A 115,343-nucleotide genomic window follows, 5' to 3' on the forward strand; every position below is an offset into this window, starting at 1 on the left:
CGGCTCGCGGGCCGAAGCCCGGCCGTGGCGGCCGATCACACCTGGCTCGAAGGATCCGCGGCTCGTGGTCGACGACAACGAGCAAGGGCACGTCCCGTTCTCGGTCGTGGAGCTGGACGGCGGCACGCTGATCGGCACCGCGACGTTGTGGGGCATCGACAACCACAACCGGTCCGCGCACATTGGGCTAGGGCTGCTGCCGTCGACACGCGGCAAGGGCTACGGCACCGACGTGGTCGCGGTGCTGTGCCACTACGGTTTCGTCGTGCGCGGTCTGCAGCGACTGCAGATCGAGACGCTGTCGGACAACGCCGCGATGCTGCGCGCCGCCGAGCGCAACGGTTTCGTCCGCGAGGGCGTACTGCGCTCCTCGGCCTGGGTGATGGGCGAGTTCCTGGACGAGGTGCTGCTCGGGCTCCTCGTCCAGGACTGGAAGCCGGACTCCAAGGCCAACCTCTGATCTTCGCGTTCGGGGCTTCGTGAAGATGCCGGGTTGTGGCCAGGTGTAGCTGGTCAGGTGGTGCGGCGGGTTTGCTGCGCTCATCCGCGGCCGTTCACAGTCACTCCGCTGTGGGCGCTCATCCGATTGGGCGAGCGCCGGCGTATGAGCACCGCCGCGATCGCCAGCAGCAACCAGGCCGACGTCAGGGCGATGAGCCAGGTCCAGCCCGCGTGTCCGTACACGATGCTGCCCACCGTGCCGCCCGCGCCGCTGCCCAGGTAGAAGCAGAGGGTGTAGACGCCGGCGGCGCGGCCCCGGGCGTGCGGGGTCGCCTCGGCGGTGACCCAGGCGTTGGCGATGGCGTGCGCGGCGAAGAACCCGGCGGTCAGCACGGCGAACCCGGTTACCACGAGCGGGAGCGACGTGGAGACGGTGAGCACGGAGCCCGCCGCCGTCAAGAGCAGCGCCGAGACCAGCGCCTTCGAACGTCAGAGCCGGCTCGCCACGCGTCCGGCGGCGGCCGAGGAGGCGGTGCCCATGGCGTAGGCGAGGAAGACGAGGGAGGCGGCGGCGGAGGTGAGGGAGAGAGGAGGGGCGGTCAGGCGGAACCCGGCGGCGTTGTAGAGCGCGACGAACGCCCCCACGGTCAGTCCGCCCACGATGAAGGGGGCGACCAGCTCGGCCCCGATTCGCCTCCCCGCGTCCAGCTCACGGCCGTCGGCGGCGGGCGGGTGCGTCTGGGCCGCTGCCCGTGGGAGCGTCCGGGCCGCTGTTCGCGGGAGTGTGCGGGCCGCGAAGAGCGCGCACAAGCCGGACACTCCCGCCACCACCAGCAACGCGCCATGCCACCCCATCGGCCCGGCGGCGAATCCGGCTCCGAGCCGTCCCAGCATCCCGCCGACCGAGTTGCCGGCGATCATCGCCCCCACCGCACCGGGAAGCCGCGCCGTACCCACCACGTCGGCCAGGTACGCCGCCGCCACCCCGGCGAACCCAGCGATCGCCACGCCCTGGACCGCGCGCATCGCCAGCAGCACCGGAAAGGACGGCGCCAGCGGCAGCAGGAGCCCGATCACCGCAGAGAGCACCACGGACCAGAGGATCACCCGCCGCCGTCCCACCAGCCCGGCCAGCCAGGCCACCGGCAGCACGGCCACGGCCAGCGCTCCAGTCGCCACCCCGATGGCCAGCGAGGCGCTGCCCGGATCCAACCTGAACGCCGCGGCGAGCTGCGGAAGCACGGGCTGCGGCGCGTACAGGAGCGCGAACGACGACACCCCGGCCGCCGCCACAGCCGCACTGACCCGCCGCGTGCCGGGAACCGCCGGAGGAGCGTCGATGACCACCACGCCAGCAACGCTAAGCAAGGCTAATAAATACGTCTAATGCGCAAATGGGCGATAATTCATACTATGATGGATGAATCTGACGAAGCGCTGGCCGCGCGCCTGGCCCCCGCCCTTGCCATCCTGGCCGCCGTGGGTGAGACGGGCCACGTGACGCGCGCCGCCGAGCTCCTCGGCATCCCCCAGCCCACGGCCAGCCGCCGCCTCGCCGCCCTGGCGGACCTGATCGGTGCCCCGCTCGTCGTCCCCTCCGGCCGCGGCATCCGTCTCACCAGGGCGGGCCGTACCCTGGCCGCCGCCTCCACCCGCGCCCTCACCGCGATGGCCACCGCCGCCCGGGAGGTCCGCGAAGAGATCGACCCCACCACCGGCCGCGTCGTCCTGGGCTTCCTCCACCTCCTGGGGCGCACGCTCGTGCCGTCCCTCATCGCCGGTTTCCGCGAGCGCAACCCCGGCATCCGCTTCAGCCTGGTCCAGGGCTCGCGCCAGGACATGCTGGAAGCGCTCCGCGAGGGCGCGATCGACCTGGTGTTCGTGGCCCCCATGCCCCTGGACGACCCCGAACTTGCCAGCACCCCGCTCGCCGACCAGGAGCTGGTGCTGTCCGTGCCACCGTCCCACCGTTTCGCGAACCGGGCGCGGGTGCGGGCGGCCGAGCTGGCGGGGGAGGAGCTGGTGATGTTGGAGCACGGGTACGGGCTGCGTCAGATCACCGACGACCTGTGCGCGGCGGCGGGGTTCGAGCCGAGGATCGCGTTCGAGGGGCAGGAGTCGGAGACCGTACGGGGGCTGGTGGCGTTGGGGCTCGGCGTGGCGATCCTCCCTCGCTCCACCCCGAGGGCGGTCCGCTCCCAGTCCACCTCGGGCGTGGTGGAGATTCCGCTGTCTCCGCCGATGTTCAGGACGATCGGGGCGAGCTGGTCCAAGGGGGCGCGACTGACGCCGGCTGTACGTGCTTTCCGGGACCATGTGTGCGCGGGCACCACCGACCTCGGCCCCGGCTTCCGCCCAGGGCCGAGGCGTTCTCATGTTGTGAAACCGAGTAGCTGAGGGCCGTCGGCGGGGTGGCTGCGGTAGTGGTCGGCGGCGGCGATGTCGGTCCAGCCGATAGCCCATGGGTGGACTGCTCGTGGTGGCGGAGGGTGCAGGCAGTGAGCGCGGCCAGGTAGGTGCAGGCGGCGGCAGAGCGAGCAAGTAGTTCCGCAGCAGACGGCATATCGGACACAATGGCCAAGATTGCCCAAACACACGTGAGGACTGATGGAGAGCATCACCAAGAACCGGCAGCCGCTCGAGACGATTCGCGCGATGGTCGCCCGTGCCTACGGGCCGGAGCAGGTGCCCGACGCCGATGAGGACTGGATCGGCGAACTGGGTCACGGCTGGTTCAACGTGGCCTATCGGATCCGGCTGCGATCCGGTGCGCAGGTCGTACTCAAGATCGCGCCGCCGCCGGACGTCGAGGTCATGACCTACGAGCGCGGAGCCATGGGGACCGAACTGGCGGCGCTGCGGCTGATCCAGGAGAACACCAAGGTTCCGGTGCCGGCGGTCGACTACGCGGATCAGACTCACGAGCTGTGCGACGCCGACTACTTCTTCATGGCGTACGTCGACGCGGACAACCTCAACGTCATCCGGAAATCGTTGTCGCGGGCGCAGCTCGACGCGTACGACGAGGCTCTCGGCGCGATCACCCGCGAGCTGAACCAGATCCGGGGCGCGGCCTTCGGACCGCTCGCCGGGCCGGGCGAGCGCAGCTGGCGGGCGGCCTTCCTACGGATGATCGAAGAGCTCCTGGGTGACGGCGAGCGGCGCGGCGTCAACCTGGGCTATGGCTATGACGTCGTCCGCCAGGTCGTGGCCGCCCATGCGGATGCTCTGGACGAGGTGACCGAGCCCCGGTTCGTCGAGTGGGACCTGTGGGCCGGCAACTGCATGGTGCGCGATGGAGAGATCATCGCGATCCTTGACCACGAGCGGGCGTTCTACGGCGATCCGCTGATGGAGTACGGTTTCACCGCGAGCGAGTTGAGCGCTTTCGGGGACTCGGCTGCGTTCATCCGCGGCTACGGCCACGAGCCGTTCACCGGCAGCGAGCGGGTCCGCCGCCGGCTCTACAACCTTTACCTCGTCCTCGTGCAGGTCATCGAGACGAACTTCCGGGCACACACCAGCACCGAGCAGTACGACTGGGCGTGTGCACGCCTGCGCGAAACCATGGCCATGCTCGACGAGCGCGCGCGTTGACGGGGGCCGCGCGCCCGCACCCTCCGCTCGACGCCACCGCCGCCCTCGGCACCGCTCAGCTCGGGCGGCTGCTCTGGCACACTTGCTCGCAGACCGCGCTGCCTTGGCGAGCGTGTGTTCGGCGCCGATGAAGCCGTGGGCGCACACGCCGAGTGCTCTGCCGGTCGGGGTCAGGTCAGCGAGGTTGAGCTCGTACCCGTAGGGGCCGTCTGGCCCGCGCTGTTCGCGGACGGCGTCGATGAACACGGTTTCGGGGGTACCGATGTGACGGGCCAGCGCCCCACGTCCCAGGCCCCGACGTCGGCGCCCATGACGACGGCGAAGGGGTTGCCGAGCCCGTTGTGCGGACCGCGGATGTCGACGAAGGCCGAGCCGAACACGACGGAGGTCCGGTGCGGCAGCGTCACCGGCCGGTCCGTAGGCATCGTGGCCGGGACGAGGTCGCATCAGGCAGGAGGTCCGATGCGTTCGTGCGGCTCATGGGTTTGGCCAGAGGATGAAGAGGGGGTAGGCGCGCCGGCTGGGCCGGTCGCCGATCTCCTTGATCGCCGCACGGATCTCGTGCAGGTGCCCCGTGGTCAGCTGCAGTGGGGGCTCGTCGGGCTGGTAGGTGGTGCGGACGGGGTAGTCCACGCCTGGCTGCCGGGTCATCTCGATGTGGCAGCCGAGCACGTGGGTGACCGGTCGGCGGTCGGAGAAGTCGATCAGGCGGTCGATGGTCCGGGCGAAGGCCGGCCAGTCCTGGATGTAGAGACGGCCCGGGTAGACCGTGTCGCCGGTGAGCAGGAACCCCGTCCACCGGTCGTAGAACGTGACCGCCGCCTCGTGGTGGCCCGGGGTGGCCAGGCACTCCAACACACGGCCTCCCAGGTCGACCTGCGCCACGGCGCCGGGATCCTTGCTGAACCCGAAGTACTCCCAGGCGGTGACCAGGTCCCCGCCGACCACCGTGGTATCGGGGCGGTCGGTGAACTGATCGTCGCCCGCGATGTGGTCGCCATGCGGGTGGGTGTGCAGCACCAGCAGGTGGTACTCCTCCCGGGGGTGGCGGCGGAGCCAGCCGTCAACGAGCTCATCGACCACCCGGCGCAAGGGGAAGAACTCGGCGGATGCCGTGGCGCCGGTGTCGATCAACACCGCCCGTGCGTTCCCGAACAGCAGGAACAAGAAGGGCGCCTCATAGTTGATCGCCATGTTCTGCCGCAAGATGAACGTGTGCTCGTCGTACGCGTGGACCTGGATGTCCGGATCGGTGTTGTGCTTGGCCGACGGTGAGCCGTGAATCCACCGGACATCCAGCGCACAAGGCCGTGGAGTCACTCCAGTAAAATCGATCAAGGGTATGCCTGCATCCATGACGTCTCCTGCGCGTGCGTCGTCTTTGCAGGCCGGGTACGGCGCACATCTCGTCCGGGGCAAGCGCTTACACGCTTCCACGGGGAAGGTACCACGACAGCGATCAGCCACTCTGCGCCGCCGTGGATCGTCCTGGGTGCCTCAAGCGGGTATGGCCCGAACACGGCCGTACTGCCAACCCGCTTCCGCCCCGCCACGCCTGGACGTTGACTCCGCACTCCTGCGCCTCGCGTAGAAGTGGCGGCGTGGCCGATCCTCGGAGAAAGGGGAGCCAGGCACGCGAGAAGAAGACGGGACGGGAGAAGAGGCCGGGTGGCGGTCGTCGGTGGAGCGCATTGGGGGAGCGGCAGCGGGGCATCGCACACCCCGGACGGGGCCAAACTGGTGGCCATGACACACGATGGCGACGCGGGTGTGCCGGGGTCGTTGGCGAGGGTGCTCGCGGACGTGGCGGCCGAGCGGGCGGCTCAGGACGCGAGATGGGGCATGCAGATCCTGCCCGATGGGACCGGGGACGAGGGGACGGTGGCCGAGTCCGACCGCGCCAGGCGTGAGACGGAGGCGGCGGCTGCGGAGGGGACGCTCACGTGGAGGCACATCCTGGCGGAGGAGGTGCTGGAGGCGTTCGCGGAGACGGACCCCGAGCGGTTGCGAGCCGAGCTGATCCAGGTGGCCGCCGTCGCGGTCAAATGGACCCAAGCCCTCGACCGCCGCCCACTTCCACGCTCGTCATCGGCCCTGCACCAGGTGCCCGAGCCCGGTGACCATCCGCAGCCGCCCGCCTCGACCGAGGCGTCCACGTCGGTTCATGAGCCCGCCTCGACCGAGGCGTTTACGTCGGTTCATGCGCCCGCCTCGACCGAGGCGTCCACGTCGGTTCATGCGCCCGCGTTGGCACAGGTGTCCGGTTCGCCGAGTGGAGACGGGCAGCGAGGACCATCGCCAGACAACCGGATCCGCGAGAGCACCCTTGTCGAGGCAACGCCGCGGCAGCGCTTCCGGGCCATCGTTGACGTGCACGTGCTCCTCCTCCGCGACACTCACGTGCTGCTCGGCAGGCGCGAAGGCACCGGTTACGGCGACGGTCTGTGGCATCTGCCCTCGGGTCACCTCGAGGCGGGAGAGTCGGTGACGGAGGCAGCTGTCCGCGAGGCGAGGGAGGAGCTGGGGGTGAGGATCGACCCGGCCGACCTCGCGTTCGCCCACGTCATGCACCGTGCCCCCGAACGCATCGGCCTCTTCTTCGCCGTCCGCAAGTGGACCGGCGAGCCGTACAACGCCGAGCCGGACAAATGCTCGGAACTCGCCTGGTGGCCCTTGGCCGACCTGCCCCGAGACACGATCGGCTATCCGGCGGCCGCCATCGCGAACGTCCTGGACCAGGTCCCCTTCGCCCTGCACGAATGGTCTACAAATCATTGATGACGCGATAAGTGCATGTATACAGTCGGGGCATGCTCGACGGACGACTGCTGGTGGACGCCCACCTGCATCCAGCCAGATTGTCCACGCTCAAGCCCGCCTGGGCGCGGTGGGCCGAGCGGTACGGAGCTCCCGGGTGGCGGTCGGCGTTCGACGAGGACGGGGTGGTCGTTCCGGCAGCGTTCGACGAACTGCTGGAGGGCGAGGGCGTGGACCGGGCCATCCTGCTCTGCGAGTACAGCCCCAAGGTCACCGGGATCCAGCCGGTCGAGGACCTGCTGCCGATCGTCAAGCACAATCCGGACCGGTTCGCGTTCCTGGCCAACGTCAACCCGCACCTGCACTACCCGATCGCCGCGGAACTGCTGAGACAAGTGGAACTCGGCGCCGTCGGGCTCAAGATCCACCCGGTGCACGGCGGGTTCTCGGCGGCGGACCCCATGCTGTATCCGGCGTACCAGACCTGCGTCGAACGCGGCCTGCCGGTCGTGGTGCACTGCGGCACCAGCACGTTCCCCGGCTCGACCAACGCCATGGCCGCGCCCGAGCTGCTCGACCCCGTCCTGCGCGACTTCCCCGAGCTCACGGTGGTGCTCGCGCACGGCGGGCGAGGCTGGTGGTACGACCAGGCGGCCTTCCTCGCCCTCATGCACGAGAACGTCTGGATCGAGTTGTCCGGGCTGCCACCGGCCCGGCTGCCCGACTACTACCAGCGGTTCGACCTGCGGCGGCTGGCCCGCAAGTTCGTCTTCGCCACCGACTGGCCCGGCGTGCCCGGCATAGCGCGCAACGCCCGCGCCCTGGTGGACCTCGGTCTCGACGACGACACCCTCGCCATGGCCCTCGCGGGCAACGCGCTGCGCATCTACTTCAAAAGCACTACATAGTCTTGACGTCCCTAGCGGTCGCTGTTGAACTTGGAGGCATGACCGGACACCCAGACGTGTCGTTCGACACCGATCCGAGCCGGTACCGCCACATCCGGCTGGAGGTGGACGGCGAGATCGCCAGGATCGTGCTCAAGGTCGACGAGAGCGGCGGCATCGTCCCCGGGTACGACCTCAAGCTCAACTCGTACGACCTCGGAGTGGACATCGAGCTCCACGACGCGGTACAGCGCCTCCGCTTCGAGCACCCGCAGGTCCGCGCGGTCGTCATCACCGGAGGGCTGGACAAGGTGTTCTGCGCGGGAGCGAACATCCGCATGCTCGCGCAGTCGTCACACGCCTGGAAGGTGAACTTCTGCAAGTTCACCAACGAGACCCGCAACGCCATCGAGGACGCGACCGCCCACTCCGGGCAGACGTACCTCGCCGCCATCAACGGCACCGCGGCCGGGGGCGGCTACGAGATCGCCCTCGCCTGTGACCGGATCATCCTGATCGACGACGGCTCCACCGCCGTGTCGCTGCCCGAGGTCCCGCTGCTGGGCGTCCTGCCGGGCACGGGCGGCCTGACCCGCCTCACGGACAAGCGCGGCGTCCGCAAGGACGTGGCCGACGTGTTCGCGACCCGGAGCGAGGGGGTGCGGGGGCAGCGCGCGGTGGAGTGGAAACTCGTCGATGAGGCGGTGCCGCGCAGCAAGTTCGAGGAGACCGTACGCCGCCGCGCCGCCGAAGCCGCCGCCCGCTCCGACCGCCCGGCCACGGCCGCACCCATCCCCCTGCTCCCGCTCCGGCCCGACGGCTACGTGTACTCGACGGTCAAGGCCGAGCTGGAAGACGATCACACGGTCACCATCACCGTGTACGGCCCTGAGAAGGGCGGCGGGGCCGTTCATGCCGCCGGCGGACTCGATGATCTCAAGGGTGGCGAGGCCGTCGGTGGTCGCGGGCTTGGTGGCGGTGACCGCGGTGGTCGCGGGCTCGGTGGCGGCGGCCGCGGTGGTCATGGGGTCGGTAGCGGTGACCGCAGCGATGGCGGGCTCGGTGGCGGCGACCGCGGTGGCGGTGGGCTTGGCGGTGGTGAGGTTGCTGATGGGGTGTACGAAAGCAGCCCTGGCCGGGCCGTCGACGAGGACCACTGGTTCTTGCGGATGACCAGGGAGCTCGACGACCTCATCCTGCGCCTGCGGACCAACGAGCTCGAGCGTGGCACATGGGTGATCAGGACCGAAGGGGACATCGACGCGGTCCTGGCGTACGACGTCGAAAGCGACGAGTGGCCCTACGGCGAACTGAAGCACTACTTCAAGCGGACGTTGAAGCGGCTGGATGTCACAAGTCGTAGCCTGGTCGCGCTCATCGAGCCGGGCAGCTGCTTCGCCGGGCCGCTGCTGGAGCTGGCCCTCGCCTGCGACCGCCAGTACATGCTGGACGACCCCGAGAAACCCAACGCCATCCAGCTGTCGCGCACCAACTTCGGGGACTATCCGATGGGGAACGGCTTGTCCCGGCTCGCGGCGCGGTTCCATGCCGAGCCCGATCGGGTGGTCAAGCTGGGGCAGGAGGTGGGGCGGCGGATCGACGCGGCTGAGGCGGTGGAGCTGGGGCTGGTGACGTTCGCGCCCGATGACATCGACTGGGATGACGAGGTACGTCTGGCTCTGGAGGAACGTGCCGCGCTCAGCCCCGACGCGCTCACCGGCCTGGAGGCCAACCACCGCTTCGCCGGCCCCGAGACCATGGAAACCAAGATCTTCGGCCGCCTCGCCGTCTGGCAGAACTGGATCTTCACCCGGCCCAACGCCTCCGGTCCCGAAGGCGCCTTGCGCCGTTACGGCACCGGTCAGCGGCCCGCGTACGACCGGACGCGGGCTTGAGGCGCATCCCGGCCCGCGTACGACCGGACGCGGGTTTGAGGTGCATCCGGCCTGCGCGGAAGCCGACGGCGGCGGGGCTGCGGCGGGTGGCGGCCGTCGAGCAGGAGGAAGAAGGATCTGAGATGTCCATCGACTACTCCGAGCGCATACCGAACAACGTCAACCTCGCCGAGGACCGCCGCCTGCAGCGGGCACTGGAGTCGTGGCAGCCCCGCTTCCTGCAGTGGTGGTCGGACATGGGGCCCGCCCTGCCCACCCAGGACGTCTACCTCCGTACGGCCGTCGCGGTCGGGCGCGAAGGATGGGCGCATTTCGACCACGTGGCGTTGCCGGAGTACAGGTGGGGCATCTTCCTCGCCGAACGCGACACCGACCGGCGCATCGCGTTCGGCCAGAACAAGGGGCAGCCCGTCTGGCAGCAGGTGCCGGGCGAGTACCGGGCTGACCTGCAGCGGCTCATCGTCATCCAGGGCGACACCGAACCGGCCAGCGTCGAGCAGCAGCGGCGTCTCGGCCGCACCGCCCCGTCGCTCTACGACCTGCGCAACCTCTTCCAGGTGAACGTGGAAGAAGGACGGCACCTGTGGGCCATGGTCTATCTGCTGCATGCCTATTTCGGCCGGTCTGGGCGGGACGAGGCCGAGGGGCTCCTGCTGCGCAACTCGGGCAGCGAGGACTCACCGCGCATCCTGGGCGCCTTCAACGAGGAGACGCCGGACTGGCTGTCGTTCTACATGTTCACGTACTTCACCGACCGGGATGGGAAGTACCAGCTCGGCACGCTGAAGGAGTCGGCGTTCGATCCGCTGAGCCGTACCTGCGAGTTCATGCTCAAGGAAGAGGCCCACCACATGTTTGTGGGAACCACGGGCGTCGATCGGGTGGTGGAGCGCACGGCGCAGCTCATGCGGGAGCACGACGGCGACGACGTCTGGGAGTACGGCGGCATCCCGCTCGACGTCATCCAGAAGTACATCAACTTCCACTACAGCGTGAGCCTCGACCTCTTCGGCGGCGAAACGTCCACCAACGTGGCCAACTACTACACCGCCGGGCTCAAGGGCCGGTGGCAGGAGGAACGGCGCAAGGACGATCACCTGCTCACCGAGGCGGTCGCGGTCGTGCCGCAGGTCGATCAGGGGCGGCTGGTCGACGTCGAGCTCCCCGCGCTCACCGCGCTCAACGTGGACCTGCGCGGCGAGTACATCGCCGACTGCGGCACCGGCGTCAACCGGTGGAACCGGATCCTCGCCGACCACGGTCTCGACGCGGTGCTCTACTTGCCGCATGTGGGGTTCAACCGCCAGGTGGGTACGTTCGGCGGGCACCACATCTCGCCGGACGGTCGCCTTCTCGAGCCCCTGACCTGGGAGGCGTCCCGCGAGCGCTGGTTGCCGACGGCGCAGGACAAGGCACGCGTCCAGGCCCTGATGCGTCCCGTCTACGAACCGGGGAAGATCGCCGCCTGGGTCGCGCCACCCCGCAACGGCATCAACGGCCGGCCGTTCGACTACGAGTACGTCCACCTGTGACGTGCTGATGTGCGGTCACGCCACTCCCGCCGTCCGGGGTGACGGTCAGTCCGTGCAGAGCTCGGACCAGCGGGTCCGGGCGGCGGGGCGCCAGGTGTCGTGGAGGTCGTTGAAGACGTTGGCGGCGCGTACGCCGATCCAGTCCGGCGGCAGCAGCTCCAGAGGCAGCTCCGGGTCCAGCCGCGGGAAGCGGCGCCAGGCGTGCACCATGCGGATCTGGGCCAGCAGCACGGGGTCGCCCGGCTTGGGGCGCAGGCCGGCGAACTCCTGGATGAAGCCCTGATACTGGGCCGCCAGGTCCCCGAGATGCCACGCCTGGTCGACGAGGGTGCGCTCGGAGCCGATGCCCGCGTACGGCCCGTTGAAGGAGTAGGCCGACAGCTCGAGTCCCAGCCCCTCGACCACCTGCTTGGCCTCGGCCTCGCGGGAGGCGTGCGGGCTCACCCACACCCCGGGCACGGGGCTGCCGAAGCCCGCCCAGGTCAGCCCCGCGCGGAGCTGGTGGCGCAGCTCCCTCCTCGACTCGGGCACGGTGATGATCAGCACGACCCAGCGGCCGTCCCACGACTCGCGGCGCCGCCCGAAGGCGTAGATGCGCTCGGCCCCCTCCGTCAGGAACTCGCGCCCGCGCCGCGTCAGCGCCCACCGCACCCGCCTGCCGGACCGTTCCGATGAGGTCCACCCGTCGGCCGCCATCCGCGACAGGGCCTGCCTGGTCGACTTCTCCTCCATGCCGAGACCGCCGAGCACGTGCAGCAGCGTCGACGTCCACGCGGGCCTGCCGTCCGGCAGGACGAACTCGCCGAACACGGTCATGAGCAGCGCCTTGACACTCGCCTGACGGCCGCCGGCGCCGGAGGGCCAGGGGATGGTCACAGGGTTCCTTCCGAGAGGAAGACGTAAGTAGTTCAATGCTACAAGTCATTGACGGGCCATCAATTCCGTGTAGAAGATTTGGCTACGTATATCCGCCTGCGGATGGTGACGCCCATGACGTCCGAATCGTTCAACGCCAGCGCCTTTCTCGTGGACCGCCAGGTCGAAACGGGCCGGGGTGATCACGTCGCCGTGACGGGCCCCGCGGGCACGTTGACGTACGCGCAGCTCGCCGCCCACGTCGCCGATTTCGCCGCCGGGTTACGAACGTTGGGCGTCAGACCCGAGGAGCGGGTCCTGCTCGTCATGTCCGACCGCCCGGAGACAGTGATCACGATCCTGGCCGTCATGCGCATGGGCGCGGTCGCCGTACCGGTCTCCACCATGTACAACGCCGCCGAACTCGCCGAGCTCATCCGCGACTCGCGGGCGAGGGTCGTCGTGGCCACCCCCGAGTTCTCGCCGGCGGCGCTGGAAGCCGTCCCGAACGCCCCCGACGTGGCGGTGCTCATCCATACGGAGGCACTCACCGACGCGTCGGAAGCCGCGGCGGAGGTGCCGGTATGCCGGTGGTCCGACGTGCTGGAATCCGGCAGGTCACCGGGCCGTCCGTACGACAGCCGACGGGACTCGGTCGCGCCACCGAGCCGTCCGTACGACAGCTGGCGCGACTCGCCCGCGCTCTGGCTCTACACCTCGGGCACCACCGGCGCCCCCAAGGCGGCCATGCACCGGCACGGTGCCATCCAGGACGTCTATGAGGGCTACGGGCGCCAGGTCCTCGGCATCCGCCCCGACGACAGGTGTTTCTCGGTCGCGCGGCTGTTCTTCGCGTACGGCATCGGCAACTCCATGTTCTTCCCCCTGGCCGCGGGCGCCACGGCGATCCTCGACCCGGTGCGCCCGACCCCCGCCGGGGTGGTCGCGCGGGTGATGGAGGAGCGGCCGACGCTGTTCTTCGCGGGCCCGACGTTCTTCGCGGCGCTGCTCGCCTCCGACGCCCCCGACGACGCCTTCCAGTCGGTACGGCTGGCCGTCTCGGCCGGTGAGGCGCTGCCCGCCGAGATCTACCGCCGCTTCACCCGGCGCTTCGGGGTGGACGTCATCGACGGCCTCGGTTCCACGGAGGCGCTGCACATCTTCGTCTCCAACCGCCCGGGCCAGGTGCGGCCGGGCAGCTCCGGAACCGTCGTGCCCGGGTACGAGGCCAAGCTCCTCGACGACACCGGCGCACCCGTCAAGGACGGGGAGCCCGGACACCTGTACGTCCGCGGCGACTCGGTGGCCACCGGCTACTGGTGTCGCACGGCCACCACCCGCCAGGTGTTCCAGGGCGAGTGGCTGCGTACGGGAGACACCTACATCAGCGGCGAGGACGGCTTCTACCAGTGCCTCGGCCGCTCCAACGACATGATCAAGGCGGGCGGCATCTGGGTGTCGCCGATGGAGGTCGAGGCCAGGCTGCTCCAGCACGAGTCGGTGAGCGAATGCGCCGTCGTGGCCTACATCGACAAGGAAGGGCTGGAGAAGCCGGTGGCCTGCGTGGTGTCCGCCCCGGGCCGCACGGTGGACGCCGGCGAGCTCATCGGCTTCTGCCGGGACGGCCTGGCCTCCTTCAAGCGCCCGCGCGAGGTCCTGGTCCTGGACGAGCTGCCGAAGACGGCGACCGGCAAGATCCAGCGCGTGGTGATCCGCCAGATCGCCGCCGACCTGCTGGGCAAGGCCCCCTGACCTAGGCGGGGAACGCCTCGCGCAGCTCCCGCTTGAGCACCTTGCCCGAGGCGTTCTTCGGCAGGGCGTCCACGAACACCACCCGCTTGGGCGTCTTGAAGGAGGCCAGCCGCTCCCGCAGGAATGCGATCAGCTCGTCCTCGGTCACCCCCGCCCCCTCGCGCAGGACCACCGCGGCCGTCACCGCCTCGATCCATTTCTCGTCCGGCACCCCGAACACCGCCGCCTCCGCCACCGCCGGATGCTGGTAGATGGCCTCCTCCACCTCGCGGCTGGCCACGTTCTCGCCGCCCGACTTGATCACGTCTCTCTTCCCGTCCACCGCAGACAGACGGTACGCGTGGTTGTTGTGAGTCAACGGCCCAGGGCTGAAGCCCTGGGCTTGCGCCTCGCGGTCCGGTCTGGCTGACCGGCTCGGGACGCACTGAGCCCGCTTTCCACGGCGGGTTCGTTGGGCATGTTGACGAATACCCACACCGCGCTGGCCCGTCGGGAGACGTTGAGCGCGGCGATGTGGTCTGCGGGTCCAGCGAACCCGCACGACCTGCAGCGAAAGGTGTCTCGGGTGGGGCGGTTTCCTCGCGCGGTGTGCCCGCACCAGGAGTTCGGGCACATCTGGGAGGTGTAGGCCGGATCCACCTGTACGAAGGCGACACCGGCGCGGCGTGCCTTGTAGGCGAGGAAGTCGCCCAGTTGGTGGAACGGCCAGGTCGAGAGCGTGGCCCGCTGGGATGGCCAAAGCCGTACCCGGTCGCGGATCCCCGCCAGCTCCTCGACGGCGATGCCGCGTCCGGTGCGCTGCGCATCGGCCACGATCTCGTTGGCGATCACATGATTGGTGTTGGCGGCGAACCGGCGTTCCCGCTTGGCACGCCGTTTAAGCTTCCGGCGGGCGCTTTTGGTCCTGCGTGCTTGTAGTTCGGCCCGCACCCGGGCCATCCGCCGCCGGTAACCAGACAGTCTTTCCCCGCTGTAGGTGATCCCGTCGCTGGTGGTGGCAAGGTTGACAACCCCCCGGTCCACCCCGATCCACCCGTCCGGGTCAGCCTCCAACCGAGCCTGAGGAACCTCGCAGGTTGCGATGAGATACCACACCCCGTCGCGCAGCAGCAGATCGGACTCGCCCCGCCGATAGGCCGCGAGCATCTTGAGCTGCTCGGCAGACCCGGTGAACGCGATGCCCTTCACCCGGCCCCGGAGGGTCCAGATCGACACCGTACGGGCATCGTGCAGCCACGACAGGCAACGGTCATCGAACGGACGGGCTGCATTGCTGCGAAAGCAGATCGGTTTGGACTCGGCCTTAACTCGGCGCTTGCCCGTCAACCTGCCGTTGCGGATCAACCCCCGCAGGGTAGTGTAGGCGTCAGCTACCTTTTTAATCACGTGCTGGGCCTGCTGCGCCCCAAGTCCGACGGCTTTCAACTCGCTGTAGACCCGGCGGCGCAAGGCGAATACCCCAAAGGTCTTGCTCTCGAAGGCGAGTCGGGACACCTGATTGGCGGCCTGGTTGAGCTGGTGCAGGGTCGCCTCCAACGCCTCCGCCTGCTCAGGCGTAGGCAGGAGCTTCACCTGCACCACCAGCCTCACAGTCGAACATGCTAGCGGTGTGCCCCAGTTCCCGCGATGGAAAGTGCAACCGATGTCTGAAGGGGTCGTTGCGTGGTCGCAAGCCTCCACGCCCCAAGTGTCGGGTGGGGTGTTCAGCGACGAACTCCACCGCTGCTGCGCACAGATCATGATCGAGGATGCGCGACAGTTTGGGCGCGCGGCTGATTGAGATCACTGGCGATCGTCCCCCCAAAGGGGTCAGTCCAGCGGCTCCCACGCAATGCGGTCGTAGTGGTCGAGCAGGCGGGCCATCAGCGCGTCGTCCTGGGGCAGCGGCACGTCGTCCACCCGGCCGACCGGCCACACGCCCCAGGAGTTGCAGAGGAAGACCTGGTCGAAGCCCGGCAGGTCGGCGGCCTTCAGTGGCCGCCGCTCCTGCGGGACGTCGATCCGCTCCAGCAACTGCATCGTGATCCCGTGCAGCATCGGCGCGTCCGGCCAGACCAGGCGGCCGCCGGCGAAGCCGCCCAGGTTGGTGATCGAGCCCTCGCTGATCAGGCCGTCCTCGGTGGTGAGGAGCGCCTCGTCGAAGCCCTCACGTCGGACCAGCCGCCCGACGTGGGCCTGCAGCATGCCGGACGCCTGCTTGATGTGCGGCAGGAAGCGCTGGTAGACGACCGGCTTCACGCTCTGCGGGCGGGTGGGCGCCTCGTGGGGCGGGGCGGCGTTCGCGATCACGTGCGGCCGGTCCGCCTCCACGACGTACACGCGCACGCCGGCGTCCCGCGCGTCGCCGAGCACGGCCCTGATGGAGCCGAGCACCGCGGCGCGGTCGAGCGGGACGCCGAACAGCTCCGTGCTGGCCGCCTCCAGTCGCGCGAAGTGCAGCTCGAGCCCGCGCACCCGGCGATCCCTGACCTGCATGGCGGTGAAGTGACCGTAGCGCGCGCGGAGCATGAAGCGCGCGTCAGCGTCCACCAGCCTGCCCTCGATGGCAACCTGTTCCGTCACGTGATCTACCTTACGTAAACCCCTGCCGACCAGCGAACCGGGCGGTTGGTGGACTCGCCCAGGACGCCCAGCCGCCCAGTGATCGTCACCCGCTCGCCCTTGGGCACCCGGAACTCGGCCATGGCCATGGGGAACGGGCCTGTCTTCCAGACGGCACAAGTGGCGGTCGCGGCGGACTTCTCGAGGCCGACCTGGTACGTGAACCATGTCCGCGTGGCCAGGTCACCCGTACAGAGCTGATCGATGGCGACCTTCCCGCTCTCGCTCTTGACCACCAGCGAGAACGACCGATCCCTGTCCGACACACCCGTCGCGGAGCGGGCCAGCTTCCAGCCCGCCAGCCGGGCGGGGAGGGCCTTGCCCCGCTCGGGCTGGACCGGGCGGGCGGGCGGCGTCCATTCGTAGACGGCCAGCCTCCAGGTGCTCTGCTCCGGCACGACGGGCCCGCACGTCCCGCCCTGCTCCTGACCGCAGCCCGGCGAGCCGTAGGTGATCGTGTCGAACGTGACCGTGGCCTCCGTGGCGCCGGGCTCGATCATGGTCAGGGGGCGCAGGAACATCCCCTTCTCGCACGGCGCGAAGCTGGATTTGGGGTCGTCGCGGCCGTTCACGGAGACGTTCGGCGCCGGGCTGCCCCCATCACCGTCGCATGCCGCGGCCACATCCAGCGGCTTGCCGGAGACCGGGACCTTGACCGACGTCTTCGCCTCGCCGTTCTTCTTGAGCGTGGCGGTGGCCAGGCGGCGGTACCTGGTGCCGTCGCGGGAGGTGAACGACTCCGGCAGCCCGGCAGCCGCCGTCCCGTGTTCCGTCTGCGCCGCCGTCGTGCCGCGTTCCGGCGCGGCCACCGCCCCGGGGATCAGGTAGACGCCGACCGCCACGGCCGCCACCACCGCGGCGCCCGCCGTCACCCGCCTGCGCAGCCTGGTCCGGCGGATGCGGGAGCGGACCTGCTCGTGCCGGTACGGGTTCGCGGGCGACGGGGTCTCGGCCTGCTCACGCAGGACGTCACGCAGGTCTTGCACGGTCATCGGTGCAGCTCCTTCACGATCGACTCGTCCACTCGCAGCTTGGCCAGCGCCTTCGCGGTCTGGCTCTTGACCGTGCCCTCCTGGCAGCCCAGCACCCTGGCCACCTCCGCCACCGGCAGGTCCTCGTAGAAGCGCAGCACGATCACCGCGCGCTGCTTGGCGGGCAGCCGGCCGACCGCCTGCCACAGCTCCTCGCGCCGGCCCTCGTCGTCGTACGCGGGCTCGTCCGGCAGGTCGCCGCTGGGCAGCTCCCTGCGCCACCTGCGGCGCCACCAGGAGGTGTACGTGGTCACCAGCACCCTGCGTACGTACGCCTCGGGCTCGTCGATGCCCGGCCAGGCGAACCACGCCTTCGCCAGCGACTCCTGCAGCAGGTCCTCCGCCGCCGCCCAGTCGTGGGTCAGCAGGTACGCGGTACGTAACAGCCGATCCGACCTGGCGACCACGAAGTCCTGAAATATCGCCCTATCCGCCAACTTGAACTGCCTCCTGTCAGAGCCTGCCGACGGTAGTGACGCATCGACCGCGACACGAGGTTGCCCGCCCGCCCAGGTTCCCGAAAACCGCCGCGGGACAGCCACTGCTCACCGAAGGGCGCCGCGGCCCGGGGTCAGATCGAGCCGGCGCGGGTCACCGTGAAGGGCGCCAGCTCGCCCAGCCCGCGCACCGACAGCCGGTTGACCTCCCGGAGCCGGAACGCCCGGTCCCCTTCGAGCTCCTCCGCGAACTGCGGATCCGCCAGGATCGTCCCCGGCAGCGACAGGGCCGTGAGCCTGCTGGCCAGGTTGACCGTGGTGCCGAACACGTCCCCCATGCGCCAGATCACCGGCCCGGCCGCCAGCCCCACCCGCAGCTCGGGCATGTCCTTGGTCCGGGCGTGCGTCTCCACCAGCCGCAGCGCGATCTCCGCCACCACGTGCGCCTGGTCGGCCACGAACAGCACAGAGTCGCCCAGCGTCTTGATCACCCGCCCGCCGGTCGAGGTCACGATGTCGGCCGAGCGCCCCTCGAACCTGTCGATCAGCCTGGCCAGCTCGGTCCCCGTGATCTGCCTGCTCAGCCGGGTGAACGCGACGAGGTCGGCGAAGCCGACGGCCAGGCGTACCGCGCTCATGTCCTGCTCGGCGATGCGCCCCGCGGCGGCGGCCAGCTGGCGCTGCCAGGTGTAGACGAGCAGCTGCGCGAGATCGGGCACCACCCGCTCGGCCCGCCGCCGCCAGGCCCGCGGGCGCTCGGCCAGCGGGACGCCCGCCTGGTCGAGCGCGTCGACGCCCATCTCGGCCTGCGACTCGGCCAGCCGGGCGGTCGCGCTGCCGAGGGAGCGGGCCACCAGCAGCATGTGCTCCTCGTCGTAGAGGCCCGAGCGGACCAGCTCGAGCATGATCCTGAGGGCCTCCACGTCGGAGTCGGTGAACTCGACCGCGTCGTCGGCCACGTTCGCGAACCCCAGGGCACGCCAGTATCGCCGCGCGCGGTAGACCGGCACCCCCGCCATGTAGGCGACCTGGTGGCTGGTGTAGCGGCGCGGCTCGCGCAGAAAGGCCTCTGTCAGCCCGTCCCCATCCACGCGCTCCACGCAGGCAAGATAACACCCGTTCCGTCCGCTCGGATCTGGGTGGTCCCAGGCCGGTACGACTTGCGAAGGCGTCAGTCCAGCAGGGCCAGGAGAGCGGCGCGCTCGCCGGCCGGGACGTAGCCCGCGTAGTAGTCGTACATCGCCTTCCTGGACAGCCGGGCGGCCAGTGGGCCGTCGCCCGCCCGCATGGCGGCCAGCACCTCCTCGTGGTGCCGGATGCTCTGCCGCATCAGCGCCTCCCGGTCGTCCGCGTCGGCGATCTTCTCCGAGACCAGCTTCAGCACGATCGAGCGGACCACGTCCATGCAGATCTGGATGAGCTTGTTGCCGCTCGCCCGCGCCACCACGTCGTGGAAGGCCACGTCGGCCTCGCCGAACGCGTCCTGGCCCGCCTCCACGGCCGCCCGCATGGCCGCGACGGCCGAGGCCATCTCGGCGAGCTGGGCGTCGGTGCGCAGCCGCGCGGCCAGCAGGATGGCCGAGGAGTCGAGCACCATCCTGAACTGCACCAGCTCGGCCAGCGACAGCTCCGACACCCTGGCCAGCGTGCTCATCGACTTGTGCAGCGTGGCGGGCGAGAACGGCAGCACCTCCGCGCCGTTCGGGTCACCGGGCCGCGACCGCACCAGGCCGCGTGCCTGGAGCACCCGCAGCGCCTCGCGCACGGTGGAGCGGCTGACCGAGAACTGCACCATCAGCTCCCGCTCACTCGGCAGCCGCTGGCCCGGTGAGAGCGCGCCGCTCTCGATGGCCTCCTCGACCTGCTCCACCACCCGTTCATAGGCGCGTACGGTACGCACCGGCTCGAAACGCGGACCACCCATGAAAGCCCCCTTGACCCGAGCCGCCGTCGACTGGCAATGTGCGTAGCCTACTGGTCCGACCAGTGCACTAGCCAGGAGGCTGTAAGACATGAGGCGAATCGGGATCTGGATCGCCGCCGGCGGTCTCCTGCTGGGCACGGCCGCCTGCGGCGGCACCTCCAGCGGCGGCGGCAGCTCCACCCCCAAGACCCAGACGCTGTCCGTCGGATTCGTGGCCGAGCCCGCGAACCTGGACTTCACCTCGACCGAGGGCGCCGCCATTCCCCAGGCGCTGCTGGTCAACGTGTACGAGGGTCTGGTCAAGCTCGACCAGGACGGCAAGATCGTGCCGCTGCTCGCCGAGAAGTGGGAGGTCTCGCCCGACCGGAAGACCTACACGTTCACGCTGCGCAAGAACGTCAAGTTCAGCAGCGGCGCGCCGTTCACGGCCGACGACGTGGTGTTCTCGCTCGACCGGGTGAAGACGGACTGGAAGCTCAAGATCAAGGCCCAGCTCGACGTCGTCGACAAGGTGGCGAAGAAGGACGACTCCACCGCCGTCGTCACGCTCAAGAAGCCCAGCAACGGCTTCCTCTACTCGATGGCCACCAGGCTCGGCGCCATGTTCAGCCGGACCGGGGTCTCCGACCTGGCCAACAAGCCCGTCGGCACCGGCCCGTACACGCTCGGTTCGTGGCGGCGCGGCGACTCCATCCAGCTCAACTCGAACGCCTCCTACTGGGGCACCAAGCCGTCGCTGTCGTCGATCACGCTGAAGTACTTCAAGGACGCCACAGCGATGAACAACGCGCTGCTGACCGGCGGCATCGACGTCATCTCGGCCGTGCAGGCTCCCGAGTCGCTGCAGCAGTTCGCCGACCCCAACCGCTTCCAGACGGTCGAGGGCACCACGAACGGCGAGGTCGTGCTGTCGATGAACAACAGCCGCCCGCCGTTCAACGACAAGAAGGCCAGGCAGGCCGTCCGCTACGCGATCGACCACAAGGCACTGCTGGAGACCGCCTGGGCCGGGCGCGGCCAGCTGATCGGCTCGATGGTGCCGCCCACCGATCCGTGGTACGAGGACCGTACGGGCGACTACCCGTACGACCCGGCCAAGGCCAAGGAGCTGCTCGGCGGCAAGACGCTCAGCGTCAAGATGCGCATCCCCAACCTGCCGTACGCGGTGGCCAGCGCCCAGGTCGTCAAGTCGCAGCTCGCCCAGGTGGGCATCAACGCCGACATCGAGCCCCTGGAGTTCCCGGCCCGCTGGCTGGACGTGGTGTTCAAGCAGGGCGACTACGACATGTCCATCATCAACCACGTCGAGCCCCGCGACATGGGCATATTTGCCGATAAGTCGTACTACTTCCACTACGACAACCCCGAGTTCGGCAAGCTGCTCGCCTCCGCCGACGAGGGCACCGAGCAGCAGCAGACCGACGACCTGAAGAAGGCCGCCAAGCTGCTGTCCGACGACGCGGCGGCCGACTGGCTCTTCCTCTTCCCCAACCTGATCGTGGCGAAGAAGGGCGTCACCGGGCTGCCGAAGAACGCCATCGCCGAGTCCTTCGACTTCACCGCGCTCGCCAAGCAACAGTGACGCTGTACCTGATCAAACGCCTGGCGGTGCTCGTCGCGAGCACCGCCGTGGCCGGCGTGGTGGTGTTCGCGTTCATGGCCCTGCTGCCCGGCGACCCGGCCGAGATCGCGCTCGGCGTGAACGCCACCCCGGAGGCGGTGGCGGAGCTGCGCAAGCAGTTCGGCACCGACCGGGCGCCGGTCGCGCAGTTCCTCGACTGGTTCGGCGGGCTCCTCCAGGGCGACTTCGGCACCTCGTACGTGACGAGCTCGCCCATCGGCCCGCAGATCAGCGACCGGCTCGGCGTCACGGCTGTGCTGGTGCTCGGCGGCATGGCGGTGGCGCTGGCCATCGCGGTGCCGCTGGGCACGTTCGCGGCCGTGCACCACCGCAACCCCCTGGGCGCGGCCATCAGCGCGGTCAGCCAGGTCGGCATCGCGATCCCGGCGTTCCTGGCCGGCATCCTGCTGGTGTTCGTGTTCGCGGTGCAGGCCCAGGCGCTGCCGTCCGGCGGCTACGTGCCGATCGCCGACAACCCGGGGGAGTGGCTGCGCAGCCTGCTGCTGCCGTGGTTGTCGCTCGGGCTCGTGCAGGGCGCCGTGCTCACCCGGTACGTGCGCAGCGCCGTGCTCGACGTGATGCGCGAGGACTACCTGCGCACGGCCCGCGCCAAGGGCCGGGGCAGCACCGGCGCCCTGTGGCGGCACGGTCTGCGCAACGCCTCGATCCCCGTCGTCACCGTGCTCGGCCTGCAGCTGGCCACCCTCCTGATCGGGGCGGTCGTGGTCGAGCGGGTCTTCGTCATCCCCGGCCTCGGCGACCTGCTGCTCAACGGCGTCGCCGGGCGTGACCTGCTGCTCGTCCAAGGCGTGGTGATGGTGCTGGTGGCAGCCGTGCTGCTGATCAACTTCGTGGTGGACGTGGCCTACCACCTGCTCGACCCGAGGCTGCGATGAGGGGCCGGATCAACGCCGGGCTGCTGGTCGGCGGCGTGCTCGTCGGGCTCGTGGTGCTGGCGGCCGTCGTGTCGTTCTTCTGGACGCCGCACGACCCGACGCTCGTGGACGCCGCGCGCAAGCTCCGGCAGCCGGGCGAGGGCTACCTGCTGGGGGCCGACAAGTTCGGCCGCGACACCTTCAGCCAGCTCATGGTCGGCGCCAGGACCACCCTCTACGTCGGCATCGTGGCCGTCGGCATCGCCGCCCTGATCGGCACGCCGCTCGGCGTGGTCGCCGGGATGACGCCGCGCGGCTGGCTCTCCGAGCTGATCATGCGGGTCAACGACCTGGTGTTCGCGTTCCCCGCGCTGCTGCTGGCCGTCATGCTCGGCGCGGTCTACGGGCCGGGCACGCTCACCGCGATGATCGCGATCGGCGTGGCCACCGTGCCCGCGTTCGCCCGCGTGGCGCGCGCCGCCACGCTCCAGGTCATGGTCACCGACTACATCCTCGCCGCCAGGGCAGCCGGGCGCGGCCGCACGGCCATCGCCATGCGGCACGTGCTGCCGAACATCGGCTCCGTGCTCATCGTGCAGTCGTCGGTGTCGTTCGCGATCGCGATCCTGGCCGAGGCGGCGCTGTCGTTCCTCGGCTTCGGCACCCGCCCGCCGACCCCGTCGTGGGGCCGGATGCTGCAGGAGTCGCAGGAGCTGCTGTTCTCCACCCCGCGCCTGGCCCTCTGGCCGGGCCTGGCGATCGCGCTGGCCGTGCTCGGCTTCAACCTCCTGGGGGACGGCCTGCGCGACTACCTCGACCCGAAGCTCAGGAGGATCCGTGCTGAGAGTTGAGGGCCTGACCGTACGGGCGGACGAGCTGGAGCTGGTGCGCGAGGTGTCGTTCGACATCGCGCCCGGCGAACGTGTCGGGCTGATCGGCGAGTCCGGCTCCGGCAAGTCGCTGACCGCGCTGTCGCTCATGGGCCTGCTCCCCGAGGGCGTCACCGCCACGGGCAGCGCGAGGATGGGCGAGAACGACCTGGTCGGCGTGCCGGAGAGCCGGTTGAAGCGGCTGCGCGGCCGGGACGTCTCCATGGTCTTCCAGGAGCCGATGACCGCGCTGAACCCGCTCATGCGCATCGGCGCCCAGGTCGCCGAGGTCATGACCCTGCACGGCCGCAGCCGCCAGGAGGCCCGTGAACGCGCGATCCACCTGCTGGAACGCGTACGCCTGCCGGAGCCCGCGCAGATCGCCCGCGCCTACCCGCACCAGCTCTCCGGCGGCCAGCGGCAGCGCGTCATGCTCGCCATCGCCCTGGCCAACGAGCCCGAGCTGCTCATCTGCGACGAGCCCACCACGGCGCTCGACGTCACCGTGCAGAAGCAGATGCTCGAGCTGATCGCCGAGGTCGCGCCCGCGCTGCTGTTCATCACCCACGACCTGGCCGTCGTCGCCTCCGTCTGCGAGCGGGTCCTGGTCATGTACGGCGGCCGAGTCGTCGAGAGCGGCCCCATCCGCGAGGTCTTCACCAGGCCCCGCCACCGCTACACCGAGGGCCTGCTGGCCGCCTCCAAGCTCACCCCGCGGGGCACCCGGCTGCCCACCATCAAGGGCAGCGTGCCACCCGCCGGGCAGTTCCCCGGCGGCTGCGTCTTCCGGAACCGCTGCCAGGACGCCACCCCCCAGTGCGAGAACGTACCGGCGCTGACAGGAGACGGCCATGCCCACGCATGCTGGCACCCCGCTGATTGACGCCCAGCACCTCAGCCGCGTCTACCACCGGCCCCGCACCTCGCTCACCAAGCCGGGCGCCGCCGTGCAGGCGCTCAAGGACGTCTCGCTCGCGGTGGGACGGGGCGAGCGGTACGGCATCGTCGGCGAGTCCGGCTCGGGCAAGTCGACGCTGCTGCGCCTGCTCTGCGGCCTCGACCAGCCGACCAGCGGGTCCATCCGCTTCGAGGGGCAGGAAATAACCGGCAGGCCGGAGCGGCGGCTGCGCTTCCTGCGGGAGAACCTGCAGATCGTCTTCCAGGACCCGATGAGCTCGCTCGACCCCCGCATGCGCGTGCGCGACCTCGTGGCCGAGCCGCTCGTCGCGCTCGGACTGCCGGTCGGCGACCGCGTGACGGAGCTGCTGGAGGAGGTCGGGCTGCCCGCGTCGGCCGCCGACCGGTACCCGCACCAGTTCTCCGGCGGTCAGCGGCAGCGCATCGCCATCGCCCGCGCGCTCGCGCCCCGGCCCAAGGTGCTGGTTGCCGACGAGCCGGTGAGCGCCCTGGACGTGTCCGTGCGCGGGCAGATACTCAACCTGCTCGCCGACCTCGTGGACGAGCTGGGACTCACGCTCGTGTTCGTCTCGCACGACCTGTCCGTGGTGCGGCACGTGTGCGAGACGGTCGCGGTCATGAGCCGCGGGGAGATCGTGGAGAGCGGGCCGGTGGACGAGGTCTGGGCCGCGCCCGCCCACCCCTACACGCGTACGTTGCTGCAGGCCGTACCGACTCTGGAGGGATTGTTTTGATCGACGTCGATGCCGGCGGAGTGGTGGAGTTCACCCAGGCGCTGGTGCGGATCCCCAGCACCAACGACCCCGGACGGCGCGAGCGCGCCGCCGCCGACCTGGTGGCGGCCAAGATGCGGGAGTGGGGCTGGCAGCCCACCGTGTACGAGGTCGAGCCCGACCGGCCCAACGTGGTGGCCGTGGTCGAGGGCGGCGGCGGTGACGGGCCGACACTGATGTTCGAGGGTCATACGGACGTGGTGACCGAGGGCGACCTGTCCACCTGGACCGTGGACCCGTTCGGCGGGGAGATCCGCGACGGGAAGTTGTGGGGGCGGGGCAGCGCCGACATGAAGTCCGGTCTGGCCGCCACCCTCTACGCCACCCGGGCGCTGCAGCTGGCTGGACCGTTCCCCGGGCGGATCAAGGTGTGCGCGCTGGCCGACGAGGAGGGCCTCATGATCGGCGCGCACCACTTCGTCGCAGAAGGGCTCACCGCCGACGTGGACGGCGCCATCGTCGCCGAGCCCGAGGCGGGCGAGATCTGCGCGGTGGCCAAGGGGGCGCTGCGGCTGCGGGTGGACTTCGCCGGCAAGATGGCGCACGGCGCCATGCCCCAGCACGGCCGCAACCCCCTTCCTGCGGTGGGCTCGCTGCTGGTGGGGCTGCGGTCGCTGCAGGAGGAGCTGCAGGGCCGCCATCCCGCGCACGAGCACCTCGGCGAGGTGTACGTCACGCCGACCGTGCTGCAGGCGGGGTCCGAGGAGCAGGTCAACGTGATCCCGGCGGTCGCGTCGGTGTTCGTGGACGTGCGGACGATCCCCGGCGTCGAGCACAAGCTGATCGCCGACCGGGTGGCCGCCCTGGCCTCGTTCGACGGGATCGCGGCCGAGGTGTCGGTGCTGGTGGACCGGCCGCCGGTGGACGTGCCCGTGTCCGACCCGGTGGTGGCCGCGCTGGCCGCCGCCCACCGTTCCGTCACCGGCGCGGAGCCGGTCTACGGCGGGGTGCCCGGGTCCACGGACGGGACCGTGCTGACGCACTGGGGCGGCGTCCCCTCGGTGGTGTACGGGCCCGGCGGCAAGTGGATCGCGCACCAGGCGGACGAGTTCGTGGAGGTCGCCGAGATCGTCCAGTGCACCCGTGTCTTCGCCGAGGCGGCCCGCCGGTTCCTGAACGGCGACTTCTGATGCGTCCTGGTCCTGCCAACTCGCTGGCCGACGTCTCCGGTCTCCGGGTCGGCCACGCGCAGCGGGCGGAGGGCGGCTACCTCACGGGCACCACCGTCGTCCTGGCCCCTCCCTCGGGCGCCGTGGCGGGGGTCGACGTGCGCGGCGCCGCGCCAGGCACCCGCGAGACGGAGCTGCTGGACCCGCGCAACCTGGTCTCGCGGGTCCATGCCGTGGTGCTGAGCGGCGGGAGCGCGTACGGGCTGTCGGCGGCCTGCGGGGTGATTGACCGGCTGGCGGACGCGGGCATCGGCTACCCGGTGGCCGGCGGCGTGGTGCCCATCGTGCCGGCCGCGGTCATCTTCGACCTGGGGCGCGGTGGCACGTTCCGCGCCACCCCTGACGCGACGTTCGGCACGGCCGCCTACGACGCGGCCCTCACCCCTGACGGCGGCTCACCGCTCGACGGCGCCGCGTTCCGCACCGGCTCCCCCCGATGGCCCGCGGCCCACGATGGTGAGGCGGACGTGGTCGGCGGCGCGCCCGGGACGGCGAACGGGTCCATCGGGGCGGGCACGGGGGCACGGGCGGGCGGCCTGGCCGGAGGCGTGGGGACCGCGAGCGTCGTGCTCCCGGACGGCACCACCGTGGCCGCCCTCGTCGTCGCCAACCCCGTGGGGTCCGTGCTCGACCCCGTGGACGGCACCCTCGCAGGCGCCCGGTACGGCCTCCCGGGCGAGTTCGACCACCTCCAGCCCCCGCTCCAGGAGGAGGTGGACGCCTGGCATCCCGAAAACGCCCCGTCGTTCAACACCACCATCGGCGTGGTGGCCACCGACCGCACCCTCACCAAGGCCCAGTGCGGCAAGCTCGCCGCGGTCGCCCACGACGGCCTGGCCAGGGCGATCAGACCGGCCCACACCATGACCGACGGCGACACCATCTTCGCCCTGGCCACCTGCGCCCGCCCCGAACCCGGCCACGACACCCTCCAGGAGCTCCTGGCCGCCGGAGCCGACGTGTTCAGCCGCGCCATAGCGCACGCCGTCCTCGCCGCCACCGGGCGCGAGGGCGCGCCCGCGTACCTCGACGTGTTCCCCAGCGCCCAACGGAAGCGATCATGACCATCGACACCGCATGGCCGTCCGGCCTGCCCATCGGGGACGGATGGGTGGAAACGGCGGAAACCGACGACATCACCTTCCCCTACGACGGCTCCGTGGTGGCCGAGGCCCCGCGGGGCACGAAGGCCCTCGCCGAGCGGGCCGTGGAAGAGGCACTCGCCGTGGCGCCCGCCATGGCGGCGCTGCCGTCGCACGCCCGCCGCGCCGCCCTCATGAAGGCCCACGACGCCCTCGAGGCCAACCGCGAGGAGTTCGAGCGCCTGCTGGTGCTCGAGACCGGCAAGCCGCTGGTCGACTGCAAGGTCGAGGTCGCCAGGACGCTCGTCACCCTCGCCACGGCCGCCGAGGAGGTCGCCAGGCTGCACGGCGAGACGGTGCCGCTCGACCTCCTTCCCTCGGGCGAGGGCCTGATCGGGTTCTGGACGCGCCGCCCGATCGGGGTGGTCGTCGGGATCACCGGCTTCAACTACCCGCTGCTGCTCGCCGCCCACAAGATCGCCCCCGCCGTGGCCGCGGGCTGCCCCGTCATCGTCAAGCCCGCCCCCGCCACCCCGCTGGCCACGCTCTGGCTGGTGCACCTCATCCGCTCGGCGAACGCGCTGCCCGCGCAGGCCGTGCAGCTCGTCACCGGCGACGTCGAGGTCGGCCGGACGCTGGTGGAGGACCGGCGGGTCGGCGCGGTCTCGTTCACCGGCTCGGCCGCCGCCGGGCACGCCATCGCCCGCAACGCCGCACCCACGAAGGTCCTGCTGGAGCTGGGGTCGAACGCGGCGCTCGTCGTGGCGGCCGACGCCGATCTGGAGGCCGCCGCCGACGCCGTCGTGCGCGGCGGCTACTACGCCTCCGGCCAGGCGTGCATCTCCGTCCAGCGGGTGCTGGTCGAGGAGCCCGTACGCGAGCGGTTCGTGTCCCTGCTGGCCGAGCGCGTCAAGCAGGTCACGGTCGGCGACCCCCGCCTGCCGGACACCCGCGTCGCCCCGCTCATCGACCAGGCCGCCACCGACCGCGTGCTGGAGTGGATCGCCGGGTCGGGAGGCGAGCCGGTCACGGGCGGGCACCGCGAGGGCCGGGCCATCGCCCCGACCGTGCTCGCCGGCGTCGGCGACGGCGCCGCCGCCTGGGACGAGGAGATCTTCGGGCCCGTGGTGGTCGTGCGCTCGGTGCCCGACCTCGACGCCGCCTTCGCCGCCGTCAACCGGTCCAGGTACGGCCTGCACGCGGCGGTCTTCACCCGGTCGCTGGCCACCGCCTTCGCCGCGATCGAGCGGATCGAGGCCGGGGGAGTGGTGGTCAACGAGGTGCCGGGGTTCAGGGCGGACAACATGCCGTACGGCGGCGTGAAGGACTCCGGCATCGGGCGCGAGGGGCCGCGCTTCGCCATCGAGGAGCTGACCGTGACCAGGATGGCGATCATCCGGCCCGCGTGATCGTCGTCCTTCGGCCGGAGGGGCTCCGCCGCGACTGCGAAGGAGCCCCTCTTGAGGCGTCGGCCGGCTTACTGGGTCCGGCTGAAGTGGAAGGGGCAATGCGTGCCGCCCGTTCCGATGGTGGTGCGGCGATCGAACCGGAAGCCGTGCCTGCCGGGCGCGATGGCCTCGATCCAGTTCGCGTCGAACGCGCACATGACCGGGGTCAGCTCCGGCGCCGAATTCGCGACCAGGACGTCGTGGTAGAAGCACCGGCGCACGTCGACGTGATAGCGCTTGTCGTCGTCGACCGGCCGGTCGAAGACGAACCCCTTCCCGAACGCGTGCTCCTCGCGTGACTTGCTCACCTCCACCATGGCCAGGAAGGCGTCCGGCGCGTTGTCCAGCATCGCCCGGGTGCCTTCCTTCATGGCGTCGCCGAGCGGTTCGATGAAGGACGTGCGGACGACGGCGATGGCCGTCTCCTGGCCCAGCCTGGGCAGGAGGAACTCGTGGGCGGCCACCAAGGCCAAGGTCATGCGCAGGTTGTGGCGGGCGGGCTCATCGACGATCAGGTGCTGGTTCGCCGCTTCGAGCTCGACCTGACGCGCCCGCATGGCGGTCGTGAGATCGCCGGGAAGCGCGTGCTCGCGCAGGGTCGCGGCGAGATGGTCATAGAACGCGTCGAGGAGCAGCGCCGTGTCGCGATCGGGATCGGGGACGTAGGCACCTTCGGCGAGCCCGAACTGGTCGGTGGACATGATGGTCCTTTCGTGTACGGCTCGGCGCGTACACGACCGTGATCCCGCGTGGAGGCGTGACTGGCCGTGCCCGCTACCGAGCGAGCACGCCAGCGCACTCCACCAACCGACCAGGCGCTGACAAGCTTGTGTTGATTTGTCGGCGCCAGTGTGGCACACCTCCGACGATCATGTCGATTCGGCGGCCGAACCCGTCAATTGGGCGGGTCGAAGCGGCCGTCCACGGCCGTCCAGCCGCCGTCCACGTACAGCACGGAGCCGGTCACGAAGCTCGCCGCGTCGCTGGCCAGGTATACCACCGCTCCGGCCATCTCCTCCGCCCTCGCCCACCGGCCGAGCGCGCTCTTGGCGGCGTAGGCGTCGTACCAGCCGGGGTTGTCCTTGATCTGCCTGGTCAGCGGCGTCTCCACGACGCCGGGCGCGACGGCGTTGACCCGCACGCCGTGCGGCCCGAACTCGGCGGCGGCCGTGCGCAGCAGCTGCACGAGGCCCGCCTTGGTGGCGGAGTAGACGCTCTGCCCGGGCTCGGTCACGGACGCGCGGATCGACGCGAACCCGATGATCGACCCGCGCCCCCGCTCGACCATGCCCGCCCCGAACGCCCTGACCACGTCGAACGAGGCCCGCAGGTTCAGGCCCACCACCCGGTCGAACTCCTCGCCGGAGTAGTCGAGCAGCCGCTTTCGGACGTTCGTGGCGGCCGTGAACACCAGCACGTCGGCGGGCTCCTCCTCGGCGGCTCCGCGCACCTGCGCGGCGTCCAGCACGTCGAGCAGGCGGGCGGCCCCGCCACATGCGGCCGCGGTCTTCTCCGCCGCGGCCAGGTCGCGGTCGGCGCACACCACCGTGGCCCCGTGGGCGGCCAGCGCCAGCGCCGCCTCCCTGCCGATCCCGCTGCCTGCACCGATCACCACGGCCTTCCGCCCGTCCAGGCGGAACAGTGCGTCATATCCCATGGAGGCACCCTAGCGACTGGTCCGACCAGTGCACCAGGTTGGGGGTCAGCGGGCCTCCCATTCGGCGCGGGTCAGCTCGTACTCCACTTCGCCCTCCTCGGTGCCCGGCAGGGGGTCGTCCCACTCGGGGTGGAACGTGCGGGTGTGCTGCAGCCCGGCTTTCTCCATGACCCGCCGGGACCGTACGTTCACGGCCATCGTCTGGGCGTACACCCGGCGCGCGCCCAGCTCGCGGAACGCCTTGTCGACCAGCGCGAGCGAGCCCTCGGTCGCGTACCCCTTGCCCCAGGCGGACTTGTGCAGCCGGTAGCCCAGCTCCGGCTCGTCGTCCGGCTCCCCGTCGCGCGCCCGCAGGTGGAACCAGCCGAGGAACGTTCCCGACGCCTTCTCGACGGCGGCGAAGAAGCCGTGCGTGATGAACCAGGGCAGCGTCTCTTCGACGATCTTCTCGCGCGGCGTGGGCTTGCCGCCGTTGAGGAACTCCATGACCTCCGGATCGTTGTCGAGCGCGAAGAGGTCGTCGGCGTCGGACTCGGTGAAGCGGCGCAGGATCAGCCGCTCGGTCTCCAGGTAGATGTCCACCCGCGAAACGCTAGACATCCGGAGGCGGCGGCTCGACAGGTTTTCCGGGAAGGCGGAATTCTGTTCTCTGTTACTCTCGCTCCATGGAACACAATTCCCTGGCCGCCACCGTGCGGGCCAGGCTCTCCGGGCTGCACGACGCCGAGGCGCGGGTCGCGCAGGTGGTGCTCGACCAGGGCGTCCGGCTCGTCCACCTGAGCGTGAGCGACGTGGCGAAGCTCGCGGGCACGTCGGCGTCCACCGTGGTGCGCTCGTGCCGGCGGCTCGGGTTCGGCGGTTACCAGGAGCTGAAGATCGCCGCCGCCCGCGAGGCGCCGGCGGGCGCCGAGCCCCAGGATGACCTCGACCCGCTGGCCGCGACCGTCCGGGCGGCCCGGGAGGCGCTCGGCGGGCTGAGCGCCACGCTGTCGCGCGCCGACCTGAGCGCGGCGGCCGAGGCGCTCAGCGGGGCCGATCGGGTGCTGATGGCGGCCACCGGCCTGTCGGGAGCGATCGCCGTCGACGCCGCCTACCGGCTGCGAGCCCTGGGTCTACCGGTGGACCTGCCGCCCGACCCGCTCACCGCGCATCTGGCCGCCGAGCTGCTGCCGGACCCGGCCGTCTGCCTGGCGATCAGCCACAGCGGAGCCACGCGCTCCACCGTCGAGACTGCGCGGCGCGCCCGCGCCGCCGGGGCGAAGGTGGTGACGATCACCAGCTACGCCAGCTCGCCGCTGACCGAGGAGAGCACGTGGGTGCTGGTCGGCGGCGGGCAGGACCTCGTCTTCGGGATGGAGGCGGTGGCCAGCCGCCTCGCCCATCTCACCATCGTCGACACGCTGTCCATGCTCGTGCTCGCGCTGCGCGGCGGCGCGGCCGAGCGGGCGGTGTCGGCCTCCGCCGAAGTCACGGCGAGCCACAGCTACTGAGGGGGCGCATTGATCAGTCAGAGTTTCGACATCGCGGGCGAGCTGCGGGTCAGGCGGCTCGGGTACGGCACCGGCATGCTCACCGGGACCGGCTACTGGGGGCCGCGCCTCGAGCCGGACCAGGCCGTGGCCGTGCTGCGCCGCGCCGTGGAGCGCGGGGTCACGCTGATCGACACGGCCGACAACTACGGGCCGTACATCGCCGAGGATCTGGTGGCGCGGGCGCTGCACCCGTACCCGGACGATCTGGTGGTGGCGACGAAGGGCGGCGTCGTCCGTACCGGGCCCAATGTCTGGCACGTCGCCGGGCGGCCCGAGCGGCTGCGGGCCATGTGCGAGGCGAGCCTGCGCCGGCTCAAGGCCGAGACCATCGACCTCTACCAGCTCCACCGGATCGACCCGGACGTGCCGCTCGCCGACCAGCTCGGCACGCTGGCAGAGCTGCGGCAGGAGGGCAAGATCCGGCACATCGGGCTCGACACGGTCACCCTGGAGGAGCTGGAGCGAGCGCTGGAGATCACGGAGATCGCCTCCGTGCAGAACCGCTTCAACCTGCTCGATCGCGAGTCCGCGCCGGTGCTGAGGGCGTGCGAGGAGCGGGGGCTGGCGTTCCTGCCGTGGTTCCCCCTGGGGAACGGCTCACTGGCGCGGGCCGACCTGCCGGAGGTGGCGCGGCGGCACGGGGCCGGCGCCGGTCAGGTGGCGCTGGCGTGGCTGCTGCACCACTCGCCGGTCATCCTGCCCACGCCGGGCACGGGGTCGCTCGCCCACCTGGAGGAGAACCTGGACGCGGCCGCCATCGAGCTCACCCCTGACGACCTGGCCGACCTGGACCGCGACCGGTCATAGCGCGACGTCACCGCGGCGCGGGACGGTGGCGGCGGTGCCCAGCGAGACCAGGGCAAGCGCGGCGAAGGCGGCCGACGCCACCGCCGGATCGTGCCGGCGCGGCGACAGGCGTCAGGGCAGCCTGGGGTCGATGTGGATCTTGGGCGCGGCGCCCCATTCCGGGCGCCGCTCCCCGGCCAGCACGATGGCGGCCTCGGCCAGCGAGACGGTGGCCGCGACCAGGGGCCGGGGATCCACCTGGCCGGACGCGTACAGGTCGGCGGCGCCCGCCAGGCCGCCGGACGCGCTGAGGACCCCGACGGCCGTGACGTCCTTCAGCGCGAGCCGCCGCGTGTCGACCGGACTGGGATCCGCCGACAGCCCGATGAAGACCACGTGCCGCCCCGGCGCGGGCGAACCCGGGCCGTTCGAGGCGTCGAGCACCGCGTCGAACGGCTCGGCGGGCGGGGCCGTCCAGGTGCGGGTGAAGCCCAGGGAGCGGGCGAAGTCCAGCGAGCGCTCCGTGAGGCCCAGAAGGTGGACCTGCACGCCCTGCGCCGCCGCGATCAGGGCCGCCAGCAGCCCGATCGTGCCCGGCCCGATGACCAGCAGGCGCTCCCCGGGCGCCAGGTCGGCGGCGCGCACGGCCCTCAGCGCGTTCCCGCCCGGCTCCACCAGCGCGCCCAGCGTGGGATCCACCGCGTCAGGCAGGGGCTGGAGCGCGCGGGCCGGCACCGGCAGGCGTTCGGCCAGGGCGCCGGGCCAGCCGCCGCGGATGCCGATCTCGTAGCGGTCGGCGCACAGGTGCTGCCTGCCCGCCCCGCAGCGCGCGCACTTCCCGCACCCGAGCATCGTGTCGCCGGTGACGCGGCGGCCCAGCCAGGCGGGATCCACGCCGTCGCCGGCCTCCCGCACGATTCCGGCCCATTCGTGGCCGATCCGTACGGGATAGCGCGCCTCTCCCGTGTGCAGGTACGTCATCGCGCCCGAGTAGAACTCCATGTCCGTGCCGCACACCCCGGCCCGCTCGACCTCGACCACCACCTCGCCCTCGCGCGGTGTGGGCGGTTCGACCTCCTGGACCTCCGCACGTCCCGGACCTGTGATGACGAAGGCACGCATGGCGGCAGACGCTAACAGCCGCGCCCCGGTCGCGTCGACGGTCCTGCTGGGAGGGCGCCGTGCAGGACGTCACATGAGAAAGGCATGCCCTTTGCGGGACGGCCTGCCAGGTGCAATGTGGGAAGGAACCTCAACGTTGCCGCAGTCCAGCTGAGAGGAACCCATCATGCACGCGAGCGTCGGTGACCGCCTGATCGTCCACGGTCACGTCGTCGGTCAGGGAGACAGGAAGGGCCAGATCATCGAGGTCCGGGGCGAGAACGGGACGCCGCCGTTCTTCGTCCGGTTCGACGACGGGCACGAGGAGCTCGTCTACCCGGGGCCCGACGCGGTGGTCCAGCCGGCCGAACCCGAGTAGCCGAGCGACCTGAGCGCCCCCGCCGCGCTGCCGGACGAGCCGACGGCGATCTCGTTGCCGTCCTGGTCGCGGGCGGTGGCGATGACTCGTTCCCAGGAGTCGAGGGCCAGGGTGATGGTGTGGCCGGCCCGCAGGAGCGCGTCGGGGTCCGCGGGCCGTCGCGGACCCGGCCTGTCGAGCAGGCGGCGGGCCGCGATCAGGGCGGCGACCGGGGTGCGGTGGCGGGTCAGCAGCACCGGCGTCTCGTCGTACGGCTGGGCGACCTGCCGTACGAGCTCGCCGAGCTTGCCGCGGGCCGTCGACAACGACACCACGGGCAGGCCGCTCAGCATCCCGGACACCTCCGAGAGCGGCACCAGCGCGGCCCACTCCCAGCGCTCGCGCGTGATGAGGGTGGTGGCGCCGCTCATGGCGTCGCCCACGAGGGCGCCCCAGCGCGCGCGGGCGTCCTCGACGCCGAGCGGGGCGCCGTAACGAGCCTCCAGCTCGTCGTACGGAGGCCGTTCGCTGTCGATCATCCGGAGATCGTAAGGCGTCTTACAAAACTTCTGCAAGCCGCCTTACGATTTGGCCGCCTTGTCGGCCACATGGCGGTGGAGGGCCATCCGTGAGGCGCCGAGGTCGGCGGCCAGGCGGCGGATGAGGCCACGGTGAAACCGTACTGGACCTCGTCACCTGGACGCCGCACCCTCCCCGGCCGGCAGCCGGGCGCGCATGGCCGCGGCGAACCAGTCGAGGGCGGGGGCCAGGCTCTCGGGGGCGGTCCAGCCGTTGATCACCGCCAGCAGCTCGAAGTACCGATCCCTGCGCGGGTCGTGCGCGCTCTCCAGCCAGGCCAGCAGCCGCCGCCGGAGCGCGGGGGAGTCGGGGACGCCCCGGTCGTGTGCGTACCGGGCGGTGACCGCCGCCACCACCGGATCGGCCTCGGGCGAGGCCGGGTCGATGCCCGCCGCCAGCGCGGGACGGGCGTGGTCGCGGGCCAGCGCGGCGGCGTCGGGGCGCGGGGGAGCGGGAACGCGGAAACCCGCCGAGTGCTCGGCGGCGAGGTGTTCGGCCGTGCGGCGCAGGCCGGCGCGGAAGTCCGGGTCCTGTGCCAGCTCCGCCAGCTCCACCCACGCCTCCAGCTGCTCGGGCGAGGGGTCGTCGGGCAGTTCTGGCGTCATCGAGCCCATGACCCCGGCGAGCCCGGGGACGGCGTCCAGGCCGTCGAAGGCGGCGTCCAGGAAGCCGGCGATGAGGCGGCGGCGTTCGTCCTCGGAGAGTCGGGCCAGTCTGTGCATGAGATCCGTTTCCTCAGGGCTGGAGCCGCGCCGGGCCACCGCCGCCAGCACCGCGCGCCGCAGGCGGAGCGTGCGGATCTGCACGGCCAGGGCCTCGGCGTGCGCCGCGGCGACCTCGGGGAGCGAGTCCTCGCGGTCCACGACCCGCCGGATCGTCGGAAGGTCGAGCCCCAGGTCGCGCAGCGTGCGTACGAGCTCCAGGCGTGCGACGGCGTCGGCGTCGTAGCGGCGGTACCCGGCGGGGCTGCGGTCGGCAGGCGGCACGATTCCCTGATCGGAGTAGAACCGGATGGTCTTGACGGTCAGCCCGGTCCGCCGGGCCAGCTCGCCGATCGAGTAGTGCGCCATGCCCCCCACCTTCGTGGCTCCCCTAGGTGGAGACTCAACCGCTTGACGGTGTTTTGTGTCACTCACCCACCCTGGGCCTGACGGCTGAGGGTGCGGGCGTGCAGCCGGTCCAGCTCGGCCGCCTCGGTCGCGTCGCCCGCCTGCCGGAAGGCCGCCGCGGCGCGTGCGGCATGGTCGGCCGCCTCCTGGAGCCGGCCGGCGGCGGACAGCACGTGAGCGGCGCTGCGGAACACGACGGCCCAGGTCCCGGCGAGGCGGTCCGGCGGCTGCGGGGGCAGCGCACCGGCCGCGGCCTGCGCCTGCGCGAGGACGGCGAGTGCCCGCTGGAGGTCACCGGTCCGGTGCAGGGACAACGCCTCGGACGCGCGGCACGTGGCCACGGCATGCGGGTCGGCCAGAGCGGCCGCGACGTCGCCGGCCTCGCGGTAGGCGGCGGCCGCCGCGGCGTCCCGGCGCAGGACGTGCTGAAGCCTCGCGGACGGCATCAGCGCGTCGAGGAGCAGCCTGGGATGGTTGCGCTGACGGGCGGAGCCCACGACCTTCTGGTACTCCTCGAGCGCGAGAGTGCGGTCGCCGAGGGCTTCGTGCGCCTCGGCGAGCAGCATGCGGTTCCAGTCGGGGATCTCCGCCCTGGACAGTTCTCCGAGGTCGCGCAGGCGCTCCAGCCAATCGGCCACGTCGGCGGCGGTCTCGACCACGTCCTCGGGCCGGCCCGCCGCGCGGTACGCCACGGCCAGCTCGTAGCCCTGTTCCGCGGTGTCGGCGTCGCGGGAGCGCGCTTCACCGACCCCGTCGATCAGGTCCTCCAGGGCGTCGGCCGGGCGGCCGGCGTGGATGAGCGCGACTCCGCGCCGGTATCTCAGGTAGCCGCGAAGCTGTGCCGGCGCCGACGGCGGCAGCGCGGCGAGGTCCCGCTCGACGAGTTCGGTGAAGTGGTGCGGCGCCCCGGCCCGTTCGTGGGCGCGGCGCCGCAGCTCGTACGCCCTGACCACCTGGCCGGGTGAGTCCGCGGCGGCGAAGGCCGATCGCGCGGTGTCGGCCAGGGCGATCACTCGGGCGGGCGGATGGCCGTCGGAGTCCCGCCAGGTCCCCTCGGTCAGGGCGATCGTACCGATCAGGATCGGGTCACCGCAGGCCATGGCGTGCCAGACAGCGCGCGCCAGAGCCAGGTCCGCCTTCTGGTACTGCCCGGCGGAGGTCAGCGACTGAGCCTGCAGCAGCTCGCCCTGGGCGATCAGCGCGTCGTCCCCGTCGCGGCGCAGCCCGGCCACCGCTCGCGCCACCATGGGCAGACCCTCGTGGTGCCGGCCGCGTTCGCACAACAAGTCGGCGAGCCGGCACAGGCACACCAGGTGACGCCGCTGATCGCCCGCCTGCCGGTACGCCTCCGCCGCCCACCGGAGCCGTTCCTCGGCCCGCTCCGGGTCGGCCTGCCGCCACTCGGTCAGCGCGCTCAGCTCCGCGTGCCGCGCGGCCAGGTGCGGCGGCGGCGTGCCGACAGCGGCCAGATACCGGCGGACCAGGGGGCTCTCGAACCGTCGCTTGTGCCATTCGGCGCGATCCAGCAGCGCCTCGGGCGGCATGCCGGCCGGGATCGCCGGCCGCACCGGCCTGCGGGCCCCCGGCGTCAGCGGCAGGAACTCGACGACCGGGTCCGCCTCCAGCCGGGCGCCGATCCGATCCCCCTGGTGGGTGTTGCCGTTGCGGGCGTCGAACCGGGCGGCCAGGTCACGGGCCGTGCTCGCCATCTGGCGGTGCAGCTCCGCTGCGGGCCAGCTGAGGTCGCTGCCGTTCGCGCGGACGGTCTCGCCGCCCCGGCCGTCCGCGACCAGCCGTCTCAGCAGGACCGCCGCGGCGGTGGCGAACTCCATCGTGCCGCTCGGCCGCCGCAGCCGCGTGGAGAAGGCCAGGCACTCCCGCAACACCGACAGCCCGGTCTCCTCATTGCCGGTCAGGGCGCAGAACTCGATCAGCATGGCCGTGTACTCGTACCGGTAGACGCCGTGCTCCATCGCCCGGCGAGCCCGGTGGAAGGCCCGCGCCGCCTCCTCCAAGCGACCGGCGCGGGCCAGCGGAAGCAGCATCAGGCACTGGATCGGGGCGGGCGGCTCGTCGAAGACGACCTGGCCCGCGAGCACCGGCCCGGCGAGGTCCAGCGCCCGCGCGACGGACGCGTCGTCGCCGCGCAGGACCAGCCGCTCGACCTCGGCCTCGAAACTCCACACCGAGTCGGGATCGAACCCGCCGGCCGCCTTCCACTGCCGGTGGCAGCGCTCCTCCTCAGGCCAGTCGCCGACGAGCTGGGCCACCCACCGGCGGCCGTCGTACACGTCCCGCAGGCTGTGCCCGCCGGCGCGGAAACGGCCCTCCATGTCCTCGAAGGCGCCGCGGATCTGGTCCAGGCCGAGTTCGGGGAACTCGGCCATCGACTGGGCGATGCTCGCGTACCAGCGGCGCAGCGTCCAGTCCTCTTCCGGTCCGAACTCGCCCGGGCGGGCGTCGTACTCGCTCAGGCAGCGAGAGAACAGCGGGAACGCCTTGTCCCATTGGCCGCGGACGCTGTACGTGTTTGCCAGGCTGCGGCGGGCGGCGAAGGCCAGCCGGTGCAGGCCGCCGGCGTCGGCGTGCCGCACCACGTCCTCCAGCAGCGCGGCCCGAGCCTCGCCATCGGGCATCCGCCGCGCCTGCTCCAGCAGCGCGGCCACCTCGGGCTCGCTCCGGCTCACTGGGCGCCTCTCCCGCCCATCGCCCGGTCCAGCAGCGCCAGGAAGGAACGGTTGAGCATCGCGCTGTCCTCGGGGCGGAGCGGATGGTGGCCCGCCAGCAGGGCCTGCCCGTACAGGGCCTGGACACCGAGCGAGGCCAGCGCCGGGTCGGGTGCCTCGGCGAGCCGGCGTACCACGGGGTTGCGCAGGTTGAGGATGAACTGCGGCACGTCCGCCGCCTCGGTGGCGTCCACGGCGCCCAGCACCCCCGACCACAGATCACCCGCCGCCGACCGGGCCTCCCGCATCTCCTCCGCCTGCGCGGCGGCCCGGCTCCTCAGATAGAGCGCGGGCAGGACGGGCGGGTCGAAGCAGCGCGGCACGACGGCGCAGCCCAGACTCCTGAGGGTCTCGGCGGCGACCGCCAGGAACGGCCGTATCCGCGCCTCCAGCACCGGATCCAGCGGCTCGAACCGGGTGGCCAGCTCGGCGGGGTCCAGCCCGCGGACGGTGATCGACGGGTCCAGCAGCGGCAGCCGCCGCATGATCTCGATGTCGTACGCGTAGCCGCCGTTGACCAGGCCGAGGTTCTGCGCGGCGGCGACCGCCGCCAGCGCGCGGAACTCATCGGAGGTCGCCGTGTGGCGCACCACCGGGTGCCGCCGCCGGAACTCGGCGAGCGTCATCGGCCCGGCGTCCGTCTCCATCGGCCACCAGCGGTCCACCACCCGCAGCATCTCCACGTCGTGCAGCGCCAGCGCCTTGACGCCAAGGTGATGGATCATCAGGAACTGCCGCAGCCGCGCGGGATCGGTCGCGGCCAGGCGCACGAGCCAGTCACGCACCTGCCCGCCGAGCGCTTCCCGCGTGTCGGCGAGCAGGTCGTCCTCGTACAGCGCCTCACGGCTCGCGGTCGGACGCAGCTCGCCGGTGTCCACCACGCACCGGACGAAGAACGCCCACTCCGGCAGCAGCGTGTCGACACCATCGGCCAGCAACATCCGGCGCAGGTACACGCGGTGCCCCGACCTGGCCGTGGGATGGGCCGCCACCGGCAGCACGAACGCCAATCCGGTCAACCCGGCCTCGGGCACCGCCAGGTCGATCACATCGAAGGGGGCGAAGCCGAAGACACGCTCGGCGTACGCCCGCAGCGCCTCGGCACGCGCCGCCGGAGAGGGGTAGCCGCGCTGCCAGGGCAGCACCCCGGAGTTCACCCGCCGGCCCGCGATCGAGACCTCTACCGGCAGTGCGTCCCCATAGGACGTCACCAGGTCGTGCACCATCGCGCCGGTCAGCCACTGCGCCATGTCCGGCACCGGCCTGAGCGTGACCGTCGTGCCGGGCTCCGCGCGCTCGCGCTCCGCCGGAGCGACGCGGTAGCGCCCGTCGGCCAGGCCCGTCCACTCCACCGTCGGCCCGCCCCGCGCGGACCGGGTGGTCACCCGCACCTCGTCGGCCACCAGAAAGCACGAGAGCAGCCCGATGCCGAACTGGCCGAGGAACTCGTGCCGCGCCAGGCCCAGATCGTCCCTCTTGGAGCTACGCCCGATCGTCGCGAGCAGCTCGTGCACCTCGGACTCCGACAACCCGATGCCGCTGTCGTGCATCCGCAGCGTCCCGTCCCCGGTCACCTCGGACGGCTCGATCGACACGACAGCCGGCGCGCCTCCATCGAGCGCCCGGCGCGCGGTGATGGCATCGACCGCGTTCTGCAGCAGCTCACGCACATACACCCGCGGGCTGGCGTAGAGATGCCGGCTGAGCAGGTCGACGATCCCCCGTAGGTCAACCTGAAACGCTCGCTCCACGCCCCTGCCTTTTCCGCCGCCTCTGTTCCAGCCCGAAATCATACGTCGGAGGCGGATCGTGAAAATTGGGGTCCCATGTCCGGGCGGGTTTGACTACCAGTGAGGAGATGTGGTCGCATCGTGACCTATGTTTCTGATGGGATGAATTACACCGGTCCGGGGGAGAACAATTCATGCCGCACGCCCTCCTGCGCGTGCTCGCTTCCACGTCCATCGCAACCGCCACGATCCTGGTGGCCGTGTCACCGAGCGCCCAAGCTCAACCTCAGCCGAAGACCCTGGTGGGGGTCCAGCCCGTGCCCGCCGTGCAGGAGCCGCCGGCCGCCGCGGTCAGCGTTCCCACCCGGCCCTCGCTGGCGGTCCGGCCTCAGGGCACGACGGGGCGGGTGGGGCCGAGTGAGCCCGAGATCACCACGCCTGCCGGGCCGCAACTGATCAACGAGATCACCACCGAGGCCGCCTCCATCCAGGAGAAGCAGGGCCTCGGCAGGCAGGCGCCCGTCGTGCGCAATGTGCTGCCCGACACCTCGAAGGCCGAGACGCTGACGCTGATCAAGCCGCTGGCGGCCGTCGTCAAGGCGTTCGACGGGCTGGGCAAGGCGCTGCCCGGGCTGACGTACCGGGTCTGCGTCGAGAGCGAGGCGGTGCCGGTCTCCTGCACGATCTCGCAGCCCGTCGCCACGCCGGTGGCCGCCGACGTCACCGGCGACGGCAAGCCCGACCTGGCGGCCGACCTGGTGCCCACCCTCGACCCGACAGAGGGGTCCGTGGGGCTGGGGTTCGCCGTCAAGCGGCTGTCGAAGGAGAGCCTCAAGGCGCAGGTCTGGGCCGAGTACGACGGCAAGGTGTCGGTCGGGTTCGACGGCCTGCGGCGCGGCTCGTCGCTGTCGGCCTTCGACTGGGGGAACTTCACCGTGGACCTGGCGGGCAAACAGGTCAAGGCCCGCCTCAAGCGTACCGAGCCGGGGAAGTCCGCGACCGTGATCGCGGGGCTGACCGGCCGCAGCGCGGTGAGCCTGCGCCAGACGCCCGCCACCGAGAAGCTCTCCGTGACCGCGGCGCTCGACTCGCCCTCCCTGGACGTCGACGCCTCCGGGCCCGCCAAGCTGGAGGCGCTGGCCGTGACCGGGCGCCAGTTCACCGAGGCGGTGCTCGACCGGATGCCCGCCCGCGCCGAGGTGCGGCTGACGGACGGCGAGATCCGCTTCAGCGGCCCGTCCTCGATCGCCCGCGCCCGGCTGCACAACTACACCTACCGCGACGGCAAGCTGGCCAGGGTCCTGAGCGCGGAGCTCACGAGGGTGCCGCCCTCCCTGACCGCCGAGTACGGCACCGCGAACGGCAAGCAGACCCTGACCATCGACTCCCGCAAGGGCCGCGCCGGCGGCGGCACGCTGCTCTTCTACGACCGCGCCGCGGACAAGACCGTGGTGAAGACCGAGCTGAGCCAGCTGCCGGCCAAGGTGCGCCTGGTCAACGACCTGGCCGAGCACCGCGTCACGCACACGACCAGCTCGCCCATCGGCAGGTTCGCCGTGGTGCTGCAGCGCGGCGAGGGCGCCATCTCCAGCCCGCGCGGCGGCCACGTCACCATGATCAAGAAGGGCGACGCGCTGGGGGTGTCCGGGCTGCTTTCCGGGTTGTCCGGGTTCGACGTCGCGTACGGGGACGTGCCGCACGCCCGCCTGGAGGTGGGCTCCAGCGGGCGGTCGTTCCTGGGCGCGGCCAGCATCGACGGCACCCGCCTGGCCCGGCTGGAGATCTCCAACACGCCCTCCACCGTGGAGGTCACCCTCGACCCCGCCCGCAGGAAGGCCGAGTACCAGGCCAGCGGCGTGATCCGCAAGCTCCGCGCCGCCTACGCCGATCTCAGGTCCGGCCCGACGATCGACGGCACCGTCCTGGGCATGCACGACGACCTCAAGGCGTCATGGGAACTGGGCGAGCGCTCGACCGTCAAAGTGACGACGGACGCCAAGATCGATCAGGTCCGGCTCTACGCCAACAAGGCGTACGTGACGTCCCCTTCCGGAGAGGACCTGGAGGCGGCCGTCGAGGGAGTTCGCAAGAACGTCGAGCTGGTCGCCGACACGAATGCCAGGAACCTCACCTGGACCGCGGACCAGCCGGTCGGTAAGGTCTCCGCCCTGGCCAGGGCCAAGCTGGGCGGCCGGTACGTCAGAGCCGCCGCCGAGGTGACCGGCGTGCCGGCCCGCTTCGACGCCTCGTGGGACGCGGCCTCCTACCGCTTCCGCGGGCTGTCGGGCCCGGTCGGGTCGGCGGAGCTGGCCTTCACCAACCATGACGGCGCCAAGTCGCCCACGGGTCCGCACCTTTCCGCGCACTACAGCCAGGCAACCGGCGACCTGGACGCCAGCGTGCTGGTGAAGGGGCTCAAGCAGGTCCAGTTCAGCCCGGCGGCGCAGGGCTTCACCGCCGACTTCCGCTCGGCCAGGCAGACGCTCGCCGTGGACACCGACGTCACACAGGGCGACACGCGCTACGGCCTGCTCGGCACGCTCGGGCCCGTGCCCGGCCGCCTGGCCGTCACCTCCGACGGCGGCAAGCTCACGTACGCGGGCTCCCGGCTGGACGTGCGCGCCCGCGCCTGGCTCGGCAAGACGGCGGCGCTCGGCCACATGCGTGCCGCCCCGGCCATGCCGGGCGGGGTGTCCCTGGTGGACGGCGGCTGCGCGGCGGGATCGCCGGGCTGCGCGCAGGGTCCCTTCTGCACGCCGGATCGCGGCTGCTTCGGCCTGCAGGGCTACCTGGACGTGACCGGGCTGCCCGACCAGGTGACGGTGGACATGACGGGCAAGACGTTCGCGTTCTCCGGCTTCAGCCCGCGGCGCAAGAGCCTCGGCGTCTACCTGGCCAGCAGCGTCCTGTCGCCTGTGCCGATCAAGGCGAGGGCCACCCTGACCGGGCTGCCCGACAAGATCACGAGCATGTCGATGGGGCCGTTCGGCGTGGCCCAGGGCAACGTCGTGCAGGCCGCGTACCGCATCGAGCCCGCCGCCACGCTCGGCGCGCTCGATGTGCAGGCCGAGGCCGGGGACCTGCGCGGCCACGTGGCGATCGACCCCGTGCCCGCGTCGGTGTCCGTCCAGGGCACGTACGGCGCCAAGACCCGCATCCGCGTGAACAACTCCGCGGCCGTCAAGCGCCTCGACGCCAAGGTCACCCTGGCCGGCAAGGGCACCGGGGAGCTGCGCTTCTCGGACGTGCCCGCCGTGTTCGGGGTGGACGCGGACGCCTCGGCCGCCGGGCTGAGCGTGCCGGCGGTCACGTACAAGTCGAACGTCAGCACTCTCGACGGCCATCTCGGCGTGGAAGGCGGCCTGGTGGATCCGCAGGGGCGGCTCGGGGACGTGTCGTTCTCGGTCAAGGACCTGGCCGCCGACACCACGATCCGGCTCAACCCCGACCAGTCGCTCGACCTGGTCTCCCGTCCCGTCCCGACGGGTGAGGTCTCGCTGCACGCGGGGCTCCGGGTCGACGCGGTCGCGCCACAGCAGATCTCCGTGAGCAAGGAGGTCCCGTACACGACGGGCTTCCTCACCTACAGCGTCGGAGGCAGGTTCGGGCTCGGGCCGAGCGCGGTCAAGGACGTGTCGCTGCAGGCGCAGCGGGTGTCCTGGCTGCGCATCCGGCCCGGCAAGGTCCCGTTCGGCCTGAAGGCGTCTCCGGCTCTGGGGTACGTCGCGCCCGGCTTCGAGGGCAACTACGGCCGGCTGAAGGTGGCCGCAGAGGGCGTGGACCTGCGGCCCGAGGTGTCCCTGGACGTCCGGCTGAGCAGGGACGTCGGCACCGACGTCTTCCACGACTCGGTACGGCTGGCGCCCACCGACTCGCTCGCGCTGCGCCGCTACGACCAGCGGATGCGGCGCATCGGGGCCAAGCAGGAGATCAAGGCGGCCGGGATCAGCCTGGCGTGCGTGACGGTGGACGCCAAGCCCGGCTTCGCCGCCGGAGCGGGCACCAACTCCATCACGCTGCGCGGGGCCGACGGGCCGCAGATGGTGTCGCTGCTGGATCCCGGAGGCCAGGTGCCGGACTACGCGGTGGACCTGCTGACCAGCTTCATGAGCCCGTTCCCCGGCGCGGAGTGGAAGGTCGCGGGCGCCAAGGCCGGCGGCTGCCCCGCCGCCGACGGCTCCGAGTCCCGCTAGCCCGCCGCCTCCCCCCGCTCCGGGTAGTGAGCGGGGGGAGGCGGTCAGCGGGGGCCGCGGTAGTCCGGGGGCGGGACGTCGCCCTCGTAGGCGTGCACCCGGCCGCCGGTCAGGAACGCGCGCAGAAGCCCGAGGTAAGCCTCACTCCGGTACGTGCCGCCGCCGAGGTAGGCGAACGTGGCCGAGGGCAGCGCCCGCCGGTAGTCCATGGCCGACGCCCAGCTCTGCTCGTCACAGGCCGCCTTGACGATCAGCACGGGCGCCGTCACCTCGGTCAGGCTCGACAGGGACGAGGAGCCGGGCGCGGCCCGCCCGATCAGGCCGGCGTAGCCCCCGGAACCGGTCGTCGCGGCCGCGGGGCAGGGGTGCCTGGCGCCCTGGCGGACGAGGCCGAGGTAGGCGTCCAGCTCCCGATCGCCCGCGAACGCGTGCGCCGCCAGGGGCTCCACCCGCAGCAGCGTGGAGACGGCGAGCAGGCGAGGATCCGGCGAGCCGTCCCGGCCGAACGCCGCCGCCACCTCAAGCCTGCCGTCCTGCCTCTGAGGCGTCCACGCGGGGGAGGCGAGGACCGCTCTGGCCACCCGGTCGGGGTGGGCGGCCAGGTAGGCGGTCGCGAGCCGGGCGCCGTGGTCGTGGGCGATCAGGTTCAGCCGCTTCGCGCCCACGGTCTCGCGGATGGCCTCCAGGTCCGCCACGTCGCGGGTCAGCCCGTACCCGCGCGGGTCCGGCAGCCGCGCCGAGCGCCCGGCGCCGAGCTGGTCGTAGACGTACACCTGGTAGCCGTCGGCCGTCAGCTTGCGGAAGAACGCCGAGGACGCCGCCAGATCCGCCACACCGGGCCCGCCGTGCAGGAACACCACGGGGTCGGGCCGGGTGACCCGCTTCGGCGCGAGCCGTACGTACGCCAGCTCCGAGCCGGTCGGCAGCCGCCACTCCCGCTGCCCCGCCACCGGCGCCACGGGAGCACGGGCCGCGGGCGGCCGCAACGTCGCCGCGCTCACGTGCCAGACCACCGCCACCTCAACGCCGAGGATCACCACGGCCCTCGCCCAGCGCCCCCACGCCGCCCTCGGCCTCGGCACGCACAGCAGCAGCCCCAGGAAGAAGACGGACGCGAACACCGCCAGCCCCGTCACCGCGAACACCATCGGCTCCGCGCCCACCATCGCCATCCCGGCCAGCGTGGCGAGCCCCAGGACCGGCGACAGCGCCAGCACCCCGGCGCCCGCCACCGCCCGCCCGGCCAGCCTGGCGAAGGAAGCCATAAGGGGACGTTAGTGCATCAAGTCCCTAAAGTGGGCGGCCGAGGCGCAGGCGGAGGCGGTCGCCGTGGCGTACGGTCTCGCGCACGGTCCACACGCGCTCGTCGACGACCGTGCCGCCGGCCGTCATGTAACCGCCCAGCCGGAGCACCGGCCTGCCCGTGTCGTCGCGCAGCAACTGCGCCCGGGACTCGGAGTCGTCGCCGAACTGCACGAGGAAGTCGTCGGCGCCCGCCGGGGCGTCGAGCACCAAGCCGGGATAGAGGTGGGAGTAGGGGATCTCGATGACGTATGTGCTCACCTGATCCCCCTACCCTGCCTTGACGATTTCAGCGCCCGCCCCTTACTCCCGCCGTGAGACTGGGATAGCGCTTTCCGGTGGGATGCGGTGAAATATCAGCATCCCTCTACAGGCTGGAGACTCCGTGCCACTGTTCGACCTGCCGCTTGAGCAACTCCGCAGCTACCGCCCCGATCGCGACGAGCCTGCCGACTTCGACGAGTTCTGGTCACGCACCCTGAGCGAGGCCAGGGAGTTCGACCTGCGTGCGGAGTACGTTCCGTACGACCTCCCCTTCGCCTCCGTGGACGTGTTCGACGTCTCCTACGCGGGCTGGGGCGGGCACCGGATCAACGGGTGGTTCCTGGTGCCGCGTGGCGTGGAGGCTCCGGTGCCGTGTGTGATGCACTACATCGGCTACAGCGGCGGGCGCGGGTTCCCCAAGGATCACCTCTTCTGGCCCACGGCGGGGTACGCGGTGTTCGTGATGGAGACGCGCGGTCACGGCGGGGCGAACCCCGGCAGCCCCGGCGCCACAGGAGACCCGCACGGCAGTGCCACGCCGCAGGCGCCGGGCATGATGACCCGCGGCATCCTCGACCCGGACGACTACTACTACCGGCGGGTCTTCACCGACGCCGTCAGGGCTGTGGACGCCGCGCTCGAGCACCCGCTGGTCGACGCGAGCCGCGTCGTCGTCTCGGGCGGCAGCCAGGGCGGCGGCATCGCGCAGGCCACGGCCGCGCTGCACCCGTCGGTCAGGGCGGCGCTCATCGACGTGCCGTTCCTGACGCATTTCCGGCGCGCGGTCGAGATCACCGGGAGGGACCCGTACCAGGAGCTGGTCCGCTTCCTCGCCACCCGCAGGGACAGCGCCGAGCAGGTGTTCCGCACGCTGGCGTACTTCGACGGCCTCAACTTCGCCGCCCGAGGGCAGGCGCCCGCGCTCTACTCCGTGGCGCTGATGGACGACGTCTGCCCGCCGTCCACGGTGTTCGCCGCGTACAACCACTGGCAGGGCCCGAAGGAGATCAGCGTGTGGCCCTGGAACGGCCACGAGGGCGGCGGCGGGTTCCAGTCGGAGGAGCAGCTGCGCTATCTGCACAAGCTCCTCAGCGAGGGCTGACGGGTAAGCCCGCCGTGCCGGTGAGCGGCACGGCGGGCGCCCGGCTCAGACGGATTGCTCTTTTACCAGGAAAGACACACTCCCTTGGGCGTCGGCTCCGGCGTCCAGAGACTTGTCGTCCAGCACGCTGGCGGCGACGGGGTCGAGATAGACGCGCGCCCCCTCGGTCTCGACCACCTCGTCCGCCGGCTCCGGCGCGGTGGCCAGCGTCAGGGTGAGCGAGCTCGAGCCCTCCCCTTGAGACGAGATGCGGATCCCGCTCTGCGAAGGCTCGGGCGCGGCCGCGGTCAGGTCGCGGATCGCCTGGGCTGCGTTGGCTGTCAGGGTGAGCACTACGGCTCCTCCTCACGGTCGACGTTCAGGAGTTGCCTGCCCTTCCCCCTTCTGCCGCACTCAACCCTTCTTGACTTGTTCTTTACCAAGAATTGCTCGCGAGGCCCGTGGACAATGGGGGTCATGGAGTTCGCGGAGCAGAGACGGGCCATGGTGGAGCTGCTGCGGGAGCAGCAGGAGATCAGCGACCGCGTGGCCGGCGCGCTGCTCGCCGTGCCGCGCCACCTCTTCGTGCCCGGCGTCGCCCCCGAGGACGCCTACCGCGACGAGCCCATCGTCACCAAACGCGACGACGCGGGCCTGCCGATCAGCTCGTCCTCGCAGCCCGCGATCATGGCCATCATGCTCGACCAGCTCGGCGTGGAGCCGGGGCAGCGGGTGCTGGAGATCGGCGCGGGCACCGGCTACAACGCGGCGCTGCTCGCGCACCTCGTGGGGCCGTCCGGGCGCGTGGTGAGCGTGGACATCGACGACGGCATCGTCACGCAGGCCAGGCGGCACCTGTCCGCCGCGGGTGTGTCGCAGGTGGAGGTGGCGTGCGCCGACGGCGCCCAGGGGTATGCAGGGGCGGCCCCGTACGACCGCCTGATCGCGACGGTCGGCGTCTGGGACCTCGCCCCCGCCTGGCTGGAGCAGCTGGGCGCGGACGGCCGGCTGGTGGCGCCGCTCGACCTGCGCGGCGTGCAGGCGTCCGTGGCCCTGGAGCGCGACGGCGACCACTGGGCCAGCCGATCGGTGGCGCCGTGCGGGTTCATGCGGATGCGCGGGCCGTTCGCCGGTCCCGAGGTGGTCGCGGTGCTGCGCAGGGATCCGGATCTGATGCTGGCGCTGCCCGAGCCGCGCGAGGTCGGCGACGTGCCGGCCGCGCTCGACGCCGTGCCGGTCGAGATCGCCGTGAAGGAGGTGGGGCCGGCCCACGCCGCGAGTTTCTCGCTCTGGCTGGCGTTGCACGAGCCCCGGTGGTGCGCACTCAGCGGGAAGCTGGGCCGCGGCTACGGCATGAGCGTCGGCCTCGTCGAAGGCGACTCCATCGCGCTGCTCGCCCCCGAAGGCTCGCACCTGGCCCGCGGCAAGGGGGCCACGGGCGCCGGAGTGGCGGCTCAGGGCCATGGCCCCGGCGGCGCCGGACTGGCGGCCGAGCTGGCCGGACACGTCCGGGCATGGGACGAGGCCGGCCGCCCGGACATGAGTGCCTTGCGCGTGGCGGCGTACCGGAATCCGGCTCCGGTGACGGGTGGCGAAACGGTCGTCAGGAAGCACCACACCACCCTGGTGCTGAGCTTCAGTTGACCGTCCACTTCCCATCGCGGATGAGGTCGCGGCCCTTGAGCTCGTTCGCCTCGCGCCAGGCCTGCAGGCGAAGCGGCGTGATGCGGAAGTAGTGGTACGGGTCGGGCTCCTCGCGCGGGTCGAAGCCGGCCTTCGCGGCGAACGCGTCGCCGACCTCCGCCGGGATGTCCGCCGCCGGGGTGGCCTCCGCCGTGCCCTCGATGAGGACGACGTCGCGCACCAGGCCCACGCCCAGGCGCACCCTGCCGGTGGCCAGCAGGTTGCGGGCCGTCGGGCTGGCGGTCGCCGTGGCGATGAGCAGCGTCGCGCCGTCCCAGAGGAACGAAAGCGGCACCAGGTACGGGACCCCGCCCTCGCCGGCCGTGGCGACCCAGAGGTCCACGTCGTGTTCGAGCCGGTCCAGGGTGTCCTGCTTGCGCTGGTCGGGGGTGCGGGGGTCAGGGCGCGTCATTCGGGGCTCCGGTCACATCGGTCTTGTCGTGCTCGTCATATTGTCGCCGGGCCTGACCTGGACGTCTGACGCGCCCGGATACCTGGAATGCGGGCTCCCTTACGCTGCGACGATTACTCTCTATATAGGAGACGTAACGCTATGTCATGGGAAAAGTTCATGCGCACTCTGTTGCTGACAGCCGTGGCCGCCGTCGCCCTCGGGGGGTGCGGTGGCGTGCCGACGGACACCGCGGGCCTCGCGCCGCGTGCCGCATCGCCTACCGAACCGCGTACCGACGCGCAGCCGTCCGAGCAGGACAAGGCCTGGATATGGGCCATCCACGAGGGCAACCTGGCCGAGATGCAGATGGGGCAGCTCGGGCGGGGCAAGGGCAGCACGCCGCGGATCAAAAAGATCGGCAAGATGATCGTCGCCGACCACACCGAGCTCGATGCCAAGGTAACCAAGACGGCCGGGAAGCTCGGGATCAAGCTCCCCACGTCCCCGAGCGCCGATCAGCGCGCCGAGATAGTCAGACTGAAGGAGGCGACGCGCAGGGGCTTCGACCAGGAGTTCATCGCTGTCATGACCAATGAGCACATGGAGGCGATCGCGGCCACGAAGGCGGAAGTGGCCCAGGGGTCGTCGCCGGAGGTGGTGGCGCTGGCCAAGGGTGCTCTGCCGGCGCTGGAGAAGCACCTGTCCGCGCTGCGGCAGGCCCAAGGGGGCAGCCCGGCGCCGCCGGAGCCGTCGCCCGGTCCCGAGACGCCGCAGTCGCCGATGACGCCCACGGGTCACGAGTAGAGCTCAACCTCGTTGAGCATGCTGCACGTCCGGCCGATCTCCGGCTCGCAGCCGGAGGTCGGGTCGGTGACGATCTTGACGTGGCGGCCGGTCCTGGCGATCTCCGAATACCGCAGCGCGTAGTCCGTCCTGCCGGTGATCGTGAGGACCGGCTCGCCCCATGAGCGGCCGTCCTCGGAGACGTAGACGCGGGCGCCGGCCGCGTGGCCCGGGCGCAGGCTGAGGCCGATGCGGGTCAGCCGGTACTGCCGGTCCAGGTGCAGCACGTACCGGCCGCGGCCGGGCGCGACGGCGCTCGACCAGTAGCCGGTGCCGCCGTCGAAGGCCGCGCTGGGGCGCGACCTCGGCCGGCCGGCCCAGCGCATGGTGGTCTCGATGCCGAGCGCTCCGCGCCGGTGCATGGCGGCCAGGTCCAGCAGGCCCGTGGCGGGCCGCGCGATCGTGAACAGCCGGTGCTTGATCGCGTACCGGCCGCCGTTCTCGAACCGCCCGTGCGCCGGGCAGGCCGTCTCGTTCAGCGGCCCGTCGGGACGCGCTCCGGGCAGCTTGCAGTTGTCGAACACCTGGATCAGCTTGTGTGCGCCCACCGCCGCGATCCCGGTGTAGCCGGACGAGCCGTGCGTGTCCCAGATGCCGTCGCGGTTGTGGTACGTCACCTGCGGCCAGAGCCATTCGTCGCCGCGCCCGTCGGGGGAGACGGCCAGCCAGTTGTCCGGGCGCCCGGCGCTGAGCACCAGGACGCCGCCGGGGGTGAGCAGCAGCCGCGGGGCCACGCCGCGCACCACGCAGTCCTGCCCGCCGAAGCGCAGCTCGCCGGCCGGTGACCAGGTGCGTCCGCCATCGGTGGAGCGGCTCTGGTGCAGCGTGGAGAACGTGCCGCCGTCGCGCCGCAACACCGCCAGCAGGCTCCCGTCCATCGTCTGCTCGACGGCCGCCTCGTTGTAGACGAATTCCTTCGAAGGTCCCGCGATCACACCGCGCCGCTCGAAGGTGCGCGCGCCGTCGTGGCTGGCGTACACCTCGGCCTGGTACGTCCCCGTGTCGCGGTAGCGGGCGTAGACCGTGATCAGGATCGTGCCGTCGGCCAGCTGGATCGGCACCCCGTGCGCCGCACCGCCGGGCAGCAGATCGCCGGGTGTGAACAGCGTCGGCTCCGAGCGTTCCCAGCTCTCCTGGTCGTCCGGCGACCTCGAGGTGAGCACGCCGAGCCGGGCCGTGTGGGGGCCGGTCCGCCGCAGGTAGTACTCCGTGGCGAAGTAGCGGCCGTCGAGCAGCTCGATGGGCGCCTCGCGCAGCGGCGTCCGGCTCGCCGGGCCGAACGTGAGGCCGCCGTCGTCGGAGATCGCCGCCGCGTTGGTGAGGGTGACGATCTCGTCCACGTTGGTGGTGAACGTGGTGATCAGCTTCTGGCGGGGAGCGCCGTCGTGCCCCACGACGTCGATGGCCGACACGTTGGGGAAGCCCGCGAAGTCGAGCCGTTCGGACTCCGTCGGCTCCCTGTCGGCGGGCGGCGGGAGGGGGTGAATCCAGCCGAGTGAGGAAGCAGTATCGATCGGGTTAGCCCCGCTCGTGGCGGAGTGATCCGGTAGCCGGCAGTAACCGGCGTCCGCGTGCGCCACGCCCGGCCACGTGGGCGCCGTCACGGCCACCGACAGGGCCACGAGCATGGATCTTGCCATCGGCATGGTCGCGTTCCTCCCCCGTCTTGCCGAGCTAACGGGACTCTAGATGATCCACGCTCCGTAACCCGGGATTCACCAGCGGGAAGTCTCCTGCCGTCCGGTCGTGGCCCGTGCCCGCCCAGCGATCCATGCCGTCTTCGTTAAGTACCAGTTGACAGAAAACCGCCCGGTGACGACTATCAGGACGGCACTATTAAGTGTCAATTTACGTAGGCCGCGTCAGGAGGTGGCCCTAGATGAGCATCGAGCCGAGGGCGAGAGTGGTCCCAGAGCGAGTGCTGCCAGGCCCGGTGCCCCTGGCGCCGGAGACAGCCGCCCAGCAGCGGGTGGTCAAGCGGATCTGCGACAGGGTCGCGCCCGACGGCATCGAAGTCGGCGTCGACGAAGTACCCCCAGGCGGCCTGCAGGTGTGGATCGACACCCCGGTGCCGGTAGCCGAGCAGGAGTCCTGGGTGCTCTACCACCGCATGGCCCGCGAGGTGGCACTGGTCGGCTGGCACTGCGAGGCCGACGCGGACCGCCTGCTGGTTCTCGGATGGAGCGCCGCCTGCCTGCACAACCGCGTACGCCTGCTCCAGAGCGGGCTGCGCAGGCTGACCGACTTCGAGGCGACCGCGCAGCGGGCCGTGCAGCTCGACGGACAGCGCCCTGACCAGCCCCCCGCGCAGGTCGTGGCGGCCGTGTGCGCCTCGATCGAGCGGCGGTTGCGCTGGCCCGAGCGGCTGGCCGAGCTCGACGGGTTCGAGCGCAGCTCGGGCCTGCCGCACCTGCAACTGCTCCTCGCCCAGGTCATCGGCCTGGAAACGAAGGTCTCGACCGCCTGCGAAGAGCACCTCGTCATGGCGCGGGTGCTGGCGAGAGCCGTGTGCGAGCAGTACGCCCGCCACTCCGACCTGTCGCGCGCGCAGCGCGACGTGCTGGCAGAGTCCCGCCGATGGGTGCACGCCAGCTCCATGATCCGTGGCTCGGCCAGCGCCCGGCCGAGCCCCGGCGGCGCCGCCGGCCGTCCCCACATGGGGCTGGCGGAACGCCGCATCGCCGCGAGCGTCATCAACCACGGCGTGCCGCGGGCCACCCCCGCGGCCGTCACTCCGCTGGTCGAGCACCTCGACCACACGGAGGGCGCGCGCTGAACCAGATCCGCTCAACGGCGAGTGGTCGCCCGGAAAACCCCATCCGAGTCCGGTAGGAGAGCTCCCGTCATGCGAACCCCCCCGCACCTGCCCGCCAGAACCATGCGTGACACCCGAGACACCGACACCGCCAGGGCCCGGCGGCACCCCTACGGCCTGCACGAGGTCCCCGTGCAGGCGCCGCCGCGCGGAACCCTCGATCTCCCCGGCGCCACTGCTGGGCCCGACGTGTACGTCGAGCAGCGGCTGCTCGGCATCAGGGAGATGTCCAACCAGGCCATCGGCTCCATCGACGACCTGCTCCAGCACATCGCGTGAGCCGAAAGAGGAGAACCATGCAAGAACTAGAGCGACTGGAGCTGAGGTCGCACGAGGTCGGGGGCCACCACCCGCGCTCGGTGGCGGGCATCGACACGCCGCGCAGCCTCGACGAGGTACGCGCGCTCGTGCGGCGGGCCACGGCGTCCGGCCGCCGCCTCTACCCGATCAGCACCGGCAGGAACTGGGGCATGGGCTCGGCCATGCCGGTCACCGACGACAACCTGGTCGTCGACCTGAGCGGCATGAACCGCATCCGCAGCCTCGACCTGGAGGCCGGCTACGCGGTCGTCGAGCCGGGAGTCACCCAGGCGCAGCTCGCCGAGGTGCTGCGCGACACCCCGTGGATGCTGAACGTCACCGCCTCCTGCGCCGACACCTCCGTCGTCGGCAACGCGCTCGACCGCGGCGACGGCTGCATCCGCTCGCGCGTCCACGACACGGCCGGGATCGAGGCCGTGCTCGCCGACGGCAGCGTGGTCACCACCGGCGGGCTCGACCCGGCCGGGCGCTACCACGGCCGGGTCGCCGGACCCGACCTCACGCCCGCGTTCGTCCAGCACAACCTGGGCATCGTCACCGCCATGGCCGTCGCACTGGTGCCGCGCCCGCAGACCATCGCCCTCGTGCACGGCCGCTTCCAGCGCGACCAGGCCGGGACGGCGGTCGGCGCGATGACCGGGTTCCTGCGCCGCGGCAACCCGGCCGACGGGCTCATGCGCGTGCGCGAGCTGTCGCTCACCCCCAGCCAGGGGGACTGGACGCTGCCCAAGGGGGTCGACCCGAGCCTGTTCACCATCCTCGGGCCGCTCATGGGCAGCGACGCCACCGTGGAGCTGGCCGAGGAGCTGCTCCGCAAGGCGCTCATCGAGGTCGAGGGCGCCGAGGCGCTGCGCGTGATGGACGCGGCCGAGGTCCCCGCCGACGACCCGCTCTACCCGAGGGCGCTCATGGCGCAGGGCATTCCCACCTGCCTGGGCGTGCGCAACGCGCTCGGCGTGACCTCCTGCGACCAGATCGACGAGGGCGACATGGGCTTCCTGGCACTGCTGCCGCTGATGCCCATGCACGCGAGAAGGACCGAGCACATCCTGGCCGCGCTCCAGACGGCCGTGGACGCGCACAGCACCGCCCTCATGGTCGAGTGGAACCTCGTCAGCAAGCACCTGGCCAACGGTGTCATCCAGATCTTCTTCGACCGGGGCGCGCCGGACGCCCCCTTCCGGGCCCACCAGCTCCGCAACGACGGCAACTGCCTGCTGCGCGGGAACGGTTGCGCGATCTACCGCTCCGACATCGACCACGCCGCGGCCGACGTGTGGTCGGAGACCAGCACCGCCAGCCTCGGCATGCTGCACCGGCTCAAGACCGCTCTCGACCCGGACGGCCTGCTCTCTCCCGGCCGTTACGGCGCTTGACCGAACTGTCCCGACTCCGCCGGTCGCACAGCCGGAGAGTGCCGGTCGGCGGAGCCACTCATAGCTTGGAGGTGACCACGTGCGTTCGTCACCAGCGCGGGGGACGAGCACCGTAGACCGCCGTCACGCCGTGATGCTGCGGCTGGTCGGCGCGGGTGTCATGTTGACGGTGATGGCCGACACCACGGCCACCACCCTGGCAGTCGGAGTGCTGCGGTACACACCCGCCGGCGCCGGCATGCCGCTGGGCGACCTGGTCTGGCTGACCAGCGCGGCGTTCATCCCGATCGCGGCGCTGCTGGCCACCGCGGGCCGCTGGGCGGACCTGTGCGGCCGGCGACGGGTGCTGGCCGTCGGGCTCGTGGTGTTCGTGCTGGGCGGGATCGCCACCGTCCTGGTGGACTCCTGGTCGTACGTCCTGGCGGCACGGGCCGTCCAGGGCGCCGGCGCCGCGGCGATGATCCCCGCCAGCCTCGGGCTGCTGCTCGGGGAGCTGCCTGAGTCGCAGCGGCGTGGCGCGATCGCGCTGTGGAGCTCGGCCTCCGGGCTGGGCTGCCTGCTCATGCAGGCGGGCGGCGGCTGGCTGGCCGCCGCGGTCGGCTGGCGGGCGCTGTTCGTCCCCGACGTCGTGATCGGCGTCGCGCTCCTGATCGCCTGCGTCGGGCTTCCGCCGGGTAAGCGCGCCGGGGCCAGGGGCCTGCCGGACATGCTGGGCGCGTGGCTGCTCGCCGCGGGCATCGCGGTCGTCGTCCTGGCCATCTCCAAGGCCATGGCCTGGGGCATGGACGTGGTGTGGCTGGCGCTGGCCGCGCTGGCCCTGCTGGGCGGCGCGCTCGCGCAGGCCAAGCACCACCGCCTGCCGGCGATCGACCTGGCCCTGTGGCGGCGCCCCAGGTTCGTCTGGGGCTGGCTGGCGACCTGGGGCTTCGGCGCGCTGTCGTACGGGCTGCTGACCGTGCAGCCGCTGTACCTGCTCCACCTGGGCTACCCCATGCTCGAAGTGGCCATGTGGCTGACGCCCACGTCGGTGGCCGTCGTCGTGACGAGCTTCCTGGCCGGGAAGGTCGTCAAGCGGGTCGGCGCGTACGGCCTGATCTACGCCGGCTCGCTGCTCTGCGGCGGCGCCTGCGTGCTCGTGCTGACCCAGGCCGGACCCACCGTGTGGGGCCTGGTCGCCAGCGTCGTGGTCGGCATAGGCGTCGGCGCGCTCGCGCCCGGCACCTCCGTCGCCACCACCCTGGCCGCCCGCCCCCACCAGTACGCCTCCGCCGTCGGCGCGGCCACCATGGCACGCATGGTCGGCGGGGCCGTGGGCGTCGCCGTCGTGTCGGTCGTCATCGACCACCCGTTCATGACCGGCCCCTTCGCCGGGCTGGCGGGCGCGCTCGCGATGTGCGTGGCCATCTCGGTGCTCATCGGCGCACTGGCCCTCACCAAGATCACCCGGCTGCGGACCGACCCCGGCGACGTCATGGTCAAGGTGCCGCGCCGGCTGCTCCTGGAGTTGCGCATGACCCTCGCCACCGTGGCGGCGGAGGCCGACGCGTTGCTGCCTGTCGAGACCCGCACACCCCCCATGGACACCGCTGCGGAGAGTGTCCCGCGGCAGCGGGCGGCCGAGCCGGGCCCGCTCGCCTCGACTCGCGGGCACACGAACTAGACAATCATTCGAAAGGGCTCTCGTCATGGCAACCACATCGTGCGACGTAGCCATCGTCGGCGCCGGGCTCGGCGGCTGCTTCCTCGCCTTACTGCTGAGCCGCCGCGGCCAGCGCGTCGTCGTCATCGAGCAGGGACCCTCGGTCCCCAGCGCGGGCGCCGACTTCCTCAAGCCCCCCGGGCTGCAGGTGCTCGCCCGGCACGGGCTGGCCGAGCTCGCCGGACGCCATGGCCTCAGGCGCGACGTCGTCCGCTACTACCACGACGGCGACCCCATCCAGGAGTGCCACTACCCGGACGGCTTCCTCATCCGCCCCTACCGGGAGCTGGTCGAGCTCATCTACACGTGCTGCGCCATGGAGGGCGTCGACTTCTGGTTCGACGCCAGCATCGACGACATCGCGATGGGTGACGGCCGCGTCGAAGAACTGACGCTGTCGAACGGGCGGCGGCTGCGGGCGGGCGTCGTGATCGGCGCCGACGGCACCAAGTCGGCCGTACGGCAGGCGCTCGACATCGAGCCGCGCACGATGCCGTACGAGCGGCTGCTGATGCGGGTGGCCACCGTGCCGCTGACCGCCAGCATCGCCCAGCTCAACCGGCTGTACTTCAGCTCGGAAGGCTGGTTCGCCTACCTCTATCCGCTCAACAGGGACCAGGCCAGGGTGTTCGTCGGCCTGCCCCCGGAGGACGACGAGGAGATCTTCCAGGACGGAATCCCGGCGCTGGTCGACGAGCTGAAGAAGTTCGTCACCGACAGCTCGGACGCCTTCGACTCGCTCCAGCCCGCGAACTGGCAGCGGATCAAGGTCTCCACACTCCGGCTGGGGGCGTACCACAAGGGCAACGCGGCGCTGCTGGGCTCGGCCGCGTTCGCCTGCCACCCCATGACCGGGATGGGCATGAGCTACACGCTCCACGACGCGGAGATCCTGGCCGACGTCATCTGCGCGGCCGGCGGCGACAAAGAGCTGCTCGACCGGCTGCTGTCCGCCCGGTACGAGCCCCGCAAGCACGCCCACAGCCAGCTCATCGACTACGGGGACGCGCTGGTCGCCAGCTTCCCCGACCGGGTCGCTTATCTCGCGGCCTTCCGCCCTGACCTGCACGTCTATGGCGAGGCCCCAGTTCCGGCACCGGGGCCGGCGGCGCTGCCCGCGCTGCAGCCGATCTGAGCCGGCGCCCGAATGGTGGGGTGGGCACTACCACGAGGAGGGGTGACAGCGGGGGTTTTCCTGGGGGCGCTTTCTCGCGATGCTGATGAGTGATCAGCAACGACTCGTCAGCATCGGAGAAAGATGTGGGGACCTCCACCACCACCGCCCAGCGGGGCAGCGACTTCGCGAGGCTGTCGCGCCGCATCGCCCAGGCGGGGCTTCTGGACAAGCGGCCGGGCTACTACGCGGCCAGGATCAGCCTGGTGGCCGGTCTGTTCGCGGGCAGCTGGGCGGTGTTCGCCGCGGTCGGGGACTCCTGGTGGCAGGTCCCGGTCGCGGTGCTGCTCGCCGTGGCGTTCGCCCAGGTCACGCTGCTGGCCCACGACCTGGCGCACGGGCAGATCTCGCGGTCGCGGCGCTCCTCCAGGATCGCCGGGCTGCTGGTGGGCAACCTGGCCGTCGGGCTCAGTTACGGCTGGTGGATGGACAAGCACACCCGCCACCACGCCAACCCCAACCACGAGGAGCACGACCCGGACGTCTCGCCCGACTTCCTGGTCTGGTCGGAGCGGCAGGCCGGGGCGGCGCGGGGGATCGCCCGGTTCATCGGGCGCCGGCAGGCGTTCCTGTTCTTCCCGCTGCTCACCCTCGAAGGGGTGAACCTGAAGGTGTCGAGCTTCCGCGCGCTGCGCCGCCCGTCGCTCAAGAGCAGGAAGGTCGAGGGGCTGCTGCTGGCCGCGCACGTGCTGGCTTACCTGGGCGCGGTGTTCCTGGTGCTGCCTCCTGGCATGGCGCTGGTGTTTCTGGCCGTGCACCAGGCGTGCTACGGCGTCTACCTGGGCTGCACGTTCGCGCCCAACCACAAGGGCATGCCCGTGCTCACCGCGGAAGACGAGCTGGACTACCTCCGCCGCCAGGTCCTGACCTCCAGGAACGTGCGCGGCGGGCGGCTGGTCAACACCGCGCTCGGCGGTCTCAACTACCAGATCGAGCACCACCTGTTCCCCAGCATGCCCACGGCGAACCTGCGCAAGGCACAGCCCATCGTCCGCGCGTACTGCGCGGAGATCGGCGTCGACTACGTCGAATGCGGCCTGATCGAGTCGTGGGCACAGGCCCTGCGCCATTTGCACGAGGTGGGCCGTCCGCTACGCATTGGATAGGGTTTAGGAGGAAATAGGCGGATCTGGACGGGTGGGGATAGGTGGAGGTCGAACAAACAGCGCTGCCGGGGATCGGGCTACGTCACGATTTCACCACCCGTAAAGGACAGCGGATCGGTGTGGTGTCCCACCGCACCGGCCGCCGGGACCTGGTGATCTACGACGCGGAAGACCCCGACGCCGTGTGCCACGTGGTCAAGCTCAACGACGAGGAGTCCGACGCCCTCGCCGAGCTGCTCGGCGCGCCCCGCATCGTGCAGCGGCTCAACCAGCTGCACCAGGAGGTCGAGGGCCTGGTCAGCGTGCAGCTGCCCATCCCCGCCGACTCCCCCTACGCCGGGCGCCCCATGGGCGAGGCGCGCGTGCGGACCCGTACCAGTGCCTCCATCGTCGCGGTCGTGCGCGCGGGGCAGGTGTTCGCCAGCCCCGGACCCGAGTTTGTGTTCAGGGCGGGCGACGTCGTGGTCGTCGTCGGCAGCGAGGACAGCACCGCCGAGGTGGCCGGCATCCTGGCGGACGGGTAGGGCCGCGGGTGCACGAAACCGCGGTCCTCTTTCTCGAGTTCGGTGCAGTACTGCTTGGTCTGGGAGTCCTGGGCGCGCTGGCGCTGCGCGTCGGCATCTCGCCCATCCCGCTCTACCTGATCGCCGGCCTGGCCTTCGGGACCGGCGGGCTGGTGCCGCTGGCCACCAGCGAGGAGTTCATCTCCGTCGGCGCGGAGCTGGGCGTCGTCCTGCTGCTGCTGACGCTCGGCCTGGAGTACAACGCCGACGAGCTGGTGACGAGCCTGACGGGCAATGCCCGCGCGGGCATCGTCGACCTGGTGCTCAACGCCGCGCCCGGCGCGATCTGCGCGTTACTGCTGGGCTGGGGTCCGGTGGCGGCCGTGGCCATGGCGGGTGTCACCTACGCCACCTCCTCCGGCATCACCGCCAAGGTCCTGTCCGATCTGGGATGGATCGGTAACCGGGAGACGCCGACGGTGCTGTCGCTGCTGGTGTTCGAAGACCTGACGATGGCCGTCTACCTGCCGATCCTGACGACCATGCTGGCCGGGCTGAGCCTGGTGAGCGGGGCCATCTCGGTGGGCATCGCGCTGCTCACCGTGAGCGTGGTGCTGGTCGTGGCGCTGAAGTTCGGGCGGTTCATCGAGGCGTTCGTGTCCAGCCCGAACTCCGAGGTGCTTCTCCTCAAGGTGGTCGGGCTGGCCCTGCTGGTGGCCGGGCTCGCCCAGCAGCTGCAGGTGTCGGCGGCGGTGGGCGCGTTCCTGGTCGGGATCGCGCTGTCCGGGCAGCTCGCCGAGGACGCGCACGCGCTGCTCGCGCCCCTGCGCGACCTGTTCGCGGCGGTGTTCTTCGTCTTCTTCGGCTTCCAGACCGACCCGGCGAAGATCCTGCCGGTGGCGGGGCTGGCCGCGCTGCTCGCCCTGGTCAGCATGGTCACCAAGCTGATCACGGGCGCGTACGCGGCCAGAAGGGCGGGCATCGCCAGGGCGGGCCAGGCCCGGGCGGGCATCGCGCTCATCCCGCGCGGCGAGTTCAACATCGTGATCGCGGGCCTCGCGGTGGGCGCGGGCGCGCATCCCGATCTCGGCGCGCTGGCGGCGGCGTACGTCCTCATCCTCGCGGCCTTCGGGCCCCTGGCGGCCAAGCTGGTGCAACCTCTCATCACGGCCATCGCGAAACGGGCCTGATCCGCTAGCTTGTTCGCATGGCCCAGCCCACTGAGAAGACGATCTGGTCCACGGACTGGGACAGCCTCGAGATCTCCGGCGAGAGCCACCGCCGGGTGCTGTTCCAGGACGTGGACATGACCGAGCTCGTCGACCACGGCTCCTCGTTCGAGGAGTGCCACTTCAGCAACGTGCGCTTCAACGTGTCGGCGCACGACGGAGCCCGCTTCCTCAACTGCACGTTCACGCGGTGCTCGTTCTTCGACGCCACGTTCGACGGGTGCAAGCTGACGGGCAGCGTGTTCGACGGATGCACGTACGGCCTGCTCAAGGTCGAGGGCGGCGACTGGTCCTACGTCAGCCTGCCGGGCGCCGACCTGCGGGGGAGCGCCTTCCGCGGCACCCGGCTACGGGAGGCCGACCTGTCGGGGTCCCGGCTGGAGGGCGCAGAGCTGCGCCGGGCCGACCTGTCCGGGGCGTCGCTGCGCGGCGCCGACCTGACGCGGTGCGACCTGCGCGGCAGCGACCTGAGCACGCTCGACCCGCACACCGTCACGCTCAAGGGCGCGATCATCGACCCCTTCCAGGCGACGGTCGTGGCCACGGCCCTGGGGCTGGACGTGCGGGAGTAGGCCGCTCGGGGCCGCCCGCCATCGCGGGGCGGCGGGCGGCGGGCCGCTCAGCACAGGGCCATCGCGGTCTGCCAGACCTCCGGCAGCGCCGCCAGGACGAGATCGCCCCGGCGGCGGCGGTCCTTGCGCGTCTCGGCGCCCAGGTCGGCCAGCAGCTCGCGGAAGCCGTCCTCGAAGCCCGACATGCCGGCGGCCGACCGCTTCGCCAGGCAGCGCGCGTACGTGGCCACCAACCAGAAGACCGCCTCCCGGTGCAGCCCGCGCAGGATCAGGTCGCGGGTGCCGTCGATGGCGATGGGCCGTGCCGACGGGGTGATGTCGGAGTCGAACCGGTACGAGGGTGCCCGCACGGCGGCCGTCGCGTCGAACACCTTCTCCAGCCTGGCCAGATGCCGCCCGACCCGCGCCGCGCTGAGGTCGGCGCAGCCCAGCAGGTCGAGCAGGCTCTCATGGAAGTCCAGCCGCCCGTGCTCGGCGAGCAGGTCGCGCACGGCCACGTACCGGCGGCGGATCGTGGGGTTGCGCAGCCCGGCGACCAGCAGCACGTGTGTGGTCACCCCGGTGCCGAACAACCACGAGTTGACCTGGTCGGGCAGGGACGCGCGCTCGTCGATGCCGTTGATGAACCCGCGCACCCGGTCCATGGCGTTGGTGCAGCGGGCCAGGATCCATGGCCGCTCGGCGAAGTCGCGCGAGACCACCCGCTGGAGCTCGGTCAGCCGCCCGGACGGGTCGGCCAGCACGCACGGGAGGTGGAAGCTGCCGGCCAGGTGGTAGTCGCTCAGCACGTCGTGCGCCGAGCCGAGCTCGGGAATGGAGGAGACCTCGAGCAGAACCCCCTTGTAGGCGAATTTGCCCAGGCCGGCGGGCTGGTCCGCGACCACGACGACGTCCACGTCGGAGGTCGGGGCCAGCTCCGCGCCCGGGTCGGCCCACAGGGCCGACCCGGTCAGGAACGCACCCTCGAAACCCGGCAGCGCGGCGCCCTCCTCCTGCACCCACTGCCGGGCGATCTGCCTGGCTTGCTCAATCCGCATCCACTTCCTCCCGATCCAAGCCGCGGCGCGCGTTCCAGAGCAGGACGAGCGCACCCAGCACGACAAGCACCGCCAGCCCGCCCCAGATCCAGCCGGGAACACCTGCCGACGCCGCGCCCTGCTCGCCCGCCGCAGTGGGCTGCGCGGCCGCCTGGGGCGGCGTGTTCACCGTTGACCCCTCGCCGGAGCGCGAGGGCGAGGCCGATGGAGAAGCTGATCCTTTCACGCTGAAGGGGATTTCGCCCTCAATGGGATGGCCGTCGGACGAAACGACGCGCCAGGCGATGACGTACGAGCCCGGCGCGAGTGGCTGGGGCACGTCTGCGAACACTTTCGGACCGGCGAGCCGCGGCTTGCCGAGCGGCACCGCCTTGCCCGCCGTGTCGTGCAGCACGACGAACGGGAACCGGACGCCGGCGCTGTATTCGAGCTCGATCTCCTTGATCGAGCCGACCTGCGCGTTCTTGGCGGGCGAGCTGCTCTTGAGCGAGTCGTGGGCGAGCGCCGGGGAAGCGGTGGACATCAGGACAAGGGCGCACGCGAGCGCCGCCCCGAGGATGTGACGTGGCAGGAACGCCATGGTGGTCTCCAGAACGATCGTCCGGCCGCGCGCGTGGCGCCGTCCGGACATAGGCAAGGGTACGCCCCCGCGGGGGCGCGCCAAGGGACATGGACTTCAGCCGAAGTGCCTTGGCCCGCCGGGCGGGCCTCGCCTGCTGATCGCGCCGGAGACGGTCCTGCCGGCGTACACGGGGAGTGTGGGGGTCACCGGCCGCCACGAGGGCGCGCAGACCTCAGGTGGGACGGTGGCGAGCAGCCGGATGAGCGGCGGCGGCGCGGCGCAGAGGCGGATCATGAGCCACAGCGCCCGCTCGCCCCGATGCAGCCACCACGCCGTCAGTGCGGCCACCGTGAGATGCACCAGCGTCATGCCGGGGGCGGGATGCCCGTGCGCCGCGCCCGCTCCCGCGGCGGGCGCGAGCCGCTCGAAGAGCTGGTGCAGCACCAACTGCGTGCTCGTGGTCGCCACCAGCACGGCGGCCGGCCCGCGCTCGCGCCCGTCGATCAGATACGCGAGCCCGAGCGCCACCAGCACCCCGGCCAGGTAGACCTCGAACGGCACGAGACCGCCGCCCGCCAGCGCGTGCCCGCCCGCCGACACCGCGCCGCAGACCGTCGCGAACACGACGGCCCGCGCGAGACGCAGCACTGAGGACGCGGAGGACACAACCGATATTCTCCTCCAAAGCCGGGCGGTGCGGCGCCCGGGTCGCCATGATGGGTCTTTGTCAAAGGCGCGACCCGCTGATGACACTTTTTCACCGGCTCTTTCCAGGCACGGGGAAATCGCCTTCGGCGTGGCGTTGCGGCAGGGCCAGCGGCAACTGCAAACATCGTACCGATCTTGTTCGGCCCGCTCGGCGGCCGGTACGGGCCGCATTCCGGCCTGCGGGTCAATTGCGACAGATTCCGAAAGGAACGGTACATGTTCACGCCCAATGTCCGGACAAAAGCCACAGCCAAGCCCGCCCGGCCTACGGCACGTCACGCGATGAAGAGGGCGATTTGCGGCTCCCTTTCCATGGCTCTGGTCGCGACCTCGACCTCGACCTCGTCGGCGAACGCCGACAACGCCCCCGACGTCCCCATCGGGGTCGTGACGCCGACCCTGACCCCGCTCCGAACCTCGAGCCCGACTCCCACCCCGCGGGTGGCTCCCACTCCGACGGTGGCTCCGACTCCGACAGTGTCTCCGACGGTGACCCCGACGGTGACTCCAACGGTGACCCCGACCGCCACGGTGACGGAGACGGCGACAGAGACCGCGACAGAGACGGCCACCCCCGACGTCGATATCATCACTCGCCGCCATTTCGACCACGGCAGGTGCAACCCGCATGTCTTCTACAAGGTCCATGAGCTCTCGCCGCGAAACTTCTTCCTGCCGCGCACCCGCTACATCGACGGTCCCGGCGGCACGATGACGGTGTCGGTCACGAGGGAGCACGAAGTACTCGCGTTCCTGGAGACCGAGCTCGAGAGGAAATGGATAGTCACCCATAAGTTCAAGACGAAGGACCTGGTTCAGGAATTTCGCAAGTTGGGGCTTCCGCACCTCGAAGAGCGGCACATGGTCTTCACCGGCCATGAATATACGCGGGAGATCAGCAAAGGAAAGTACGGCAATATGTGGTACCGGGTCTTCGGCTACCGCATCGGCTGGTCGGCCTGGGAGGTGCTCGGGACGTGCCGCGAGGTCGAGGTCGCCACTGGAATAGCCAACGTGCCCGCCCGGGTGGAGGGCTGGCGATACTGGGAGACCAAGCACCCGAAGCTCAAGGGGCGCCCGATATCCCACAAGTGGCGACACCGGTAGCGCTGGACCGCGTCCTGACCGTTGCGTGCCGCGGGCTCGGGCGGGCTCGGGCGGGCCCGGGGGCAGGTCGTGCGGGCGCGTGGCGGGTCGTGCGACACTGCTCGTGGCGCCGGCCGTCCCGGGGGCGGCCCGTGCGGCAGCAGGACCCACGGACAGAGGCACGAAGGATGGCGACTCCCCCCACGATCCGGGTCGTTCTCGTCGAGGACCACGCCATGGTCGCCGAGGCCATCGGGCTGGCCCTCGGCAAGGCGCCCGGGCTCGAGGTGGTGGCTCAGACCGGCACCATCGCCGGGGCCGTGGCCGAGACCGGGAGGTTCCAGCCCGACGTCGTCGTGCTCGACCGGCGCCTGCCCGACGGCGACGGGATCACGGCCATCGAAAGACTCGCCGCGGCGGCGCCCAAGGCGCGAGTGCTGGTGCTGACCGGCGAGGCGACCGCTTCCGTGGCGGCCAGGGTGGTGGCGGCCGGGGGCGCCGGGCTGGTGGTGAAGTCGTCCCGGCTGGGAGAGCTGGAGTCGGCCGTGCGGGAGGTGGCGGCCGGCGGAGTGGTGCTCGCACCCAGTTTGCTGCCGGGGATGCTCGACCGGCTGACCGGGCGGGCCGGGCTGCTGGGGTCGGCGCTGACGGCTCGCGAACGGGAGACGCTGCTGCTGTTGGCTGAGGGCGCCAGCACGCTCGAGATCAGCGAACGCCTCGGCGTGGCCCGCAACACGGTACGCAACCACGTTCAGCACGTCCTGGAGAAGCTGGGCGCCAGGTCCAAGCTGGAAGCGGTGGCGCTCGCCCGCAGGGACGGGCTGCTCGACTGACGCATCTGCACCATGCCGCGTCCCCCAGCCGCATCAGGCGATCTGGAGCGGTTGCGTCTCGTGATCGGGTGCCGCGTTACCTGACAGTAGAGGGGTGGGCAGCGAGGAGGTGGGGCCGTACCAGGTGGACACGCCCCTGCCGAAGGAGATAGGCAGCATCACGGCGGCGCGCCGGATGGCCCGCCGGGCCCTGGCCGAGTGCGGCTACCAGGGCCATCACGAGGATGTCCTGCTGGTGGTGTCCGAGCTCGTGACCAACGCGCTCGTGCACGGCGACGGCCCGCCGTCCCTGCGGATGAGGGGCAGCGCGGCGCAGGTGCGCGTCGAGGTGGGCGACGCGGGGGAGCGGCTGCCCGAGCCGCGTGAGCCCGGTCCGGCCAACGGCTGGGGGCTGCACGTCGTCAGCCTGCTGTCCACCGGCTGGGGGATCTCGCCCCGAGACGGCGGGAAGGTGGTTTGGTGCGAGCTGTCGCCCCGCCTCGCCCCGATCCAGAGCGGCCGCTCCGAACCCTGAACCCGAGGACGAGGGTTTGGGCCCTCCCGCCATGTCGTGAAAAGCTGCGGTATGGCCGTGGATGACCTCCCGCAAGAGGACATGAGGTTGCTCGTCCAGAGCATCCGCGATTACGCCATCTTCATGCTCGACCCCCGCGGCAGGATCGTGAGCTGGAACGCCGGAGCTCAGCGCATCAAGGGCTACACCGCCGAGGAGATCATCGGCACCCACTTCTCCGTCTTCTACCCGCCCGAGGACGTGGCGGCCGGCAAGCCTCCCATGGAGCTGGAGACGGCCGCCGCCGACGGCCGGTGGGAGGAGGAGGGGTGGCGGGTGCGCAAGGACGGCACCAGGTTCTGGGCGAGCGTGGTCATCACCGCTCTGTACGGCGAGCGCGGCGAGCTGTGCGGGTACGGCAAGGTGACGCGCGACCTGACCGAGCGGCGCAGCATGGCCGGGGCGCTGGACGAGCGCGGCCTGCTGCTCGCCCACCTGGTCCAGGCCCAGGAGCGGGAGCGCCGCCGGATCGCCTCCGACGTGCACGACGACACCATCCAGTCCATGGTCGCGGTCGGGATGCGGCTGCGCGCCCTGGGGGAGCGGCTGCCCGAGGAGCACGCCGCCGCCCTCGGCTCGCTGGACGACGCCGTCGAGGCCGCCGTGGGGCGCCTGCGCGACCTGGTCTTCCGGTTACGACCGCCGGGCGACGGGCTGGTGGAGGGACTGGCCGCGTACCTGGAGCGGGAGATGTCGGGCGTGGCGTACGAGCTGGCGTGCGACCTGGACGGCGAGCCGCCCGCGGAGGCCGCGATCACCGTGTTCCGCATCTGCCAGGAGGCCCTGACGAACGTGCGCAAGCACGCCGGGGCGAACACCGTCAGCGTGCGGCTGGCCTCGCTCGACGGCGGCGTCCACGTACGCGTGCGCGACGACGGGATCGGGGTCGCGAACCGGGAGAACCGGGACGGGCACTTCGGGCTGATCGAGATGCGCGAGCGGGCCGAGACGGCGGGCGGCTGGTGGGACATCCGCGGCGCGCCCGGCGAGGGCACGACCGTGGATTTCTGGGTGCCCGCCGTCCCCAGGACCCACGACCCGGCCGGCCGCCAGGATGTGGCCGGCCCGTCATGAGACCAGGCCGGCCCGTCACGACCCGAGCAGGGCGAGCGCCTGGCTGGCGATCTCCCACTCCTCGTCCGTGGGGATGACGAGCACGGCCACCTCCGCGCCCGGCGGCGTCGTGCTCCCCGACCCCGCCGGTGAACACGATCGCGTCCACCCGCCCGAGCAGCGCGTAGTAGGCGCCGACGTACTTGCGGATGCGCCGCGTGTAGACCGCCAGGGCCAGCCGGGCCTCGGCGTCGTCGCGGGCGCGTACCTCACGCATGTCACCCGTCCCGGCGAGCGCCAGCAGGCCGCCGCGGCGGTCGAGCGCGCTCTCCGCCCGCCCCGCGTCCATCCCGTCCACCCGCGCCAGGTAGCCCCCGAGCGCGGGGTCCACATCGCCCGAGCGCGTGCCCATGACCAGCCCCTCCAGGGGCGTCATGCCCATCGAGGTGTCGAGGCTGCGCCCGCCGGAGATCGCGGTCGCGCTGGCGCCGTTGCCCAGGTGCAGCACGATCAGGTTCAGCCCGGCCAGGTCGCGGCCGAGGAGCGCGGCGGCGCGGCGGGAGACGTACGCGCAGGAGGTGCCGTGGAAGCCGAAGCGCCGCACGCCGAGCCGCTCGCGCCAGTCCCGCGGCACCGCGTACGTGTACGCCTCGGGCGGCAGCGTGAGCTGGAACGCGGTGTCGAACACCGCCACCTGGGGCACCCCGGGGAAGGCCGTGCGCGCGACCCGGATGCCGGCGAGGTTGACCGGGTTGTGCAGGGGAGCGAGCGGCGCCAGCTCCTCGATCGCGTCGATCACCTCGTCGTCGATGAGCACGGCCTCGGTGAACCTGGTCCCGCCGTGCACGACGCGGTGCCCGACCGCGACGGGGGCCAGCCGCGGCCCCGCCGCCTCGAACGCCTTCATGACCGCGTCCAGCCCCTCACTGTGCGAGGGAAACGGGCCTTCCCGCACGTACGGCTGCCCGTCCCCGGTGCGGTGCGTGAGCCGGCCACGCTCCTCGCCGATGCGCTCGACCAGCCCCCTGGCCGGGCGCTCACGGGTGCGCATGTCCACGAGCTCGTACTTGACGGACGACGAGCCCGTGTTCAGCACGAGGATGCGTCCGGCCACGTCCACGACCTGATCTCCGGGGTGTCCTCGCCGTGGTCACGCGTGTGGGCGCGCGCCAGCAGCCGCGCGTCGCTCATGCGCTGGCGCAGATGAGCCTGGGTGGCGCCGAGCCCCGGCACGCGGTCGATGACGTCCATGACGAGGTGGTAGCGGTCGATGTCGTTGAGCATGGCCATGTCGAACGGCGTCGTCGTGGTGCCTTCCTCCTTGTAGCCGCGCACGTGGATGTTGCCGTGGTTGTGGCGGCGGTAGGTGAGCTGGTGGATCAGCGATGGATAGCCGTGGAAGTCGAAGATGACCGGCTTGTCCCTGGTGAAGAGGGTGTCGAACTCGGCGTCCGGCATGCCGTGCGGGTGCTCCGACGGCGGCTGGAGCCGCATGAGGTCCACGACGTTGATCACCCGTACCTTCAGCGCGGGCACGTGCTCGCGCAGCAGCGCGGCGGCGGCCAGCGTCTCCAGCGTGGGCACGTCGCCCGCGCAGGCCAGCACCACGTCCGGCTCGGCGCCGTCGTCGGTGGAGGCCCACGGCAGGATGCCCAGGCCGCGCGTGTTGTGCGCGACGGCCTCCTCCATCGTGAACAGGTCCAGCACCGGCTGCTTGCCCGCCACGATCACGTTGACGTAGTCGCGCGAGCGCAGGCAGTGGTCGGCGACCGACAGCAGCGTGTTCGCGTCCGGCGGCAGGTAGACGCGCACCACCGAGGCCTTCTTGTTCACCACCACGTCGAGGAAGCCCGGGTCCTGGTGGCTGAACCCGTTGTGGTCCTGCCGCCACACGTGCGACGACAGCAGGTACGTCAGCGACGCCACCGGCCGCCGCCACGGGATCTTCTGCGACGACTCCAGCCATTTGGCGTGCTGGTTGAACATGGCATCCACGATGTGGATGAACGCCTCGTAGCAGTTGAACAGCCCGTGCCTGCCGGTCAGCAGGTAGCCCTCCAGCCAGCCCTGGCACAGGTGCTCGCTGAGCACCTCCATCACCCGCCCGCCGGCGCCCAGGTGCTCGTCCGTCGGGAGGATCTCGGCGTTCCACGCCCGGTCCGTGGCCTCGAACACCTCCGACAGCCGGTTCGACTCGGTCTCGTCCGGGCCCATCAGCCGGAACGTCCGGGGGTTCGCGGCGATCACGTCGCGCAGGAACCCGCCCAGCACCCGCGTCGGCTCGCTCGACTGCGTGGCGGGCGACTTGACCTCGACCGCCAGCCTGCGGAAGTCGGGCAGCCGCAGCGGCACGAGCAGCTCGCCGCCGTTGGCGTGCGGGTTCGCGCTCATCCTGCGCGTGCCGCGCGGCACGGTGTCCAGGATCTCCTTCACGGGCCTGCCGCCGGAGTCGAACAGCTCCTCCGGCCGGTACGAGCGCAGCCACTCCTCGAGCATGGCCAGGTGGGACGGGTTCTCGCGGACCTTGGCCAGCGGCACCTGGTGCGCCCGCCAGGTGCCCTCGACCTGCTTGCCGTCCACCTCGCGCGGCCCCGTCCACCCCTTCGGCGTGCGAAGGACGATCATCGGTAGCCGGTCGGCCTCGCCCCGCTTGTAGGCGGCGATCTGGTCGAACGCGGTGTCCAGCGCGCGGGCCATCTCCCCGTGGTCGGGGCCCACCAGGTGGGGGCGGTAGCCGTACCCTTCCATGAGCTTGAGCAGCTCCGCCTCGGGGATGCGGGCGAGCACGGCCGGGTTGGCGATCTTGTAGCCGTTCAGGTGGAGGATGGGCAGCACGGTGCCGTCGCGTTCGCGGTCCAGGAACTTGTTGGAGTGCCAGCTCGCCGCGAGCGGGCCCGTCTCGGCCTCGCCGTCGCCGACGATGCACGCCACGACCAGGTCCGGGTTGTCGAACGCGGCCCCGTACGCGTGCGCGAGCGAATAGCCCAGCTCCCCGCCCTCGTGGATCGAGCCGGGCGTCTCGGGGGCGACGTGGCTCGGGACCCCGCCGGGGAAGGAGAACTGGCGGAACAGCCGCCGCATGCCCTCCACGTCCTGCGAGAGGTCCGGATAGCGCTCCGAGTACGAGCCCTCCAGCCACGAGTGCGCCACCGCGGCGGGGCCGCCGTGCCCGGGACCGGCGATGTAGATCATGTCCTGGTCCCGTTCCTTGATCACCCGGTTGAGATGGGCGAAGCAGAAGTTCAGCCCGGGCGTGGTGCCCCAGTGACCGAGCAGCCGGGGCTTGACGTGCTCGGGCCGCAGCGGCTCGCTGAGCAGGGGATTGTCCAGCAGGTAGATCTGCCCGACGGACAGGTAGTTCGCCGCCCGCCAGTACGCGTCGATATGGTCCATGCCCCTGGAGCTTCCTCCACAGCGCGTGCTGAATCCCCAACGTGCCCGATAGGGTGCCGTACATGGCCTTGAGGAGTTCGCTCTGGTATTCGGGAAACGACCGCAACTCCTACATCCATCGGGCGTGGATGCGGCGCGGCCTGCCGCGTGAGGCGTTCGAGGGCGGCAAGCCGCACATCGCCATCGCCAACACCGCCTCCGACCTCACCCCGTGCAACTCCCACCTGAACGAGGTCGCCGAGAGCGTCGCGAACGGTGTCTGGGAGGCCGGCGGCGTCCCGCTCAACCTGCCGGTCGTCTCACTTGGCGAGACGAACGTGCGCCCGACCGCCATGCTCTGGCGCAACCTGGCCGCCATGGCCACCGAGGAGATGCTGCGCGCCAACCCCGTCGACGGGGTGGTGCTGCTCGGCGGCTGCGACAAGACCATCCCGTCGCTGCTCATGGCCGCCGCCTCCGTGGACCTGCCCGCCGTCGTGATGCCCGGCGGCCCCATGCTGACCGGCCACTTCCGCGGCGCGCCGCTCGGCTGCGGCACCGACGTGTGGCGCCTGAGCGAGGAGGTCCGCGCGGGCACGCTCTCCCGCGAGGCGTTCCTGGAGTCCGAGTCGTCCATGATCCGCAGCCGCGGCCACTGCAACACGATGGGCACCGCCTCCACCATGGCCTGCATGGCCGAGGCGCTCGGCATGACGCTGCCCGGCACCGCGGGCACCCCCGCCCCTGACAGCCGCCTGCTCGAGCGCTCCCACGAGACCGGCCGCCTCGCCGTGGACCTGGTCACCCAGGGCCGCAGGCCGAGCCAGGTGATGACCAGGGGCTCGTTCCTCAACGCCATCGTGACCCTGGCCGCCGTGGGCGGCTCCACCAACGCCGTCGTCCACCTGCTCGCCGTCGCCGGCCGCCTCGGCGTGGACCTCGCCCTGGACGACTTCGACCGCACGGGCTCGGCGGTGCCGCTGCTCGTGGACCTCCAGCCGGCCGGGCGGCACCTGATGGACGACCTGTTCAGGGCGGGCGGCCTCGCGGCCGTGCTGAAGGAGGTCGAGGACCTGCTCGACCCGGAGGCGATCACCGTCACCGGGCGGCCGCTCGTCGATCACCTCGCGGGCGCGGAGATCTGGGACGAGAGCGTCATCCGCCGCCGCGCCGATCCGCTGCTGCCCGACGCCGGCATCGCCGTCCTGCGCGGCAACCTCGCCCCCGGCGGGGCGGTGATCAAGCCCGCCGCCGCCTCGCCCGAGCTGCTGCGCCACCGCGGCCGGGCCGTCGTCTTCGACAGCATCGAGGACGTGTACGCCCGGCTGGACTCGCCCGACCTGGACATCGACGAGACCTCGGTCCTCGTGCTGCGCGGCTGCGGCCCCAGGGGCTACCCCGGCATGCCCGAGGTCGGCAACCTGCCGCTGCCCGCCAAGCTGCTGGAGAAGGGCGTGCGCGACATGGTGCGCATCAGCGACGCCCGCATGAGCGGCACCGCGTACGGCACGGTCGTCCTGCACACCGCGCCGGAGGCGGCGGCCGGCGGCCCGCTGGCGAAGGTGCGCACCGGCGACCCGATCGTGCTCGACGTGGCCGCGAGAAGGCTCGACGTGGACATCCCCGACGCCGAGCTGGCCGCCAGGCAGCCGGCGACGAACGGGCACGCCAAGCCCGTACGCGGCTGGGAGCGACTCTACGTCGAGCACGTCACCCAGGCCGACCGCGGCGCGGACCTGGACTTCCTCGTCGGCTCCAGCGGCGACCACGTGGGCCGCGAATCCCACTGAGGTCTTAAAGAGTCCGCTCCGCCGTGCGAGGAATCAACCTCGCTGGGTACGGGTTGGCAGGGACAATGATGATCCGGTTTGGCGACACGAGGAGGAAGCGTGAACGGCGACATCACCCAGAGCCAGGAGTGGGCGGCTCTCGGCAAGCACCATGAGGAGCTGGCGGGCAAGCATCTGCGCGAGCTGTTCGCCGAGGACCCGGGCCGGGCCGGGCGCATGACCGTGACCGCCGGCGACCTCCACCTCGACTACGCCAAGCACCGCGCCACCGGGGAGACGATCGAGCTGCTTGTGGCCCTCGCCGAGCGGGCGGGGCTGCGCGAGCGGATCTCGGCCATGTTCGGCGGCGAGCACATCAACGTCAGCGAGGACCGCGCCGTCCTCCACGTCGCGCTGCGCATGCCCCGTGACGCCGGGCTGGTCGTGGACGGGCAGGACGTGATCGCCGACGTGCACGCCGTGCTCGACAAGATGAGCGCCTTCGCCGGCCGGGTCAGGTCCAAGGAGTGGAAGGGCGCCACGGGCAAGCCGATCGAGACCGTGGTCAACATCGGCATCGGCGGCTCCGACCTGGGCCCCGCCATGGCCTACGAGGCGCTGCGCGACTACGCCGACGCGGGCGTGACGGCCAGGTTCGTCTCCAACATCGACCCGGCCGACATCACCGGCAACCTCGCCGGCCTCGACCCGGCGACCACGTTGTTCGTGGTCAGCTCCAAGACGTTCACCACGCTCGAGACGCTCACCAACGCCAGGGTCGCCCGCCGCTGGCTGGTCGAGGCCCTGGGCGAGGACGCGGTCTCCAAGCACTTCGTGGCCGTCTCCACCAACGCCGCGAAGGTCGCCGAGTTCGGCATCGACACCGACAACATGTTCGGCTTCTGGGACTGGGTCGGCGGCCGCTACTCCTACGACGGCGCCATCGGCCTGTCCCTGATGATCGCGATCGGGCCCGACCGGTTCCGCGAGATGCTGGCCGGCTTCCACACCGTCGACGAGCACTTCCGCACCGCCCCGTTCGAGGCCAACATGCCGGTGCTGATGGCCCTGCTCGGCATCTGGTACGCCGACTTCTTCGGCGCCGAGACCCGCGCCGTGCTGCCTTACAGCCAGCGGCTGCACCGCTTCCCCGCCTACCTGCAGCAGCTCACCATGGAGTCCAACGGCAAGTCCGTGCGCGCCGACGGCACCCCCGTGCCGGTCGACACCGGCGAGATCTTCTGGGGCGAGCCGGGCACCAACGGGCAGCACGCCTTCTACCAGCTCCTCCACCAGGGCACCCGCCTCGTGCCGGCCGACTTCATCGGCTTCGCCGAGCCGTTCGACGACCGCGAGGGCATGCACGACCAGCTCACCGCCAACCTCCTCGCCCAGACGTCGGCGCTGGCGTTCGGCAAGACGGCCGAGGAGATCGCCGGCGAGGGCACCCCGCCCGACATCGTGCCGCACAAGGTGATGCCGGGAAACCGGCCCACCTCCACGATCCTCGCCCCCAAGCTGACCCCTTCGACGCTCGGCCAGCTCGTCGCGCTCTACGAGCACATCGTGTTCGTGGAGGGCGTCATCTGGGGGGTCGACTCCTTCGACCAGTGGGGCGTCGAGCTGGGCAAGAAGATGGCGCTCGACCTGGCGCCCGCGCTCACCTCCGACGAGCCGCCCACCACGTTCCCCGACGCCTCCACCGAGCAGCTCGTCCGGAAATACCGCGAGCTGCGCGGAAGGCGCGTCTGACATGGGCCACGCGTCCAGGGGCGGGCACGCGCACGGCACGGAGCGGGCGGGGGCGCTGGTGCTGTTCGGCGTCACCGGCGACCTCGCGCGCAAGATGATCCTGCCCGCCCTCTACCGCCTCACCGCCGACAGCCGCCTCGACCTGCCCGTCATCGGCGTGGCCAAGACCGACATGGACCTCGACGGGCTGCGCGAGCACGCCCGCGAGGCCGTCGGCGGCGTGCACGACGCGGCCTTCGACAAGCTGGCCGGCAACCTGCGGCTGGTCGCGGGCGACTACCGCGACCCCGAGACGTTCGCCAGGCTGCGTGAGGAGGTGGCGGGCAAGGGCTTCCTCGTCCACTACCTCGCGGTCCCGCCGGCGCTGTTCGCCGCGGTCGCCGAGGGGCTGGCCGGGGTGGGGCTCAACCAGAACGCCAGGCTCGTCGTGGAGAAGCCGTTCGGCCACGACCTCGACTCCGCCCGCGCGCTCAACGACGAGCTGCTGAAGCACTTCGACGAGGACCACCTTCGGCGCGTCGACCACTTCCTGGGCAAGGAGCCGGTCGAGGACCTCATGGTCTTCAGGTTCGCCAACACCCTGCTCGAGCCCATCTGGAACCGCAGCCACGTCCGCAGCGTGCAGATCACCATGGCCGAGGACTTCGACGTGCGCGACCGCGGAGCCTTCTACGACGCCAACGGCACCGTCCGCGACGTGGTGCAAAATCACCTGCTCCAGCTGCTGGCCATTCTCGCCATGGACCCGCCGCCGTCCACCGACGCCCGGGCCCAGCTCGACGAGAAGTGGCGGGTGCTGCGCGCCGTCCAGGCCATCGACCCGTCCGACGTCGTACGCGGCCAGTACACCGGCTACCTCGACACCGACGGCGTGCGCCCCGGCTCCACGACCGAGACGTTCGTCGCCCTGCGCGCCTACGTCGACAACTGGCGCTGGGCCGGCGTGCCCTGGTGCATCCGCTCGGGCAAGGCGCTGCCGACCACCGACCTGGAGATCGTCGCCGAGCTGCGCAGGCCGCCGGTGACGATGTTCCGCGGCGGCGACGCGCCCGCCAGCCCCAACCTCATCAGGTTCCGGCTCCAGCCGGACGCCGGGGTCACCTTCGACCTGCTGGCCAAGGAGCCGGGCAAGCAGCACACCAGGCCGGTGCCGGTCAGCGTCGACTTCACCAAGGTGCTCGGGCCGATGGAGGCCGCCTACGAGCGCATCATGACCGACGCCATCAGCGGCGACCCGCGGCGGTTCGCCAGGTTCGACCTGGTGGATGAGTCGTGGCGGATCGTCCAGCGGGTGCTCGACCTGCCGGAGCCGCCGCTGCCGTACGAGAAGGGCTCCTGGGGGCCCGAGCCGGCCGAGAAGATCGCGCCGGGCGGCTGGCACGAGATCTCCACCACGTTCGACTGAGGTGGCCAGGCGGGCGATCCGGGGTAACGATGGGGGAATGGACATCATGAAGGTGGTCGAGCAGGCGAAGGACACCGCGACCGTCGGACGCGTCTTCGGCGAGCCGGTCCAGCAGGGCGACCTCATCGTCATCCCGGTCGCCCGGGTCCTCCACGGAGGCGGCGGAGGGCAGGGGCAGGGCAAGGACGAGAGGGGCGAGGACAACGCGGGCAGCGGCGGCGGCTTCGGCCTCAGCGCCACGCCCGCGGGCGTGTTCGTGATCAAGAACGGCGATGTCCAGTGGCGGCCGGCCGTCGACGTCAACCGCATCGTGATCGGCGGCCAGATCGTGCTCGTCGTGGTGGCGCTGACCTTGCGCGCCATCTTCAAGAAGCGGCGGCGCAGGCGCTGACGTGCTGGTCGACCTGCTCGACGCGGAGCTGCCCGCCCGCGACTTCCTGATTCCCGGCGCCAACCTTCCGGTGCGGCAGGCCCCACTGGACGGTTCGGCCTCGCTCGTGCGTTTCCCGCCGTTCTGGGCCCGCGCCGAACACGGGCACTACCTGGCGGGGGAGGAGTTCGTGCTGCTGGAGGGCGAGCTGTGCGTCTCCGGCATCACCTACCGCGCCGGGCATCACGGATGGCTGCCCGCCGGGGCGCTGCGCCACTCCAGCGCCGCCCCCGGCGGGGCGCTGGCGTTCACGTCCTTCGACGGTGAGGACACCTGGGTACGCAGCGAGCTCGACGAGCCGGACGGCCCGACTTTGCGCACGCCGCTCGACAGCGTCGTCATCCCGGAGGGCGGCCTGCCGCTCACCCCGCACTCCGCGCTCCTCGACACGCCCGTCCACCTCGACCGTCCGGCCGAGATGATCACCGTGCCGACCTGGACGTGGGAGCGGTCCACCTTGATCCCGGAGGGCCGGGTGCTCGTAAGGTGGACGGCATGATTTCTCTGGCGCAGCTTCGCCCGTCCCGCCGTACGCCGGGTGGTGGACGGCCTGGCCGGCGCCGCCCTCATCGCGCTCGGCGTCAAGCTGGCCGCCGCCACCCGCCCGTGAACCCGCGGCGCGTCATGAGACGGTGACGCCCAGCAAGTGCCCGAGCCCGAACGTCACGGCGGCGGCTCCCGCGCCCAGCGCGAGCTGCCGCAACCCGCCCAGCCACCACGGCCGGGCCGTCATCCGCGCCACCGCCGCCCCGAACCCGAACAACGCCAGCACGCTCACCACCGCGGCCAGCACCAGCCCGGACGCCCCGAACAGGAACGGCACGAGCGGCACCAGCGCCCCGGTCGCGAACGCGCAGAACGACGACGCGGCGGCCACGTAAGGCGAGGGCAGGTCGTCCGGATTCACACCCAGCTCCTCGCGCACGTGCACCCGCAACGCCTGCTCGGGATCGACCGACAGCCCCGCCGCCACCCGCCGTGCGAGGTCGTCGTCGAGCCCCCGCGCCCGGTACAGCGCCGCCAGCTCCGCCTGCTCGCCCTCGGGGTTGCGGGCCAGCTCCCGCCGCTCGACGGCGATCTCGGCCCGCATCAACTCGGTCTGCGACTTGACGGAGGTGTACTCACCGGCCGCCATCGAGCAGGCCCCGGCGACCAGCCCCGCGAACCCGGCCAGCACCGCCCCTCGCCCGGCCCCGGCGGCGCCCACGACTCCGGCGATCAACGCGAGATTGGACACCAGCCCGTCCATCGCCCCGAACACCGCGGGCCGCAACCATCCACCGGTGACATCACGGTGACTGTGATGCTTTTCCGGCGAATATGGTCGAGTCAGCTCAATCGTCATGAAATGCCTCCAGTTCCGATATTTCATCGGAAATGTAGGCACACATCACCAAGATCCGCAACGAAGGCCAGGCTTCCCTGACCTGCGAAGAAGCGGGTTCGTGAAATGGACGTCTGGCGGGTCAAGCGAGTGTAATGTCGTCGCGTCACTCGCTGTGGTCGCGGGAAGGCGCACAACATGAGTTCTCAGCCGATTGAAGGTTGGCTGGTCGCGCATCCGCCGCCCATGCGGACCCTCCTGTTCCCAGTCGGTCAGGTCACCGGTTACACCCTCGATGACTGGCTCAAGCTGCCCGAGGCCGGGGAGCGCATCGAGTTGATCGACGGGAGTCTTGTGATCAGCCCTGTGCCCGCGGCGCTGCATGCGCTGTGCGCTGGTGGCTTGCGCGCGGTCCTCGCTGCAGCGGCAAAGGCGGCGAAGTCGGATCTCGTGGTGGTTGAGACGGTCAACCTGAGCGTGGGAGAGGACGGCCTCACCCCCGACATCGCGGTGCTACCTCGCGACCTGGTCATGGACCGGACGGTTGTCTTCCAGGCCGCGGATGTCGCGGCGGTGGCCGAGGTCGTCAGCCCGGGGCTGGGCGATCGCCGACGAGACTACGAGATCCAACCTCCGAAATACGCCAAAGCCGGCATCGAAGTGTTCATCAGGGTCGAGATAGAAGGCGCTGACATTCCGCAGGTCGAGGTGCTCGAGCTGGGCCCGGACGGCTATGAGACGGTCAGCCAGGCCAAGGCAGGAGAGACGCTGACCTTGACCAAGCCCTTCCCCGTGTCGTTCGACCCCGCCGAGCTGTTCGAAGCGTAGGCGGCGGCACCCGCCGGGCGGGCGCCGCCGCAGAAACGGTCAGGCGTGGACCGGGGCCGAGGCGGCGGGTTCCGGGGTGTGGATGAGGGCGGTGCAGTCGTCGATCGCCTCTTCCAGGAGCCGGCGCAGCAGCGCGTCCGGGTCGGGGATGCAGGCCTGGACGATGCCCACCACCGACAGCTGCACCGCGTTCGGCGCCGCGTACCGGCGGAAGCCCTTCTCCGTGATCCTGGCCGCGCGGCTGAAGCGGCGGGCCTGCTCGGCCGCGTGCGGCACCTCCTCCATCGCCCGGCGACTCAGCTCACTGAGCCTCCCCGACGGGGCGCCGTCGAGCCGGGCCCGCATCTCCTCCGCCGCCAGCACCGACACCGCCAGCGCGAGCTGGCGCTCGGCCGCCGCCACCGGCAGGGCCGTCGTGGCGCAGCGCAGCGCGATCTGCGCGTCCACCCTCAGGTCGTCGCTGGCCAGGCCGATGATGGACGGCACGAGCCGGACGAGCTTGGCGCGGCTTTCGTCGCTGGTGTTGTCGTTGACCAGGCGGGCGAGGGCGGCCAGCAATGGGTGGGTGCAGGCCGGATGGTCGCTCCACCGCTCCCCCGCGAGGTAGGAGGCCAGCTCCATGAAGCAGGCACCGCGTTTCGGGTTGCGATGTCTGCCGCGGGACAGGACCGGCATGTGATCAAGCTGATTGTCCACGGGTGCTCCACTGCTCCACGCGATCGCCGTCTGTCCAGTCTGCGCTGCGGCGACCGCCAACGCCAGTGATGTGCATTCCTGGTTACTGTTCCCTCAAGTCGGGATGTCGCACCCATATCCGATGCACGATTTGCCGAGGGCACTTATCGCAGCCCGCACACGAACACCGCCACCGTGCGGCCCGGCACCGTCAGCGTGCCGGTGGCCGGGGCGAAGGCCGACTCTCGTACGACGGGATCGACGGAGGCCGCGTGCACGGGGTGGAGCGACACCGCCTGCCCCGCCAGCGGCTCCACGACCTGGCCACATGCGGACGGGGTGGCGTTGAGGACCACGGTGACCGACGACCACCGCGGATCCAGCCCGGCCGTGTCCACGTGCATCGTGATCACCCCCTCGGCCGACGCGGGGAACGACAGCCGCCGGCGCACCTCGTCCGCCGACCCCAGCGCGAACGCCGGCGACGACGCCCTGATCCGCAGCAGCTCCCCGAACCGGGCCCGGCAGTCGTCGATCTCCGCGCAGCCAGGCTTCAGGGCCGGGTCCGCCAGCAGCGGTTTGGCGTACGGCCACCGGTCCTCGTTCTCGGCCCTGGGCGGCAGGCCCGCGCCGAACCCGTTCCCGGAGGCGCAGTCCCACAGCAGCCGGTTGAACCAGTCGCCGGAGTCGTAGGAGTTGCGGTCGAGGGACTTCGAGCGCAGCCGCTCGCTGCCCGCGTGCACGAACGCCGTCCCCTGCGCCAGCAGCACCGTGGCCAGCGACAGCACCTGCATGCGCACCCGGTCGGCCATCGGCGTCCGCTGCGGCAGCTTGTACGCCAGCGCGTCGAAGAGCGTCTCGTTGTCGTGCGCGTCCACGTACGCCACCGCCTCGCCCGGCGCGGCCGTGTAGCCGGCGGGGGAGCCGTTGTAGGAGATCTCGGAGCCCTTCTTCCCGGACGGCAGCACGTAGTCGCGCAGGCTGCCGGTCAGCCCGATCCTGACGAGGTCGGCGTAGTACGCGAGCCTGGCCCGCTGCTGCTCGGCCGTGCCGTTGGCGGGGGACCCGTTGGGCGCGCCCGCCAGCCCCGAGCCGAACCCCTGCACGCGGGGGTCGGGGTCGAACGGGCTGCCGCCGCGCACCGCGTCGCGCAGCCTGTCGGTGAACGTCCCGATGCCGGTCCCCGCCAGGTTCGCCTGCGTGGCCTGCTCGAACCTGGCGTCGCCGGCCACCTCGCCGAAGCTCCAGCCCTCGCCGTACAGGATGATCGACCTGCCGTCCACGCCGTCCTTGCCGGGGGTCAGCTCGTCGAGGGCGCGGCGGACGGCGAGGAGGCCGGCCTTCGGGTGGTGGCCCATGAGGTCGAAGCGGAAACCGTCGATCTTGTACTGTCTCGCCCAGGTGACGACCGAGTCGACGACCAGCTTGCCCATCATCGTGTGCTCGGGCGCGGTGTTGGCGCAGCAGGTGGAGTCGGCCACCCGCCCGTCCTCCAGCAGCCGGTGGTAGTAGCCGGGCACGATCGGGCCGAGCACCTCGGCGGAGTGCGTGTGGTTGTAGACCACGTCCATCACCACGCGCAGCCCGGCCCGGTTGAGCGCGGCGACCATGCCGCGGAACTCCCTGATCCTCGCGTCGGGGTCCGTCGCGTACGAGCCCTCGGGCACCGTGTAGTGCAGCGGGTCGTACCCCCAGTTGAAGGAGTCGGTCGCGGCCGTGCGCGCCACGCACTCCTGCTGCCGCTCGGAGTCGGGCGGCAGCGCGGCGAAGTCGCAGTCCGGCTCGATCCTGCCGGACCTGCGCTCGGGGACCGTGGCGAAGTCGAAGACCGGCAGCAGGTGCACGTGCGTCAGCCCGTCCTCGGCCAGCGCCCGCAGCTCCCGCATCCCCGCGGAGTCCGCGCAGAAGGCCGCGTACGTGCCGCGCAGCCCGACCGGCACGCTCGTGTCGGAGGCGGAGAAGTCGCGCACGTGCAGCTCGTAGATCGACGCCCGGTGCTGGGGGACAGCCGGGGGCTTGGCGAGGCGGTCCCAGCCGGGCGGCTTGAGCGCGGGGCTGTCCAGGTCGACGAGCCTGCTGCGCCCGCCGTCGGGCGTCACGGCCAGGCCGTACGGGTCGGTGACCTCGTTCGTCCCCGAGTGCAGCGTGACGAGGAAGGTGTACTCGCGGCCCCACCACGTCGGCAGCCCGCGTACCGACCAGACGCCGCTCTCGTCGTCGCGCCGCATGGGATGGAGCGTGCGCGCGCCGGCGCCCCGGCGCGGCCACCACCCGCCGCCGGAGCCGTACAGGGCCAGCTCGACCTTGCGCGCGGTCGGCGCCCAGAGCGACAACTTCGGGAACACCCGGCCCGCCGGACCGAGCCTGGCGCGGGCAGCCGCGGCGTAGAGGTCGTCGAGCACGCCGGGGATCTGCACGCCCGTGGCCGCCACCACCGCGCCCGAGGCGTCCCGCTCCTCGGCCACGACCCGCTCGCGCAGCGCCGCACGCACCAGACCGGCGTCGCGCGGGTCCACCTTCAGCGCGGTGTACGACGCCAGGTGCGGCCACCTGCCCCGCTGCTCGTCGCTCAGCGTCCCGGAGGTCAGGCGGATTACCCCGGCGCCGAAGGTCAGGGAGTGCCGGAACGACGGGTCGACCTGCCACGCCACCGTGTCCCGGTCGATCCAGTGCGCCCTCGCCTCGCCCTCACCGATCACGACGCCTTGCAGTCCTTTCTGGAAATTTCTGAAACCGTCCGAATCAATCCCTGGCGAAACAACCGCCGGCCGCCCGGTGAGCAAGGGTCCACAATAGGGGACGGCCTGCGAAAACGTCGGCGGACACGGCGTACTGCGGCCGAGCGCCCGCCGTCGCGGGCCAATGTAACAACTTGCAGAATCCTTACGAACCCATCTTTCTCCGAGCGTCATGTCGGCGTAACGTCCGGCGTGTTCCCCACCTCTCGAAACCAAGAGGAGAAGGACATGCGACGACTCTTACCCGCCGCAGCGGTCGTTGCGGCATCCACTCTGATGTTTTCCGCTTGTGGCGGCGGTGGAGGGACGGCTCCTCCCGCCGCGTCCGTTTCCGACCCGTCGAAGGTCAGTGGCGAGATCACCTGGTGGGACACGACGCGCCCGGACAGCGAGGGGCCGACGTTCCAGGCGTTGATCAAAGAGTTCGAGGCGAAGTACCCCCAGGTCAAGGTCAAATATGTGAACGTGCCGTCGGACCAGGCGCAGGGCCAGTTCCAGACGGCGGCGCAGGCGGGGGCGGGCGCGCCGGACGTGATCCGGTCGGAGGTGGCGTGGACGTCGCAGTTCGCGTCGCTGGGTTATCTGCAGCCGCTGGACGGCACGCGGGCGGTGGACGGGGAGGCCGACTTCCTGCCCGGCCCGTTGAGCAGCACCAAGTACAACGGCAAGACGTACGCCGTGCCGCAGGTCACCGACACCCTGGCGCTGATCTACAACAAGCGGCTGCTGAAGGAGGCCGGGCACGAGGAGCCGCCGAAGACGATCGCGGAGCTGAAGCAGGCCGCGCTCGACGTCAAGGCCAAGACCGGCGCGGAAGGGCTCGCGCTCAACGTCGACTCCTACTTCCTGCTCCCCTTCATCTACGGCGAGGGCGGGGACCTGCTCGACGTGGCGAACAAGAAGATCCTGATCAACTCGCCGCAGAACGTGCAGGCGATCCAGACCGTGGCCGACCTGATCAGCTCGGGCGCCGCGCCCAAGCCCGCGACCACGGAGAGCTACGCCAACGCGATGACCGCCCTGAAAGAGGGCAAGGCGGCGATGATCTACAACGGGCCGTGGTCGTTGTCGGAGATCTACCAGGGCAAGGAGTTCAAGGACAAGAAGAACCTCGGCATCGCGCCGGTCCCGGCCGGCTCCGCCAAGGCCGGAGCCCCCACGGGCGGCTGGAACCTGGCCATCTACGCCGGGTCGAAGAACATCCCGGCCGCCTACGAGTTCGTCCGCTTCATGACCACGGTGGACGCCCAGGCGAAGATCGCCAAGGAGATCAGCCTCCTGCCGACCCGTACCTCCGCCTATGCCAAGCCTGACGTGCAGCGCAACCCAGACGTGGCCGTCTTCAAGCCGATCATGGACACCGCCGTCCCGCGGCCGTGGATCCCCGAGGGCGGGCAGCTGTTCCAGCCGCTGCTGGAGGGCTACCAGGCGCTCGTCGGCGGCAAGTCCGCACCCGCGGACATGCTCAAGAAGGTCGACGAGCAGTACCACGGGATCATGAAGGACTGGAGCTGACCGGTGGCGGTCTCGACCGGACGGGTGACGGCCGCGGGTGAGGGCGCCCGCGGCCGTCACGGCGACAAGCCTGGACGGTTGCGGCGCTCGCTCGCGGCCCACTGGTACGCGTGGGCGATGATCGCGCCGGTGCTGGTCGTGATGGCGGTGCTGATCGGCTGGCCGCTGGCGCGCGGGGTGTACCTGTCGCTGACGGACGCCACCGAGGCGAACATCGGCCGCACCATCGGGGTGAACGTCATCCCGGCCACCTACGAGTTCGTCGGCCTGGACAACTACCTGCGGATCCTGACCTCGAGCCTGTTCTGGGACAAGCTCGTCTGGACCGTGGTGTGGACGGTGGCCTGCGTGGCGCTGCACTACGGCATCGGGCTCGGCCTGGCCGTGATGCTCAACCGCAGACTGCGGTGGAGATCCGTCTACCGGGTGCTGCTGATCCTGCCCTGGGCGGTGCCCGCCTTCGTCGCGGCCTTCATCTGGCGCTACCTCTACAACAGCGACTACGGCGTGATCAACGGGTTGCTCAAGACGGCGGGCCTGTCCGGCGTGGGCTGGCTGGACGACCCGACCACCGCCAAGATCGCGGTGATCGCGGTGAACGTGTGGATCGGGGTGCCGTTCATGATGGTCGCCCTGCTCGGCGGCCTGCAGTCGATCCCGGCCGAGCTCTACGAGGCGGCCGAGGTGGACGGCGCCGGCGCCTGGCAGCGGTTCAGGGCGATCACGCTGCCCGGGCTGCGCCAGGTGTCGTCCACCGTGATCCTGCTGGGCACGATCTGGACGTTCAACATGTTCCCCATCATCTTCCTGGTGACGAGGGGCGGCCCAGGCAGCGAGACCGAGATCCTGGTCACCTACGCCTACCGGGAGGCCTTCACCGGCATCCGCGACTACGCGGGCTCGGCGGCCTGGGGCGTGATCATCCTGCTCATGCTGGTGGTGCTGGCGGTCGGCTACCGCCGCACGTTGCGCGGTCAAGGAGATCCCTGGTGAGCTCAACCCCCCGAGGGCGCGGCGAACGCGGCCCGCTGGCCTCGATCGGCCTGCACGCCGGGCTCCTGCTCGCCGTGGCCATCTCGCTCTTCCCCGTCGTGTGGCTGGTGCTCACCTCGCTCAAGCCGCGCGACGGCTGGCTCTCGACCGAGCTGCAGCTCTTCAACCACTCCTCGCTCGACAACTACGTGCGCGTGCTCACCGCGACCGAGTTCCCGCAGTGGCTGCTCAACAGCGTGCTCACCGCCGGTCTGACCATGCTGGCCGGGGTGTTCCTCGCGGCGACCACCGGGTACGCGGTCAGCCGGTTCCGCTTCCCCGGGCACCGCTCCGTGATGTGGCTGCTGCTGATCACCCAGATGTTCCCGGTCGCCATCCTCATCGTTCCCCTCTACAACCTGATGGCCGGGCTGGGGCTGCTCAACCAGATCCCCGGCCTGGTGATCGCGTACATGACGATCGCGGTGCCGTTCTGCGCCTGGATGATGAAGAGCTACTTCGACACGGTGCCGGTGGAGATCGACCAGGCCGCGATGGTGGACGGGCTGACCCCGTTCGGCACCTTCTGGCGCGTGGTGCTCCCGCTCGCCCGGCCGGGGATCGCGGTGACGGCCTTCTACTGCTTCATGACGGCCTGGGGCGAGGTCGGGTACGCCACGGTGTTCATGACGCAGGAGGACAAGCGCACGCTGGGGGTGGGGCTGCAGCAGTTCATCGGGCAACACTGGTCGGACTGGGGGCTGATGACGGCCTCCGCCGTGCTCATCGCCATCCCCGCCGGCGCCGTCTTCCTGCTCGTCCAGCGCCACCTGATCACGGGCCTCACCGCGGGCGCCACCAAGTCGTGACTGTACGTAGCCGCCGCCCGGCGGGACCATGGCGGCATGGACGGTTTCCTCGACGAGACCTGCGAAGGTGTGACCGAGCTACGCGTGCACGGCGTCTCCGGCACGCCCCCCGAGGGCATGCTGAACCATCCCCATCCCCGGATCGTCGCGGGCGACGGCACCACCGGGTTCTACCGGCGCTGGTCGGTGGACGGCAGGCCGCACGGGGAGCACGTGGACGTGCCCGGCACCCGCCACCGCGAGGCGTACGCGTGGGGCGGCCTCACCTCGGGCGGCAGGACGATCGCGCTGTGGCTGCTCCTGCTGCCGTTCTCGCTGGCGAACCTGTCGTACTTCATGCTCCCCAGACCGCCGCGCGGCAGGTGGCTGCGGCACGTGACCGAGGCGGCCCAGCGGCTGTTCGCCCTGCTGCTGACCGGGACGCTCGTGGGTGCCGTCACCCGGGCCAGCGTCGATCTCGTGGGCTGGCAGTGCACCGCCGCGGGCCGGGCCTGCACGTACGACACCGCGCCCGTGTGGGTGCACTGGCTGGGCGCGCTGTGGGGGAACGAGCCGTCGAAGCGGCTGGCCGTCACCGCCCTGGTGCCGCTGGCGGTCGTCGTGCTCCTGTGGTGGATCGCGCGGCGTACCTGGGAGCGCGACGAGCGCACGGTCCTGCCGCCCGGCACGACCGCCGATGAGGGCGCCGGTGACGGCGTGCTGCTGGCCCAGCCGCGGTTGTGGCACGGCGGCGCGCCGGTGTGGCGGCTGCGGGTCGTGCACGTGTGCTTCGCGATCGCGTCGATCGGGCTGGCCGTGTCCGCGCCGTTCGCGGGCACCCGGGTGGGCTTCGTCCTGACCGTGGCCAACGCGGGCGTGCAGGTCGCCGCCGCGCTGCTGGTGCTGCTGCCGTGGATCGCCCGGCGGGTGGACCCGGGCTCGGACGAGCGGATTCCCGGGTGGCTCACGTTCGCGTGTCAGGCGCTGCGGGTGGTCGCGCCGCTGGTGTGCCTGGCCACGATCGGGGCGGCGCTGGCGGGGATGTCACCGAGTGCCGTCGGGCGGCAGCTTCCCGGCGTGGGCGTGGGGGCGTTCCAGTTCGCGCTCACGGTCGGGCTCGGCCTGTTCATGCTGGTCACCATGTGCGTGCTGGCCCGGATGGACCGGGCGTCCGGGGAGTCCCGGGCGATGGGCGGGATCGCCGCGTGGTTCGTGCTGATGGTGGCCGCGGGCAGCGCGAACGTGCTGGCGCTCGGCGTGCTCTTCTGGACCGCCACGTTCTTCGGCGTCCCGGGCACCTCCGCCTCTCCCGAGCCGCTCGACCGGCAGCTCTTCCTCGACGACCCGGTGTGGTGGACGGCCGCGCTGGTGCCGCTGCTGGCCGCCGGGTTCGCCGCCCTGGCGGTCATCCTGTACGCGATCCGCGGGGCCGTCGCCGGCCGGCTCACGCCGGAGCTGACCCGCCATTACGGCGAGCGCTACGACGACGAGGTGGCCGCCAAGTGGGCGCTCGCCTCGCTGACCGACCGGGCCGGGCTCGTGCTGGCCGTGCTCACCGGCATCGGCGTGGCCGGGTTCGCCGCGGTGACCGTGATCTACCAGTTCCGGCTGTTCACCCCGGAGGGCGGCCTCGCGGGGCTGCTGGCCACGCTCGGGAGCTGGGCCATGACGGCGGTCATCGTGGGCCTGGTGCTGCTCGGGCGCCGCACGTACAGCGACTCCGGGTTGCGCCGGACGATCGGCATCGTCTGGGACATCTCCACGTTCTGGCCACGCGCGATCCACCCGCTCTCCCCGCCCTGCTACACCGAGCGCGTCATCCCCGAGCTGATCGCCCGCGTGGACAGGCTCGCCGGCAACTCGCGGGACCAGGTGGTCCTGTCCGGGCACAGCCAGGGGAGCGTCATCACCGCCGCGCTGGTGCTGCAGCTCAAGCCCGAGCTGCGGGCCCGGGTCGGGATGCTCACCCACGGGTCGCCGCTGCGCCGCCTGTACGCCGCCTTCTTCCCCGCCTACTTCGGCACCGCCGCGCTGTCGGCCGTCCGGGACGCCGTTCCCTGGTACAACCTCTACCGGCTGAGCGACCCCATCGGCGGGCCCGTCTTCGGGCGCGTCGACCCCCTGGCCCAGTCCTCCGGCCATCCGAACGGGGTGGACCTGTTCTGCTGGGACCCGATCCAGCCCGGCCCGGGCGAGCCGCTGCCCGAGGCGCGCTGGCACTCCGACTACTGGCTCGACCCGCCGTACGACGAGGCGCTGGCCCGATTGATCGTCAAGAGGCCGGCCGTCTGACCGCCCGGCCCGCCGGTGTCCGGTCACCAGGCGAGGAAGAGCTCCTCGGGGGCCCGGTGGATGAGCGTGGCCGCCATGGCGACGTCCTCGCGGGCGAGGTGCAGACCGGGCAGCTCGCGTACGAGCAGCTCCAGGGTGATCCTGAGCTGCTCGCGGGCCAGCAGCGCGCCCGGGCAGCCGTGCACGCCGTGGCCGAACGAAAGGTGCCGCACCGGCTCCCTGGCGATGTCGAACTCGTCCGGCCGCTCGAACACCGCCTCGTCCCGCCCCGCCGAGCCGAACGACACGAACACCGTGTCGCCCGCGTCCAGCGCGGTCCCCGCCAGCTCCAGGGGCCTGGTCACCGTGCGGCGGAAGCCCTGCACCGGCGCCTCGAACCTGGCCGCCTCCTCGATCGCCGCGCCCGCCAGCTCCGGCCGCCCGCACAGCAGCTCCCACTGGCGGCGCTCGCGCAGCAGGCGGTGCACGACGGTGCCGAGCAGCGCGGTCGTGGTGAGGTGGCCGGCCAGCATGACGTTCTGCGTGTTGGCCACGATCTCGTCGCGCTGCTCCGGCGTCGGCTCGCCGGGACCGGGGGCGAGGCCGCGCGACAGCTCGCCGGTCAGGCTGTCCTCGGCCCTCGACCTGGCGGCGTGCGCGTCCAGCATCCGCCGCAGCGCCGCCACCTCGCGCGCCGCGGCGACCTGCCGCTCCTCCGGCATCGGCGTGAACAGCAGGTCCGCCGCCCTGTTGCCGGCCTGGATCGCGCCGGGCACGTCGGCCGGGTCGAGGCCGAGCAGGTGCCCGATCACGGCGGCCGGGAGCGGCCGGGCGTACCCGGACATCCACTCCACGGTGCCGGCCCCACTTCCAGGGCGCGCGAACGACGCGACCAGCTCGCCCGCCGTGGCCCGGATGAACGGCAGCGCCGCCGTCACCTTGGCGGGGGACAGGCCGCGGGTGAGCGGCCGGCGATAACGGACGTGCGCCTCGCCGTCGGTGCTCAGCACCACGGGGGCGTTGCCGGGCACGGCCGCCAGCTCGGCGAACGCCGCCGGGCCCGGGATCACGTCCGGCCGCAGCGCGCCCTTGGAGGAGAAGTCGTCAGGGCGCCCCAGCACCTCGCGCACGTCGGCGTGCCGGGCCACCAGCCAGGCGTCCAGCTCCTCGACGAACGTCAGCCCCGGGGCCGAGCGGGCCCTGGCGTAGACGGGATACGGGTCGCGGTAGAGCGCCTCTCGGTCCACGGGTCCATGCTCTTAGCAGGGCGTACGGGCGGGCAAGATCTGAAATTTTCTTTTAGTTCACTCTTAAGTCTTGAAAGTTATATCCACGAGCGATTGAGTTCGGTCGTGCAGTCCCTCAGAATCCTGGCCGCCGCGGCCCTCGCGTTAGGCCCCCTGGCCCTGACCGCCGCCCCCGCGCAGGCCGATCCCGCACCCCCCGCAGAGGACGCGCTCAGGGCGTCGTCCTATCCGCCGCCGTCCACGCTGCTCGCCCAAGACGCCGGGCAGAGGCTGGAGACGGCCAAGAGGACCCGGCCGGTGGCGCCGGGCATCACGCTGACCTCGTTCGACACCTATGACGCGCTCGGCTGGCTGCGCGCGGACGCGGTCACCGCCGACCTCGGCGGCGCCAAGGCCGACTACGTGTTCTCCGGCGAGGTCACCAGGACCGAGCCGCTGTCCGGGCCGGCCAAGCGCGCGCACGCCGTCGCGGCCGTCAACGGCGACTTCTTCGACATCAACCGCTCCGGCGCCGCCCAGGGCATCGGCGTGCAGAACGGCTCGCTGGTGCAGTCGCCCGTCGCCGGCCACGAGAACGCGGTCGCGGTCACCGGCGACGGCGTCGGGCGCGTGCTCAAGATGTACTTCGAGGGCACCGCCACGCCGGCCGGCGGATCGCCGATCAAGCTCACCCAGTTCAACCAGATCGTGCAGAGTGGCGGCGTCGGGCTGTTCACGCCCCTGTGGGGCTCCTACACTCGGGCCCGCGCCGTCGAGGGCGCGACGTCCGTCGCCGAGGTCGTCCTGGTGGACGGCGTGGTCTCCGAGGTACGCACGTCCGCGGGTACCGGCCCGATCCCCGCCGGGACCACGATCCTGCTGGGCCGCGACGCCGGCGCCACCGCGCTGTCCGCGCTGAAGGCAGGCGACCGCGTCGATGTGCGGTACCAGCCGAAGCCGTCGGACGGCAGCCAGGTCAAGGCGGCCGTCGGCGGCAACTGGGTGCTGGTCAAGGACGGCGTCGTGCAGAACTCCACCGACCCGGCCGCGCACCCCCGTACCGCCGTCGGGTTCTCGGCCGACGGCAGGAAGATGTACCTGCTGACCGTGGACGGCCGCCAGGCCGACAGCCGCGGCGTCACGCTGAACGAGCTGGCCGCCATGATGGCCGACCTCGGCGCCGCCAACGCGCTCAACCTCGACGGCGGCGGCTCCTCCACCATGCTGGCCCGCGAGCCCGGCGCCGCCGACGTCCAGGTGGAGAACAGCCCCTCCGACGGCGGCGAGCGGCACGTCCCCAACGGCCTCGCGCTCTACGCGCCCGAGGGCAGCGGCAAGCTCAAGGGCTTCTGGCTGGAGACCGCGAGCGACCCCACCAAGGCGCCCGGCGTCGGTCCTGTCGCCGGTGGCCGCCCCGACCGTGTCTTCCCCGGCCTCAGCAGGCGGCTCACCGCCGCCGGATACGACGAGACGTACGGCCCCGCCGCCGGCACGCCGTCGTGGCGGGCCAACCCGGCGGTGCACGGCGTCATCCGCGACGGGAGGTTCCACGCGCTGGTGCCCGGCCAGACCACCGTCACCGCCTCCCGTGGCGCCGCCAAGGGCACCATCGGCCTGACCGTGCTGCAGCCGCTCGAGCGGCTCGGCGTCACCGCCGACCGGCTCGGGCTGGCGGGCGCGGACGGGGTGGCCACGTTCGGCGTGGTCGGGTACGACCGCAACGGCAACTCCGCGCCCATCGAGCCCTCCGACCTCACGCTCGACTACGACAAGAACCTGTTCGAGGTGACCGCGGCCGAGCAGGGCTACTTCTCCGTCAAGGCCAAGCAGGCCAAGGGGTCCGGCCTGATCACCGCCAAGGTCGGCAGGATCAGCACCGCCGTGCCGGTGACGGTCGGGTTCGAGGAGCAGCCGGTCGCCGACTTCGAGGACGCGGCCAAGTGGACGTTCGCCGCCGCCCGCGCCACCGGCTCGCTGTCGGCCGCACCAGGGCAGAGCGGCGGCGGACTCAAGCTGTCGTACGACTTCAGCACCTCGACCGCGACCCGGGCCGCGTACGCCAGCCCGCCGCAGCAGATCGTGGTCGACGGGCAGCCGCAGGCGTTCGGGCTCTGGATCAACTCCACGGGCAAGGGCGAGTGGCCGAGCCTGGAGTTCTACGACGCGCTCGGCCAGTCGCAGATCCTGCGCGGGCCGTACATGACGTGGACCGGGTGGAAGTACGTCGAGTTCGCCGTGCCGCCCGGCGTGAACTACCCGCTCAAGCTGCGCCGCTTCTACGTGGCCGAGACCAAGGCGGACGCGAGGTACACCAACGAGATCCTCATCGACGGCCTGGTCGCCAAGGTGCCCCCGTCGGTCTCCGCGCCTGCCGCGCCCCGGAGCGCCGATCCGGTGGTCAAGGCGGACGTGGCGAAGATGCCGTGGCGGTTCGCCGTCATGTCGGACGCGCAGTTCGTGGCCAGGCAGCCGGACAGCGACATCGTCAAGAACGCGCGCCGCACGCTGCGCGAGATCAAGGCGGCCAAGCCCGACTTCCTGCTGATCAACGGCGACCTGGTGGACGAGGCGTCGCCCGAGGACTTCGCGCTGGCCAAGAAGATCCTCGACGAGGAGCTGGGCGGAACGCTGGAATACCACTACGTTCCCGGCAACCACGAGGTCATGGGCGGGAAGATCGACAACTTCAAGGCGATCTTCGGTGACACGTACGGCACCTTCGACCACAAGGGGACCCGCTTCATCACCCTGGACACCTCCCGCCTGAACCTGCGGGGCGGCGGCTACGACCAGGTGGCCATGCTCCGCACCCAGCTGGACAAGGCCGCCACGGACCCCTCGGTGGGGTCGGTCACGGTGCTGTTCCACGTCCCGCCGCGCGACCCGACGCCCGGCAAGGGCAGCCAGCTCGGCGACCGCAAGGAGGCGGCGCTGGTGGAGGGCTGGCTGGCCGACTTCCAGCGCACCACCGGCAAGGGCGCCGCGTACATCGGGGCGCATGTGGGGACGTTCCACGCCTCGCACGTGGACGCGGTGCCGTACTTCATCAACGGAAACTCCGGCAAGAACCCGGCCACCTCGCCCGACGACGGCGGCTTCACCGGGTGGTCGCTGTGGGGCGTGGATCCTGTCACGCCTTCGGAGGCGGAGCACGTGCGGCGCAACTGGTTCGCGGACGCGCCGGACTGGATCGGCACGCAGGTCCGGCCGCACGTGGACGACCTCGTGCTCACCGCCCCCGCCACGGTCGCGGTCGGGACGCGTGGCACGGTGACGGCCGTGGTCAAGCAGGGGACCCGTACGGTTCCCGCGGCCTACCCGGTCTCGGCGGCGTGGTCCGGCTCGTCGAACCTGCACATCGGCTCCCGCCAGACGGCCAAACCGTGGCACGTGGCCGTCCTCGACCCCTCGGCGGGGACGCTGACGGCGCTGCGGGCGGGCCAGGTGACGGTGGCCGTGACGGTGAGCGGCGTCACGCGCCAGTCCGCCGTGGCGCTGACCGCCAAGGCCGCCGCCTGACGGCCGGTCCCAGGCCCCCGAGGCCACGAGCGCACGACGCCAGGGTCCGGCGTCGTGCGCTCGTCCCACGCCGGAGGCTGGACGCCGAATGCGGCTGTTGTTAGCCTTTCTGGAGGTTTTCCTGGTGCTCGAGAGGCCAATGGACAGACTGTCTGACGACGACCTGGCGCTGTTGTTGCTGATCCGATTCTTCGAGCTGAAGCTGCTCGCGCTCTTCGAGCGGGGCGAGCTCAACGGCACCACCCACACCTGCCTCGGCCAGGAGTACGTCCCCGTCGCCCTCCGAACGCTGCTGCGCGAGAGCGACTGGGTGTTCAGCAACCACCGGGGCCACGGCCACTACCTGGCCAGGTTCGAGGACCCGGAAGGGCTGCTGGCCGAGATCATGGGCAGGAAGGGGGCCATCTGCGACGGCGTGGGCGGCAGCCAGCACCTGAAGCGCGAGCGCTACCTGTCCACCGGCGTGCAGGGGCAGAGCCTGTCCGTGGCGGCCGGGGTCGCGTTACGGCTGAAGCGGCACGAGCCGGGCGCGCTGGCCTGCGTCTACATCGGCGACGGCACCTGGGGCGAGGGCGCCGTGTACGAGGCGCTCAACCTCGCGCAGCTCTGGCGGCTCCCGCTGCTGGTGGTGGTCGAGCACAACGGCATCGCCCAGTCCACGCCGACCGCTCTGCAGATGGCGGGCACGGTGGAGGGGCGGGCGCGGGCGTTCGGAGTCGAGCACGAGCGGCTGGATATATCCGATATTTCGGTTATTCGCCCGCGGCTGGCTCCCCTGATCGAGCGGATCAGGGAGGAGTCGCTGCCGCTGGTGGTGGAGTTCGCCACCCACCGCCTCGGCCCCCACAGCAAGGGCGACGACACCCGCCCGCCGGACTTCCCGCGTGCCGACTGGTATGCCGCCTACCAGGCCGCGCACCCCGTACAGTCCGCCAGGATCGAGGCGGCGGCCCGTACCCGGGTCGACCGGATCGCCGCCGAGGTCGCCGCCCGCCCGCCGGCAGTCTGGACCCTCGCGTGAGGGCCGGCGAGAACCTCAACCGCGCCCTGCACGGCCTCCTGGAGGACGACCCCTCCGTGTACGTCCTCGGCGAGGACCTCCTCGACCCCTACGGCGGCGCATTCAAGATCACCAAAGGGCTGTCCACCCGGTTCCCCGACCGCGTGCTCACCACCCCGCTCAGCGAGGGCGCCGTCGTCGGCGCGGCCTCCGGCCTGGCGCTGGCGGGCGGCAAGGCGGTCGTCGAGATCATGTTCGCCGACTTCGCGGCACTCGCCTTCGACCAGATACTCAACTTCGCCAGCAAGTCCGTCACCATGTACGGGACCCGGGTGCCGCTGCCGCTGGTGATCCGCTGTCCGTCCGGCGGCCACCGCGGCTACGGGCCGACCCACAGCCAGAGCCCGCAGAAGCACTTCATCGGGATCCCCGGGCTGTCGCTGTTCGAGATGTCGCCCTTCCACGACAACCGGGCCGTGCTCGATCGCATGCTGGCGCTGGGGGAGCCGTGCCTGCTGTTCGAGGACAAGGTGCTGTACACGCGGCGCATGTACGAGGTGGACGAGCCGTTCCGGTGGGACCTCGCCGGCGATGTGGCTGTGGTCCGCCTCGACTCGGGCGGCTCCGACCCCCTGGACATCCCCCTGGGCGATCTCGACTACGTGCTGATCGTCCCGGGCGGGGTCGCGCACCGGGCGCTGGCCGCCATGCGGTCCCTGCTGCTGGATCACGACCTGGCCGGTGTGCTGATGGTCCCCTCGCGGCTGTACCCCTTCGACCCGTCGGCGCTGCTGCCCGTCCTCGGGCGGGCGCCGCTGGTGTGCGTGGCCGAGGACGGCAGCGCGGGCGGCACCTGGGGCGGCCATGTGGCCGCCGGCCTGCACACCCGGCTCTGGGGACGGCTCTCGCGCCCGGTCAAGCTGGTCAACTCGGCTGACAGCGTGATCCCCACGGCCGCCCACCTGGAGCGCGACGTGCTGGTGCAGGACGCCACGATCCGCCGCGCCGTACTGGAGGGGCTCGATGGTTGAGATCCGGGTGCCGAAGCTGAACACCAACGACGAGGCGTACGTGCTGCTCGAATGGCTGGTGGCGGACGGCGCGCCCGTGCGCGGTGACGAGGTCGTGGCGTCGGTGGAGACCTCCAAGACGGTGGAGGAGCTGGTCGGCGGGCACGACGGCATCCTGGTCCACCTCCTCCCGGCCGGCGCCGAGTGCGCCCCTGGCCAGCCGATCGCCCGCGTCGCCGCCGCCCACGACGCGGTCGCGAGCCCGCCCGCACCGGACCCGGCACCGCCCTCCGGGGTGCCGTTGATCACGGCGCCCGCGCAGGCGCTCATCGACGAGCTGGGCATCGATCCCGCACGCGTGCGCGCGCTCCCCGTGAAGGTGGTACGGCGAGCCGACGTCGAGCGCCTGGCCGCCGCTTCGCCACCGGGTGCGAGCCTGCGCACGTTGAGCGGCAACCAGCGGGCCGTGGGCAGGACGGTGAGCCTGTCACACCAGACGATCCCCGCCGCCTACGCCGCCATCAAGGTCGACGTGGGCCGGGCCGCGGCCGCCGCCCGCGACCTCACCAGACGCCTGCGCAAGCTCGTCGGCCTCCCCGACCTCCTCGTCGCCGCTGTCGCCCGCCTGCACGAGGACTTCCCGCTGTGCTTCGCCGCCCTCCGGGACGAGAGCACGGCCGCCGTCCCCGGCAGCCCGCACGTGGGGGTCACGATCGACCTCGGCACCGGCCTGTACGTGCCGGTCATCAGGGACGCGCACCGCAAGAGCGTCGAGGAGATCGCGGGGGAGCTGGCCGGGTTCCGCAGGCAGGCACAGCACGGCGGCTTCCGTCAGGAGCAGCTCGACGGCGGGAACATCGTCGTCACCCTGCACCACGACCCCGACATCGTCATGGCCGTCCCCATCGTCTTCCCCGGCCAGGCGTGCGCCGTCGCGCTCACCTCGCCGCAGCGGGAGGGCGAGCGCATGGTGGCGGTGGTCGGTCTCGCCTACGACCACCGGCTGGTCAACGGCAGGGACGCCGTCCTGTTCCTCCAGGCGCTGAAGGAGGTCCTAGAGGCGGTCTCGTTCGAGAGCCTGTAGGCCGACCAGGTCGTCGGGTTCGGCGTCGGCGCCGCCGTCCACCAGCGACGGCAGCCGCGAGCGCAGCGCGACGACGGCCAGCACCGCCATGGCGAGCGCGAAGAGGACGTACATCAGCCCCACGCCGCGCCCCTCCCCGGTCCCGATCAGCGTGCCCACGGTGGCGGCGAGCGGCCCGCCGGGGGCGAGCAGCGGGTCGAGCACCGCCGCCCCGTACGGCGCCACGAGCCCGAACCCCAGCGGCAACGTCGACCAGGCGATCAGCGTGTTCAGCGCGAACACCCGCCCGTGGAAGCGCTGCGGCACCTTCACCTGCACGATCGTGGCGTAGATCCCGTTGAGCAGCGTCACCCACAGCGACATCCCGAACGCCCCGAGCCCGATCGTCACCAGATCCGCCCGCAACCCGGTCACCAGGCAGAACGCGGCCAGGGCGAGCGTGCACCAGAGCACCGCCCGCATCCGCCCGCGCCCGGGCCCGCCCCACACCGTCATCGCCAGGCCGCCGATCAGCACGCCCAGCCCGGACAGGAACGAGATCCGCCCCACGTCCGGCAGCCCGGCGAACGACAGCACGAGCGGCGAGATCATCAGGAAGAGCGGCGACAGGAACACGTTCAGGACCGCGAAGAACAGCAGCATCCGGCGGAACCCGAGCTGCCCCCACGAGTACCGGAACCCGGCGACCAGCTCCGTCATGACCGGCTCCTTGCGCCGCCACGCCATGGCCGCGGGGAAGCGCACCAGCCACGTCACGGCGATCGCGAACACGTAACTGGCCACGTCCAGGACCAGGATGCCCTCCAGCCCGACGACGGCCATCAGCCCGGCGGCCGCCAGCGGCACGATGAGCTGCGTCATCCCCCCGGCCATCTGGACGATGCCGTTCGCGTGCCCGAGGTGCCGCTTCGGGACGAGCTGCGGCACCGCGGAGGTGTAGGCCAGCCGCTGGAACGTGAGCGCCACGGACAGCAGCGCGAGCAGCGGGTAGAGCTGCCAGGTCCGCAGGTCGCCCGTCCACAGCAGCACGCCGAGCAGGAGCTGCGTGCCGAGCGCGGCGAAGTCCGCGCAGAGCATGACGGTACGGCGGTCGCTCCGGTCCACGACGGCGCCCGCCAGCGGGGCGACCACCATGCCGGGGACCAGGCCGAGGACGGCGAGCAGGGCGAACTGGGCGAGTGAGCCCGTGGTCAGATAGATCCAGATGGGGATGGCGAATTCGGTCAGCGCCGACCCCATGATCGAGACCAGCTGGCCTCCGGCCACGGCCATGAACCGCCGCATGCTGGGCTTCGGCCCCGGCGAGGGGGCCGGCCGGTCGGCGTGGGAGACCTCGCGCAGCCGCCAGCTCGGGCCCGACACGGTCTCGCCCGAGTCCAGGGCGACGTGGGCGCGGGTCACGATCTCGGCCAGCTCCCGCGCCCGGTACTTCAGGAAGAAGTGCCCGGCCTCGTCCAGCTCCACCACCGCGGCCGTCGGGCTCAGGAAGTGCCACTCCCGGTAGCGCTCCTCGAAGTAGTCGGTCGCCGGGTCACGCTCGCCCGCCACGCTGATGATCGGCGCCCGCAATGGCGCCACGGCGCTCTCGAACAGCCCGGTGAAGTACTCCTCGGCGGCCTCCGTGTCCGCGCGCATGTTCCTGATGATGTGCCGCGCCTGCCCGGGATCGAGCTCGCTCATGTCGAGCCCCATCGACGTCAGCCAGTTGGCGTAGCTGCGGTCGCTGCGCAGGTACTCGCGCCGGGCCAGCCGGGACAGCGCCGCCAGCGCCCGGTTCCCCGGCCGGGCGAACGGGAAGATCGCCCCGATGTAGACCGCTTCGAGCCGCCGCCCGGCCGCCTCCAGCCGCCGCGCGATCGCGACCGTCAGCGCCGACCCGACCCCGCAGTGCCCGTACAGCGCGAGCGGGCCCCGTACCTTCTCCAGGATCTCGCGCACGCACCGGTCGGCCACCTCCTCCAGCGGCAGCCGCTCCTCCTCCAGCCCCACGTCGTGGCCGGGGATGGCCACCGCCCACAGCGCGTGCGTGTCCGGCAGCGCGTCGGCCAGGGGCTGGTACGCCACCGCCGAGCCGCCGCCGTACGGCACGCACACGTAGGTGAGGTCGGTGCGGGTGCGGCGCGGCGTCAGCTCGTGCAGCAGCCCGCGCGAGCCGGTGGCCGCGGCGCCGTCGGCGAACGCGGCCAGCCGGCGCACCGTCGGATGCTTGAACAGGTCCACCACCGCGACCGGCGACGCGAGCCGCCTGCGCAGTCTCGCCACCACCTTGATGGCGAGCAGCGAGTGCCCGCCGAGGTCGAAGAAGTCGTCGTCGATGCCGAAGCCGGCCCCGTCCAGCACCTCCGCCCAGACGGCGCTCACCAGGCGCTCGGTCTCCGTCCGCGGCGGGGTGCGAGTCCCGTCCGGGGCGCCGTGCTCCGGAGAGGGGGCCGGGAGGCGGCGGCGGTCCACCTTGCCGTTGGCCGTGAGGGGCAGCCGGTCGAGTGCGACGAAACGGGCGGGGATCATGTACGCGGGCAGGGTCTCGGCCAGGTGGGCGCGCAGGCGTGCCGGGTCGAGCCGGGGCGTGACCACGTACGCGACGAGCTGCGCCCGCGTGCCCTCCCCGTCCGTGGTGACCACACACTCGGCCACGTCCGGGTGGCGGGCGAGATGCGTCTCGATCTCGCCCAGCTCGATCCGGTAGCCGCGGATCTTGACCTGCGCGTCGGCCCGGCCGAGGAACTCGATGACGCCGTCGGCGGCGTACCGGCCGAGGTCGCCCGTGCGGTAGAGGCGCTCGCCCGTTTCCGGGTGGGTGCGGAAGGAGGCAGCGGTCCTGTCCGGGTCGCGCCAGTAGCCGGTGGCGACGCCCGTGCCGCCGATGTACAGGTCGCCGGGCACGCCCACCGGGACGTCGCGCATGCCCGGGCCGAGGATGTGGAAGCTCTGGTTCGCGAGGGGACGCCCGTACGGGATGGAGGTCCAGGACGGGTCCACCGCGCCGATCGGGTGGAAGATGGACCAGATCGAGCCCTCGGTGGCGCCGCCCAGGCTGATGACCTGGGCGTTCGGGGCCAGGGCGCGGATGCGGCCGGGGAGCGTGAGCGGGATCCAGTCGCCCGACAGCAGGACCAGGCGCAGGGAGCCGAGGTCGGTGCCCTCGTGCTCGGCGTGGTCCACCAGGAGCTCCATGAGAGCCGGTACGGAGTTCCAGACGGTGATGCGTTCCTCCGCCACCAGGCGCGCCCAGGCGGCCGGGTCCTTGTCGGCCGACGGGCCGCCCATGACGAGGGTGGCCCCGACGGCCAGGGCGCCGTAGACGTCGTACACGGACAGGTCGAAGCTGAGGGCCGACAGGGCGAGGAAGCGGTCGGCGGGGCCGACGTGGAAGCGCTGGTTGAGGTCGCGGACGGTGTTCAGCGCGGCCCGGTGCTCGATCATGACGCCCTTGGGGGCGCCGGTGGAGCCGGAGGTGAAGATCACGTACGCGAGGTCGCCGGGCTCCGCCGGGCAGCCGGACGCCTGCGCGTCGCCCGTGCCGGACGCCTGCGCGTCGCCCCCGGTGACCGTGAGGCGGGTCACGCCGGACGGCCAGGCGAGGTCCAGCCAGGGCTGGGTGACGGCGATCGCGCATTCGCCGCGCTCGATCAGCTCGAGGCGCCGCCGGTCGGGGAGGTCGGCGTCGACCGGCAGGTACGCGGCCCCGGCCAGGTTGATCGCCAGCACCGCGACGACCTGCTCCCAGCCCCGCTCCATCACCACGGCGACCAGCTGCCCCGGCCCGGCCCCCGCGGCTCTGAGCTCGGCGGCCAGCGCCCGCGCCCGGCGGTGCAGCTCCTCGTACGTGATCTCGCCGCGGGGATGCCGGACGGCGACGGACTCCGGGGGCGCGGCGGCCATGACGGGTTCCTGCAGCAGCCCGGGCGGGCCGAGATCGACGGCGGTGTCGTTCCAGCGGCGCCGCTCCTCCCGCTCCTGCGGAGTCAGCAGCTCCAGCTCCGACACCCGCGCCGCCGGATCGGCCGCCACCCCCGCCAGCAGCGTGGCCAGATGCCCGGCCATGCGCTCGATCCGCTCACCGGAGAACAGCGCGGTGTTGTACACGAACTGGAACGACCCGCCGCCCCCGGTGTAGAGCTCCAGGTCGAACCGCGTCGCCCACACCCCCGGCTCGAACCCCTCCAGCGTCAGCGGCCCGGGCTCCGGCTCGCCGCCGTAGTTCTGCATGGCCAGCAGGACCTGGAACAGCGGCGACCTGGACGGCTCCCGCGCCACGTTCAGCTCCTGGACGAGCCGCTCGAACGGCACCTCCTGGTGGGTGTACGCGTCCGTGGCCAGGTCACGCACCCGGCCCAGCAGCTCCGCGAACGACGGGTCCCCGGACAGGTCCACCCGCATCGCCAGCATGTTGACGAAGCACCCGACCAGGTTGTCCAGTTCGGGCAGCGACCGCCCGGCCACCGGCGAGCCGATCGCCACGTCCTGCTGCCCCGAGTACCGCCCGAGCAGCACCGCAAAGGCCGCCAGCAGCACCATGTACGGCGTCGCGCCGTGCTCACGCCCCAGCCGGTCCAGCCGCTCGGCCAGCTCGGGGGCGACCGAGAAGTGGTGCGCCGCGCCGGCGTAGGTCAGCTCCGGCGGCCGCGGCGCGTCGGCCGGCAGCTCCAGAGGCTCCAGCCCGGCCAGCCGCTCCCGCCAGTAGTCCACGTCGCCGCCGGGCGCGCCCCCGTGCTGGGCGCGCTGCCAGGCCGCGAAGTCCCCGTACGTCACGGGCAGGTCCGGGGCCGTCCCGCCGGCGCAGAACGACAGGATCTCGCGCAGCAGGATGTTCGCGGACCAGCCGTCGGCCGCGATGTGGTGGACGGCCAGGGCCAGCACGTGGTCGTCGGGCGCCAGCCTCACCAGCAACGCCCTGATGACCGGCCCCGACACCAGGTCGAACGGCTCCGCCAGGAACGGCCCCACCAGCTCTCTGGCCGCCTCCGCCGAGCCCGCCTCCTCGACGGTGAGCGGGACTTCGGCCTCCTCCGACACCAGCACGTCCGGCTGCCCGTCCGCGCCCTCCGGGAAGCGGGTGCGCAGCGGCTGGTGCCGCTCGCACACCCCGCGGAGCGCCGCCTCGAGCGCGTCAGCCTGAAGCGGCCCGCGCACCCGCCGCACCAGCGGGATCGTGTACGCGGCGTTCCCGGGGGCGTACTGCTCCATGAACCACAGCCGCTCCTGCGCGTACGACAGGGGCGGGGGCTGGCCGGCGGGCAGCGCCGGGATGCTCGGGCGCGGCCGGTCACGCCTGCGGAGCCGCTGGGTGAGCAGCGCCCGCTGGGCCTCGCTCAGCTCGGTCATGAGCCCTCCTTCGTCGGTCTCATGACCAAGGTGCTGTGCTTATTGATGACCTCGACAAGCTCGGTCATGAGCCCTCACTTCGTCCCTGGGGAGCTCGCGGATCCAGCAGGCTCCTGGCCTGCTCGTCGGACAGCCCCGCCACCTCGGCCACCAGCGCCTCCTCGACGGCCTGCGCCAGGCCGGCGACGGTCCGGCGGTCGAACAACGTACGGATCGGCAGGTCCACGCCCGCGAGGGCGCGCAACCTGGCGGCCACCCTGATGGCCAGCAACGAGTGGCCGCCGAGGGCGAAGAAGTCGTCGAACGCGCCGATCTTGCCGGCGCCGAGCACCTCCGCCCAGACGTCGGCGACCAGCTCCTCGGCGTCGGTCCGCGGCGGCGTGTCGTCGCTTCCCACGGGGCCGTCCGGCTCGGGGAGCGCGGCCTTGTCGAGCTTGCCGTTGCGAGTGAGGGGGAGCGCGTCGAGCAGCACCCAGTGCGCGGGCACGAGGTACGGCGGCAACGCCCGCGCCACGTGGGCCGAGAGGTCGGCGGGCGGGTCGTCGGGGGAGCGCGGGACGACGTAGGCCACCAGGTCGCCGTCCCCGGCGAGCACGGCCGCCTGGCGGACGCCGGGGTGCGTGCGCAGGCAGTGCTCGATCTCGCCCGGCTCGACGCGGAAGCCGCGCACCTTCACCTGCTCGTCCAGGCGGCCGAGGAACTCCAGCTGACCGTCGCGCCGCAGCCGCACCCGGTCGCCCGTGCGGAAGTAGCGGCCGTCCGGCAGTGTGACGAAGCCTGCGCCGTGGGGCGCGTCGAGGTACCCGCGGGCCACGCCGGGGCCACCGATGTACAGCTCGCCGGCGGCCCCTGGAGGGGTGGGGGAGCCGTGGCGGTCGAGGATCTTGACCGGGGTCGCGGCTATCGGGCGGCCGATCGGAGGGTGCGGGTCCCCGCCTGACAGCTCGGCCGCCGTGGCGATGATCGTCGTCTCCGTCGGGCCGTACGTGTTGACCAGGCGCACCCGGTCACCGAAGCGGTCACGCCAGCGGGCCACCGCCTCCGCACGGACCTGCTCGCCGCCGAGGATCACCAGGCGAAGGCGTTCCGGCCAGGCGATCTCGTCGATCAGGTCGACCAGGTGGTGGAAGTACGCGGTGGGCAGGTCGAGCACCGTGACGTCGGGCCGGCGGGCGAGGAGGTCGGGCAGGGTGGCGCCGCCGCCCGGCAGCAGCTCGACCGTGGCGCCCGCGGCCAGCGCCGGGTAGATCTCCTCGGCGTGGGTGTCGAAGCTGAGGGACGCGAGCTGGACGACGCGGTCGCCGGGGCGCAGTCCGTACGCGGTGTGCATCCACCTGACCCGCCCGGCCAGCCCGGCGTGCTCGACGGCCACGCCCTTGGGGGTGCCGGTGGAGCCGGAGGTGTAGATCACATAGGCCAGCCCGGGCGCGGCCTCACCCCGCTCGCCCGGCTCGACCCGCGGGCCGTCCGTGACGGTGAACGACGTTCCCGCGGCCATGGCGCGCAGGCGCTCCTGCGGGTACTCCGGGTCCAGCGGCACGTACGCGGCCCCTGCCCGCCAGATCGCCAGCATGGCCACCACCGCGTCGATCGAGCGGCCCATCCGCAGCCCGACCAGGTCCCCGCCGCGTACGCCGCGCTCCGCCAGGTCCGCAGCCAGCCGCGCCACCCGCCGCTCCAGCCCGGCATACGTCACGCTCTCGGCGCCGCAGCTCACGGCCACCTCGCCGGGGTGCGCCGCCACGGACTCGGCGACCATCTCGAGCACTGTCCCCGACTCGGGCTCGGAGACCTGGGCCGCTGGGCCGTCCAGCGACGCGAGCACCACCTCGTCGGACGGCGTGAGCGCGGGCAGGCGCGACAGCGGCACTTGCCGGTTCCCCGCGTCGGCCACGCCCCGCAGCACGACGACGAACCGCTCCGCCAGCTCCGCCACCGTCTCCGCGTCGAACAACCCCGCGTCATAACCGAACGCCACCCGCAGCCGCCCCGGCGACCGCCAAGCCTCCACGGTCAGGTCGAACTTGGCCTGCCGGTACCCGTCGTCGAAGAACGACATCCGCACCGGGCCGAGGCGGTCGCGTTCGCCGTCGGCGGTCTGGCTGTTCAGGGTGAACAGGGTCTGGAACATCGGCTTCCTGGACAGGTCCCGCTCGACGTCCAGCTCCGCCAGCAGCTGCTCGAACGGCACGTCGTGATGAGCCATCGCCTCCAGGACCGTCCCGCGCGTCCTGGCCAGCAGCTCCTCCACAGTCGGATCGCCCGACAGGTCGCCGCGCAGCACCAGCGTGGTGCTGAGATAGCCGATGAGCGGCTCCAGCTCCACCCGGTCCCGCCCCGCCGCCGGCGACCCGACCAGCACGTCGTCCTGCCCGGTGTGCCGGGACAGCAGGATCTGGTACGCCGCCAGCAGCACCATGAACAACGTCACCCGATGCCCGCGCGCCGCTTTCTCCAGCGCCGCGAGCAGGTCGCCCGGCACCTCCATCACGTGGAAGCCGCCCCGCGTCGCCCCCGGGCGGTGCGGCCGGTCCGTGTGCAGGTCCAGTGTGGGCGGGTCGGCGAGCCGTGCCCGCCAGTGGTCGAGCGCCGCGCTCCGGTCCTGCTCCCGCTGCCAGCCGGCGACGTCCCCGTGCTGCACGGCCAGCGGCGCAAGCTCGGCCGAGGCGTACAGGGCCGCCAGGTCGTCCAGGAACACGGTGATCGACCAGCCGTCCGCCACGATGTGGTGCAGCACGACGCACAGCACATGGTCGTCGGGGGCGAGCCGGACCAGCGTGACCCGCAGCGGCGGCGCGGCCCCCAGGTCGAGAGGGGCGTTCGTGCGGGCGCCGACCAGGGCGCGTGCCTCGGCCTCGTCCCGTGCGGCCAGCCGCTCGACAGTGACGGGCGCGGGCCGCTCGACGACGGCCACCGGCCGCCCGTCCACCTCGGGGAACCGGGTCCGCAGCGACTCGTGCCTGGCGACCAGCCCGGTCAGCGCCCGCTCCAGCGCCGCCTCGTCCAGCGGGCCCTGGAGCCTGCGCACGATGTACATGTTGTACGAGGCGTCGGAGGGATCAAGGCGGTGCAGGAACCAGAGGCGTTCCTGGGCGGGGGAGAGCGGCGGCAGCGTCCCCGCCGGGCGGGGCACGAGGGGGCTGCCCTGCTCGCCCGCCAGGTCCTCCAGCATGCCGGCGAACCCGGCCACCGTCGGATGCGTGAACAGCTCCCGCAGCGGCGCCGTCGTCCCCGCCGCCGCCAGCCGGGCGATGACCCGGGTGGCCAGCAGCGAGTGGCCGCCGAGGGCGAAGAAGTCGTCGTCCGCGCCGAGCTCGCCGGTCCCGAGCACCTCGGCGAAGATCCGCGCCACCTGCCGCTCCCGCGCGGTGACCGGAGCCCCGCCCCGGCCGGCGGCGGGGCGCGCGGGCTCGGGCAGCGCCCGCCGGTCCACCTTGCCGTTCGGGGTGAGCGGCAGCGCCTCCAGCGGCACGACCACCGCCGGGATCATGTACGGCGGCAGCCACTCGGCGGCCCGCTCCAGCAGGTCGCCGCAGGCCGCCCGGCCGGCGGCGGGGACCACGTAGGCGACCAGGTCGTCGCCCCGCACCACCACGGCGGCCCTGCGCACCCCCGGATGCCGCTCAAGCGTGGTCTCGATCTCGCCCAGCTCGACCCGGTGCCCCCGCACCTTGACCTGGCCGTCGCCCCGCCCCAGGAACTCCAGCGTCCCGTCACCGAGCCACCGCACCCGGTCGCCCGTGCGGTACCACCCGTCCGCGAACCGGTCCAGCGGCTCGCCGGGCGAGCGCAGGTACCCGAGCGCGAGCCCTGCCCCGCCGATGACCAGCTCACCGGGGACGCCGATCGGCGTGGGCGAGCCCTGCGGGTCGAGCACCCGGACCGTGGTGTTCGCGAGCGGCCGCCCGATGCGGACGTCATGGGGCGAGCCTGGCACCTCCCAGGCCGTGGACCAGATCGTGGTCTCCGTCGGCCCGTACATGTTGAGCAGCCGCCCCACGCGCCTGCGCAGCCTCCTGGCCAGCGCGAGCGGCAGCGCCTCGCCCCCCGCCAGGGCCACAAGACCGGACGGGTCCAGCCCGCCGGACAGCAGCATGCTCCACCCCGACGGCGTGGCCTGCACGTGGGTGACCCCGGACGCGCCGATCAGCCGGGCCAGCGCCATCCCGTCGCGCACGGTGGCGTCGTCGGCCAGCACCAGCCGGCCGCCCGTCACCAGGGGCAGGTACAGCTCCAGCCCGGCGATGTCGAACGACAGCGCCGTGCTCCCCAGCCACACGTGCTCGGGGCCCGATCCCAGCAGCCGCTCCATCCCGGCCAGCAGGTTGACCAGCGCCGAGTGCGGCACCACCACCCCCTTGGGCGTGCCGGTCGAGCCCGACGTGTGGAGCACGTAGGCCGGAGCGCCGGCCGTCGCCGCCGTCCCGTCACACATGGCGTGGGAGCCCGGCTCGATCCGCTCGACGTGCGCGGGCAGCGGCGCGGACGGGACGGCCAGCGCGACCCGCACGCCTGCCTGGGCGAGCATGGCCGCGACGCGCCCGCCCGGCAGAGCCGGATCCACCGGCAGGTACGCGGCCCCCGCCATCATCACGCCCAGCAGCGACCCCGGCAGGTCGGCCGACCGCGGCAGGCACACCGCCACCACCGACCCGGGCCCCGCTCCGCGCGCGAGGAGCTCCGCGGCGACCAGCCGGGCGCGGGCGGCCACCTCCGCGTAGGAACGCGTGTCGGGGCCGGACTCCACCGCCACGGCGTCCGGCCGCAGCTCCGCCTGCCGCAGGAACAGGTCCACGACCGTGCCGGACGGCACCTCCATGGCAGTGTCGTTCCAGGCGTCCAGGAGCCGCCGCTCGCCGGGGGCCGGCAGCTCCAGCTCGGACAGCCGCGCGTCGGGACGGCGGGCGACGGACTCCAGCAGCGTGCGGTAGCGGGCCGCGAAGCGCTCGGCCGTCGCCGGCGCGAACAGCTCGGCGCTGTAGACGAACGCCCCGCGCAGGCCCCCGCCATCTCGCTCGCCGTCCGGCCACAGGTCCACCCGCAGGTCCACCATCGCGGGCGGCGCCCCGTGCGGGAACGGCACGCTCTCCAGCCCCGCGAACGTCGCGGCCTCGCCGTACCCGACGGCGGCGTTGTGCAGTCCGAACATGGTCTGGAAGAGCGGCGTGCGGCTGAGGTCGCGCTCGATGTCGAGCGCCGACAGCACCCGCTCGATCGGCGTCTCGCCGTGCGCCATCGCCTCCAGCACGGTACGGCGGGTCCGCCGCAGCAGTTCGGTGAACGTGGGATCGCCCGACAGGTCGCCCCTGAGCACCAGCGTGGAGGCGAACAGCCCGACCATCGGCTCCAGCTCGGGCCGGTCGCGCCCGGCCGTGGGCGAGCCCACCACGATGTCGTCCTGCCCCGTGTGCCGGGCCAGCAGCGCCTGGTACGCGGCCAGCAGCACCATGAACAGCGTGCACCGCTCCGCCCTGGCCAGCCGCCGCAACGAGCCCACCAGCGCGGGGTCGAGATCGAACCACGCCTCCCCGCCCGCGCTGCCCCGCCGGGCCGGGCGCGGCCGGTCCACCGGCAGCTCCAGCGGCGTGGCACCCGCCAGCTTGGCCGTCCAGTAGGACACGTCCGCGTCCGCGGCCCGCTGCGCGCCGGCGTACTCGGCGTAGCTCGTCGCCAGCTCGGGTAGCTCGGCCGGACTGCCGTCCCTGCGGGCGGCGTAGCACGTGGCCAGGTCGTCCATGAGCACGTTCAGCGACCAGCCGTCGCCGATGATGTGGTGCAGCACCACGCAGAGCACGTGGTCATCCGGGGCGAGCCGGACCAGCGTGACGCGCAGCGGCGGCGCCGAGCCCAGCTCGAAGGGGGTGTTCGCGCGCTGCTCGAGCAGCCGCTCGGCCTGCTCCGGCGTGTCGAGGTCGACCCGCTCGACCGGCACAGGACCCGGCGGTTCCACGACGGCGACCGGCTGGCCGTCGTGGCCAGGAAAGCGGGTGCGCAGCGACTCGTGCCGCGCCACGACGTCGGCGAACGCGCCGGTCAGCGCGCCGTGGTCGAGCGGGCCGCGAATGCGGCGCACGACGGCGACCCGGTAGGCGGGGTCGGCCGGGTCGAGCCGGTGCAGGAACCAGAGCCGCTCCTGGCCGAGGGAGATCATGCGCGTAGCTCGCTCACCGCCGCCGCCACGCCGCTGACCGTGGGATCGTCGAGGAACACGTCGAACGGCACCTCGACGCCGAGCCGTTTCCTGATCCGCGCGCTGATCTGGGTGATCGTCAGCGAGTGGCCGCCGAGGTCGTACAGGTCCTCGTCGGGGGCGATGTCGTCGATCCGCAGGACCTCCATCCAGATCTGCCGCACCTGCTCGACCAGCTCGCCGTCGAGCGTCACCGGCCCCGCATGCGGTACGGGCGCCTCCACCTGCGGCGCCGGCGCCGGCACGGCGGCGGGCAGGGGCAGGTCGGCGAGCCTTAGGCCGGGGTCGGCGGCCAGCACGGCACGCAGGTGCTCCCCGGCCAGCTCCACCTGCTCGCGCTCGATGATGTCCGGGCTGTAGTGCAGGGTGAGCTGGAGCCCGTCGTCGCCGTCCACGGCCTGCAGGTGGAGCACGTTCCTGACCATGTGGTTCGGCATCTTCCACGCGGCGGCCAGCTCCAGCCCGGGGAAGGCCACGTCGGCCGCGCGCCGCCGGAAGCTGATCGACACCGGCGCCAGCGCCGGGCGCGGCCTGATGCCGCCCGCCGCCCTGGCCACGGGGACGTCGCGGAAGCCGTTCAGCCGGCGGAGCTGCGCCCGCAGGACGTGGGCCAGCTCCGCGAGGGTGGTGCCCGGCGTGGGCGCGGAGTAGACGGGCAGCTCGGTGGCGAACAGGCCGATGTGGTCCCTGGTCTCCCGCCCTCTGGTGGACATGGCCACCACGACCGCCGCCTCGGCGTTGCCGTACCCGAACAGGAGGGCGTGCACGGCCGTCAGGAACAGCTCGAACCGCGTGACCCCGGCCCGCTCCCACCCGGCCATCTCGGCCGTCAGGTCGAGCAGGACCGTCTCGCCGCGCCCGGCCGTCCGCGCCGTCCTGGCCACGCCGCCGACCACCACCGTGGGCAGGTCCCGCCAGTGCTCGCGCCAGTACGCCTCCGCCTCGGGCGGGACCGCGGCGGCCGCCCCGTACGGCATGGGCAGCGGCGGCAGCGGCCCGCCCGAGTACGCCGCCGCCAGGTCGCGCACCAGCACATCCTTCGACTCGCCGTCGAACACCAGATGATGCCCCACGAACAGCAGCAGATGCCGCGACGGCGCCACTTCCGCCAGCGTGAACCGCGCCAGCGGCCCCCTCCCCAGGTCGAACGGTCGGGCGATCTCCTCCCGGATCAGCGCCTCCGGGTCCGCCGCCCGCACGAACTCGACCGGCGGCCGGTCGGCGGCGGGCACCAGGTGCAGCGCGCCGTCGCGGTCCTCGAACGCGCACCCCAGCACCGGGTGGCGGGCGAGCACCGACTCGCACGCCTTCAGCATCGCCCCCCGGTCCAGCGGGCCGTCGAACCACATGGCGAACGGCATGTGGTAGGCCGTGCCGGTGTCGTGCATCACCTCGGTGATCCACATGCCGTGCTGGGCCTGCGATGCCAGGACCATCTTCACTCCTCTGCCATACGCCGCAGTTCCCGCTTGATGACCTTGCCCGCGGCGTTCCTGGGCAGGGCGTCCAGGTTGAGCAGCACCGAGGGCAGCTCGTGCCCGGCCAGCCGGGGGCTCAGGAAGGCCCGCACGTCGCTGAGTGCCAGCGGCTCCCTGGCCACCACGGCGGCGGCCACCGCCATGCCCATCACCGGGTGCGGCACCCCGAACACCGACGCGTCCGCCACGGCCGGGTGCTCGTGCAGCGCCGACTCCACCTGCAGCGTCGAGACCTTGAACGCGCCCGACTTGATCACGTCGCTCTCCCGGTCGACGAGATACAGGTAGCCCTCGTCGTCGAGGTGGCCGAGGTCGCCCATGCGTACCCAGCCGTCCTGGAAGGCGTCGTCCCGGTCGGAGCCGTAGTAGGCGCGGGGGTGTGCGGCGGCCCGCAGCCACACCTCGCCGGTCTGCCCGGGCTCGACCGGGTTGCCCTCGGCGTCGGCGATCCTGAGCCGGGAGCCGCCGGCCGCGCGGCCGAGCGAGCCGGGGCGTTCGGCGTCGTAGATCATGATGGTCTGCGCCGGGGCGGCCTCGGTGGAGGTGTAGTAGTTCGCGACGGTCGCGTTCGGGAACGCCGCGGTCAGCTCGGCGGCCACCTTCGGGGGCAGCGCGGCGGCTGCCGAGCCGAGCAGCAGCACGCTGGACAGGTCGTGGCGGTCCTGCACGCGTGCGCCGAGCAGCTCGACGGCCATCGCGGGGACGACGAAGACCGTGCCGGCCGCGTGCTCCTCGATCAGGGCGGCGAAGCGGGCCGGGGTGAAGAGCGGGAGCGTGACCACCGTGGGGGCGGCGGTGAGCGCGTGGAGCAGCATCACCTGGCCGGCGTTCGTGCCGATGGGGAAGGCGTGCACCAGATGCCGGGAATGCGCGAACGGGCGGCGCTTGGGGTGCACGGGCGGGGAGGTCAGGTTCGCGTGGGTGGCGGTGACGCCCTTGGGGCGGCCGGTCGTGCCTGAGGTGTAGAGGATCTGGGCGAGCGACAGCGGGTCGATCTCCGGCAGGACCTCTGTGCCGGACTTTTGCGATAAGTCCTCGTACGGGATGCCCTGGGGGAGCGTCGTGCCGCGGCCGTGCACCACCGTCGTCGCGCCGCAGTTCTCGATCATGTACGCCAGCTCGGGCGGGGCGAGCCGGTCCGAGAGCGGCACCGCCACGCCGCCCGCCTTCAGCACGGCCATCCAGCTCACCGCGTAGTCCAGCCAGTCGCGCGCGCCGAACACCAGCGCGACCCGTTCGCCCCCGAGCGGGCCGGGGAGCGCGCGGGCGACGGCGGTGGAGCGCTCGTCCCACTCGGCCAGGGTCAGGCTGCCCTGACCGGCGACGATCAGCGCTTCGTGGCCGGGGTCGGTGGCGGCTCGGGACGTCAGGAGATCGGGCACTGGAAGGGCCGACTGAACCACCCCCAGAATTTTTTTCGTCGTGCCGCTTGACGCTAGAAAAAATGCACAAATGCGTCAACCCCTTACCTACAGGCGCTTGCCGACATCTGGCACCGCGTGACACACTCGCCCCGGATTCCCCGACGAGGGAGGGTTCACCAGGTGCTGATGGATGGGGAGCTCCACGAGCGGCTCGCCCGTATGATCGCCAAGGCCGCCGACGGAGCGGTCGATCCGGCCGAGGTGCTGGCCGGGCAGGCCCGGCTGAGCGATCTCGGCGTCACCTCGCTGGCTTATCTGCGACTGATCGACGCGGTGGAGGCCGAGTTCGGGGTGGAGCTCGATCCGGCCGCCGTCGACAGCCTGGACGCGCTGGTGGACTACGTACGACTCCATGGGTGAAGCCCGCGATGTGCCGCTGACGGCGCCGTTGACGTGGGGGCAGCAGGACATCTGGCGGGCGGTCGTCGCGGCTGCGCCGCAGGAGCGCTACCTCAACATCGCCCGCTCCTTCGCCGCGCCCAAGCGCCGCCCCATCACCGTGGAGCGCGCCGCGCAGGCCCTCGAGCGGCTGGTCGCCAGGCACGAGTCGCTGCGCACCCGGCTCTCCGGTCCCCGTGAAGCGCCGCTCCAGCAAGTCTGGCCGGTGACCTGTCCTCCCTACGAGGTGGTCCCAGCGGCGATCTCTGGGTCCGCCGAGGAGGTGTGCGAGCGGCTGGCGGCCGAGCCGTTCGCGTACTGGGAGGAGTGGCCGCTGCGGGTGGCGTTCGTGGTGGCCGGGGGATATGTCCGGCACATCGTCTTGGTCCTGTGCCATCTCGCCGCCGACGGCCACGCGGCCGACCTCGTGGTCAAGGACTTCCGCCTGCTCCTGCTCCGCGACTCGCTGCCGCCCGCGGACAGCGCCACGCCCCGGGAGCTGGCCGCGTGGCAGCGCTCGGACGCCGGCCGGCGCGTGTCGGAGGAGACGATCTCGTCCTGGCTGGACGAGCACGCCCGCATGGACCCCGTGCCGCCGTCCTCGCACGTGCCGGGGGAGCCGCGGTTCCTGGAGGCCACGCTGCGCTCGCCGGCGCTGGCCACCGCCGCGCAGGCGGTTGCCGCCCGCAACCGGGTCAGCTCCTCGACCGTGCTGCTGGCCGGGGCGATGCGGCTGGCGGGCGGGCTCACCGGGCAGCGGTTCTGCGGGATGCGCGTGATCGTCAACAACCGCTTCGCGGCCGGGCGGCGCGACGTGGTCGCCACGATCTCGCAGGAGGCGCTGGTGGTGCTGGACCTCGGCACGGCCTCCTTCGACGCGCTGGTTCGCCAGGCGTGGGGGACGGCGCTGCGGGCGTACCGGCAGGCCCAGTACGACCCGTACGCGATGGAGGAGGCGGTGGCCGGCGTGGGCCCCGGGATCAGGTCGTTCGGCTGCTTCAACGACCAGCGGCTCGTGCAGGAGGACGGCGCTTCGCCCGGAGCGGCGGAGGACAAGACGGAGGTGGCCTGGACGGACGCCATGGACCGCAACATCTGCGACTTCCGCCTGCACGTCGGTGGCGAGCCGGGCCGCATGGAGGTCTCCTGCTACGCGGACACCGCGCTGCTGCCCCCGTCCGGCATCGAGCAGTATCTGCTGGACCTGGAGGGCCTGATCGTGGTGGCGGCCCGAGGATGAGCCTGTACGCCGAGGCGACGTCGTGCGCGCAGGGGGAGGAACTGCGCTTCCGGCTCCTCGAGGGTGGCGGCGGTCCGATCAGGGTGGAGGACGTGCCCTCGGGGCGCGTGATCGTGGAGGACGAGTCGCCAGGCGGGCCTGCCTGGACCCTGAAGGTCGGCGACGACTGGCCCAGCTCCCTCTACCGAGCCATCTACCACGACACTTCCGCATATTTCGTGGTGCGCTCGGTTATGCCCTCTTCGCCCATTCTTGTGTCGATCCCGTTTCCCACCTGGGAGGCGTACAACCGCCCAGGAGTCCCCGGCGAGGGCCTCTACCAGTCGGAGCAGCCGGACCGGGCCGTCAAGGTCACCTTCGACCGCCCGGGCGCGGGCCCGCAGATCGAGGAGTGGGAGCTGGGCCTGCTCCGCTGGCTCGGCCCGGCCGGCTACCCGGTCGACTACTGCTCGGCCCTGGACCTGCACGGGGGCCTGGATTTCCTGACCCGCTACCGCCTGCTCCTGATCAACGGCCACGACGAGTACTGGTCGTGGGAGATGCGGGACACGGTCGAGGAGTTCGCCCGCCGCGGTGGAAATATCGCCATATTCTCCGGCAACACCTGCTGGTGGCAGGTCCGCTTCGAGGACGACCTCCGTACCATGGTCTGCTACCGCGACGCCACCGCCGACCCCATGGCGGCCACCGACCCCGGCAGGGTCACCGTCGAGTGGCCGAGCGACCCCGTCAACCGCCCGGAGAACACCCTCACGGGCCTGTCCTTCAGGAACGGCGCCGGCTGCTGGGTGGACTCCCGCGTCATGTCACAGGAGTCCTACACCGCCAGGTTCGCCGGCCACTGGGTGTTCGAGGGCACGGGGCTGGCGGACGGTGACACGTTCGGCAGGGGTGCGATCGGCTACGAGACGGACGCCGCCGACCTCGAGTGGGTGGCCGGCGTGCCCAGGGCGACCGGCCGCGACGGCACCCCGCCGTCGTTCGTCGTCCTCGCCACCGCCGACCTGTCCCACTGGCGCCGCTACGGCAAGGGCGGTGCCGCCACGATGGGCGTCCACCGCCTCGGCGCGGGCACGATCTTCAACGCGGGCACCATCAACTGGGGCAACACCCTCCACGACCCGGTACTGGCCACCATCACCCGCAACGTCCTCGACCGCCTCTCCCACCGCCCCGCCGCACCCACCTGGGACACGATCGGCCCAACACCAACCGCCGCGCACGACGGGGCGCTCGGCGACGCGCCGGATGCGGCGCCCACCTCGGACGCCGTACCCGTTGCGCCGGGCTCCACCGCCCACCGTCCCGCCGACGCGGCGCCCCAGGGTGCAGAGGACGGCGTGTGGGATGCGGGGCGTCAGGGCGCGGCGGACGGTCCCTTCGACGTGGCGCGTAACGGCCCGGCGGGCGGTCCGTTCCATGCACCGCGTCGTTCGGGGGTGGGTGACCCGTCAGCCAGGTCCGGTGTGCGGGCGCTCGTGTGCTGCGAGAACCGCCTGTACGCCGCGTGCTCGGACGGGACGCTCGCGGTCCGCGACGTCTCGGGCCAGAACCTCCCTTGGGAGGCGGTCGGCGAGACCGACGCGATCGCCCTCGCCGCCCCAAGGGAGGCGCACGGCGGCCCGCCCGCGGGCCTGTACGGCGTCGCACCCGACGGCACCATCCGCTACCGCGACCCCACCTCGGCTCCGCAGCCGTGGCAGGACGCCCCCGTCCCGCAGGCGTGGCAGGACGTCAGCCGGGCGCCTGAGGGCACCATCGCACTGGCCGCCGTGGACGAGGGCCTGTTCGCCGTGACGTCGGCCGGCGAGCTGTGGCACCTGCCCATCCGGCGGCTCGACGCGCACGACTGGCGCAGGGTCGGCCCGGCCGCCGGTGTGGTGAGCCTGACCGCGATCAATGGCCGCCTGTTCGCCATCGCCGCGGACCGCATCCTGGTCAGATCGGCCGAGCGGCACGAGTCCGGCTGGAGCGACCTCGGACCCGCCGCAGGCCGCACCGCGCTGGCCGCCACCGCGGGACGCCTCATCGGCGCGGGACACGACGGCCTGCTCCACTGGCGTTCACTCACGGCCTGACCAGGCGGCTCCCTACGAGCGGCTCCCCTCGATCAGGCGGGTCCCTACGAGCGGTCGCTCTCGTAGGCGAGCCACTGCGCACACGTATGCAGCCCATAGTCCAGCGTCACACTCTCCCGCCACCCGAGCTCGACACCAGCCCGCTCCACGTTGACCAGCGCCCCAGGAGGCTCGTCCGAGGTCTCGACGTCCATCGGCCGCACCGCCTTGGACACCGCCTCGGCCAGCTCCACCACGCGGACCCGCTTCCGGTTGGCGACGTTGTAGACGCGCCCCGCGGAGCCCCGTTCCAGCGCGGCCAGCACCGCCCTGGCGACGTCCTGCACATGCACGAGCTGCACCGGACGCCCGCAGACAGGCGCGGGCCGGTTGAGCGACGAGCGCAGCACCAGCTCCGCCACCGGCCCCCGCTGCGGCATGCCGGGCCCGTACGGCTCGCCGAGCCGGAGCACCGCCGCCCCGGCCGCGGCCTCCTCCACCTCGAGCAGCGCCCGCGACAAGGGCGTGGCGGCGGGGCCGACGGGCGTCTCCTCGTCCACCCACTTCCGCTCCGGGTAAACGTGGAACGAACTGAGCAGTACCCCGCCGGCCCCGCCGGCGAAGGCGGCACGCGCCAGCCGTACCTCCTCCTCTGGGTCGGCGTCCGGGGACCAGCCGAGCGCGCACACGTGCACCACCGGCACGCCGGCGTCCGGCCCGGTGTGACGGAACCCTCGGTCGGCGAGCGCGTCGGCGAGGTGATCCCGCACGAACGTGCTCGAACCGCTCACGGCGACCGGCCCGCGATCCACCCGGCGGGGTGAACGATCCGCCAGCCCCGCTCGTGCCACGTCCTGCGGCCCCGCCTGGGCCACGTCATGCAGCCCGGCCTCCAGCCCCGCCCGTGCCACGTCGTGCAGCTCCGCCGACAGCCCGGCCAGCTCCCGCCACCCGAGCTCGTGGCACAGCCCGCCCGGCCCCATCGTGGCCAGCGCCTCGTCCAGCACCCGCGGGTCGCCCCGCTCCCCCCGGTGCACGACCCCCATCGTGTACGCCGTGAGCCACAGCGGCCAGTGCCGCCCGGCGCCCGCCTTCGCCCGCAGCGCGTCGGCGTCGACCCCCAGGCCCGCCAGGTAGTCCTCGCACCGCAGGTCCCGCCACCGCCTCGACCCGGGGACGCGTACGGCGCACTGCGCGACGCCCCGCTTGAAGAACGGGATCACCGGCAGATCGTCCAGCACGGCGCCCTCGCCCTGCCCCGCCAGCGGGTCGTCGGTGAAGAAGCACGGCGCGCGGCGCAGCCCCTGGAAGTCGTTGTCCACCAGGCTGGCCAGGTCCTCGTGCTCGGCCAGGCTCGGCACCGCCACGAACACCGGCACGCCGGCCTGGCGCAGGTACCGCCCCATGAGCACGTCGTCTGGCCAGGTGTCGCCCCGGTCCTTCGCCCACTCCACGTACCCCTCGGCGACCTGCCTGGGCAGCAGCAGCGCCGCCACCGGCGTGTACTCGCCCGCCCCGGCCACCCACCGCGCCCCGGCCAGCGCGCCCTGGCGCACGGCGGCGCCGTTGCGGGAGTTCCAGAACGCGAACAGGGCCAGCGCGGCGTCCGGCATGGCGCGGGCGGCGCGCTCGGCCCGCTCGAAGAACGTGCTGGACAGCACCATGTCGTCGTGCAGCAGGAAATGGTGCGTGGAGTCCTCGGGGATGCTCGACCAGGCCAGCAGCGAGGTGCGGAACGCCGAAGGGCGGCCGGTCGGATCGGGGTCGGTGACGACGTCGAGCACGTCGCCGGCCAGCCGCGCGGCCGCCTCCCTGCGGCGGGGATGCGCCATCACGGCACCGCTCAGCCGCACGCCGCCGACCTCGGTCAACTGCCCAGGCATGCGCCTACCTGGAGCTCGCCCGATTCCATCAGGTCCAAGGCGTCGCGCCGCTCCTCACCCTCCCATTGCACCTCGCGCACCACCAGCAGCCCCGACCCGCAGGCCACCAGCACCCCGCCCACCCCGGTGGACCACACGGGCGCGAGCACGGTCCCCGCGGGTTCCGCCTCGCCGTACTCGAGGAGATCCGCGCTGTGCACGTACAGCCGCCGCCCCGACACGGACGTGAACGCCCCGGGATAGGGCGCGGCCAGCGCGCGCACCCAGTCGTAGAGGTCGGAGGCGGGCCGGGACCAGTCGATCACGCCGTCCTCGGGCCGCCGCTTCTCCCACCACGACCCGCCCGGCCCCTGCGGGCGGGCGACCACGCGGCCCTCGAGCAGCAGCGGGATGTACGTGGCCAGCAGGTCCACGTTGATCTCCGTGACCTTGCGGTACACCGCGCTGACGTCGTCGCGCCGGCTGATCGCGAACTCCCGCTGCGCGATGAGGTCGCCCGTGTCGGCCCCCTCGTCCAGGAAGAACAGGCTGACCGCGCTCGTCTCCAGCCGCTTGATGATCGTCCACGGCAGCGCGGCCCGGCCCCGCCCCTCGGGCAGGCGGGTGGGATGCAGCCCGATCGACCCCAGCGGGCACGCCGACAGCAGGGGCTCGCGCACGAGCTGCGACCACCCCGCGATCACGAACAGGTCCATGCCCTTGACCAGCTCGTACGCCTGCCCGTCGTTGATGTCGGCCGTCTCCAGCAGCGGGATGCCGTGCTTGTCGGACGCCTCCCGCAGCGGCGCGAACCCGGAGCGGTGCTGCAGCTTCGGCGGGTAGCCGATCAGCAGCGACGGGGGAGTGCCCTGCGCCACCAGCACGTCCACCGCCGGCGCGGCGAACTCCATCCCCGTGGCGAACGCGTACGTCTTCACAGGACCTCCCTCAACACCCCGAACGCCTCCGCATGAGTGACACCGATCTCCGCCCCGCGCAACGTGGCCAGCGCCGTCACCGACTCCTCGCTCCTGATGTGCGGCGAGGGGCGGTGCTGGCTCTTGTACGCCCGCAGCGCCTGCAGCTTCCTGTCCATGTAGGCGGAGATGTCGCAGTACGCGGTCGAGCGGGGCATCGGCTCGGACGCCCACTGGATCTTCGACATCTCGTACATGAGGACGTTCGGCACCAGCCACTTGCCGAACTGCTGCGCGATCGGCCG

The 115,343-nt window shown here is 71.9% G+C and carries 94 protein-coding genes, 1 pseudogene and 1 riboswitch (2 of these 96 cut by a window edge); of the genes and pseudogenes, 53 read left to right on the top strand and 42 right to left on the bottom strand.

From position 1 onward, the window contains the following. A protein-coding gene (locus tag ACIBVN_RS27650) for a GNAT family N-acetyltransferase (protein WP_397141109.1) crosses the window boundary here: on the top strand, positions 1 to 460 show its 3' portion. The gene continues 89 nt to the left of window position 1, outside the view; 460 of the gene's 549 nt are visible here — the last part of the coding sequence; the start codon falls outside the window, past its left edge; the stop codon is at positions 458 to 460. An 80-nt stretch (positions 461 to 540) separates the two neighbouring features. On the opposite strand, the gene ACIBVN_RS27655 is transcribed toward ACIBVN_RS27650, so the two are convergent. Both ACIBVN_RS27655 and ACIBVN_RS27660 read right to left on the bottom strand, forming a co-directional pair. Next, positions 541 to 918: an MFS transporter gene (locus tag ACIBVN_RS27655; protein ID WP_397141355.1), complete on the bottom strand. Its 378-nt coding sequence runs from the start codon at positions 916 to 918 to the stop codon at positions 541 to 543. Between the two features lie 12 nt (positions 919 to 930). Then, positions 931 to 1,791 carry an MFS transporter gene (locus tag ACIBVN_RS27660; protein WP_397141111.1) on the bottom strand — a complete coding sequence of 287 codons (861 nt, stop codon included), beginning with the start codon at positions 1,789 to 1,791 and terminating at the stop codon, positions 931 to 933. A gap of 63 nt (positions 1,792 to 1,854) precedes the next feature. Here ACIBVN_RS27660 and ACIBVN_RS27665 point away from each other — a divergent pair, with 63 nt between their 5' ends. Together ACIBVN_RS27665 and ACIBVN_RS27670 are read left to right on the top strand one after the other, a co-directional pair. Then, on the top strand, positions 1,855 to 2,838 hold the full coding sequence (locus ACIBVN_RS27665) for a LysR family transcriptional regulator (protein WP_397141113.1): 984 nt from the start codon (positions 1,855 to 1,857) through the stop codon (positions 2,836 to 2,838). A 342-nt stretch (positions 2,839 to 3,180) separates the two neighbouring features. Continuing rightward, complete coding sequence (locus ACIBVN_RS27670; RefSeq protein WP_397141115.1) at positions 3,181 to 4,038, top strand: phosphotransferase family protein; 858 nt, start codon at positions 3,181 to 3,183, stop codon at positions 4,036 to 4,038. A 170-nt stretch (positions 4,039 to 4,208) separates the two neighbouring features. Here ACIBVN_RS27670 and ACIBVN_RS27675 read toward each other — a convergent pair whose 3' ends face one another. Together ACIBVN_RS27675 and ACIBVN_RS27680 are read right to left on the bottom strand one after the other, a co-directional pair. After that, positions 4,209 to 4,445, bottom strand: coding sequence for a hypothetical protein (locus ACIBVN_RS27675; RefSeq protein WP_397141117.1), 237 nt, complete (start codon positions 4,443 to 4,445; stop codon positions 4,209 to 4,211). A gap of 70 nt (positions 4,446 to 4,515) precedes the next feature. Further along, positions 4,516 to 5,358, bottom strand: coding sequence for an MBL fold metallo-hydrolase (locus tag ACIBVN_RS27680; protein ID WP_397141119.1), 843 nt, complete (start codon positions 5,356 to 5,358; stop codon positions 4,516 to 4,518). A 49-nt stretch (positions 5,359 to 5,407) separates the two neighbouring features. Next, positions 5,408 to 5,475: riboswitch (guanidine-III (ykkC-III) riboswitch) on the bottom strand. Between the two features lie 309 nt (positions 5,476 to 5,784). Here ACIBVN_RS27680 and ACIBVN_RS27685 point away from each other — a divergent pair. The 4 genes from ACIBVN_RS27685 (at position 5,785) to boxB (ending at position 11,109) form a co-directional block, all read left to right on the top strand. Then, complete coding sequence (locus tag ACIBVN_RS27685; protein ID WP_397141121.1) at positions 5,785 to 6,816, top strand: NUDIX domain-containing protein; 1,032 nt, start codon at positions 5,785 to 5,787, stop codon at positions 6,814 to 6,816. Between the two features lie 32 nt (positions 6,817 to 6,848). Further along, positions 6,849 to 7,703 (top strand): amidohydrolase family protein, encoded by an 855-nt coding sequence (locus ACIBVN_RS27690; RefSeq protein ID WP_397141123.1) that lies wholly within the window; start codon positions 6,849 to 6,851, stop codon positions 7,701 to 7,703. A gap of 38 nt (positions 7,704 to 7,741) precedes the next feature. Beyond that, positions 7,742 to 9,577, top strand: coding sequence for an enoyl-CoA hydratase-related protein (locus ACIBVN_RS27695; protein ID WP_397141125.1), 1,836 nt, complete (start codon positions 7,742 to 7,744; stop codon positions 9,575 to 9,577). Positions 9,578 to 9,699: 122 nt separating this feature from the next. Continuing rightward, the gene (boxB, locus tag ACIBVN_RS27700; RefSeq protein ID WP_397141127.1) at positions 9,700 to 11,109 is read left to right on the top strand and encodes a benzoyl-CoA 2,3-epoxidase subunit BoxB; all 1,410 of its coding nucleotides are present in this window, start codon (positions 9,700 to 9,702) and stop codon (positions 11,107 to 11,109) included. A gap of 45 nt (positions 11,110 to 11,154) precedes the next feature. On the opposite strand, the gene ACIBVN_RS27705 is transcribed toward boxB, so the two are convergent. Further along, positions 11,155 to 11,985, bottom strand: coding sequence for a PaaX family transcriptional regulator C-terminal domain-containing protein (locus ACIBVN_RS27705; RefSeq protein WP_397141129.1), 831 nt, complete (start codon positions 11,983 to 11,985; stop codon positions 11,155 to 11,157). A 114-nt stretch (positions 11,986 to 12,099) separates the two neighbouring features. Between ACIBVN_RS27705 and ACIBVN_RS27710 the strand changes: the two genes are divergently transcribed. Then, positions 12,100 to 13,716: a benzoate-CoA ligase family protein gene (locus ACIBVN_RS27710; protein ID WP_397141131.1), complete on the top strand. Its 1,617-nt coding sequence runs from the start codon at positions 12,100 to 12,102 to the stop codon at positions 13,714 to 13,716. Between the two features lies 1 nt (position 13,717). Here ACIBVN_RS27710 and ACIBVN_RS27715 read toward each other — a convergent pair whose 3' ends face one another. The 7 genes from ACIBVN_RS27715 to ACIBVN_RS27745 form a co-directional block, all read right to left on the bottom strand. Beyond that, positions 13,718 to 14,038 carry a hypothetical protein gene (locus ACIBVN_RS27715; protein WP_397141133.1) on the bottom strand — a complete coding sequence of 107 codons (321 nt, stop codon included), beginning with the start codon at positions 14,036 to 14,038 and terminating at the stop codon, positions 13,718 to 13,720. Positions 14,039 to 14,070: 32 nt separating this feature from the next. Then, positions 14,071 to 15,306: an RNA-guided endonuclease InsQ/TnpB family protein gene (locus tag ACIBVN_RS27720; RefSeq protein WP_397141135.1), complete on the bottom strand. Its 1,236-nt coding sequence runs from the start codon at positions 15,304 to 15,306 to the stop codon at positions 14,071 to 14,073. Positions 15,307 to 15,525: 219 nt separating this feature from the next. Then, a complete protein-coding gene (locus tag ACIBVN_RS27725) occupies positions 15,526 to 16,278 on the bottom strand; it encodes an aminotransferase class IV (protein ID WP_397141137.1) in 753 nt (250 codons plus the stop codon). Between the two features lie 5 nt (positions 16,279 to 16,283). Next, positions 16,284 to 17,309, bottom strand: a complete 1,026-nt coding sequence (locus ACIBVN_RS27730; protein ID WP_397141139.1) for a hypothetical protein — start codon at positions 17,307 to 17,309, stop codon at positions 16,284 to 16,286. Next, on the bottom strand, positions 17,306 to 17,785 hold the full coding sequence (locus tag ACIBVN_RS27735) for a SigE family RNA polymerase sigma factor (RefSeq protein ID WP_397141141.1): 480 nt from the start codon (positions 17,783 to 17,785) through the stop codon (positions 17,306 to 17,308). The genes ACIBVN_RS27730 and ACIBVN_RS27735 overlap by 4 nt, the downstream gene beginning before the upstream one ends. Positions 17,786 to 17,919: 134 nt before the next feature. Then, on the bottom strand, positions 17,920 to 18,885 hold the full coding sequence (locus tag ACIBVN_RS27740) for an adenylate/guanylate cyclase domain-containing protein (protein WP_397141143.1): 966 nt from the start codon (positions 18,883 to 18,885) through the stop codon (positions 17,920 to 17,922). Between the two features lie 71 nt (positions 18,886 to 18,956). Then, positions 18,957 to 19,709, bottom strand: a complete 753-nt coding sequence (locus ACIBVN_RS27745) for a FadR/GntR family transcriptional regulator (protein WP_397141145.1) — start codon at positions 19,707 to 19,709, stop codon at positions 18,957 to 18,959. Between the two features lie 88 nt (positions 19,710 to 19,797). Between ACIBVN_RS27745 and ACIBVN_RS27750 the strand changes: the two genes are divergently transcribed. The 8 genes from ACIBVN_RS27750 to ACIBVN_RS27785 are packed head-to-tail and all read left to right on the top strand — an operon-like array spanning position 19,798 to position 28,425. Beyond that, the gene (locus ACIBVN_RS27750) at positions 19,798 to 21,291 is read left to right on the top strand and encodes an ABC transporter substrate-binding protein (RefSeq protein WP_397141147.1); all 1,494 of its coding nucleotides are present in this window, start codon (positions 19,798 to 19,800) and stop codon (positions 21,289 to 21,291) included. Then, a complete protein-coding gene (locus ACIBVN_RS27755; protein WP_397141149.1) occupies positions 21,288 to 22,226 on the top strand; it encodes an ABC transporter permease in 939 nt (312 codons plus the stop codon). The genes ACIBVN_RS27750 and ACIBVN_RS27755 overlap by 4 nt, the downstream gene beginning before the upstream one ends. Further along, the gene (locus ACIBVN_RS27760; RefSeq protein ID WP_397141151.1) at positions 22,223 to 23,056 is read left to right on the top strand and encodes an ABC transporter permease; all 834 of its coding nucleotides are present in this window, start codon (positions 22,223 to 22,225) and stop codon (positions 23,054 to 23,056) included. Before ACIBVN_RS27755 ends, ACIBVN_RS27760 begins: the two co-directional genes overlap by 4 nt. Next, complete coding sequence (locus ACIBVN_RS27765) at positions 23,043 to 23,957, top strand: ABC transporter ATP-binding protein (protein ID WP_397141153.1); 915 nt, start codon at positions 23,043 to 23,045, stop codon at positions 23,955 to 23,957. The genes ACIBVN_RS27760 and ACIBVN_RS27765 overlap by 14 nt, the downstream gene beginning before the upstream one ends. Then, positions 23,926 to 24,726 carry an ATP-binding cassette domain-containing protein gene (locus ACIBVN_RS27770; protein ID WP_397141155.1) on the top strand — a complete coding sequence of 267 codons (801 nt, stop codon included), beginning with the start codon at positions 23,926 to 23,928 and terminating at the stop codon, positions 24,724 to 24,726. The genes ACIBVN_RS27765 and ACIBVN_RS27770 overlap by 32 nt, the downstream gene beginning before the upstream one ends. Further along, positions 24,723 to 25,895 (top strand): M20 family metallopeptidase, encoded by a 1,173-nt coding sequence (locus ACIBVN_RS27775; protein WP_397141157.1) that lies wholly within the window; start codon positions 24,723 to 24,725, stop codon positions 25,893 to 25,895. The genes ACIBVN_RS27770 and ACIBVN_RS27775 overlap by 4 nt, the downstream gene beginning before the upstream one ends. Further along, positions 25,895 to 26,998 (top strand): P1 family peptidase, encoded by a 1,104-nt coding sequence (locus tag ACIBVN_RS27780; RefSeq protein ID WP_397141159.1) that lies wholly within the window; start codon positions 25,895 to 25,897, stop codon positions 26,996 to 26,998. The genes ACIBVN_RS27775 and ACIBVN_RS27780 overlap by 1 nt, the downstream gene beginning before the upstream one ends. Continuing rightward, positions 26,995 to 28,425 (top strand): aldehyde dehydrogenase family protein, encoded by a 1,431-nt coding sequence (locus ACIBVN_RS27785; RefSeq protein ID WP_397141161.1) that lies wholly within the window; start codon positions 26,995 to 26,997, stop codon positions 28,423 to 28,425. Before ACIBVN_RS27780 ends, ACIBVN_RS27785 begins: the two co-directional genes overlap by 4 nt. Before the next feature lie 68 nt (positions 28,426 to 28,493). On the opposite strand, the gene ACIBVN_RS27790 is transcribed toward ACIBVN_RS27785, so the two are convergent. From ACIBVN_RS27790 to ACIBVN_RS27800, 3 genes are all read right to left on the bottom strand, one after another. Beyond that, complete coding sequence (locus tag ACIBVN_RS27790) at positions 28,494 to 29,165, bottom strand: L-2-amino-thiazoline-4-carboxylic acid hydrolase (RefSeq protein WP_397141163.1); 672 nt, start codon at positions 29,163 to 29,165, stop codon at positions 28,494 to 28,496. 194 nt (positions 29,166 to 29,359) lie between these two features. Continuing rightward, complete coding sequence (locus ACIBVN_RS27795; protein WP_397141165.1) at positions 29,360 to 30,121, bottom strand: SDR family NAD(P)-dependent oxidoreductase; 762 nt, start codon at positions 30,119 to 30,121, stop codon at positions 29,360 to 29,362. A gap of 45 nt (positions 30,122 to 30,166) precedes the next feature. Beyond that, positions 30,167 to 30,703, bottom strand: a complete 537-nt coding sequence (locus ACIBVN_RS27800; RefSeq protein WP_397141167.1) for a GNAT family N-acetyltransferase — start codon at positions 30,701 to 30,703, stop codon at positions 30,167 to 30,169. An 83-nt stretch (positions 30,704 to 30,786) separates the two neighbouring features. Between ACIBVN_RS27800 and ACIBVN_RS27805 the strand changes: the two genes are divergently transcribed. Next, on the top strand, positions 30,787 to 31,611 hold the full coding sequence (locus ACIBVN_RS27805; protein WP_397141169.1) for a MurR/RpiR family transcriptional regulator: 825 nt from the start codon (positions 30,787 to 30,789) through the stop codon (positions 31,609 to 31,611). Between the two features lie 9 nt (positions 31,612 to 31,620). Next, on the top strand, positions 31,621 to 32,460 hold the full coding sequence (locus tag ACIBVN_RS27810) for an aldo/keto reductase (RefSeq protein ID WP_397141171.1): 840 nt from the start codon (positions 31,621 to 31,623) through the stop codon (positions 32,458 to 32,460). A gap of 111 nt (positions 32,461 to 32,571) precedes the next feature. On the opposite strand, the gene ACIBVN_RS27815 is transcribed toward ACIBVN_RS27810, so the two are convergent. Beyond that, the gene (locus ACIBVN_RS27815; RefSeq protein ID WP_397141173.1) at positions 32,572 to 33,561 is read right to left on the bottom strand and encodes a zinc-binding dehydrogenase; all 990 of its coding nucleotides are present in this window, start codon (positions 33,559 to 33,561) and stop codon (positions 32,572 to 32,574) included. A gap of 166 nt (positions 33,562 to 33,727) precedes the next feature. Between ACIBVN_RS27815 and ACIBVN_RS27820 the strand changes: the two genes are divergently transcribed. After that, complete coding sequence (locus tag ACIBVN_RS27820) at positions 33,728 to 33,919, top strand: DUF1918 domain-containing protein (RefSeq protein ID WP_397141175.1); 192 nt, start codon at positions 33,728 to 33,730, stop codon at positions 33,917 to 33,919. On the opposite strand, the gene ACIBVN_RS27825 is transcribed toward ACIBVN_RS27820, so the two are convergent. From ACIBVN_RS27825 to ACIBVN_RS27840, 4 genes are all read right to left on the bottom strand, one after another. Then, a complete protein-coding gene (locus ACIBVN_RS27825) occupies positions 33,874 to 34,437 on the bottom strand; it encodes a type II toxin-antitoxin system prevent-host-death family antitoxin (RefSeq protein WP_397141177.1) in 564 nt (187 codons plus the stop codon). The two genes, ACIBVN_RS27820 and ACIBVN_RS27825, sit on opposite strands and share 46 nt — an antisense overlap. Positions 34,438 to 34,590: 153 nt before the next feature. Beyond that, on the bottom strand, positions 34,591 to 35,547 hold the full coding sequence (locus ACIBVN_RS27830) for a MerR family transcriptional regulator (protein WP_397141179.1): 957 nt from the start codon (positions 35,545 to 35,547) through the stop codon (positions 34,591 to 34,593). A gap of 62 nt (positions 35,548 to 35,609) precedes the next feature. Then, a complete protein-coding gene (locus ACIBVN_RS27835; protein ID WP_397141181.1) occupies positions 35,610 to 38,273 on the bottom strand; it encodes a hypothetical protein in 2,664 nt (887 codons plus the stop codon). Then, the gene (locus tag ACIBVN_RS27840) at positions 38,270 to 40,063 is read right to left on the bottom strand and encodes an HSP90 family protein (RefSeq protein ID WP_397141183.1); all 1,794 of its coding nucleotides are present in this window, start codon (positions 40,061 to 40,063) and stop codon (positions 38,270 to 38,272) included. Before ACIBVN_RS27840 ends, ACIBVN_RS27835 begins: the two co-directional genes overlap by 4 nt. 173 nt (positions 40,064 to 40,236) lie before the next feature. Between ACIBVN_RS27840 and ACIBVN_RS27845 the strand changes: the two genes are divergently transcribed. Continuing rightward, positions 40,237 to 44,235: a hypothetical protein gene (locus ACIBVN_RS27845; protein WP_397141185.1), complete on the top strand. Its 3,999-nt coding sequence runs from the start codon at positions 40,237 to 40,239 to the stop codon at positions 44,233 to 44,235. 44 nt (positions 44,236 to 44,279) lie between these two features. Here ACIBVN_RS27845 and ACIBVN_RS27850 read toward each other — a convergent pair whose 3' ends face one another. Both ACIBVN_RS27850 and ACIBVN_RS27855 read right to left on the bottom strand, forming a co-directional pair. Further along, positions 44,280 to 45,500, bottom strand: coding sequence for an alpha/beta hydrolase (locus ACIBVN_RS27850; RefSeq protein ID WP_397141187.1), 1,221 nt, complete (start codon positions 45,498 to 45,500; stop codon positions 44,280 to 44,282). Between the two features lie 25 nt (positions 45,501 to 45,525). After that, positions 45,526 to 45,798 (bottom strand): hypothetical protein, encoded by a 273-nt coding sequence (locus ACIBVN_RS27855; protein ID WP_397141189.1) that lies wholly within the window; start codon positions 45,796 to 45,798, stop codon positions 45,526 to 45,528. Positions 45,799 to 45,922: 124 nt separating this feature from the next. Between ACIBVN_RS27855 and ACIBVN_RS27860 the strand changes: the two genes are divergently transcribed. Continuing rightward, positions 45,923 to 46,903, top strand: coding sequence for an acetylxylan esterase (locus ACIBVN_RS27860; protein WP_397141191.1), 981 nt, complete (start codon positions 45,923 to 45,925; stop codon positions 46,901 to 46,903). Positions 46,904 to 46,948: 45 nt separating this feature from the next. On the opposite strand, the gene ACIBVN_RS27865 is transcribed toward ACIBVN_RS27860, so the two are convergent. Then, positions 46,949 to 47,236 carry a HesB/IscA family protein gene (locus ACIBVN_RS27865; RefSeq protein WP_397141193.1) on the bottom strand — a complete coding sequence of 96 codons (288 nt, stop codon included), beginning with the start codon at positions 47,234 to 47,236 and terminating at the stop codon, positions 46,949 to 46,951. Between the two features lie 123 nt (positions 47,237 to 47,359). On the opposite strand from ACIBVN_RS27865, the gene fxlM reads away from it, so the two are divergent. Then, the gene (gene fxlM, locus ACIBVN_RS27870) at positions 47,360 to 48,526 is read left to right on the top strand and encodes a methyltransferase, FxLD system (protein ID WP_397141195.1); all 1,167 of its coding nucleotides are present in this window, start codon (positions 47,360 to 47,362) and stop codon (positions 48,524 to 48,526) included. Here fxlM and ACIBVN_RS27875 read toward each other — a convergent pair. Next, positions 48,519 to 48,977: a pyridoxamine 5'-phosphate oxidase family protein gene (locus ACIBVN_RS27875; protein WP_397141197.1), complete on the bottom strand. Its 459-nt coding sequence runs from the start codon at positions 48,975 to 48,977 to the stop codon at positions 48,519 to 48,521. The two genes, fxlM and ACIBVN_RS27875, sit on opposite strands and share 8 nt — an antisense overlap. Positions 48,978 to 49,136: 159 nt before the next feature. On the opposite strand from ACIBVN_RS27875, the gene ACIBVN_RS27880 reads away from it, so the two are divergent. Then, positions 49,137 to 49,763, top strand: coding sequence for a DUF4142 domain-containing protein (locus tag ACIBVN_RS27880; RefSeq protein ID WP_397141199.1), 627 nt, complete (start codon positions 49,137 to 49,139; stop codon positions 49,761 to 49,763). Here ACIBVN_RS27880 and ACIBVN_RS27885 read toward each other — a convergent pair. Then, positions 49,754 to 51,448, bottom strand: coding sequence for an exo-alpha-sialidase (locus tag ACIBVN_RS27885; protein WP_397141201.1), 1,695 nt, complete (start codon positions 51,446 to 51,448; stop codon positions 49,754 to 49,756). The two genes, ACIBVN_RS27880 and ACIBVN_RS27885, sit on opposite strands and share 10 nt — an antisense overlap. Before the next feature lie 233 nt (positions 51,449 to 51,681). On the opposite strand from ACIBVN_RS27885, the gene ACIBVN_RS27890 reads away from it, so the two are divergent. The 9 genes from ACIBVN_RS27890 (at position 51,682) to ACIBVN_RS27930 (ending at position 60,597) form a co-directional block, all read left to right on the top strand. Next, positions 51,682 to 52,578, top strand: coding sequence for a hypothetical protein (locus tag ACIBVN_RS27890; RefSeq protein ID WP_397141203.1), 897 nt, complete (start codon positions 51,682 to 51,684; stop codon positions 52,576 to 52,578). Positions 52,579 to 52,647: 69 nt separating this feature from the next. Continuing rightward, on the top strand, positions 52,648 to 52,896 hold the full coding sequence (locus tag ACIBVN_RS27895; protein WP_397141205.1) for a hypothetical protein: 249 nt from the start codon (positions 52,648 to 52,650) through the stop codon (positions 52,894 to 52,896). Between the two features lie 17 nt (positions 52,897 to 52,913). Further along, the gene (locus tag ACIBVN_RS27900; RefSeq protein ID WP_397141207.1) at positions 52,914 to 54,314 is read left to right on the top strand and encodes an FAD-binding oxidoreductase; all 1,401 of its coding nucleotides are present in this window, start codon (positions 52,914 to 52,916) and stop codon (positions 54,312 to 54,314) included. Positions 54,315 to 54,393: 79 nt separating this feature from the next. Further along, complete coding sequence (locus ACIBVN_RS27905; RefSeq protein ID WP_397141209.1) at positions 54,394 to 55,974, top strand: MFS transporter; 1,581 nt, start codon at positions 54,394 to 54,396, stop codon at positions 55,972 to 55,974. Positions 55,975 to 55,999: 25 nt separating this feature from the next. After that, positions 56,000 to 57,148, top strand: a complete 1,149-nt coding sequence (locus ACIBVN_RS27910; RefSeq protein WP_397141211.1) for an FAD-dependent oxidoreductase — start codon at positions 56,000 to 56,002, stop codon at positions 57,146 to 57,148. A gap of 125 nt (positions 57,149 to 57,273) precedes the next feature. Then, on the top strand, positions 57,274 to 58,293 hold the full coding sequence (locus ACIBVN_RS27915; protein ID WP_397141213.1) for a fatty acid desaturase family protein: 1,020 nt from the start codon (positions 57,274 to 57,276) through the stop codon (positions 58,291 to 58,293). 41 nt (positions 58,294 to 58,334) lie between these two features. After that, a complete protein-coding gene (locus ACIBVN_RS27920; RefSeq protein WP_397141215.1) occupies positions 58,335 to 58,817 on the top strand; it encodes a cation:proton antiporter regulatory subunit in 483 nt (160 codons plus the stop codon). 8 nt (positions 58,818 to 58,825) lie between these two features. Then, positions 58,826 to 59,986, top strand: coding sequence for a cation:proton antiporter (locus ACIBVN_RS27925; protein ID WP_397141217.1), 1,161 nt, complete (start codon positions 58,826 to 58,828; stop codon positions 59,984 to 59,986). Positions 59,987 to 60,003: 17 nt separating this feature from the next. Continuing rightward, entirely contained in the window at positions 60,004 to 60,597 is a 594-nt protein-coding gene (locus tag ACIBVN_RS27930; RefSeq protein WP_397141219.1) for a pentapeptide repeat-containing protein, read from the top strand. A 47-nt stretch (positions 60,598 to 60,644) separates the two neighbouring features. On the opposite strand, the gene ACIBVN_RS27935 is transcribed toward ACIBVN_RS27930, so the two are convergent. The 4 genes from ACIBVN_RS27935 to ACIBVN_RS27950 form a co-directional block, all read right to left on the bottom strand. After that, entirely contained in the window at positions 60,645 to 61,634 is a 990-nt protein-coding gene (locus tag ACIBVN_RS27935; protein ID WP_397141221.1) for a hypothetical protein, read from the bottom strand. Then, on the bottom strand, positions 61,624 to 62,265 hold the full coding sequence (locus ACIBVN_RS27940) for a copper resistance protein CopC (protein WP_397141223.1): 642 nt from the start codon (positions 62,263 to 62,265) through the stop codon (positions 61,624 to 61,626). The genes ACIBVN_RS27935 and ACIBVN_RS27940 overlap by 11 nt, the downstream gene beginning before the upstream one ends. A 45-nt stretch (positions 62,266 to 62,310) precedes the next feature. Beyond that, the gene (locus ACIBVN_RS27945; protein ID WP_397141225.1) at positions 62,311 to 62,862 is read right to left on the bottom strand and encodes a hypothetical protein; all 552 of its coding nucleotides are present in this window, start codon (positions 62,860 to 62,862) and stop codon (positions 62,311 to 62,313) included. A 317-nt stretch (positions 62,863 to 63,179) separates the two neighbouring features. Further along, on the bottom strand, positions 63,180 to 63,338 hold the full coding sequence (locus ACIBVN_RS27950) for a hypothetical protein (RefSeq protein ID WP_397141227.1): 159 nt from the start codon (positions 63,336 to 63,338) through the stop codon (positions 63,180 to 63,182). A 79-nt stretch (positions 63,339 to 63,417) separates the two neighbouring features. Between ACIBVN_RS27950 and ACIBVN_RS27955 the strand changes: the two genes are divergently transcribed. The 4 genes from ACIBVN_RS27955 to ACIBVN_RS27970 all read left to right on the top strand — a co-directional run bounded on the left by ACIBVN_RS27955 (position 63,418) and on the right by ACIBVN_RS27970 (position 66,450). Further along, positions 63,418 to 64,011, top strand: coding sequence for a hypothetical protein (locus tag ACIBVN_RS27955; RefSeq protein WP_397141229.1), 594 nt, complete (start codon positions 63,418 to 63,420; stop codon positions 64,009 to 64,011). A 167-nt stretch (positions 64,012 to 64,178) separates the two neighbouring features. Beyond that, positions 64,179 to 64,823 carry a response regulator gene (locus tag ACIBVN_RS27960; RefSeq protein WP_397141231.1) on the top strand — a complete coding sequence of 215 codons (645 nt, stop codon included), beginning with the start codon at positions 64,179 to 64,181 and terminating at the stop codon, positions 64,821 to 64,823. 94 nt (positions 64,824 to 64,917) lie between these two features. Further along, complete coding sequence (locus ACIBVN_RS27965) at positions 64,918 to 65,337, top strand: ATP-binding protein (RefSeq protein WP_397141233.1); 420 nt, start codon at positions 64,918 to 64,920, stop codon at positions 65,335 to 65,337. 81 nt (positions 65,338 to 65,418) lie between these two features. After that, on the top strand, positions 65,419 to 66,450 hold the full coding sequence (locus tag ACIBVN_RS27970) for a PAS domain S-box protein (RefSeq protein WP_397141235.1): 1,032 nt from the start codon (positions 65,419 to 65,421) through the stop codon (positions 66,448 to 66,450). 163 nt (positions 66,451 to 66,613) lie between these two features. Here ACIBVN_RS27970 and ACIBVN_RS27975 read toward each other — a convergent pair. Together ACIBVN_RS27975 and ACIBVN_RS27980 are read right to left on the bottom strand one after the other, a co-directional pair. Further along, a pseudogene (locus ACIBVN_RS27975) lies at positions 66,614 to 67,480 on the bottom strand (acetate/propionate family kinase); the annotation flags it as partial. A 38-nt stretch (positions 67,481 to 67,518) separates the two neighbouring features. Continuing rightward, positions 67,519 to 69,822 carry a phosphoketolase gene (locus ACIBVN_RS27980; RefSeq protein ID WP_397141237.1) on the bottom strand — a complete coding sequence of 768 codons (2,304 nt, stop codon included), beginning with the start codon at positions 69,820 to 69,822 and terminating at the stop codon, positions 67,519 to 67,521. A gap of 62 nt (positions 69,823 to 69,884) precedes the next feature. Here ACIBVN_RS27980 and ACIBVN_RS27985 point away from each other — a divergent pair, with 62 nt between their 5' ends. From ACIBVN_RS27985 to ACIBVN_RS28005, 5 genes are all read left to right on the top strand, one after another. After that, a complete protein-coding gene (locus tag ACIBVN_RS27985; RefSeq protein WP_397141239.1) occupies positions 69,885 to 71,591 on the top strand; it encodes an IlvD/Edd family dehydratase in 1,707 nt (568 codons plus the stop codon). 99 nt (positions 71,592 to 71,690) lie between these two features. Then, positions 71,691 to 73,322: a glucose-6-phosphate isomerase gene (pgi, locus tag ACIBVN_RS27990; RefSeq protein ID WP_397141241.1), complete on the top strand. Its 1,632-nt coding sequence runs from the start codon at positions 71,691 to 71,693 to the stop codon at positions 73,320 to 73,322. A gap of 1 nt (position 73,323) precedes the next feature. After that, positions 73,324 to 74,727 (top strand): glucose-6-phosphate dehydrogenase, encoded by a 1,404-nt coding sequence (zwf, locus tag ACIBVN_RS27995; RefSeq protein ID WP_397141243.1) that lies wholly within the window; start codon positions 73,324 to 73,326, stop codon positions 74,725 to 74,727. A 37-nt stretch (positions 74,728 to 74,764) separates the two neighbouring features. Next, positions 74,765 to 75,118, top strand: a complete 354-nt coding sequence (locus ACIBVN_RS28000; RefSeq protein WP_397141245.1) for a GerW family sporulation protein — start codon at positions 74,765 to 74,767, stop codon at positions 75,116 to 75,118. Between the two features lies 1 nt (position 75,119). Further along, complete coding sequence (locus tag ACIBVN_RS28005) at positions 75,120 to 75,656, top strand: hypothetical protein (RefSeq protein WP_397141247.1); 537 nt, start codon at positions 75,120 to 75,122, stop codon at positions 75,654 to 75,656. A 123-nt stretch (positions 75,657 to 75,779) separates the two neighbouring features. On the opposite strand, the gene ACIBVN_RS28010 is transcribed toward ACIBVN_RS28005, so the two are convergent. Continuing rightward, positions 75,780 to 76,502 carry a VIT1/CCC1 transporter family protein gene (locus tag ACIBVN_RS28010; RefSeq protein ID WP_397141249.1) on the bottom strand — a complete coding sequence of 241 codons (723 nt, stop codon included), beginning with the start codon at positions 76,500 to 76,502 and terminating at the stop codon, positions 75,780 to 75,782. A gap of 177 nt (positions 76,503 to 76,679) precedes the next feature. Between ACIBVN_RS28010 and ACIBVN_RS28015 the strand changes: the two genes are divergently transcribed. Continuing rightward, on the top strand, positions 76,680 to 77,309 hold the full coding sequence (locus ACIBVN_RS28015; protein WP_397141251.1) for a Uma2 family endonuclease: 630 nt from the start codon (positions 76,680 to 76,682) through the stop codon (positions 77,307 to 77,309). Between the two features lie 39 nt (positions 77,310 to 77,348). On the opposite strand, the gene ACIBVN_RS28020 is transcribed toward ACIBVN_RS28015, so the two are convergent. Together ACIBVN_RS28020 and pulA are read right to left on the bottom strand one after the other, a co-directional pair. Beyond that, the gene (locus tag ACIBVN_RS28020) at positions 77,349 to 78,005 is read right to left on the bottom strand and encodes a hypothetical protein (protein WP_397141253.1); all 657 of its coding nucleotides are present in this window, start codon (positions 78,003 to 78,005) and stop codon (positions 77,349 to 77,351) included. Positions 78,006 to 78,148: 143 nt separating this feature from the next. Next, positions 78,149 to 80,683: a pullulanase-type alpha-1,6-glucosidase gene (gene pulA / locus ACIBVN_RS28025; protein WP_397141255.1), complete on the bottom strand. Its 2,535-nt coding sequence runs from the start codon at positions 80,681 to 80,683 to the stop codon at positions 78,149 to 78,151. A 267-nt stretch (positions 80,684 to 80,950) separates the two neighbouring features. Between pulA and ACIBVN_RS28030 the strand changes: the two genes are divergently transcribed. From ACIBVN_RS28030 to ACIBVN_RS28045, 4 genes are read left to right on the top strand one after another with little or no spacing between them, the layout of a single operon-like run. After that, positions 80,951 to 82,237, top strand: a complete 1,287-nt coding sequence (locus tag ACIBVN_RS28030; protein ID WP_397141257.1) for an extracellular solute-binding protein — start codon at positions 80,951 to 80,953, stop codon at positions 82,235 to 82,237. A gap of 3 nt (positions 82,238 to 82,240) precedes the next feature. Beyond that, entirely contained in the window at positions 82,241 to 83,230 is a 990-nt protein-coding gene (locus tag ACIBVN_RS28035) for a carbohydrate ABC transporter permease (protein WP_397141259.1), read from the top strand. After that, the gene (locus tag ACIBVN_RS28040) at positions 83,227 to 84,078 is read left to right on the top strand and encodes a sugar ABC transporter permease (protein WP_397141261.1); all 852 of its coding nucleotides are present in this window, start codon (positions 83,227 to 83,229) and stop codon (positions 84,076 to 84,078) included. The genes ACIBVN_RS28035 and ACIBVN_RS28040 overlap by 4 nt, the downstream gene beginning before the upstream one ends. 36 nt (positions 84,079 to 84,114) lie before the next feature. Further along, positions 84,115 to 86,349, top strand: a complete 2,235-nt coding sequence (locus ACIBVN_RS28045) for a hypothetical protein (RefSeq protein WP_397141263.1) — start codon at positions 84,115 to 84,117, stop codon at positions 86,347 to 86,349. 23 nt (positions 86,350 to 86,372) lie between these two features. On the opposite strand, the gene ACIBVN_RS28050 is transcribed toward ACIBVN_RS28045, so the two are convergent. Continuing rightward, positions 86,373 to 87,575 (bottom strand): cytochrome P450, encoded by a 1,203-nt coding sequence (locus ACIBVN_RS28050; RefSeq protein WP_397141265.1) that lies wholly within the window; start codon positions 87,573 to 87,575, stop codon positions 86,373 to 86,375. Between the two features lie 105 nt (positions 87,576 to 87,680). Between ACIBVN_RS28050 and ACIBVN_RS28055 the strand changes: the two genes are divergently transcribed. From ACIBVN_RS28055 to ACIBVN_RS28070, 4 genes are all read left to right on the top strand, one after another. Beyond that, positions 87,681 to 91,073, top strand: a complete 3,393-nt coding sequence (locus ACIBVN_RS28055; RefSeq protein WP_397141267.1) for a phosphodiester glycosidase family protein — start codon at positions 87,681 to 87,683, stop codon at positions 91,071 to 91,073. A 139-nt stretch (positions 91,074 to 91,212) separates the two neighbouring features. Further along, positions 91,213 to 92,094, top strand: a complete 882-nt coding sequence (locus ACIBVN_RS28060) for a thiamine pyrophosphate-dependent dehydrogenase E1 component subunit alpha (protein ID WP_397141269.1) — start codon at positions 91,213 to 91,215, stop codon at positions 92,092 to 92,094. Beyond that, on the top strand, positions 92,091 to 93,104 hold the full coding sequence (locus tag ACIBVN_RS28065) for an alpha-ketoacid dehydrogenase subunit beta (RefSeq protein WP_397141271.1): 1,014 nt from the start codon (positions 92,091 to 92,093) through the stop codon (positions 93,102 to 93,104). Before ACIBVN_RS28060 ends, ACIBVN_RS28065 begins: the two co-directional genes overlap by 4 nt. Further along, positions 93,097 to 94,167: a 2-oxo acid dehydrogenase subunit E2 gene (locus ACIBVN_RS28070; RefSeq protein ID WP_397141273.1), complete on the top strand. Its 1,071-nt coding sequence runs from the start codon at positions 93,097 to 93,099 to the stop codon at positions 94,165 to 94,167. The genes ACIBVN_RS28065 and ACIBVN_RS28070 overlap by 8 nt, the downstream gene beginning before the upstream one ends. On the opposite strand, the gene ACIBVN_RS28075 is transcribed toward ACIBVN_RS28070, so the two are convergent. The 4 genes from ACIBVN_RS28075 to ACIBVN_RS28090 all read right to left on the bottom strand — a co-directional run bounded on the left by ACIBVN_RS28075 (position 94,138) and on the right by ACIBVN_RS28090 (position 108,542). Further along, the gene (locus ACIBVN_RS28075; RefSeq protein WP_397141274.1) at positions 94,138 to 99,492 is read right to left on the bottom strand and encodes an amino acid adenylation domain-containing protein; all 5,355 of its coding nucleotides are present in this window, start codon (positions 99,490 to 99,492) and stop codon (positions 94,138 to 94,140) included. The genes ACIBVN_RS28070 and ACIBVN_RS28075 overlap by 30 nt on opposite strands. Before the next feature lie 64 nt (positions 99,493 to 99,556). Continuing rightward, positions 99,557 to 105,643 (bottom strand): amino acid adenylation domain-containing protein, encoded by a 6,087-nt coding sequence (locus ACIBVN_RS28080; RefSeq protein ID WP_397141275.1) that lies wholly within the window; start codon positions 105,641 to 105,643, stop codon positions 99,557 to 99,559. Further along, positions 105,640 to 107,118, bottom strand: coding sequence for a condensation domain-containing protein (locus ACIBVN_RS28085; RefSeq protein WP_397141276.1), 1,479 nt, complete (start codon positions 107,116 to 107,118; stop codon positions 105,640 to 105,642). The genes ACIBVN_RS28080 and ACIBVN_RS28085 overlap by 4 nt, the downstream gene beginning before the upstream one ends. A 2-nt stretch (positions 107,119 to 107,120) precedes the next feature. After that, complete coding sequence (locus tag ACIBVN_RS28090) at positions 107,121 to 108,542, bottom strand: class I adenylate-forming enzyme family protein (RefSeq protein WP_397141277.1); 1,422 nt, start codon at positions 108,540 to 108,542, stop codon at positions 107,121 to 107,123. A 168-nt stretch (positions 108,543 to 108,710) separates the two neighbouring features. On the opposite strand from ACIBVN_RS28090, the gene ACIBVN_RS28095 reads away from it, so the two are divergent. The 3 genes from ACIBVN_RS28095 to ACIBVN_RS28105 are packed head-to-tail and all read left to right on the top strand — an operon-like array spanning position 108,711 to position 112,280. After that, complete coding sequence (locus ACIBVN_RS28095) at positions 108,711 to 108,944, top strand: acyl carrier protein (protein ID WP_397141357.1); 234 nt, start codon at positions 108,711 to 108,713, stop codon at positions 108,942 to 108,944. After that, positions 108,937 to 110,202 (top strand): hypothetical protein, encoded by a 1,266-nt coding sequence (locus ACIBVN_RS28100; RefSeq protein ID WP_397141279.1) that lies wholly within the window; start codon positions 108,937 to 108,939, stop codon positions 110,200 to 110,202. Before ACIBVN_RS28095 ends, ACIBVN_RS28100 begins: the two co-directional genes overlap by 8 nt. Then, a complete protein-coding gene (locus ACIBVN_RS28105; protein ID WP_397141281.1) occupies positions 110,199 to 112,280 on the top strand; it encodes a N,N-dimethylformamidase beta subunit family domain-containing protein in 2,082 nt (693 codons plus the stop codon). Before ACIBVN_RS28100 ends, ACIBVN_RS28105 begins: the two co-directional genes overlap by 4 nt. A gap of 44 nt (positions 112,281 to 112,324) precedes the next feature. On the opposite strand, the gene ACIBVN_RS28110 is transcribed toward ACIBVN_RS28105, so the two are convergent. The 3 genes in view from ACIBVN_RS28110 to ACIBVN_RS28120 are tightly spaced (each overlapping or abutting the next) and all read right to left on the bottom strand, a layout consistent with a single transcriptional unit that may run on beyond the window. Continuing rightward, positions 112,325 to 114,142, bottom strand: coding sequence for an NAD-dependent epimerase/dehydratase family protein (locus ACIBVN_RS28110; protein WP_397141283.1), 1,818 nt, complete (start codon positions 114,140 to 114,142; stop codon positions 112,325 to 112,327). Further along, entirely contained in the window at positions 114,127 to 115,059 is a 933-nt protein-coding gene (locus tag ACIBVN_RS28115; protein ID WP_397141285.1) for a methionyl-tRNA formyltransferase, read from the bottom strand. The genes ACIBVN_RS28110 and ACIBVN_RS28115 overlap by 16 nt, the downstream gene beginning before the upstream one ends. Next, on the bottom strand, positions 115,056 to 115,343 hold the 3' portion of the coding sequence (locus ACIBVN_RS28120; protein ID WP_397141287.1) for a PIG-L deacetylase family protein. The gene runs 402 nt beyond the window's last position; only the last 288 of its 690 coding nucleotides appear in the window; its start codon lies beyond the right edge, outside the window; its stop codon occupies positions 115,056 to 115,058. The genes ACIBVN_RS28115 and ACIBVN_RS28120 overlap by 4 nt, the downstream gene beginning before the upstream one ends.

This window comes from Nonomuraea sp. NPDC049400, from assembly GCF_044466425.1.
Lineage (GTDB): Bacteria > Actinomycetota > Actinomycetes > Streptosporangiales > Streptosporangiaceae > Nonomuraea.

What these genes read in the sequence shown, in the direction of transcription:
- ACIBVN_RS27690 (WP_397141123.1), top strand. Translation starts at nt 6,849, where the DNA reads ATGCTCGACGGACGACTGCTGGTGGACGCCCACCTGCATCCAGCCAGA.
- fxlM (WP_397141195.1), top strand. Translation starts at nt 47,360, where the DNA reads ATGGAGTTCGCGGAGCAGAGACGGGCCATGGTGGAGCTGCTGCGGGAG.
- ACIBVN_RS27805 (WP_397141169.1), top strand. Translation starts at nt 30,787, where the DNA reads ATGGAACACAATTCCCTGGCCGCCACCGTGCGGGCCAGGCTCTCCGGG.
- ACIBVN_RS28045 (WP_397141263.1), top strand. Translation starts at nt 84,115, where the DNA reads ATGGACGGTTTCCTCGACGAGACCTGCGAAGGTGTGACCGAGCTACGC.
- ACIBVN_RS27935 (WP_397141221.1), bottom strand. Translation starts at nt 61,634, where the DNA reads ATGCGGATTGAGCAAGCCAGGCAGATCGCCCGGCAGTGGGTGCAGGAG.
- ACIBVN_RS27845 (WP_397141185.1), top strand. Translation starts at nt 40,237, where the DNA reads ATGCCGCACGCCCTCCTGCGCGTGCTCGCTTCCACGTCCATCGCAACC.
- ACIBVN_RS27875 (WP_397141197.1), bottom strand. Translation starts at nt 48,977, where the DNA reads ATGACGCGCCCTGACCCCCGCACCCCCGACCAGCGCAAGCAGGACACC.
- ACIBVN_RS27825 (WP_397141177.1), bottom strand. Translation starts at nt 34,437, where the DNA reads ATGATCGACAGCGAACGGCCTCCGTACGACGAGCTGGAGGCTCGTTAC.
- ACIBVN_RS27885 (WP_397141201.1), bottom strand. Translation starts at nt 51,448, where the DNA reads ATGCCGATGGCAAGATCCATGCTCGTGGCCCTGTCGGTGGCCGTGACG.
- ACIBVN_RS27850 (WP_397141187.1), bottom strand. Translation starts at nt 45,500, where the DNA reads ATGGCTTCCTTCGCCAGGCTGGCCGGGCGGGCGGTGGCGGGCGCCGGG.
- ACIBVN_RS28100 (WP_397141279.1), top strand. Translation starts at nt 108,937, where the DNA reads ATGGGTGAAGCCCGCGATGTGCCGCTGACGGCGCCGTTGACGTGGGGG.
- ACIBVN_RS27695 (WP_397141125.1), top strand. Translation starts at nt 7,742, where the DNA reads ATGACCGGACACCCAGACGTGTCGTTCGACACCGATCCGAGCCGGTAC.
- ACIBVN_RS27710 (WP_397141131.1), top strand. Translation starts at nt 12,100, where the DNA reads ATGACGTCCGAATCGTTCAACGCCAGCGCCTTTCTCGTGGACCGCCAG.
- ACIBVN_RS27830 (WP_397141179.1), bottom strand. Translation starts at nt 35,547, where the DNA reads ATGGCGCACTACTCGATCGGCGAGCTGGCCCGGCGGACCGGGCTGACC.
- ACIBVN_RS27780 (WP_397141159.1), top strand. Translation starts at nt 25,895, where the DNA reads ATGCGTCCTGGTCCTGCCAACTCGCTGGCCGACGTCTCCGGTCTCCGG.
- ACIBVN_RS27895 (WP_397141205.1), top strand. Translation starts at nt 52,648, where the DNA reads ATGCGAACCCCCCCGCACCTGCCCGCCAGAACCATGCGTGACACCCGA.
- ACIBVN_RS27815 (WP_397141173.1), bottom strand. Translation starts at nt 33,561, where the DNA reads ATGCGTGCCTTCGTCATCACAGGTCCGGGACGTGCGGAGGTCCAGGAG.
- ACIBVN_RS28030 (WP_397141257.1), top strand. Translation starts at nt 80,951, where the DNA reads ATGCGACGACTCTTACCCGCCGCAGCGGTCGTTGCGGCATCCACTCTG.
- ACIBVN_RS27770 (WP_397141155.1), top strand. Translation starts at nt 23,926, where the DNA reads ATGCCCACGCATGCTGGCACCCCGCTGATTGACGCCCAGCACCTCAGC.
- ACIBVN_RS27910 (WP_397141211.1), top strand. Translation starts at nt 56,000, where the DNA reads ATGGCAACCACATCGTGCGACGTAGCCATCGTCGGCGCCGGGCTCGGC.
- ACIBVN_RS27900 (WP_397141207.1), top strand. Translation starts at nt 52,914, where the DNA reads ATGCAAGAACTAGAGCGACTGGAGCTGAGGTCGCACGAGGTCGGGGGC.
- ACIBVN_RS28010 (WP_397141249.1), bottom strand. Translation starts at nt 76,502, where the DNA reads ATGACGATTGAGCTGACTCGACCATATTCGCCGGAAAAGCATCACAGT.
- ACIBVN_RS28095 (WP_397141357.1), top strand. Translation starts at nt 108,711, where the DNA reads ATGGATGGGGAGCTCCACGAGCGGCTCGCCCGTATGATCGCCAAGGCC.
- ACIBVN_RS28075 (WP_397141274.1), bottom strand. Translation starts at nt 99,492, where the DNA reads ATGACCGAGCTGAGCGAGGCCCAGCGGGCGCTGCTCACCCAGCGGCTC.
- ACIBVN_RS27685 (WP_397141121.1), top strand. Translation starts at nt 5,785, where the DNA reads ATGACACACGATGGCGACGCGGGTGTGCCGGGGTCGTTGGCGAGGGTG.
- ACIBVN_RS27970 (WP_397141235.1), top strand. Translation starts at nt 65,419, where the DNA reads ATGAGGTTGCTCGTCCAGAGCATCCGCGATTACGCCATCTTCATGCTC.
- ACIBVN_RS27730 (WP_397141139.1), bottom strand. Translation starts at nt 17,309, where the DNA reads ATGACCGTGCAAGACCTGCGTGACGTCCTGCGTGAGCAGGCCGAGACC.
- ACIBVN_RS27760 (WP_397141151.1), top strand. Translation starts at nt 22,223, where the DNA reads ATGAGGGGCCGGATCAACGCCGGGCTGCTGGTCGGCGGCGTGCTCGTC.
- ACIBVN_RS28070 (WP_397141273.1), top strand. Translation starts at nt 93,097, where the DNA reads ATGGTTGAGATCCGGGTGCCGAAGCTGAACACCAACGACGAGGCGTAC.
- ACIBVN_RS27960 (WP_397141231.1), top strand. Translation starts at nt 64,179, where the DNA reads ATGGCGACTCCCCCCACGATCCGGGTCGTTCTCGTCGAGGACCACGCC.
- ACIBVN_RS27750 (WP_397141147.1), top strand. Translation starts at nt 19,798, where the DNA reads ATGAGGCGAATCGGGATCTGGATCGCCGCCGGCGGTCTCCTGCTGGGC.
- ACIBVN_RS27930 (WP_397141219.1), top strand. Translation starts at nt 60,004, where the DNA reads ATGGCCCAGCCCACTGAGAAGACGATCTGGTCCACGGACTGGGACAGC.
- ACIBVN_RS27985 (WP_397141239.1), top strand. Translation starts at nt 69,885, where the DNA reads ATGGCCTTGAGGAGTTCGCTCTGGTATTCGGGAAACGACCGCAACTCC.
- ACIBVN_RS27790 (WP_397141163.1), bottom strand. Translation starts at nt 29,165, where the DNA reads ATGTCCACCGACCAGTTCGGGCTCGCCGAAGGTGCCTACGTCCCCGAT.
- zwf (WP_397141243.1), top strand. Translation starts at nt 73,324, where the DNA reads ATGGGCCACGCGTCCAGGGGCGGGCACGCGCACGGCACGGAGCGGGCG.
- ACIBVN_RS28085 (WP_397141276.1), bottom strand. Translation starts at nt 107,118, where the DNA reads ATGGTCCTGGCATCGCAGGCCCAGCACGGCATGTGGATCACCGAGGTG.
- boxB (WP_397141127.1), top strand. Translation starts at nt 9,700, where the DNA reads ATGTCCATCGACTACTCCGAGCGCATACCGAACAACGTCAACCTCGCC.
- ACIBVN_RS27795 (WP_397141165.1), bottom strand. Translation starts at nt 30,121, where the DNA reads ATGGGATATGACGCACTGTTCCGCCTGGACGGGCGGAAGGCCGTGGTG.
- ACIBVN_RS28105 (WP_397141281.1), top strand. Translation starts at nt 110,199, where the DNA reads ATGAGCCTGTACGCCGAGGCGACGTCGTGCGCGCAGGGGGAGGAACTG.
- ACIBVN_RS27880 (WP_397141199.1), top strand. Translation starts at nt 49,137, where the DNA reads ATGCGCACTCTGTTGCTGACAGCCGTGGCCGCCGTCGCCCTCGGGGGG.
- ACIBVN_RS28110 (WP_397141283.1), bottom strand. Translation starts at nt 114,142, where the DNA reads ATGCCTGGGCAGTTGACCGAGGTCGGCGGCGTGCGGCTGAGCGGTGCC.
- ACIBVN_RS27665 (WP_397141113.1), top strand. Translation starts at nt 1,855, where the DNA reads ATGATGGATGAATCTGACGAAGCGCTGGCCGCGCGCCTGGCCCCCGCC.
- ACIBVN_RS27980 (WP_397141237.1), bottom strand. Translation starts at nt 69,822, where the DNA reads ATGGACCATATCGACGCGTACTGGCGGGCGGCGAACTACCTGTCCGTC.
- ACIBVN_RS27940 (WP_397141223.1), bottom strand. Translation starts at nt 62,265, where the DNA reads ATGTCCGGACGGCGCCACGCGCGCGGCCGGACGATCGTTCTGGAGACC.
- ACIBVN_RS28000 (WP_397141245.1), top strand. Translation starts at nt 74,765, where the DNA reads ATGGACATCATGAAGGTGGTCGAGCAGGCGAAGGACACCGCGACCGTC.
- ACIBVN_RS27820 (WP_397141175.1), top strand. Translation starts at nt 33,728, where the DNA reads ATGCACGCGAGCGTCGGTGACCGCCTGATCGTCCACGGTCACGTCGTC.
- ACIBVN_RS27745 (WP_397141145.1), bottom strand. Translation starts at nt 19,709, where the DNA reads ATGGGTGGTCCGCGTTTCGAGCCGGTGCGTACCGTACGCGCCTATGAA.
- ACIBVN_RS27785 (WP_397141161.1), top strand. Translation starts at nt 26,995, where the DNA reads ATGACCATCGACACCGCATGGCCGTCCGGCCTGCCCATCGGGGACGGA.
- ACIBVN_RS28060 (WP_397141269.1), top strand. Translation starts at nt 91,213, where the DNA reads ATGGACAGACTGTCTGACGACGACCTGGCGCTGTTGTTGCTGATCCGA.
- ACIBVN_RS27890 (WP_397141203.1), top strand. Translation starts at nt 51,682, where the DNA reads ATGAGCATCGAGCCGAGGGCGAGAGTGGTCCCAGAGCGAGTGCTGCCA.
- ACIBVN_RS28080 (WP_397141275.1), bottom strand. Translation starts at nt 105,643, where the DNA reads ATGATCTCCCTCGGCCAGGAGCGGCTCTGGTTCCTGCACCGGCTCGAC.
- ACIBVN_RS28015 (WP_397141251.1), top strand. Translation starts at nt 76,680, where the DNA reads ATGAGTTCTCAGCCGATTGAAGGTTGGCTGGTCGCGCATCCGCCGCCC.